Source organism: Rosenbergiella sp. YN46 (genome assembly GCF_036620675.1).
In the GTDB taxonomy this organism is placed as follows: Bacteria; Pseudomonadota; Gammaproteobacteria; order Enterobacterales; family Enterobacteriaceae; genus Jejubacter.
On record NZ_JAZHEE010000010.1, the window covers coordinates 1 to 115,343 of the forward strand.

Genomic DNA, 115,343 nt, shown 5'->3' on the forward strand with positions numbered 1-115,343 from the left:
AGAAATCACCTTCAGGTGAACGGAATCTCCGCCAGCGCGGCATATTCCTCCAGAACACGACACTGGCGCAGAAATAGCGCAACCGGCACGACCACCAATACAACCGCCGCCCCGGCCTGCATCTGAAAGGTCACTGGGCAGAATATGATGATGCGGCGGGCTGTTCCGTTCCACTTTGCGTCACTGCTTTTCTGTTAATTCACCGGTTCTGCAACCGATATATAAAAATACCCTTAAGGTGAGCGGAACCTTCTCCTGTGCGACATACTCACCCAGAAGCCAGGGCTGCCGCCGGGAACTTCAGCTTCACGACATCCGCGCTGAACCAAAAAAAGCCCCATCGGATGAACGACAGGGCAAGGCCAGAAAAAAACAGCAAACTCAGGCAGTCATCATTTCACGCTGTGTTGGCAGCTTCGCAATATAAAGCGCCGGTTTTCCGTCTTTATCAGAGGTAAACAGCACGGCGCTATCATCCGGCGTGAAGGAGGGGTGCGGGTGGGTTACCTGGCGGCTGTTGGCGAAGGTTTCCCATGATGTATCGTGACGCGCTACCCGGAACCAGGCTTTCTGCGCCACATCGAAGACGTACAGGTAAGGATCGTTTTCGATGGTATAGCCGCCGGTATCCTTCACATCCACCGGCGTACCTGAACCGTCGCCGACCAGCAGGGTACCGTCGAAATTGCTCATCAGGTGCGAGCAGGCGGGCATCTGCATCAGCGCTTCATTCTCGCCACTTTGTGGATCGAAACGAAAAATGGTGCGCCCCTGCTGTCCTTTCTGATAGGAGACATAAATCAGCGCGGAACCGTCCGGCACCCAGAATTCATGGGTGCAGCTTTCACCTTCGGCGTGCTCTTTGACCTTGCGAACGTTGCTGCCATCTTCGTTGACCAGCCACATACGGGCATCGACCAGATCGTGAGGCCCTTCATGACAGAAGGCGACGGTATGGTCGTCAAACGGCCGGTAGATAGGATGCCCCAGCCACACTTTGCCTTCGTGAATGGTAGCGCTGGCGCCGCTTTGCAGATCGACGCGCAGCAAGCGGCAATGGGGGCCTTTATGGAAAAAATCATGAAAGATCTGCCAGTCGCTTAGCGGAACCCAGTCGCTTTTTGCAATCTCGATCCCGACCAGTTTGGTGCAGTCGCTATTAGCGACCCAGGTTCCGTAACCGACCCATTCATCCGGCACGCGATACACTTCGCGTTCGGCAAGGGTGCTCAGGTTGACTTCGAACAGAATGCGATCGTTTTTTACGTAGTACAGGAAGCGGTCGTCAGGCGAAAGGAAACCACCAAAGGTATTGTCACCCGGCCCTTCGGTTAGCTGGATGGCCTGCCTGTTTGCCAGATCCAGCAGGTAATAGTTCCAGTGGCCATCGAATTCGCCAGCGAACAGCAGATGGCTGCCGTCACGGGTAAAACATTTCTGATAGAAATAGTTACGGTGACAGGTTACTTCAGGGGGAGTTAAACGGGTTATCTCCGCGCCGGTATCCGGGTCGCGGCTGACGTGATAAGTCAGATCCACCCGCATTCCTTTAGCCATATTACCCTCCTTCCAGAACGTTAAGCTTGCAATCAAAAAGATGGTTTCAATTTATAGAAATGATGTTTTATTTTGTGTGATGGTTCACGCAATTTATCATTTTGATGAGAAATTAACCTGTTGCCGGCAGTCGATCTCCGTGTGCTAACCCTAAAGAGGCAAGGGAAATGTCGAGATCGCTAACATGGCTCACAAAAAATGAAACATTGTTTTATTTAAAATTGAAATTGCGTTTTATGAATAATAGTGTGCTGTTGTAAATCATAAGCTGCCTCGCATAGCGGGGCCGATGAAGGTGGTTCACAGGGGCGCGTTAGCAGGGGGTGCCGACGAAACCTGAACCAGATATTGCGCGGCGCGCGGGGCGTTGAGCATAAGTAACGCATGACCTGCCTGGCGGCAGATCAGACAGAGACTAAGGAAAATCATATGATTCTGGATTCATTCTCACTGCAGGGCAAAGTGGCTATTGTTACCGGTTGCGACACCGGTCTGGGGCAGGGCATGGCGCTCGGGCTGGCCCAGGCGGGCTGCGACATCGTCGGCATTAACATTGTTGAGCCGACCGAAACTATCGAACAGGTTACTGCTCAGGGGCGTCGCTTCCTGAGCCTGACTGCCGATTTGCGTAAGATCGACGCTATCCCGGAACTGCTTAAGCGAGCCGTGGCTGAGTTTGGTCATATCGATATCCTGGTCAATAATGCCGGTCTTATCCGGCGCCAGGACGCCGTCGATTTCAGCGAACAGGACTGGGACGATGTGATGAATCTGAACATTAAAACAGTCTTCTTTATGTCTCAGGCGGTGGCTAAGCAGTTTATTGCTCAGGGGAGTGGAGGCAAGATTATCAACATCGCCTCGATGCTATCGTTCCAGGGCGGTATTCGGGTGCCTTCCTACACCGCTTCCAAGAGTGGTGTGATGGGGGTTACCCGCCTGATGGCCAATGAGTGGGCGAAGTACAATATCAACGTCAATGCCATTGCGCCGGGCTATATGGCGACCAATAACACTCAGCAACTGCGTGCCGATGAACAACGCAGCGCCGAGATTCTGGAGCGTATTCCGGCTGGCCGCTGGGGTCTGCCTTCCGATCTGATGGGGCCGATTGTCTTCCTGGCGTCCAGCGCTTCTGATTATGTGAATGGCTATACCGTGGCCGTTGACGGTGGCTGGCTGGCCCGTTAATCGTTTTTTGTCCCGGTTGTGCTTCTGCCTCCCGCCTGGGGGGCTTTTTTAGGTTTATTGCGGATTCGCGTGAAGTCGGAGCCAACCGGGGCGCGGCTGTAGGATGTGGTTATGCCGGTGGCGCGATTTTTGCGACTATGCCGTGTTCTGGAGGAATATGTTGCGCCGGCGAAGGTTCCGTTTACCTTAAGGAGATTTTTATATGTCGGTTGCGGAACCGGTGAATTAACAGAAAAGCAATCACTCAAAGTGAACGGAACAGTCCACTGCATTGTCATATTCTGCCCGGTGGCTTTTCAGATGCAGGCCGGGGCAGCGGTTGTAGTACGTGGCCATGCCGGTTGCGCTATTTTTGTGACTATGCCGTGTTCTGAAAGAATATGCCGTGCTGGCGAAGGTTCCGTTCACCTTAAGGGTATTTTTATATGTCGATTTCGGAACTGGTGAACGTGTCAGGAGGCTCAAACGCCGCCTCCTGACAACCTGGCTTTCCGGCGTGAAAATCGCCGCTGACGCGGGCCCCTCCGCTTTTCCCGTCCGCCGGACGGGTCGGGCGTGACGCCACCTCCCTGTGCCGCACGCCCTCAGCCCGACGTCCTGTCGGGCTGACCCTGGCGGCCGTGAACGCTGCGGCGATTTTCAGGCCGGGGAGTGTCACCTCCCTGAATCTTCAGCCTGAACTCATCCGAAAGGTGCTGCTGGTGTCATTTAGAAAAGACAGACTGAAGCGCCGGGGAGCCCGGGTCGCCAGGGGAGCGGCGACTGAGCCTCCTGGCCCGTTCACCCGCGGTGGATTAACAGAGAAGCAGTGACGCAAAGTGAACGGAACAGCCCACCGTATCGCTATGTTCCGCCGCTTCTTTGAAACCGGGCGCCGGAGCCGCCTGTCACCCTCACCCCGGCCCTCTCCCGAAACGGGAGAGGGCGTTTCCCGGCAATGAACGGAACAGCCCACGGTTCAGTGCGGGCCAGACGATTGGCCATAATGGCGCACACCGGATTAAGCATCCGATACGGTGAAATTGACGAGCAGGAATATGCATGAAATCATAAAATTATATAATCTTATGATTTCATGATTAAATGATTCATCAAGAGACATGCCAGCCGTATGAGTGGCTTAGCGCATAGCGCGGCGCAGAATGCGATCGCCCTGGCGCTGGAAGTCGGCGGCGGTTTCTTCCACCGATTTCTTGCCGTAGTCGATATACTGGATGGCGGTGCCGAACAGAGAGACGATCTGCGGATCGTCGAAGTAGGGGGATGTAGCGACATGATTCGGCAGCGATTGCGCCAGCTTCAGCCCGGCCACCGCAGGATCTCCATCTTTAATGGTTCCCTCTGCGGTTAGTTGGGCTACCGCCGCTTTGCTCAGGGGGACGCCGCGCTCCAGCCCCAGCGCCTCAACGCCCTCCTTGCTGTTAAGCAGGAAGTTCATCAGAATCGCCGCCTCTTTAGGATGTTTGGTGCTGCGGCCAATAGAGAACATCTGGGCCGGTTTAAAGAACAGACCGGCATCTTTGGCGTCTGGTAGCATCGGGTAGGCGCCCAGTTCCAGTTTCGCAGGCGGCTTCAGGTTGTCGGAATACTTAGTGATGGTGGAATTCCACATGTAGGTGCCCGCCCATTCGCCTTCGATCCAGGGGCGCATTTCATACATGTTGTTCTTACCGAACGAGGCGTAGTACTTGCTGTCTGGCATAACGTGGCTATCCACCAGCTTTTTGTACATCTGGAAGAATTCGACCCACTGCGCTTTGCTCCAGGCGAACTTTTTGCTTTTTTCGTCGACAGCCGGCTGGTTATACTTCTGCACCATCCAGGAGTTCAGTAGCGCCAGCACATCCTGGTGTTCCAGCACTACCGGGAAGTACTGCTTACCCAGCTTTTGTTCAAAGGTTTTACCGGCGGCCATCAGTTCGTCCCAGGTTTTGGGGTAGCCGATACCGGCCTTCTGCCAGGTTTGATCGTTGTAGTAGAAGATCCTGGCGGTCACGGAAATCGGGATCCCGTTCAGCTTGCCGTCGATCGTGGTGGTTTGCAGCTCTTTAGCATCGAACTGCTTAAGATCGAGCTCATCACTGACCTGGTTGAGATCGTAAAAGCCGCTGCCATTTTTTGAGAAGATCGGCAGCCAGTTCCAGTTGGTCTGCATCAGATCCGGTTCTGTACGCCCGGCTATCTGAGTGGTCAGACGGGAAAGATGTCCGTCCCATCCGGTGTATTCCGCTTTAACCCGAATATTGGGATGCTGCTTATGAAATTCTTCCAGCGCTTTCAGGGTTTGCTGGTGTCGGCCATTACCGCCCCACCATGACATACGTAAATCGACCTGTTCCGCCGCAAAGGTGGGCAGGGCACTTATTGCCAGGGCTGAGGAGAACAGCGCGCTTAAGACTATTTTTTTCATTATCGTAGAGCTCCTGTTACAGGGAGATGTTCTGTTCGGTTTTTGCATCGAAGATATGGCATTTATCCATATCGAATCGGAACCAGACCTGGCGGTTTAATCCCTTGTCGAGCATCGGGCGGATTTCGTCGGAAGGTATTCGTGCCGTCAGTTCATAACCCGCCACTTTCAGGTAGACAAAGAATTCGTGACCCATATTTTCCACCCGCACCATATCGCCGCGAATGCCGCCTTGCGCGAACGGCTCATCGGAAACAGAGACAAATTCCGGGCGCACGCCGTAGAAAATCTCTTCATTACCATGTCCGGCCAGTTTCTGCTGATGGCGGGCCCCCAGTTCCAGGCTTTCGTCACCCAGCGTAATATGCAGGCGGCCTGCTTTTTCCACCAGGCGGGACGGCCGGATATTCATTTCCGGCGCGCCGATAAAGCCCGCCACGAACATGTTTTTCGGGTAGTGATAAAGGTTGTCCGGCGTATCCACCTGCATGATATGGCCGAGTTTCATCACGCAGATGCGATCGCCCATGGTCATGGCTTCGGTTTGATCGTGGGTGACGTAGACAGTGGTGGCCGGTTTGCCGCTCTGCTTTAGCTGTTTATGCAGATCGGAGATGCGGATGCGCATGGAAGCGCGCAGTTTAGCGTCCAGGTTGGAAAGCGGCTCGTCGAACAGAAACACGTCCGGCTTTTTTACGATAGCGCGTCCGACCGCCACGCGCTGGGCCTGGCCGCCGGAAAGCTGGCGCGGCAGCCTGTCCAGCAGCTCTTCCAGCTCCAGGATCTTCGCCGCTTCTTCCACCTGACGGTTGATTTGCTCCTTCGGCATTTTGCTGAGCTTCAGACCGAAAGCGAGGTTTTCGCGCACCGTCATATGGGGATAGAGCGCGTAGTTCTGGAACACCATCGCAATGCCGCGCTCTTTAGGCGCCAGGTTATTCACTACCCGCTCGCCGATGCGCACTTCGCCGCCGCTGATGGTCTCCAGGCCGGCCAGCATGCGCAGGGTGGTGGATTTAGCGCAGCCGGAAGGGCCGACAATCACCATAAACTCGCCGTCGGCAATGGTCAGGTCAATGCCGTGTACCGCCTGAAATCCGTTGGAATAGACTTTCTGCAGTTTGTTGAAAATCACTTCAGCCATGTTGATGTTCCCTCTTAACCTTTAATTCCACTGCTGGTCACGCCCTGTACGAAGTAGCGCTGAGCCAGGAAGAAGATGATGATGGACGGCAGAATCGAGATGCCTGCCATTGCCAGAATTTCGTTCCACGGCGCCCCTTCGGTCACGTCGATGGACATTTTCAGCGCCAGCGCGATGGGGTATTTATCCACGCTGTAGACATAGATAAGCGGCCCGATAAAGTCGTTCATCGACCACATAAACTGGAATAGCGCCACCGAGATAATGGCGGGCTTCAGGATAGGCACCACCACGTACCACAGCACCTGGAAGGAGTTACAGCCGTCAATCTGCGCCGCCTCTTCCATATCGCGTGGTACGCCACGCAGGAACTGAATCAGCATAAAGACAAAGAAGCCTTGGGTGGCGAACGCCATTGGCAGATAGAGCGGCAGGTAGCTGTCCAGCAGGCCCATTTCGCGAAACATCAGATACTGAGGAATCAACAGTACGGTGCTCGGCAGCAGCATGGTGGCGATAAGGGTCGCGAACCAGAATTTCTTCCAGGGAATCTCAAAGCGGGCGAAGCCGTATGCCACCACGGTAGAGGAGATAATGGTCAGCAGCACCTTGGGGATCACGTACTGAAACGTATTTAGCATGTAGTGGCCGAAAGTGTATTCGGTGCCGGTTTTCCAGCCATTGGCGAAGCCATCCATGGTGGGGTTTTCCGGAATCAACCCCAGGGTGGTGAAGATCTCATGGTTTGGCTTAAAGGCCGCCGAGAACATCCAGGCCAGCGGATAGAGCATCAGCAACCCGACCGCGATCAGTATGATATAGCGGATCCAGGCGTTGATCTTTTCACGCCTCAGGGTACGTTTGACTTCCTGCTCCGCAGTGGCGCCGGACATATCATTAATGGGTTGAATATCAGCCATTTTTGCCTCCCTTATCGGCGGAGTAGAAGACCCAGTATTTCGACGACTTAAAGGCAATGGAGGCAAAGACCGCCACCACCAGGAACAGCACCCACGCCAGCGCGGCGCCGTAGCCCATATCGAAGTACTTGAATGCGGTATCGTAGATATAGAGCGAGAACAGATAGGTGTAGTGGGTCGGGCCACCGCCGGTAATGATGTAAGGGGCGGTAAACTCCTGGAACGCCTGAGTGGTCTGCATAATGAAGTTGAAGAAGATAACCGGCGTGATCAGCGGTACGGTAACCTTCATAAACATCTGCCATTTCGACGCGCCGTCGATCATCGCCGCTTCGTACTGGGACTGGGGCACGTTCTGCAGCGCGGCCAGGAAAATAACCATCGCCGAACCAAACTGCCAGACGCGCAACAGAGTGACCGACATCAGCGCCAGAGAAGGCTCGCCCAGCCAGTTCACCGGGTCAAAGCCCAGCACGCCGATAAAGCTGTTAAGCAGGCCGTCGATGGCGAACAGGGCGCGCCACAGTACGGCGATAGCCACTGAACTACCCAGAATCGACGGAATATAGTAGGCGGTACGAAAGAAACCGATGCCCCGCAGCTTAAAGTTAAGGACAAAGGCGATACCCAGCGCGAACGCCAGCTTCAGCGGGATGGTCAGGAAAACGTAGGCGAAAGTGACTCCCATGGATTTCCAGAACAGGTCATCCCCGGTCAGCATATAGCTGTAATTTTCCAGCCCGACAAATTCAGGTGGATTCATCAGGTCGTACTCGGTAAAGCTGAGCGCGAAGGATGAAATGAACGGGAAGGCGGTAAAGATAATCAACCCGATGACATAGGGCGATATCCAGGCCAGTCCCAGCAGCTTGTTTTCATTCATACATACCTACCTGGCAGTTAAGTTTAAAAACTTTTGTTACAAGAGACGGCGCCCTGTACCGTTCCGCTTCGTGAAGCAACCCTATGCGCCTTAGTCGTGGTTCTGTGTTTAAGTAATCATTTGAAAATAAAGTTATTATTCCTTGTCTTGATTCTGTTGCCCGGCGCCGCCGTTGTGTCAGAACATAAAAAATGAACTGTCATCCCCAATAAATAAAACGTCGTTTTAATTCAGTTTATTGCTATTTGTAACGGCGTCATGCGTGGGATAGTGGAAATGTGATCGATGTCGGAACGCTGTTTCAATAATTTGATGAGGACGTGGTTTTTCTACGCTCAGAAACTGGAGTAGGGCAAACCAATGCTGTAGCAGGTACGTTAAATAAGGGGAAATAACGAAAAGAAAAGGCGCCAGACTTGCTCTGGCGCGGGGGGTGATTAGCCCAGAAAATCTTCGCGCACGGGCGTAAAGGTATCGAGCAGTTTGCCGGCGCTGACGCAGACGCAGCCGTGCATAATATGCGGCTCCTTGTACAGCGTGTCTCCGGCGCGGACGCGGTGGGTTTCGTCGCCGATGGTGAAATCAAATTCGCCGGAAAGCACGTAGGTCAGCTGTTCATGGGGATGATTATGCATCGGCCCCACGGCGCCCGCTTCAAAGCTGACCTCTACCGCCATCATTTTGCCGTCGTGCGCCAGAATGCGACGCGAAACGCCATCGCCCAGATCTTCCAGAGTGGTTTGGTCGTAAAAGGTAAACATCAGTGGTTATCCTTATTGGTGAAACGGTGTTTCAATTAATTTATGCGAGTGGGTGAAAAATGCAAGCGTTGCGGGGCAATGAACGTGCAGAAAGCCGATCGCGATCGTGCTGGTTTTGCTGTTATATAGAGTATCGGAGATGCGAAGGAGGCGGAGATGAAAACGATAGGGTTGCTTGGGGGGATGAGCTGGGAGTCGACCATTCCCTACTACCGGCTAATCAATGAAGGCATTCGGGCGCGTCTTGGCGGCCTGCATTCGGGGCGGATTTTGCTGCACAGCCTGGACTTCCATGAGATAGAAGCCTGTCAGGCTTCGGGGGAATGAGAGCGGGCGGGAGCAATACTGACTAACGCGGCACATGGGCTGGAACAGGCTGGCGCTCAGGGCATTGTGCTGTGCACCAATACCATGCATAAGGTGGCCCCGGCCATTGAAGCGGGGTGTGAACTGCCATTTATCCACATTGCGGATGCTACCGGCGAGGCTATTCGGGGCCGTGGATTAACAAAGGTCGCGCTGCTGGGTACCCGCTATACCATGGAACAGGACTTTTATCGGGGGCGGCTACAGGCCAGCTACGCCATTGAAACGCTAATCCCGAACGAACAACAGCGGGCGCTGATCAACCGGGTGATTTTTAACGAGCTGTGCATGGGGCAGTTTAGCGAACGCGCAAAGCGCGACTACCAGGCGATTATCGATGCGCTGGTGGCCCAGGGCGCCCAGGGCGCCCAGGGCGTTATCTTCGGCTGCACCGAAATCGGTATGCTGTTAAACCAGCAGGACTGCCCGGTGCCGGTATTCGATACTGCGGCGCTGCATGCCGAAGCGGCGGTGAGTTTTATGCTGGAGTAAAGGAAGATGGGCCCGGGAATACTTAATCTGGCGGGCCGCATTGCGTCAGCAGTAAGCCTTTCCACCACTACTTTTTGTTATTCAGCATCGACTTTAAATCGGCAAAGGGATTATAGGTGGCCGCCGCAACGTCTTGCTGGGCGTCTTCCCCCGCCACCACGCTGGTGCCGTATTGATCGGCTTCGGTGTACTTCGAGTGTTCGTGGTCATGGCAGTAAAGGCACAGCAGCTCCCAGTTACTGCCATCTTCCGGATTATTGGTGTGGTCGTGATCGATATGGTGAACCGTGAGTTCGCGCAGGTTGGAATAGACGAACTCCCGCGCGCAGCGTCCGCATACCCAGGGATAGATTTTGAGTGCTTTTTCACGATAGCCGCTTTCCAGCCGCGCGTAGTTTTTAGGGATCAGTGCCATTGGCGATATTATCCGTGATAAAGAGAGAATTTTACGATAGTGCCCTCAATCTATCCTTAATGGAACAGAAAGAGAATGGATAAAGGATTGAGTGCGGGTTTAGCGCGGAAAATACGCGCTGCTGTATATCGAAGCCAGGTCTGCATCAGTTGATGTCGGCCGGGAGCCAGGGCGTGATTGAGAATGCGGATAAGCGTTATGCGGGTATCAGAGGGAATAAAGTGCTGCTCTGCCCGAATGCAAGGCTAAACCTTACATCCGTATAAATGCCGTACAGGAGATTGAACAGGGGGCATCCGAAATTTAGCGCCCTGAATGCTCCTGCGCTTTTAGCTGTGCCGAAAACCGCGCCGCTCCGCTCGCCAGATGGGCGCAGAAGGCATCGACCAGCGCCGAAGCCGGGCGGTGCAGCGGGCGAATCAGGCTGACGGTAAAGGGCACGTTAACGCTGAATGGCCGCACTACCACGCCGCTGGCGGCGTATTCCAGCGCGGTTAGCGGATTCACCACCGATACGCCTACCCCGGCGCGCACCATAGCGCAAACCGAAGCGGCGCTGTGGGTTTCCAGCACCATTCGGCGCCGTACCTCGTGCTGCTGGAACAGCGCATCCAGTAGCTGACGATAGCTGTCGGTGCGCGACAGGCTGATATAGTTTTCACCGCTAAAATCGGCAGGCGTCAGCTGCGTCCTGGCGGCCAGCGGGTGTCCCGCGGGCAGCACGCAAACCTCGTTTAGCGTCAGCAGGGGAATACGTTCGGTGCCGGCAGGGGCCGTGGCGGTTTCGGTCAGCCCCAGGTCGTGGCGCTGAGCGGAAAGCCACTCCTCCAGCAGCGGCGATTCCTGGGGCACAATGCTCAGGCTCAACTCCGGGTAACGGGCCAGAAAGGGCTGCACCAGTTCCGGCAGCAGCGAATGGGAAAACACCGGCAGGCAGGCGACAGAAAGTTCGCCCTGGCGGAAGTCGCGCAGGCTCTGGGCCGTACTGAGAATCCGGTCTAACCCGTACCATGAACGCTGTACCTCTTCGAACAGCCGCAGCCCCTGCACCGTGGGATGCAGGCGGCCTCTGGCCCGGGTAAAAAGTTGGAGCCCGAGCAGCTTTTCCAGACGCGCCAGTTCACGACTGACCGTCGGCTGGGAGGTATGCAGCAGTCGGGCGGCCTCGGTCAGATTTCCGGCGGTCATGACCGCGTGAAAGATTTCGATCTGGCGCAGGTTAATGGTAGGCATAATTTCTCTCCGTTATTCATATCATTTTTGCATAGACAGGGAAGAAAACGATATTTTTTATTCGTCCTGCGCTGTGGCGTAATGAAGGAAATGCATTTCCGGAGGTTGTCCCGTGCCACATTCTCTTGACCATACCGACAGCGCGCTCAACGGAGCTACGCTGTTGGCGCTACCTTCCCGCTTTGGCGGCCCACTCTGGGTTTATGATGCGGAGATCATTCGTCGCCAGATTGCAAAGCTGCGCCAGTTTGACGTGATCCGCTTTGCCCAGAAGGCCTGCTCCAATACCCATATTCTGCGCCTGATGCGTGAACAGGGCGTGCGGGTAGATTCGGTTTCTCTGGGGGAGATCGAACGGGCGCTGGCGGCGGGGTATACCCCAGAAGAGGTGGTCTTCACCGCCGACCTGATCGATGAACCGACGCTGGCGCGGGTCAGCCAGTTGGGCATTGCGGTGAATGCCGGATCGGTGGATATGCTGGAGCAGCTCGGTCAGGTCGCTCCCGGACATCCGATCTGGCTGCGGGTAAATCCCGGTTTCGGTCACGGCCACAGCCAGAAGACCAACACCGGTGGTGAAAACAGCAAGCACGGCATCTGGCATCAGGATCTGCCGCTGGCGCTGGCAGCCATCGAGCGTTATGGACTGCGGCTGGTAGGTATCCATATGCATATCGGATCCGGGGTCGATTACGGGCATCTGGAGCAGGTGTGCGGCGCCATGGTGGATCTGGTGCTGTCCATGCGCCAGGATCTGGAGGCGATTTCGGCGGGGGGCGGTTTGTCTGTTCCCTATCGCGATGGTGAAGCCGCGGTGGATACCGGGCACTACTACGGGCTGTGGAACGCGGCCCGGGAGCGGATCGCCGAACAATTGGGGCATCCGGTGACGCTGGAGATCGAACCAGGACGCTTCCTGGTGGCGGAAGCCGGAGTGTTGATGACCCAGGTACGCAGCGTGAAGCAGATGGGATCGCGCCACTTTGTGCTGGTGGATGCCGGGTTTAACGATCTGATGCGCCCGGCGATGTACGGCAGTTATCATCAAATTTCGGCGCTGGCGGCGGATGGCCGCGATCTGAACGCCGCGCCCGCGCTGGAAACGGTGGTGGCGGGGCCGCTGTGTGAGTCGGGGGATGTCTTTACCCAGCAGGAAGGGGGAACTGTGGAAACCCGCTGGCTTCCGTCGGTGGTTCCGGGAGACTGGCTGGTGATTCACGACACCGGCGCTTACGGCGCTTCGATGTCCTCCAACTACAACAGCCGCCCGCTGCTGGCGGAAGTGCTGTTCGATGGCGGCCAGCCGCGCCTTATTCGTCGGCGCCAGACCATTGAAGAGCTGCTGGCGCTGGAGAACGTCTGACGCTATTCCGGCCGGGGAGGCGCCACCGAATGGCGCCTGACCAGGGTCGGATTAAACAGGTGCGTGATCACCGGAGGCGTCTGGCCGTCGGCCAGCGCCAGGGCCAGTTCCGCAGCCTGGGTCGCCATGGTCACCACCGGATAGCGTACCGTGGTCAGGCGCGGGCGCACATAGCGCGACACCAGCACATCGTCAAAGCCAATCAGCGACAGTTCCCGCGGCACTTCAACGCCGTTATCGTTCAGCACCCCCATCGCCCCGGCCGCCATGGAATCGTTATAACAGGCTACGGCGGTTACGTTGCGGCCACGTCCCATTAGTTCGGTCATCGCCTGTTCTCCGCCGCTCTCGTCCGGTTCGCCGAAGGTTACCAGTTGCTCGTCCCGTGGCAGACCGTGCTCCTTCAGGGCATCGTAGTAGCCCTGCAGGCGATCGTCGGCATCTGAAATCGGATGATTCGAGCAGATAAACCCGATGCGTTTATGGCCCATCTGGATCAGATGACGGGTGGACAACCAGCCGCCATAGCGATCGTCCAGCGCCACGCAGCGCTGTTCGAACCCCGGCAGGCTACGGTTGATAAGAACCATGCCCGGGATCTGCTGCATCAGACCGACCAGTTCATCGTCGGGAATCATTTTGGCGTGCACCACCAGCGCCGCGCAGCGGTGGCGGATCAGTTGCTCGATAGCCTGGCGTTCTTTCTGTTCGTTGTGATAACCGTTACCGATCAGCAGAAAATTGCCCGTGCGCCAGGCGACATGGTCCAGTGCTTTGGCCATGGCGCCAAAGAAAGGATCCGAAACATCGGAAACCAACAGCCCGATAGTTTCTGTATTCTGTTGGGCCAGCGCCCGGGCATTAGCGTTGGGATGATAATTTAGCTGCGCCATGGCTTCTGCCACGGCCAGGCGTGATGCTTCGCTGGCTTTGGGCGAGTGGTTAATCACGCGTGATACCGTGGCGACGGATACCCCCGCGAGTCGCGCGACATCCTTAATGGTCGCCATTGTTCACCTCTGATTGGGTAAGCGTTTACACCACTTAGTTTTGCGGAATTTCACTGTTAGTTCAAGAAAATGACTGTTACCCAGTTCAAAAGCTGAATAAAAAAAACGACGAGTGTGAAAAAAGTTTCACTGCCGGTGTGGGTAATCACCCGACAGATAAGTGTGTCTAAAGCGAGTTGGGAATAATCTGGCGTCTGGCCCGCGGCTTTTCCGGCTTTCAGGGAATAAACCCGTAGTTTCAATAGTTTCAGTTCAAACCTTTGGTTACATTTTGCGAAGGGCTGTTGCGATTCAGTCTTAGGCCGTGAATAGCCACACTGCTAAAGTTGAGATCCCAGAGGTATTGATAGGTGGTGTCAGCATTACGCTTGTCACAACAGTTACACCAACCTGCGCGGATGCGCAGGTTTTTTTTTGCTTCGTCCCCCCGGCATACTCGTATAATCTCCCCGGCTACACTAAAAAATAACGTTCTCATTAGATGAAGGGATTTCAATGTTATTTACCTTTTTTCGTCACCTCTGTCGGCTTCTGTTTCGCGTACGGATTCATGGAGATACGGGAGCGCTCAGCCAGCAGCGGGTACTGATTACGCCTAACCATGTCTCCTTTCTGGATGGCGTTCTGCTGGCGCTGTTTCTGCCAGTTCGTCCCGTTTTTGCCGTTTATTCTTCAATTAGCGATCGCTGGTATATGCGGGCGCTAAAGTCGCTTATTGATTTTGTTCCTCTCGATCCCAGCAAACCGATGTCCATCAAGCATCTGGTGCGTCTGGTGGAGCAGGGGCGGCCGGTGGTGATTTTCCCGGAAGGGCGTATTAGCGTTACTGGGGCGCTGATGAAAATCTACGATGGCGCCGGTTTTGTGGCGGCCAAATCCCAGGCCACCGTGGTGCCGATGCGGATTGAAGGGGCCGAGCTTAGCTTTTTCAGCCGTCTGAAAGGGCGGGTGCGCCAGCACCTGTTCCCGCGTATTACCCTGCATATTCTACCGCCAACCAGCATCCCGATGCCGGAAGCGCCCCGGGCCAGAGACCGGCGCCGTATCGCCGGTGAGATGCTGCATCAAATCATGATGGAGGCGCAGATGGCGGTGCGCCCGCGTGAAACGCTGTTCGAGGCGCTGCTGAGAGCAAAGTCACGCTATGGCGCCGGTAAAAACTGCATTGAAGATATTAACTTCACGCCGGATAGCTATCGCGGTCTGTTAACCAAAACGTTATTTGTCGGGCGGATTCTGGACAAATACAGCCGCCAGGGGGAAACCATCGGCCTGATGCTGCCCAATGCGGCCATCAGCGCCGCGGTGCTCTTCGGCGCCGTCTCCCGCGGCCGGGTTCCGGCCATGATGAACTACACCGCTGGCGTTAAGGGGCTGACCAGCGCCATCAGCGCGGCGCAGATAGCGACGGTGTTCACCTCCCGCCAGTTCCTGGAAAAGGGCAAGCTCTGGCATTTGCCGGAGCAGATAACCCACGTGCGCTGGGTGTTTCTTGAGGATCTGAAGGCGGATATTACCCTTGCCGACAAACTCTGGATCTTCGGGCATCTGCTGGCGCCGCGTCTGGCCCAGGTGAAGCAGGAGCCGGAAGACGCCGCTATTGTACTGTTCACCTCTGGCTCGGAAGGTAATCCGAAAGGGGTGGTGCACAGCCATAAAAGTCTGCTCTCTAACGTAGAACAGATTCGCGCCGTGGCTGACTTCACCGCCGACGACCGCTTTATGTCGGCGCTACCGCTGTTCCACTCCTTCGGCCTGACGGTGGGGCTGTTCACGCCGCTGCTGACCGGGGCGGAGGTCTTTCTTTATCCCAGCCCGCTCCACTATCGGGTGGTGCCGGAGTTAACCTATGACCGCAACTGCACGGTCATTTTCGGTACCTCTACCTTCCTTGGCCACTATGCCCGCTTCGCGAATCCCTATGATTTCTACCGGGTGCGCTATGTGGTGGCTGGCGCGGAAAAGCTGCAGGAGAGCACCCGCCAGATTTATCAGGACAAGTTCGGCCTGCGTATTCTGGAAGGCTATGGGGTGACCGAATGCGCGCCGGTGGTTTCCATCAACGTTCCCATGGCGGCGAAGCCGGGCACCGTAGGGCGGCTGCTGCCTTCGATGGATGCCCGACTACTGGCGGTTCCCGGTATTGAGCGCGGCGGGCGCCTGCAGCTTAAGGGGCCGAATATTATGAAGGGCTACCTGCGGGTGGAAAATCCCGGCGTGCTGGAAGCGCCAGAGGCGGAGAACGCCCGGGGTGAGCTGGAAAGCGGCTGGTACGATACCGGCGATATTGTGGCTATCGATGAGCAGGGCTACTGCGCAATCCAGGGGCGTGCGAAGAGATTCGCCAAAATTGCCGGCGAAATGGTGTCGCTGGAGATGGTAGAGCAGCTGGCGCTGGCGGTGTCGCCGGACAAACAGCATGCGACTGTGGTTAAGAGCGATGCCAGCAAGGGCGAAGCGCTGGTACTTTTCACCACCGATAGCGAACTTAAGCGCGAAAACCTGCAGCGCCATGCTCGTGAAAGCGGGGTGCCGGAACTGGCGGTGCCACGCGATATTCGCTTTATGAAGCAGTTGCCGGTGCTGGGCAGCGGCAAGCCGGATTTTGTTACCCTGAAAGAGATGCTTGAACAGCCGGAGAGCGCCAATGACTGAATCCAGAGCCGCCAGCGCGTCTATCTGGTCACGGGGAATGATGGCGGTGATAGCCGCTCAGTTTCTTTCGGCCTTCGGCGATAATGCATTACTGTTCGCCACCCTGGCGGTGCTGAAGGAATTCCATTACCCGGAATGGAGTCAGCCGGTACTGCAGATGGTGTTTGTGGGCGCTTACATCGTGTTTGCGCCCTTTGTCGGTAAGGCTGCGGATAGCTTCGCTAAAGGGCGGGTGATGATGGTCGCGAACGCCATCAAGCTGCTGGGCGCGGCCATGATCTGTTTCGGCATGAATCCCTTTGTCGGCTACACCCTGGTCGGGATCGGCGCGGCGGCATATTCGCCGGCCAAGTACGGTATTCTGGGGGAGCTGACCACCGGCGACAGGTTAGTAAAGGCTAACGGACTGATGGAGGCCTCGACCATTGCGGCGATCCTGCTGGGGTCGGTGGCGGGCGGCGTGCTGGCGGACTGGCATCTGACGGCGGCGCTGGTTATCTGTGCGCTGGTCTATGCCGGCGCCGTTGCTGCTAACCTGATGATCCCACGTCTGCCTGCGGCGCGACCTGGGCACTCCTGGCGTCCGCAGGACATGGCCAGCGGTTTTATCAACGCCTGCGTTACGCTGTGGCGCGATGGTGAAACCCGCTTTTCCCTGCTCGGCACCAGCCTGTTCTGGGGCGCGGGCGTTACCCTGCGCTTTCTGCTGGTGCTCTGGGTGCCGGTGGCGCTGGGGATTAATGATAACGCCACGCCCACCTACCTGAACGCCATGGTCGCCGTCGGTATCGTGGTGGGAGCGGGGGCCGCGGCGCGGCTGGTAACGCTGGAAACCGTGGCGCGCTGTATGCCTGCCGGGGTGTTGATCGGCGTAGTGGTGGTGGCCTTCGCGCTTCAGCATCAACTGCTGCCTGCTTATGGGCTACTGGTGCTGATCGGTATTCTTGGCGGTTTCTTTGTGGTGCCGCTAAATGCACTGTTGCAGGAGCGCGGCAAACGTAGCGTTGGCGCCGGTAACGCTATTGCGGTACAGAACCTGGGCGAGAATGCGGCGATGCTGCTGATGCTGGGGCTCTATTCGCTGGCAGTGAAGGCCGGGGCGCCGGTGGTTGCTATCGGCGTGGGCTTCGGGACGCTGTTTGCGCTGGCTATTGCCGGATTGTGGATCTGGAAGCGGATACGTTAGGTTTGACGGAGCATTAAAACAGGGGCGCAGTATGCGCCCCTGAGACTGATGACAAACCTGGGTCGAACGTATTAGCTTCAGAATCACCAGAAAAATAAACACGGAAAATCAATTTATTGATTTTCGGCTGATAACCACAAAGAGGGAAAAACCACGTTTTTTCCCTCTTTGCCATCAACCTGGGGGCGCAGTATGCGCCCCTGTTGTTTTAAGGGGCCGGATAAGTCCAGTTGCGGTGTACCGCTTCCAGCTCTTCCCGTACCTCTGCGCTCAGTTCCAGATGCTGGCTGTCGATATTGCTCTTAAGCTGTTCCATGGTGGTGGCGCCCAGCAGGGTACTGGCGACAAACGGCTGCTGACGCACGAAGGCCAGCGCCATCTGGGCGGGATCCAGACCGTGGCGACCGGCGACTTCAACATAGGCGGCCACGGCCTGGCTGGCGGGTTCGCCGCTGTAGCGCGTAAAGCGGCTGAACAGCGTATTGCGCGCGCCGGCAGGGCGGGCTCCGTTCAGGTATTTCCCGGTCAGGGTACCGAAGGCGAGACAGGAGTAGGCCAGTAGCTCAACGCCTTCGTGTTGGGCAACCTCTGACAGACCAACTTCGAAGCTGCGGTTCAGCAGGCTGTAGGGATTCTGGATGGTGACAATACGTGGCAGATCGTGTTTTTCCGCCAGCTGCAGATAGCGCATCACGCCCCAGGCCGTTTCGTTGGAGACGCCGATATAGCGAATTTTGCCGGCCCGCTGGCATTCGGCCAGCGCTTCCAGAGTTTCCAGCAAAGTGACCGGCGGCGAACTTTCGCTCCATTCATAGCCGAGTTTGCCGAAGCAGTTAGTGGCGCGCTGGGGCCAGTGCACCTGATAGAGATCGAGATAATCGGTCTGTAGCCGTTTCAGGCTGGCGTCCAGGGCTTCACGAATATTTTTACGATCCAGAATCTGGTTAGGGCGAATGCCGCTGTCGCTGTTGCGGGCCGGCCCGCTGACTTTAGAGGCGAGAACCAGCTTTTCGCGATTACCGCGCTTATGCAGCCAGTTGCCTACATAAGTTTCAGTCAACCCCTGGGTTTCCGGACGTGGCGGTACGGGATACATCTCCGCGACGTCGATCAGGTTTATTCCCTGCGCGATGGCATAGTCGAGCTGCTCGTGAGCATCGGCTTCGCTATTCTGCTCGCCGAAGGTCATGGTACCCATGCCCAGTCGGCTTATCTCCAGCGAGCTGTGAGGGATTCGGTGATAGTGCATTGCCGGTTTCCTTTTCTCTTTCTTGTGATAAGTTCTTGCGATGAGTTGTGTCGTAACGCGTCGGCGCACGTCCTGTAACCATGACAGAGCCAGCGCGAAAGGGGAAGAGGCAAGAGGAGAGGGAATAATAAAAAAGGCCAGCGCAGCTGACCTTTTATCATTTTACCGTTCAATGATTTGCGAAACATCATCGCGATTAATCTGCATTTCATTGCCCTGATTATCGCGATAGCTGACCAGCCCGGTATCTTCGTCGATTTGCGGTTTGCCTTCGGTCAGAATCATCCGACCGTCTTTGGTCGCCATGACGTAATCACTACTACAACCGGAAACAGCAAATACCATGCCGACGGCGGAAATTGCTACAGCCCATTTTTTCATTCTATTCTTCCTCAGCGAATTCTGTATGTGCCTATATTTTAGTAATAACCTGGCAAGATAGATTAAAAAAGGGGGCAAGTCTTAAAAACGGAATATTATTGTAAGAAAGTTCTCTGACAGCCGGGTAAAACGCAACAAAAGCGACGTTTTACCCGGCATCTCATAGTGGATTCTTCTTGTTACGCAGCAGATTCAGGCACTCGACCGCCATTGAGAAGAACATCGCGAAGTAGATGTAGCCTTTTGGTACTTCGATATTGAAGCTTTCCAGAATCAGGGTAAATCCCACCAGAATCAGGAAAGAGAGCGCCAGCATTTTCACCGAGGGATGCCTGTCGACAAACTCGCCGATGGGGCGGGCGGCGAACATCATCAGACCTACGGCAATCACCACGGCGGCCATCATAATAAACAGATGATCGGAAAGACCGACGGCGGTAATAACGGAATCAAGACTGAAGATAATATCCAACAGCATAATCTGGATAATTGCGCTCCAGAATGAGTGGACATTGGTTTTCATCTCTTCCCCGCCGCCTTCGATTGATTCATGCACCTCCATGCTGGCTTTCCAGATAAGGAACAGCCCCCCCATCAGCAGAATCAGATCCCGCGCTGAGATGGCTTCGTCAAACAGCGTGAACAGCGTTTGAGTCAGGTGGCTAAGCCAGGCGATGGAAGCCAGCAGCGCCAGACGCATCACCATGGCGCCCAGCAGCCCCAGACGGCGGGCTTTGTTCTGCTGATGTTTCGGAAGTTTCGCGACCACCAGCGAAAGGAAGATAATATTGTCGATTCCCAGAACGATCTCCAGCAGCGTCAGGGTACCGAGCGCCAGCCAGGCATTGGGATCCGTAATCCATGCAAATAACATTAAATATCCTGCCAAAAAAATATAATAGAACAAAAAATTGCCGGAATGTTTTATCCGCTGGCCTTGCGGCTTATCCGGAAAGCGTAAACTCTGATTATAAGCGCTGCCGCCCCCGCTTTTACAACAAGAAGTGGCGCGCCAGCAGCGCGGCGGTAAAAGGTTTCTTCAGATAAAAGCCGCGCGGACGGGTCAGAATAGTTTCACCGTGGGCACCGATAGCGTCGGTCAGCGCCTGACCGTTGGCGGCTTTGGGGCGTAATTGCAGCACTTCGCCGTGGCGTGCAGTGATGTGTTCGATCTGGCCCAGCACGATCATGTCCATTAACTCTTCCCAGTCGCGGCGTAACTGCATCTCTTCCTCTTCTGAAGGGCTCCACAGCAGCGGCGATCCCACCCGGCGTTCGGCCAACGGAATAGTGCGTTCGCCCTCAACCGGAACCCACAGCACGCGTTTGAGTTTGTGGCGTACGTGGCAGGTTTCCCAGACTACGCCGCTGTTACCGGTGAGCGGCGCGACGCAGACAAAAGTGGTTTCCAGCGGTCGTCCCTGCCTGTCGACAGGGATAGTTTTTAGCTCCACGCCGATAGCGGCGAAATCCTGTTCCGGTCTGCTGCCCGCGCTGGCGCCCAGCCAGATCTCAAGAAGGATCCCGATCCAGCCTTTATCGCGACGCAGATCCTTCGGCACCCTCAGCCCCGCCATCGCCCCCAGTTCCCCAAGGCTGTAGCCGGCAAGTTGCCGGGCCTGTTCCAGCAGCTGCGCTTCATTTTCCGGTGGATGACCTGGAGGGTGTAGTGATTCCATAAACGGCTCGACGAGGATGGTTAAAAAACAGACGCGCTTTCAGCTATCGGTGGAAAGAGTTTACTCTTTTGCGACTTTAAAAACCAATATGATGATTTATATGGTGTTTTGTTGTTTTTCCCGCGGCTGATTCGCCAGGCGTAGAGGGTTTTTCAATAATGGTCACCGACAATGAACAGGATCTTACACCGGGTTATCCACAGAAAAATGGGATAACTGAGGAAATCCTCCACTACTGTTTCGATTTACAGCCTTGACGGCGGCCGAAAAAGGAAAATCCAGGCGATTTATGTCTAACTTATTGACACGATCTGTGGATAAAAACGGCGCTGTTCGATCTTTCATCACTCCAGGAACGATGAGTGTGACGATCGTCACTAAATCTGCTGATAAGACATGTCTTATTGTTTTAATGTTATGATATATAATGAATTATTATCTGGTTGGGTTTGCGCAACTTTAGCCTCATGATAAGTTTTCCCGTGTTAATCAGCCAGTTCTGCACAGTGATATCCACAGAAAAAGTGAATAAAACCGCCGTGAAATACGCTCGCCTGTTTATAACCTTGATCTTATCTGTGAGTTATTCAATTGTTATACCTGTCGCGTCCCTGACATAGAGTGGTTTACCGCCTTTCGGGAGTATGAAACAATCGCTGTATTCAGGTTTATTTTGAGGTAGTCCAGTGATCGACGACGATGGCTACCGCCCGAATGTTGGTATCGTGATCTGTAACCGGCAGGGCCAGGTAATGTGGGCCAGACGTTTTGGCCAGCATTCCTGGCAGTTTCCCCAGGGGGGGATTAACCCTGGCGAATCTGCGGAACAGGCGATGTATCGGGAACTGTTCGAAGAGGTGGGGCTGCAACGTAAAGACGTGCGGCTGCTTGCCTCTACACGTAACTGGTTACGTTACAAATTACCGAAACGTTTGGTGCGTTGGGATACAAAGCCGGTTTGTATTGGCCAGAAGCAAAAATGGTTTCTTTTGCAGCTGATAAGCAATGACAGCGACATCAATATGCAAACCAGCAGCACGCCGGAGTTTGATGGCTGGCGGTGGGTGAGCTATTGGTATCCGGTACGCCAGGTAGTCTCATTCAAGCGCGATGTCTACCGCCGCGTGATGAAAGAGTTCTCGGGCGTTGTAATGCCCTTACAGGATGCGACATCGCAGCGCAACGCGTCCTCTGGATGGCGAAGAAAAAGAGGTTAAGCCACGCCCCGTATGCTCACTCAGTTACGAGAGATTGTCGAAAAGGTTGCCAGCGCCCCGCGTTTAAATGAGGCGCTGGAGATCATGGTTAACGACATCTGCAAGGTCATGAACACCGAGGTTTGCTCGGTTTATCTTGCCGACAGCGATCGCCATTGCTATTACCTGATGGCGACGCGCGGGCTGAAAAAGCCGCGTGGTCGCATTGTCACGCTGGCTTTCGACGAAGGTATTGTCGGTCTGGTGGGCAGGCTGGCGGAGCCGATAAACCTGGCGGATGCCCCAAAACATCCGAGCTTTAAATATGTACCGGGTGTTAAGGAGGAGCGTTTTCGCGCCTTCCTCGGGGTGCCGATTATTCAGCGTCGCCAGTTACTGGGGGTGCTGGTGGTGCAGCAGCGCGAGCTGCGCCAGTTCAACGAGACCGAGGAGTCCTTCCTGGTCACACTGGCCACCCAGATGGCCGCTATTCTTTCACAATCCCAGCTTACCTCTCTGTTCGGGCAGTATCGCCAGGCGCGCATTCGCGCGCTGCCAGCAGCGCCAGGCGTGGCGGTGGCTGAAGGCTGGATGGATACCACGCTGCCGCTGATCGAACAGGTGTCGGCGGCCTCCACGCTGGATATTTCCAGGGAGCGGGAACGGCTGGGCGAAGCGCTGGAAGAGGCGGGGGCCGAATTCCGCCGTTACAGCAAGCGCTTTAGCGGTGGAGCCCAGAAAGAGACGGCGGCGATCTTCGATCTCTATTCGCACCTGCTTTCCGATCCGCGACTGCGCCGCGAGCTGTATGACGAGGTGGATAAAGGCTCGGTGGCGGAGTGGGCGGTGAAAACGGTTATTGAAAAATTCGTCGAGCAGTTCTCTGCCCTGAGCGATGGTTATCTGAAAGAGAGGGCGGGCGATCTGCGCACCCTGGGACAACGCCTGCTGTTTTTCCTGGACGACACTATCCAGGGCCCCAACACCTGGCCTGCGCGTTTCGTACTGGTGGCGGACGAGCTTTCAGCGACGACTCTGGCTGAGCTGCCGCAGGATCGTCTGGTCGGGGTGGTGGTGCGCGACGGCGCGTCCAACTCCCACGCCGCCATTATGGTACGCGCGCTGGGTATCCCCACGGTGATGGGGGCCGATATTCAGCCGACCTTCCTGCATGAGCGAATGCTGATTGTTGACGGCTATCGCGGCGAAGTGCTGGTGGAGCCGGAGCCGGTGTTGATCGCCGAATATCAGCGTCTGATCAGCGAAGAGAACGAACTGAGCCGCCGGGCGGAAGATGGCGTAGAGCAACTGGCCTGTCTTGCCAGCGGCGAGCGGGTACAGGTGATGCTCAATGCCGGCCTTAGCCCCGAACATGAACAGAAGCTGGGCGCCTGGATTGACGGTATCGGCCTTTACCGCACCGAAATTCCCTTTATGTTGCAGAGCGGCTTCCCTTCGGAAGAGGAACAGGTGGCGCAGTATCAGGGCATGTTGCAGATGTTCCACGATAAGCCGGTCACGCTGCGAACCCTGGATGTGGGAGCCGATAAACAGCTGCCCTATATGCCTATCAGCGAAGAGAACCCTTGTCTGGGCTGGCGCGGCATTCGCATTACGCTCGATCAGCCAGAGATCTTTCTGATCCAGGTGCGGGCCATGCTGCGCGCTAACGCCGCGACCGCTAACCTGAGCATCCTGCTACCGATGGTTTCCAGCCTGGATGAGATCGATGAAGCGCGCAGGCTCATCGACCGCGCCGGGCGTGAGGTGGAAGAGACGCTGGGCTATGCGCTGCCGGTACCGCGTATCGGAGTGATGATCGAGGTGCCTTCGATGCTCTACATGCTGCCGCAGTTGCCGGGACGCGTCGATTTTATCTCGGTAGGAACCAACGATCTGACTCAGTATCTGCTGGCGGTGGACAGGAACAATACCCGGGTGGCATCGCTGTATGACAGCCTGCATCCGGCAATGTTGCGCGCTATGGCTCAGATAGCCCGGGAAGCGCGGGCTATCGGTATCGAGCCTGGCGTCTGCGGGGAGATGGCGGGCGATCCTATGTGTGTGGCGCTGCTGGTTGGAATGGGTTATCGCTCATTGTCGATGAACGGGCGCTCTATTGCGCGGGTGAAATATCTGCTCAGGCGTATCGATCTGCAAGAGGCGCAGAATCTGGTGCAGCGCAGCCTGGAGGCTCAGTTAACGACAGAGGTGCGCCATCAGGTGGCGGCCTTTATGGAACGGCGCGGTCTGGGCGGCCTGATTCGCGGCGGACGCTGATTCCATTACGTTTCTTTTACATCTTCATGACCGCATTGCCTGCGGCCTTTGTGGTATGATCCGCGCCTTTGGGAGCGCGCCTGAACGGCGCGCGGCTAATTTTTCCGCCCCTTCCACGCAGGCGGGACAACAATGCTTTGTGGTGACCGATGAATAGTGGCTATCTGCGTTTCCCCGACTTCGATCCGGTAATTTTCTCCGTGGGACCGGTTTCTCTCCACTGGTATGGACTGATGTACCTGGTGGGTTTTGTTTTCGCTATGTGGCTCGCGGTTCGCCGCGCCAGGCGCCCGAACAGCGGCTGGACTCAGAACGAGGTCGAAAATCTGCTGTATGCCGGTTTTGTCGGCGTATTCCTCGGCGGCCGCATCGGCTATGTGCTGTTCTATAATCTGCCGCTGTTCCTGGAAGATCCACTCTATCTGTTCCGGGTATGGGACGGCGGCATGTCGTTCCACGGCGGCCTGATTGGCGTTATCTGCGTTATGCTGATCTTCGCTCGTCGCACCAAACGCACCTTCTTCCAGGTCTCTGATTTTATTGCGCCGCTGATTCCTTTCGGGCTGGGCGCCGGGCGTCTTGGCAACTTTATTAACGGCGAACTCTGGGGCCGCGTCGATCCTAATTTCCGTTTCGCCATGCTGTTCCCCGGCTCGCGTTCGGAGGATATCGGCCTGCTGGCGAGCCATCCGGAATGGCAGCAGCTGTTTAATACCTATGGCGTATTGCCGCGACACCCTTCCCAGCTTTATGAGCTGTTACTGGAAGGCGTTGTGCTGTTCATCATCCTTAACCTGTTTATTCGCAAGCCGCGTCCCACCGGGGCGGTTTCCGGGCTGTTCCTGATAGGCTACGGCGCGTTCCGCATTATTGTGGAGTTCTTTCGCCAGCCGGATGCGCAGTTCACCGGCGCCTGGGTGCAGTACATCAGTATGGGGCAGATCCTTTCTATCCCGATGATTGTGGCCGGTATTGCGATGATGGTCTGGGCGTATCGCCGCCCGCAGCAGCAGACTTCGTGAGGATGTATGAAACAGTATCTTGATTTGATGAAAAAAGTGCTGGAAGAGGGCACGCCTAAGGACGATCGTACCGGCACCGGCACGCTCTCTATTTTCGGCCACCAGATGCGCTTTAATCTGCAGGAAGGCTTTCCGCTGGTCACCACCAAGCGCTGCCATCTGCGCTCCATTGTCCACGAGCTGCTCTGGTTCCTGAATGGCGATACCAACGTTGGTTATCTGCATGACAACAAAGTCACTATCTGGGACGAATGGGCCGATGAGAATGGCGATCTCGGGCCGGTATACGGCAAGCAGTGGCGCGCCTGGGGGGCGCCCAACGGCCAGACTATCGACCAGATCTCCCGGGTGCTGGAGCAGTTGAAAACCTCCCCCGATTCGCGACGGATTATCGTTTCCGCCTGGAACGTCGGCGAACTGGATCAGATGGCGCTGGCGCCCTGTCATGCATTCTTCCAGTTCTATGTGGCGGACGGGCGGCTTTCCTGCCAGCTCTACCAGCGCTCCTGCGATATTTTCCTGGGCCTGCCGTTTAATATCGCCAGCTATGCGCTGCTGGTTCATATGATGGCGCAGCAGTGTGACCTGGAAGTGGGGGATTTCGTCTGGACCGGCGGTGATACCCATCTGTACAGCAATCACCTGGAACAGACCCGCCTGCAGTTGACCCGCGAACCGCGGCCGCTGCCGAAGCTGGTTATCAAACGCAAACCCGATTCGTTGTTTGATTACCGCTTCGAAGATTTTGAGATTGAAGGCTACGATCCTCATCCTGCCATTAAGGCGCCTGTCGCCATCTGATCGCCGGGTATTTCTCGTCGAGAAAACGCCAGCCAGGGATTCCCCGGCAGGCGTTTTTTTTGGCGCGTTTTGCGAAACCGCTTCATGAATGGCTGAACGCGGATGTCGCCGGACAATATTGTTCCGGGCCGTCTCGCAGCCTTTTACTTTGGCGCTGGTGTTTTTGTTCGCCCGGGGCACACTGGCGCTATGAACAAAAAACGAACGGGATTTAGTCTGCCTGAACTGCTGGTGGCCATCTCATTGATCCTGCTACTGAGCGGTACGGCTGTCTATAGCTGGTATGGCTGGCAGCAGCGTCAGCGTTTGTGGCACAGCGCTCAGTTGCTGCGGGCCTGGCTGCAGCTGGTACGCGATGATGCCGGTGCCTTTAATCGCGAGCGGCGGCTGAAAGTGCTGCGCGATGGATCGCGCTGGTGCCTGGTGAGCGACTCCCGGGTCAGCTGCGGGAATGGGAGGCTCAGCTTTTCGGTCCCCTGGGGGGATGTTCGGCTGACCTCAATGACCGGAGAGCCGGGTTTTTTCGGCCTGCGCAATACCGCCTGGCCAGGGCACCTGACCCTGGAAAACGGCGCAGGGCGCTGGCAGGTGGTCGTGTCGGTATGGGGGCGAATTCGGTTGTGCAGACCCGGGGAGGAAAAATGCCGATGATTCAGCGCGGTTTTACGCTGCCGGAACTGCTTATCGCCATAGCGTTGAGTAGTCTGATAGGGCTGGGTGTAACCCGGCTGCTGCCCATGCTCTATCTGACGACGTTAAATGAAGTGCGGCGCCAGTGGCAGCAGGAGGATCTCTGGCGGCTGGCGTTCACCCTGGGTAAGGCGATTCAGCGGGCGGGCTACTGTCGTCGTCAGTGCGCTCAGCCGGGACTATGGCTGACGGAGCAGGGGCGCTGCCTGCGGGTACAGTGGCAGGGCGGCGGCGTCCAGGGGTTTCGCCTGCGCAACAATGCGCTGGAAACGCTGAGCGGCGCGGCCGACTGCGCGGGGAAAAGCTGGGAGAAAATGACGGAACCCGCCCAACTGAAGATTATGGATTTTCGGGTAAGCCGGGTGGGGCGCGGTGAACTGGCGCCGCTGTTTGTGGTGGAACTGGTCGCACAGCCTGCGGGCACCAGCGAGCAACTGGCGGCCAGCTATGCCGTCAGCGGGTTTAACCTGTGAATGGGGTGCGCCGCCAGCGTGGCTCGGCGCTGCTGATGGTGTTGATGACGCTGGCGCTGGGAACGCTGCTGCTGCGGGGGTTGGGTTTGCATTATGGGTTGCGTCGGCCGGGGCTGGCGCTGGAGATTCAGCGGATTCAGGCAAGCAGTGGCGCGCATTCGGCGCTGGCATGGGGGTTGCGACAAATCTGGACTCCTGTCCCGGCGTGGCAGTGTCGTGAAGCGCCAGAACAAGGAAGTGCCTGCCTGCGGGCGATAAAAGACGATGAAGCCGTTTTGATGGGACGGGATCGGACAGGCATGATGCGTTACTGGCAGTGGGTCTCTGTTGCGGCAGGGCAGATTCGGGCACAGCCCAGAGGGTGGTGTGACTTTTGCCCGTTAGCCGAAGAGGAGTGCGAAACGCCATGATGCGACGCCATGCAGGATTCAGCCTGGTAGAAACCCTGGTGGCGCTGGTGCTGTTTAGCCTGGCGCTGAACGGCCTGCTGGGCTGGCAGCGCTCACTGATGCTGGGTCTGCGCGAGCAGCACCAGATGCTGCTACGCTGGCGCGAGGCTGAACGCCTGCTCGAAGTTCAGGCGCCCGCTCCGGCCGTTCATGGCGTGACAAGAGGCGAGACAATGCAGATGGGATGTGTCAGCATCTGGGTTATGATTAGCGGCGCCACGGGCGGCAGTACGCGGCTTTCGCGGCTTCACTGCCCGGGCTAATACGGCCTCTCTTCCCGATTCCGCTTTTGCCTGGCATTAGGCGGCAAACGGGTATCGTCCCGCCCCTCTCCCTGCCAGGGAGAGGGGCGGAGTAAGGGGGAAGGTCGGAGGCGAGAGGCATTTCGACGTTGTGCAGGAGCCTTTATGCTACGGATCTACCACTCTAACCGGCTGGATGTGCTGGAAGAGATTATGGAATTTATTGTGGAACGTCAGCCGCTGGCGGATCCCTTTGAGGCTGAAGTGGTGCTGGTACAAAGCGTTGGTATGGCACAGTGGCTGCAGATGACCCTTGCCGAACGCTTTGGTATTGCCGCTAATATCCGCTTTCCGTTGCCTTCCAGCTTTATCTGGCAGATGTTTGTTCAGGTGCTGCCCGGTATTCCGGAGGAGAGCGCCTTCAGCAAAAGCGCCATGAGCTGGAAGCTGATGAGCCTGCTGCCGTCGCTGCTTGAACAGCCGGAATTTGAGCCTCTGCGCCACTATCTGGCCGAAGATAACGATCGCCGTAAGCTGTTCCAGCTGGCGGGGCGGGTCGCGGATCTGTTTGACCAGTATCTGGTCTATCGCCCGGAGTGGCTGCTCTGCTGGGAGCGCAATGAACGCGTGGAGGGGCTGAGCGCGGTTCAGGACTGGCAGGCACCGCTGTGGCGCGGGCTGGTGACGCTGACCGAAAAGCTCGGACAGGCACCGTGGCATCGCGCTAATCTCTATCGCCGCTTTATTCGTACCCTGGAGGAGAGCGAAAGCTGTCCTCCGGGGTTGCCGCCGCGTATCTTTATCTGCGGTATTTCGGCGCTACCGCCGGTCTACCTCCAGGCATTGCAGGCGTTGGGGCGCCATATCGATGTCCATCTGCTGTTCACCAATCCCTGCCGTTACTACTGGGGAGATATTAAAGACCCCGCTTTCCTGGCCCGACAAATGAGCCGCCGCCGCCGGGTGCATGGCAGCCAGCAGAGCCTGCCGCTATTTCGCGATGCGCAACAGGCTCCCGGGTTGTTTAACGAAGAAGGCGAACAGATGCTGCCTAATCCGCTGCTTGCTTCCTGGGGCAAACTGGGGCGCGACTACAGTTTCCTGCTGTCCGATCTGGAACAGACCGCAGAGATAGACGCTTTCGCCGATCTCCCGTCGGATACCCTGCTGCATCGGTTACAGGCCGATATGCTGACTCTGGAAAATCATGAGGTTGTCGGACTGAACGAGCAGGAATATCAGCGCAGCGATAACAAGCGTCTGCTTGATCCCCGGGATCGTAGCGTGACGATTCATCTTTGTCACAGCGCCCAGCGGGAAGTCGAGGTGCTGCACGATCGTCTGCTGGCGATGATGGCAGCCGATCCTTCTTTGACGCCCCGCGACATTATTGTGATGGTGGCGGATATCGACAGCTATAGCCCTTTTATCCAGGCGGTGTTCGGTAGCGTGAGCGAAGAGCGGCGACTGCCTTTCGCTATCTCTGACCGGCGGGCCAGAGAAGCGCACCCGGCTATCCAGGCCTTTCTGGCGTTACTTGCCCTGCCTGACAGCCGCTTTACCTCTGAAGATGTTCTCTCTCTGCTGGAAGTGCCTGGACTGGCCGCTCGCTTTGATATTGACGAAGAAGGGCTGCGTTATCTGCGCCAGTGGGTTAGCGAATCCGGCGTGCGCTGGGGAATGGATGACGACAACGTCCGGGAGTTCGAACTACCCGCCACCGGGCAGCACACCTGGCGTTTTGGGCTGACGCGTATGTTATTGGGCTACGCCATGTCGAGTAACGCCGGCGAGTGGCAGTCGCTGCTGCCTTATGATGAATCCAGTGGCCTGATAGCCGGCCTGGTGGGACATCTGGCGGATTTGCTGGCACAGCTGAGCGAATGGCGCCATCGGCTGGCGCAGCCACGGGGGCTGGATGAATGGCTGCCGGTCTGTCGCGAGATGCTAAACGCCTTTTTCCTGGCGGATACCGAAACCGAAGCGGCGCTGGCGCTGATTGAGCAACAGTGGCAACTGGTGATTAGCCAGGGGATTGAGGCTGACTATCAGGATGCCGTGCCTCTGACGCTGCTGCGCGACGAGCTGGCGCGGCGGCTTGACCAGGAGCGTATCAGCCAGCGTTTCCTGGCGGGGCCGGTCAACTTCTGTACCCTGATGCCGATGCGTTCTATCCCTTTTAAAGTGGTCTGTCTGCTGGGAATGAATGACGGCGTTTATCCCAGAACGCTTGCGCCGCTGGGCTTTGATCTGATGAGCGAAAAGCCGGTACGCGGCGATCGCAGTCGCCGCGACGATGACCGCTATCTGTTCCTTGAAGCGCTTCTTTCCGCTCAGCAGCAGCTCTATATCAGCTACATTGGCCGTTCAGTGCTGGATAATAGCGAGCGTTTCCCTTCAGTGCTGGTGGATGAACTGGTGAACTATATTGCTCACAGCCACTATCTGCCGGGAGACGAAGCGTGCAACAGCGATGAGAGCGCCCGTCGCGTGAAGGCGCACATCTGCTGGCAGCATCCGCGCACCCCTTTCGACGCGCAAAGTTATCTTCCCGGGGACGAGCGTCAGAGCTATGCCCGGGAGTGGCTGCCCGCGGCCAGTGGGCAGGGAGAGGCTCACGCCGATTTTATTCAACCGCTGCCTGAATCGCCGCTGACCGCGCTCTCCTTTGAGCAACTGCAGCGTTTCTGGCGCCATCCGGTGCGGGCCTTCTTCCAGATGCGCCTGAGGGTGAGTTTCGCCGTGGAAGAGACTGAACTGCCGGATGCCGAACCCTTTACCCTGGATGCCCTGGAGCGTTTTCGGGTCAATCAGCAATTGCTGAATGCGCTGGTACGCCAGGAGGATCCTCAACGCCTTTACCGTCGCTATCGGGCGGCGGGCGAGCTGCCTTACGGTGCCTTTGGTGATATCTGGTGGGAGCAGCAGCTGGAAGAGATGCAACCGCTGGCGCAGCGGGTGGTGGAAGAGCGTCAGCCGGGAGAAAGCAGGGAGATAGACCTGAGGCTTGGTGAAGTACATCTGACCGGCTGGCTGCCGGACACTCAGCCAGACGGCCTGCTGCGCTGGCGCCCTTCGCAGCTTCAGGTAGGGCACGGCATGCAGCTGTGGCTGGAGCATCTGGTGTGGTGCGCCAGCGGTGGCCGTGGGGAAAGCCGCCTGTATGGACGCAATGACAGCCAGTGGCGCTTTTCGGCGCTGGAGCCCGGGCAGGCCCGTGAGCAGTTATGCGAACTGATCGCGGGCTATCAGGAGGGGCTATCACAGCCGCTTATTCTGTTGCCCGCCAGCGGCGGCGCATGGCTAAAGGCCTGTTACGATTCGCATCAGGATATTATCCTGTGGGACGAAGAAACCCAGCGCAGGGCCCGCACAAAGCTGCAACAGACCTGGGAAGGGAACCTGGCGGCGCCGGGGGAAGGCCAGGACATCTGGCTGCAGCGTCTGTGGCGCACGCTGGATAATGCGTACTATGATGCGATAATCCGTGAAGCGCAGCGCTGGCTGTTGCCGCTGTTTCGCTATCATCATGATGCGTGATTGTATAAAAATTGCCCAGAATGGCGAGTTGCTTTATGATGCGCTCGCCGGAAAGGTATAACAATCATCAGGGCCGGATGCCAGTTTGTGATGATATATCAGGAGGTTAGATTGTGAGGTTCGTGAATGCTTAAATGCAGCACCTGGTTTACCACCTTTTTCTTGTTTGTTTTCATTGCCCTTTGGGCACCACTGAGTCAGGCAGACACGGGCTGGCAACCTCTGAAGGAGACAATCCGCAAGAGCGAAAAAGATCCCCGCCAGTATCAGGCTGTTCGTCTTAATAACGGTATGGAAGTGCTGCTGGTATCCGATCCTAAAGCGGTGAAATCGCTGTCGGCGCTGGTGGTGCCGGTGGGATCGCTTCAGGATCCCGATGCGCACCTGGGGCTGGCACACTATCTGGAACATATGATCCTGATGGGGTCAAAAAGGTACCCCAACCCGGACAGCCTTTCCGAATTCCTTAAAATGCACGGCGGTAGCCACAACGCCAGCACGGCGCCTTATCGTACCGCGTTCTACCTGGAAGTGGAAAATGATGCGCTGGCCCCGGCTGTGGACAGGCTGGCGGATGCCATTGCCGAACCTCTGCTTTCACCGGAATATGCCCAGCGCGAACGCAATGCGGTGAATGCTGAATTGACCCTGGCCCGCTCACGGGACGGTATGCGCATGGCGCAGGTCGGCGCCGAAACCATTAACCCGGCGCATCCCGGTTCTCGTTTTTCCGGCGGTAATCTGGAGACGTTGCGCGATAAGCCAGGTAGTCGACTCCAGGAGGCGCTGGTCGCATTTCGCGATCGCTGGTATTCCGCCAATCTGATGAAGGCGGTTATCTACGGTAATAAGCCGCTACCGGAACTGGCTTCGATTGCCGCTAAAACCTATGGGCGGGTGGAAAATCGCCATGCGCAGAAACCTGAGATCGACGTACCCGCCGTTACCGATGCCCAGAAAGGGCTGATTATTCACTACGTGCCTGCGCTGCCGCGTAAGGTGCTGCGCGTCGAGTTCCGTATCGATAACAACAGCGCGCAGTTTCGCAGCAAGAGCGATGAGCTTATCAGTTATCTGATTGGCAACCGCAGCGCCGATACGCTTTCCGACTGGCTGCAAAAGCAGGGGCTGGCTGAAGGGGTAAATGCCAGCGCCGATCCTATGGTGAACGGCAATGGTGGCGTGTTCGCTATCTCCGTCTCTCTGACCGATAAAGGGCTGGCCCAGCGTGACAAGGTGGTGGCGGCCGTCTTCAGCTACCTTAAGCTGTTGCGCGAAAAAGGGGTGGATAAACGCTACTTCGACGAACTGGCGCACGTGCTGGATCTCGACTTCCGCTATCCCACGCTGACCCGGGATATGGACTACGTAGAGTGGCTGGCGGATACCATGCTGCGGGTGCCGATGGCTCACGTGCTGGATGCCTCTAATATCGCCGACCGTTACGATCCCAAAGCCATTGAAGCTCGGCTGGCGATGATGACGCCGCGCAATGCCCGGGTCTGGTATATCAGCCCCGACGAGCCGCACAACAAGACGGCCTACTTTGTGAATGCGCCTTATCAGGTCGATAAAATCACGCCGCAGACCTTTAAGACGTGGCGCGATGAAGGACAGAAAATTCGACTGAGCCTGCCTGCGCTTAATCCTTACATACCGGATGACTTCACGCTGGTTAAGCCGCAGAAAAAATATCCTCATCCGGAGCTTCTGGTGCAGGAGCCCGGGCTACGGGTACTCTATATGCCCAGCGCGTATTTCGCCGATGAGCCCCGGGCCGATCTGACGCTGGTGCTGCGAAATCCGCAGGCAATGGACAGCGCCAGAAACCAGGTGCTGTTCGCCCTGAATGATTATCTGGCGGGGCTGGCGCTTGACGAGCTGGCAGGCCAGGCGGCGGTGGGCGGTATCTCTTTTTCGACCAACGCCAACAGCGGGCTGATGGTGAACGCCAACGGCTATACTCAGCGCTTGCCGCAACTGCTGAGCGAATTGATGAAGGGCTACTTCAGCTATACCCCGACGGAGGAGCAACTGGCGCAGGCGAAGTCCTGGTATACCCGGATGCTGGATTCCGCCGAGAAGGGTAAAGCCTATGAGCAGGCGATTATGCCGGTTCAGATGCTGTCGCAGGTGCCCTATTTCCAGCGCGCCGATCGTCGGGCGCAGCTTAAAGGGATTACCCTGAAGGACGTACTGGCTTATCGTGACAACCTGCGGCGCAATGCCTTGCCGGAGCTACTGGTGCTGGGCAATATGGCGCCCCAGAAGGCTGCCGAACTTGGCCGCCAGCTGCGTGAGCAACTGGGCACCCAGGGGCGCGAGTGGTGCCGTTCCCGGGACGTGCTGGTGGACAAAGCGCGCCGTATCCTGATTGAGAAAGCGGGCAGCAGTACCGACTCGGCGCTGGCGGCGCTGTTTGTGCCGAAGGGGTACAGCGAAGCGACCAGCGGCGCCATGAGCAGCATGCTGGCGCAGATAATCCAGCCCTGGTTCTATAATCAGCTGCGTACCAACGAGCAGCTTGGGTACGCGGTTTTTGCCTTCCCGATGTCGGTAGGGCGCCAGTGGGGGATAGGCTTCCTGTTGCAGAGTAGCGATCGCCAGCCCGCGACTCTGTGGCAGCGCTATGGCGCCTTCTTCCAGGATGTCGAGCAGCGGCTGCGTAAGATGCCTCCCGCCGAATTCGCTCAGATAAAACAGGGGGTCATCAACCAGTTTATGCAGGCGCCCCAGACCCTGAATGAAGAGGCTACGCGCCTGAGCAAGGACTTTGACCGTGGTAATATGGCGTTCGACTCACGTCAGAAGGTGGTGGATGAGATCCGCAAAATCACGCCGCAGCAACTGGCTGATTTTTACCGCCAGGCGGTCATGGAGCGCAGCGGCGTCGCGCTGCTGTCGCAGATCGCCGGCTCTCAGGGGAAAGCGGACTATGCCAGTCCTGAAGGCTGGGAACGCGAATCAGATATTCACAAGCTGCAAAAGACTTTTCCGCTGGTAAGTGATAAACCATGACCGATATCGCCGCGCAGCCCCTTGACCCCTTACGACTACCGCTCACGGGCGAGCGGCTGATTGAGGCTTCAGCGGGCACCGGTAAAACCTACACCATTGCGGCGCTCTATCTGCGCCTGCTGCTTGGGCTGGGAGGGGAATCCGCCTTTCCCCGACAGCTTGGCGTGGAAGAGCTGCTGGTGGTGACCTTCACCGAAGCGGCCACCGCCGAACTGCGTGGCCGCATCCGCGCCCGTATTCACGATTTGCGCATCGCCTGCGTGCGTGGCGAAAGCGACGATCCCCTGCTGAGCCGTCTGCTGGCGGAGATAGCCGATCCCGCCCGGGCGGCCGACATTCTGCGATTTGCCGAGCGTCAGATGGATGAGGCCTCTGTCTTTACTATCCACGGTTTTTGCCAGCGTATGCTGAGCCTGAACGCTTTTGAGTCGGGCATGCTGTTTGAACAGCAACTGCTGGAAGACGAAAGCGAGCTGCGCCAGCTGGCGTGCGCCGATTTCTGGCGTCGTCACTGTTATCCGCTATCAAGGCCGGTGGCCCAGGCCATCAGCGCTCAGTGGTCTGGCCCACAGGCGCTGCTGCGCGATATCGACAGCTGGCTACAGGGTGAGGCGCCACAGCTTAAACGTCCGCCTCAGGATAACGAAACCCTTGAACAGCGTCACCAGCGCAATCTGGCACGAATCGACGCCGTCAAGGCGCAGTGGCGGGCGGCCGCCCCTGAACTGGCGACGCTTATCGGCGACTCGGGCGTGGATAAGCGCAGCTACAGTAGCCGTTATCTTCCAGCCTGGCTGGAGAGCGTGGGGGAGTGGGCCTGTCAGGATACTCACGGCTACAGCCTGCCGAAGGATTTAGAAAGATTTAGCCAACGGGTTCTGATTGATAAAACCAAAAAGGGCGAGCCGCCGCGCCACCCGCTGTTCAGCGCCATTGAAGCGCTGCTGGATGAGCCGCCGGGCCTGCGCGATCTGGTGATAGCCCGGGCGCTGGCGGAAATCCGTCAGAGCGTGGCGCGTGAAAAGCAGCGTCGGGGCGAACTGGGCTTCGATGATATGTTGAGCCGTCTGGATGCCGCCCTGAGCCAGCCGGGGGGGGATGCGCTGGCGGAGGCCATTCGTCGCCGCTTTCCGGTGGCGATGATCGATGAGTTTCAGGATACTGACCCCCAGCAGTATCGCATCTTCCGGCGTATCTGGCTGGGGCAGCAGGAAACCGGGATGCTGCTGATAGGCGACCCCAAGCAGGCTATCTACGCATTTCGCGGCGCGGATATTTTTACCTATATGCGCGCGCGCTCCGAGGTGAGCGCCCACTATACTCTGGATACCAACTGGCGCTCGTCGCCGGGAATGGTAGACAGCGTAAACCGTCTGTTCGCTCATCAGGATACCCCTTTTCTGTTCCGCCAGATTCCGTTTCAGCCGGTGAATGCGGCGCCGCCCAACGGCCAGATGCGCTTTACCCTGAATGGCGAGGTCAGTCCGGCGCTGTCCGTCTGGCTGCCGCCGGGCGATGGATGTGGAGTAAGCGATTACCAACAGGCCATGGCCCGTCAGTGTGCGATGCAGATTCGCGACTGGCTGACGGCGGGGCAAGAAGGTGCCGCGTTGCTGTGGCGCGGGGAGCGTTCGCGCCCGGTGGAGGCCCGGGACATTACCGTGCTGGTGCGCTCTCGTTCCGAAGCCGCCATCGTTCGCGAAGCGCTGGCAGCCCTGAATATCCCTTCGGTTTACCTTTCAAATCGCGATAGCGTGTTCGCTACCCCGGAAGCTCGCGAGCTGCACTGGCTGTTGCAGGCGGTACTGGCGCCAGGCCAGGAGAGCGCCCTGCGTAGCGCCATGGCCACCAGCATTCTGGGGCTGGATGCTGCCGCCATCGATGCCATGAATCAGGATGAACGGGCCTGGGATACACTGGTAGAGGAGTTTGACGAATACCGTCAGATCTGGATGCGGCGTGGAGTGATGCCGATGATCCGCACTATGATGGCAAAGCGCGGGCTGGCGGAAAATCTGCTGGCCTCTCCCGGCGGTGAGCGGCGCCTGACCGACCTGCTGCACCTGAGCGAACTGCTGCAGGAGACTTCGGCCCGACTTGACAGCGAGCATGCGCTGGTACGCTGGCTGGCCCAGAATATTGAGGCGCCGGATAATAACGCCGCCAGCCAGCAGCTACGGCTGGAAAGCGATCGCCATCTGGTGCAGATTGTCACCATCCATAAATCGAAAGGGCTGGAGTATTCGCTGGTCTGGCTACCCTTCATCGCCTCTTTTCGTCCCCAGAAACAGGCGCTGTGGCACGATCGCGAAAGCTTCCAGACTCTGCTTTCCCTGAATGACGATAAACAGGGGCTGGAACTGGCGGAAGAGGAGCGCCTGGCAGAAGATTTGCGCCTGCTGTATGTGGCGCTGACCCGGGCCATCTGGCACTGTAGCGTTGGCATTGCGCCACTCTATCTGCGCGGGAGAGCGAAGAAAGGGGATACCGATCTACACCTTAGCGCTATTGGCTGGCTGATCCAGCGCGGGGCGCCCTGCGACGCGGCGGGATTGCGTCAGGCGCTGGAAGCCCTGTGCGGTGGCGATATTCAGCTTAGGGAACTGATGCCGGACGATGGCCGACCATGGCAGCCTCCTGCGCCCGAAGCGCGCGAACTGGCGGCGAGGGTCGCTACCGGCGCAATAGGCGATCCCTGGCGAGTGACCAGTTATTCCGGGCTGACGCGTCACGGCGGCGGCGTCGCTCAGGATCTGATGCCGCGGCTGGATATCGATGCTGCGGGCGGCGCGGAACAGAATGGTGAGCCTGCGTTGACGGCGCATAGCTTTCCGCGTGGCGCCGCACCCGGCACTTTTCTGCATGGGTTGTTTGAACAACTGGAATTTACTCAACCGCTGGATCCGCAGTGGCTGCGGGAACAGCTACAGCTTGGCGGATACGACGAGGCGTGGCTGCCTGTGCTGGCGCCCTGGCTGACACAGATTCTGGCCACGCCGCTCAGTAATGACGGAGCCTGCCTGAACCAGCTTCCCGCAGGCGAACGCCAGGTGGAGCTGGAGTTTTATCTGCCGATTAGCGCTACCCTGACGCCCGACAGGCTGGATGCGCTGGCTCATCGCTACGATCCGCTGTCGGCGCGTTGCCCCGAACTGCAATTTCGGCAGATTCGCGGCATGCTTAAAGGTTTTATCGACCTGGTGTTCCGCTGGCGCGGGCGCTATTACCTGCTGGATTATAAATCGAACTGGCTGGGGGAGGGCAGCGAAGCCTACACCCGGGAAGCGATGGAAAAAGCGATGTGCGAACACCGCTACGATCTGCAGTATCAGCTCTACAGCCTGGCGCTGCACCGCTATCTGCGCCATCGCCTGGCAGATTATGATTATGAGCGCCACTTTGGCGGAGTTATCTATCTGTTTCTGCGCGGCGTGGAGCCAGGCAATCCGCAGCAGGGTATCTTCACCACCCGGCCGGATCCGGCGCTGGTGGCAGGGCTGGATGCGCTCTTTTCCGGGCAGGAGGAATCATGACGTTGCAGTCGTTGTTCGATCAGGCGGTAGCCCTGAAGCTGCTGCGTCCGCTGGATGCCCGTTTCGCGCTGACTCTGGTGGGGGACGACACGGCGGCAACGCTGGCGGCGGCGCTGCTAAGTCGCGATGCGGGGGAAGGGCATGTCTGTTTGCCGCTTTCCCGGCTGCGGCCGAATCTCTGCTTCGAAGACCGCTATGAGTCGCTGGCGCAGGCGCTGTTTGCCGCGGTAGGCAATCCTGCCGACTGGCGCCAGGCGCTGCTGGCTTCTGCGGCGGTCAGTGAAGGCGATGCGGCTACGCCCCTGAAGCTGGTGGGCGATCGCCTCTATCTGAACCGGATGTGGCAGGATGAGCAGGCGGTGGCGCGCTTCTTTCATAGCGGGAACCGGGTGGTGCCTCAGGATGCCTCGCAGCTACGCGCCGTGCTGGACGAGTTGTTCGGCGACGCCACACAGGAGACTGACTGGCAAAAAGTCGCCGCCGCGGTGGCGCTCACCCGGCGGATGGCGGTGATATCCGGCGGCCCCGGCACAGGTAAAACCACCACGGTGGCGAAACTGCTGGTGGCGCTGATTCGGCTGGAAGAACACCAGCGGCCGCGTATCCGGCTGGCGGCCCCGACCGGTAAAGCGGCGGCGCGTTTGACCGAGTCGCTCGGGAGCGCCCTGCGTCAGCTGGCGCTGACGCAGGAACAGAAAGCGCTGCTGCCGGAAGAAGCCTGTACCCTACATCGGCTATTGGGCGCTCAGCCCGGTAGCCAGCGACTGCGCTATCATGCCGATAACCCGCTGCATCTGGATGTGCTGGTCGTGGACGAGGCCTCGATGGTGGATTTGCCGATGATGGCGCGTCTGGTAGCGGCGCTGCCGCACCATGCCAGAGTGATTTTCCTGGGCGACCGCGATCAGTTGGCTTCGGTGGAGGCCGGTGCGGTACTTGGCGATATTTGCCACTTTATCGGCGACGGCTACAGTGCCGATCGGGCCAGGGAGCTGACGCAGCTGACCGGTTGTCCGGTTCCCGGTAGTGAACGGTCGGGGGCCGAAGCGCTGCGTGACAGCCTGTGCCTGCTGCGTAAAAGCTATCGCTTTAAAGCCGATGCCGGCATCGGGCGCCTGGCCGCTGCGGTTAACCGCAGTGATAAAGCGGCGGCGCGCGGCGTTCTGGGGGAAGGTTTTGACGATGTCGCTTTCTGGCCGCTGGGCAACCTGGAGGAGTACGCGCAGATGCTGGCTGGCGCCCGGGAAGGCTATGCCCGCTATCTTTCGCTACTCGGGGATGCCGATGCCGCACCGGAACGGTTGCTGGAGGCATTTAGTGAATATCGTCTGCTGTGCGCGCTGCGCGAGGGGCCTTTCGGCGTGCGCGGTCTGAATGAACGCCTGGAGCAGGTGCTAATGCGGCGCGGCGTGTTACAACGTACGCAGAGTGGCTCGCGTTGGTATCACGGGCGACCGGTGATGATCTCCCGTAACGACAGCGCGCTGGAGTTGTTTAACGGCGATATCGGTATTGCGCTTGAGGGCGATGAGGGGCTGCGGGTCTGGTTCCCGATGTCGGACGGCAGCGTGAAGTCGGTTCAGCCCAGTCGTCTGCCGGCCCATGAGACCGCGTGGGCGATGACGGTGCATAAGTCTCAGGGCTCGGAGTTCGAGCACGCGGCGCTGGTGCTGCCGTCGCGTTTTGTGCCGCTGGTGAGCCGGGAGCTGGTCTATACCGCCATTACCCGGGCAAAGAAGCGGTTAACTATCTGGGGGCGGGACAGCGTACTGGAGCAGGCCATTATCACCGGTACCGAACGGCGTAGTGGCCTGCCCGAGCTGTTTGCTGGTTAAGTAAGCTCCGCCATTAACACTTTGGAGCGGCGCTGGTAGTTGTACATCTGCTTTTTGCTTTCCGGTAACAGTTCAACGTCCACCGGAATGAAGCCACGCTCCTGGAACCAGTGGATGCTGTGGGTGGTCAGTACGAACAGCCGGTTTAGCCCCATCTGCCGCGCCTGAGTGGCGATGCGCTTCAGCAGTTCTTCACCGCGCGATGAGCTACGGTAATCCGGATGAACCGCCACGCAGGCCATTTCCCCAATCTGCTCTTCCGGGAACGGGTAGAGGGCGGCGCAGGCGATAGTCAGATTATCGCGCTGGACGATGGTGAATTTATCTATCTCCATCTCCAGCTGTTCGCGGGAGCGGCGCACCAGAATGCCCTGCTGTTCCAGCGGGCGAATCAGTTCCAGAATACCGCCAATATCGTTGATGGTTGCGCGCCGTACCTGTTCAGCGCTTTCCATCACGATCTGCGTGCCTATACCGTCCCGGGAGAACAGCTCCTGCAGCAGCGCGCCGTCTTCCCGGTAGCTTATCAGATGGCAGCGTCGCACCCCGCTGCGGCAGGCCTTCAGGGCGCCACGCAGAAATCGCACGGTGCCGGAATGATAGTCGCCTTTCGCTTCCATCTCTTCAACCCGAACCTGAGCCTCATTGGGGAAGAGTTCAGACAGAATACCGCCTTCGCCGTTGCTGACCCCCTGGGAGGAGCAGAAACCGATCATCTTTTCGGCTTTCAGTTTTACCGCCACCTGAGTGGCTATCTCTTCCGAGGTCAGGTTAAAGCTTTCGCCGGTTACCGAAACGGCGACTGGCCCCATTACCACGATAGCGCCGCTGTCGAGCTGGCGGTGAATGCTGTCGGCGTCGATGCGGCGGATACGCCCGCTGTGGCAGTAATCCACGCCGTCGTCCACCCCCAGCGGCTGGGCGGTAATAAAGTTGCCGCTGACCACGTTAATATGGGCGCCCTGTAGCGGCGTATTGTTAAGACTCATCGACAGCCGGGCGGTGATCTCCAGTTGCAGCAAGCCTGCCGCCTGTTTAACCAGTTCCAGCGCCCTGGCGTCTGTCACCCGGGTATGCTTGTGGTAAACCGGTTCACAGTGGTGAGCAGCCAGATTCGCGTCGATCTGTGGGCGGGCACCATAGACCACCACCAGTCGAATCCCCAGACTGTGAAGAAGTCCTATGTCGTTAACAATACTGGAAAAATTTTCATGCTCGATGGCTTCGCCGCCCAGCATAATGACAAATGTTTTCCCGCGATGGGCATTTATCCAGGGGACGGAATGACGAAAACCCTGCACCAGTTCTGTCTTGCGCTCCTTTACCACGGCACAACCCTCAGTGAATTATTATTCGCAATAAGTGTATTTTTATTCTTTTATTGGGATGGGCGCAAGCGGAAATTTAGCGCTTTTTTGCGCAATGGCTGTGCAGAATTCCCTGATTGTAACCACATGTTTACCCTTTTATAGATGACACCCGGTTGCGGTTTCGCTAAAGTTTTCGGTTCGGATTTTTGCTCTATCGTGTCAGATTGTGTTTATTGTTTTGGCCTGGGAGAATCATGTCGGAAGAGAGTTCAATCAGTCGCCGCCGGTTGCTGCAGGGGGCGGGGGCGATGTGGTTGCTCAGCGTGAGTCCGCTGGGTTTTGCTGCCACCAGTCAGGTTATCGCGGTTCGCGTATGGCCAGCGTCGACTTATACTCGCGTCACCATTGAGTCCAATCGCGAGTTGAAATACCGCCAGTTCGCGCTGAGCAATCCAGAGCGCGTGGTAGTGGATATCGAAAATGTTCATCTTAATTCGGTACTGAAAAAACTGGGCAACCTGGTGCGCGCGGACGATCCCTATATTAAGTCGGCGCGAGTGGGGCAGTTCGACCCGCAAACGGTACGGCTGGTATTTGAGCTTAAGCAGGATGTAGCGCCGCATATGTTTGCGCTGGCGCCGGTGGCCGAGTTCAAAGAGCGCCTGGTGATGGATCTCTATCCGGCCAGGGGGAATCCTGAGCAGGATCCCCTGCTGGCGCTGCTTGAAGATTACAACAAGGGCGACCTGGATAAAGCTACGCCGGATCAGGGGCCGAAGCCAGGCAGAGCGGGGCACGACCGTCCGATTGTGATTATGATAGATCCCGGCCACGGCGGCGAGGATCCTGGCGCTACCGGGAAACACCGCACCCACGAAAAAGATGTGGTACTGCAGATTGGGCGTCGGCTGAATAAGCTGATTGCTAAAGAGCCTAATATGAAGGCCTATATGACCCGTAACGAAGATGTCTTTATTCCGCTGCGGGTTCGGGTGGCCAAAGCCCGTAAGCAGCGCGCCGATCTGTTCGTTTCCATCCACGCCGACGCCTTTAACGATCGCTCGGCTCACGGTTCATCGGTCTATGCGCTTTCGACCAAAGGCGCGACCAGTACTGCCGCCAGATACCTGGCCCAGACCCAGAACGCCGCCGACCTGATCGGTGGCGTCAGTAAGAGCGGCGACCGTTACCTGGATCACACCATGTTCGATATGGTGCAGTCGCTGACTATCAACGACAGCCTGAAATTTGGTAAGGAAGTATTAACCCGACTGGGTAACGTTAACCGCCTGCATAAAGGGCGGGTTGAACAGGCGGGCTTTGCGGTACTGAAGGCGCCGGATATACCATCGATTCTGGTGGAAACCGCCTTTATCAGTAACGTTCAGGAAGAGCGTAAATTGCGTACCGCCGCATTCCAGCAGAAAGTGGCGGAATCAATACTGGCGGGGATTAAAGCTTACTTCGCTGACGATGCGCGGATGGCGCGGCGCGGCTAACTGAGAAATCCGCTGAATACACCAGACCGGCCACGTGCCGGTTTTTTCTTTGTGAAGCGGGAAGCCAGGAAATTTGTGGATTTCGGCGGACAAAAACAAAAAAACACCCAAAAGGGTGCCTTAATCGTTGGTTGCGGGGGCCGGATTTGAACCGACGACCTTCGGGTTATGAGCCCGACGAGCTACCAGGCTGCTCCACCCCGCGTCCGTCTTACTACTTCTGATTGTGACTTCTTGTATTGGTTGCGGGGGCCGGATTTGAACCGACGACCTTCGGGTTATGAGCCCGACGAGCTACCAGGCTGCTCCACCCCGCGTCCGATGGGTGCGCAATATACTCCCCTGAGATTTTGTTGCAACCCTTTTTTAAATAAATCGCGGATTTAGCCGACGACCGTTGAAATATCCCGCAACAAGGGCGTTTTTTGACCATTTTACATTTTGAAGGGCCGGGCGCGTTTCAATCCCCCGGAGCCTTTGGTATCTTGCTCTGCGGGCATCCGGCATAACTGATATGAAGAGAAGATGAATGAAAGGACGTTGGGCCAATAAGATTCTGACGGGGGCCATGCTGGTGTTGCTGGCCGCCTGTTCCTCGAAACCGACTGACCGCGGTCAGCAATATAGCGATGGTAAGTTCACACAGCCGTTTTCGCTGGTGAATCAGCCGGATGCCGTTGGCGCGCCGATTAACGCTGGTGATTTTGCCCGCCAGGTAAGTGAGATCCGCAACGCTTCGCCGCGCCTGTTCGGCAGTCAGAGTGACGTTTACGGCGCCGTTGAGCAGTGGCTGCGCGCCGGCGGTGATACCCGCACCCTGAGCCAGTATGGCATTGATGCCTGGCAGATGCAGGGGGCGGACAGCTACGGCAACGTGCAGTTTACCGGTTATTACACGCCGGTCATCGAGGCCCGACACACCCGTCAGGGCGAGTTTCAGTATCCCATTTACCGGATGCCGCCGAAACGTGGACGCCTGCCTTCGCGCGCGGCTATTTACAGCGGCGCGTTGAGCGACAGCTACGTGCTGGCCTGGAGCAACTCGCTTATCGATAACTTTATTATGGATGTGCAGGGCAGTGGCTATATTGATTTTGGCGACGGTAGCCCGCTCACCTTTTTTGGCTATGCCGGCAAGAACGGCCACGCCTATCGCAGCATCGGTAAGGTGCTTATCGATCGCGGTGAAGTGAAGCGCGAAGATATGTCGATGCAGGCGATTCGCCACTGGGCGCAAACGCACAGCGAAGCAGAGGTGCGCGAACTGCTGGAGCAGAACCCGTCATTTGTCTTCTTTAAGCCTGAAACCTTCGCGCCGGTGAAAGGGGCTGCTGCGGTACCGCTGATCGGCCGCGCTTCGGTCGCATCCGATCGCAGCATTGTGCCCACAGGTACCACCCTGCTGATGGAAGTACCGCTGCTGGACGATAAGGGCAAGTTTAACGGTCAGTATGAGATGCGCGTGATGGTGGCGCTGGATGTGGGCGGTGCGATTAAAGGCCAGCATTTTGACATTTATCAGGGCATCGGCCCGGACGCCGGGCACCGTGCGGGATGGTATAATCACTATGGTCGCGTCTGGGTGCTGAAGTCTGCGCCCGGCGCCGGGCACACGTTATTTAACGGCTAATTCATACCGTTCCCTCTCTCCTCAGGGGAGAGGGCCAGGGGGAGGGGCAAATCCCGCTCCTCACCCCCTTCTATTTCTGAGGTTTCTAAATCATGGCAACAGTAGTAACCGATGCCTGGCAACAGCGCTTTGGCGGCACGGCTCGCTTATATGGACGCGATGCCCTGACGCTTTTCGCCAACGCGCATATTTGCGTAGTGGGGATTGGCGGCGTCGGGAGCTGGGCGGCGGAAGCGCTGGCGCGTACCGGCATCGGCGCTATCACGCTTATCGATATGGATGATGTCTGTGTAACCAACACCAACCGCCAGATTCACGCCTTGCTCGGAACCGTCGGTCAGGCGAAAGGCGAGGTGATGGCAGAGCGCATCCGCGCTATCAACCCCGAGTGCCGGGTCACTGTGGTGGATGATTTCGTTACGCCGGATAACGTGGCGCAGCTGCTTGATCAGGGCTTCAGCTATGTAATTGATGCTATCGATAGCGTCAGGCCAAAGGCGGCGTTGATCGCCTGGTGCCGGCGTAACAAGGTGCCGCTGGTCACTACTGGCGGTGCGGGCGGACAGATCGACCCGACCCAGATTCAGGTGGCCGACCTGGCGAAGACCATTCAGGATCCGCTGGCGGCGAAGCTGCGGGAACGCCTGAAGCACGACTTCGGCGTGGTGAAGAACAGCAAAGGCAAGCTGGGGGTGGATTGCGTTTTTTCTACCGAGGCGCTGGTTTATCCTCAGCCAGATGGTTCGGTGTGCGCCGCGAAAAGTTCCGCTGAAGGGCCGAAGCGAATGGACTGCGCTTCCGGCTTCGGCGCAGCGACCATGGTGACCGCCAGCTTTGGCTTTGTGGCGGTCTCCCACGCGCTAAAGAAGCTGATGGCGAAAGCGGCGCGCGAACGCGCCTGATTTCAGGCTTCGAGGGCGGCCTGGCGCACAGCCTGCGCCAGCGCCGCCAGCCCCTGACTGCGCGAGGCGCTTAACTGGGCGCTGAGCCCCAGCTCATCGAACAGCGCCAGGGGATCTTCCTGACCCAGCGCTGCGGCCGTTTTTCCTTCAATCGCGGTCAGCATTACGGCTAACAGACCGCGAACGATCCGCCCTTCGCTATCGCCATAAAAGTGCAACCGGCCATCCGCCAGCCGGCGGTGACCAAGCCACACGCGGTTTTCGCAACCAGCTATCTCAATCTCCGGGCTTTTCAGGGCTTCCGGCAGGGCGGGAAGCTGTTTGCCCAGCAGGATTAGCTGGCGATACTTATCTTCCCACTGGCGCAGCGGTTTGAAGGTTTGACGCAGGCTGTCTGCGGTAATCACGGCGCCAAAAGGGTGGCCGACCAGTTCCGGGCTTGTCATCGTTTCAGTCTCCCAGTATTTCCAGGGCCCGGTCGACGGCGTCGATAAGTTTCCCGACATCATCCCGGGTGTTATAGGGGGCAAAAGAGGCGCGCAGGGTGCCGCCGACGCCCAGCGCTGCCAGTAGCGGCTGGGCGCAGTGCTGCCCGGCCCGCAGCGCGATGCCGGACTGCGCCAGTAGCGTGATCATATCGGCATGGTGAATGCCTGCGAAGTCGAAGGCCAGCAGGCTGGCGTCCTGGAGCCGGAAACTGCGAAATCCGGGGCGCTGTGCCAGTGCTTCTTCAGCCAGCGTCGCCAGCCCCTGGCAGTAGCGTTCCGCTTCTGCCATATCCGTTTCACTCAGCCACGCCAGGGCGGCGCTGAGCCCCGTGACGCCAGCGATATTCGGCGTACCCGCCTCGAAGCGGTGCGGGACAGGCTGTGGAGTAAAGCCGTCGAAGCTGACCTTGTCCACCATTTTACCGCCGCCGAGCCAGGGGGGCATCGTTTCCAGCAGCGCTTCTCGTCCGTACAGTACGCCGATGCCGGTCGGCCCGTAAAGCTTATGGCCGGAAAAGGCATAGAAGTCGATATTGAGCCCGCGCACATCCGGCGGGCAGTGAACGATGCCCTGGGCGCCGTCCACCACCACGACCGCACCAGCCTCGTGGGCGTAGTCGATGGCGCGCGCCAGATCCGGACGACCGCCGGTGACGTTGGACATCTGCCCCAGCGCCAGGATGCGGGTACGTGAGCTAAGCAGCGCCGGTAGGCTGTCGATATCCGGCAGGCCGACGTCGGTGACGGGGAGTTTTACCACCCGGGCACCGGTCTGTTGGGCCACCATCAGCCAGGGGATCAGATTGGCGTGATGCTCGGCTTCGCTGACCAGAATCTCATCGCCGGATTGCAGCCGGGGGCGGGCGTAGCACTGGGCCACCAGATTAATCGATTCGGTGGCGCCGCGAGTCCAGACGATTTCCCGCGGGCTGGCGGCGTTAATCAACCCGGCTACCGCATCGCGCGCCGCTTCATAGCGGGCGGTGAGGTGCTGCGCCGCCTCATACTGGCTGCGGTGCACATTACCGGCGCTCAGGCTGTAAATTTGCTGGCTGGCATCGATAACCGGCTGGGGTTTCAGGGCGGTAGCGGCGCTGTCGAGGTAAACTCCTGCGTCGTCCAGCGCCGGGAACTGCGCGCGAAAGCGGGCAGGATTAAAAGCGTTCATGGCGATCCTCATACTGTTAGCCTGTGTCCCTAAACCCCCTTATAGCACTGGCGCTGAGCGAAAAGTTCGCTGGCAAGGCGGAGGGGGAAGGGCAGAGTGGCCCTCTGTTCAAGCCCGACCCTGAATGGATCGTGACGCATTTCGGCGTCGGGAACAACTATTGGATTACTCTGTTTTTTTACTCCATTTATCCGCCACTGGATTAAGCTTAGTAATGACGGATAACGGTTTCTGGCCGTTGCCCATCGTGGGCTACAGAATTTAAGGAGAAAAATATGAATAAGAAAGCGGTACTGTTCCTTTCTGCCTGCGCAATGACAGTCGCTTTGACTGCCTGCTCTGGCCCGAACTACATGATGCACACCAGCGATGGCCGTACCATTATCTCTGAAGGTAAACCGGTCACCGACAGTGAAACCGGTATGATTAGCTATGTTGATGCCGACGGCAATAAACAGCAGATCAACCGTTCCGACGTTCGTGAAATGGTGGAACTGGACTAGCGTTGCAGAACACTCGCGCCTGATGGCGTGACATATGGGCAGGCGGGGTAACGTCTGCCTTTTTTGTTCTGGTCGCGTTCTGGGGGAGTCTCGGGCAAAAAAAAAGCACCGCATCTGGCGGTGCTACATTAAATCACTATGGACAGACAGGGTAAATGTACAGAAAGTGAAATCAGGTAGCCCTGCTACCGTGGTCTGAATCGCAGACCAATTGCAAACACAACAACACAACATCACAACCGTAAGCCAAAAGCCCCCGAAACAAGTCCGTAAGCTTTTCGTTCCGGCTCAGGAAGTGGCGCCACTATAGGTATTTGCTGGTAGATGCTCAACGGACAATTTATAATGTCTCAGATAAAAAAAACTAATAGGTGAAACTTGTAGCCTATTTGTGTATTCGCATTAACAATTGGTATACAAAGCCATGTCCAAGCGATTGCCACCTCTTAACGCGCTGCGCGTTTTCGATGCCGCTGCCCGCCACCTTAGTTTTACTAAAGCGGCCGAAGAGCTCTTTGTCACTCAGGCTGCGGTCAGTCACCAGATTAAGTCGCTGGAAGACTTCCTTGGCCTGAAACTGTTCCGGCGCCGAAACCGTTCGCTGTTGCTGACGGAGGAAGGACAGAGCTACTATCAGGACATCAAAGAGATTTTTTCCCAACTGACCGAAGCGACGCGTAAGCTCCAGGCCCGTAGCGCCAGGGGGGCGCTGACGGTCAGTATGTTGCCAAGCTTTGCGATTCACTGGCTGGTGCCGAGACTGTCCAGCTTTAACGCCGAATGGCCGGGCATTGATGTGCGTATCCAGGCGGTGGATCGCGAAGAAGATAAGCTGACCGATGATGTGGACGTGGCTATTTTCTACGGTCGCGGTAACTGGCCGGGGCTGAGGGTGGAAAAGCTTTATGCCGAGTACCTGCTGCCGGTTTGTTCGCCGCTGCTACTGACCGGCGAAAAACCACTAAAAGCGCCGGCAGATCTGGCGCAGCATACGCTGCTGCATGACGCGTCGCGTCGTGACTGGCAGACCTGGATGCGCCAGATGGGGCTGGCGCATATTAATGTGCAGCAGGGGCCGATTTTCAGCCACAGCGCTATGGTGCTACAGGCGGCGATTCACGGCCAGGGGATCGCGCTGGCCAACAATGTGATGGCCCAGTCGGAGATCGAAGCGGGACGCCTGGTCTGCCCCTTTAACGATGTTCTGGTCAGTAAAAACGCGTTTTATCTGGTATGCCATGACAGCCAGGCTGAACTGGGTAAAATAGCCGCCTTTCGGCAGTGGATTCTGGCGCGTGCGGCCAGTGAGCAGGAAAAGTTCCGCTTTCGTTACGAACAATAGAACAGGACGCGCGCCAGGGTGTCGCGCACTTATTTAAGGTTAGATTATGACCAGCCGTTTTATGCTGATTTTCGCCGCGGTGAGCGGTTTTGTGTATGTGGCGCTGGGCGCATTTGGCGCTCACGTGCTGAGTAAATCTTTGGGAATGGCCGAGATGAACTGGATCCAGACCGGGCTTCAGTATCAGGCTTTCCACACGCTGGCGATTCTGGGCCTGTCGGTGGCGATGCAGCGTCGTATCAGTATCTGGTTTTACTGGAGCAGCGTCTTCCTGGCGCTGGGCACGGTGCTGTTCAGCGGTAGCCTGTACTGCCTGGCGCTTTCGCACCTGCGCCTGTGGGCCTTCGTTACGCCGGTGGGGGGCGTCAGCTTCCTCATTGGCTGGGTTCTGATGCTGATCGGCGCCATTCGCCTGAAGCGTAAGGGCGTGACCCATGAATAAGGTAATTCTTTACTGCCGGCAGGGATTCGAGAAAGAGTGTGCGGCGGAGATAACCGATAAAGCGGGGCGCCTGGAAGTTTATGGTTTCGCCAGGGTCAAGGATAACAGCGGTTATGTGATCTTCGAATGCTATCAGCAGGGGGAAGCGGACAAGCTGGGGCGCGAGCTACCGTTCAGTGGGCTTATCTTCGCTCGCCAGATGTTTGTGGCGGGCCCCCTGCTGGAAGATTTATCCCCGGAAGATCGCATTACGCCTATCGTCAGTGCTTTGACCAACGTAGTAGAGCGCGGCGGCGATCTGCGGGTCGAGGTAGCAGATACCAATGAAAGCAAAGAGCTGATGAAGTTCTGCCGCAAATTCACGGTGCCGCTGCGTTCCGCGCTGCGTAGCGCGGGCGTACTGGGTCGTCAGGACTCCGCACAGCGTCCGGTGGTTCACGTCTTCTTTATTGCGCCCGGCTACTGCTACACCGGCTATTCGTACAGCTTTAATAACTCACCTTTCTATATGGGAATTCCGCGTCTGCGTTTCCCGGCGGATGCCCCCAGCCGTTCCACTCTTAAGCTCGAAGAAGCGTTCCATGTTTTTATTCCCCATGACGAGTGGGACGAGCGTCTGGCTAACGGGATGCACGCGGTGGATCTTGGCGCCTGTCCTGGCGGTTGGACTTACCAACTGGTGAAACGCAATATGTGGGTCTACAGCGTGGATAACGGCCCCATGGCCCAGAGCCTGATGGATACCGGACAGGTGACCTGGCTGCGGGAAGATGGTTTTAAGTATCGCCCCACGCGTACCAATATCTCGTGGATGGTGTGCGATATGGTGGAAAAACCCGCCAAAGTTGCGGCGCTGATGGCTCAGTGGCTGGTAAACGGCTGGTGTCGTGAAACCATCTTTAATCTGAAGCTGCCGATGAAAAAACGCTATGAGGAAGTTTCCCGAAACCTTGAGTATCTGCAAAGTCAGCTTGATGAGGGAGGGATTAACGCCCGGATTCAGGCGCGCCAGCTCTATCATGACAGGGAAGAGGTGACCGTGCATGTCCAGCGGATGTGGGCGGCAGTCGGGGGGCGGCGCGACGAACGCTGAATCCGGTTTAGCGCGTCAGGCGTAGCTGTTGCAGATTGCCGTTGAGTTCAAGATCGGTTCGCAGCTGCGCCACTTTACGACTGATAAACGCCAGGTCGCGACCTTCGATCAGGCGTTTGCGCCATTTATTGTCGACTGCCTCCAGGTTTTCGTAGACGCCCTCCAGGGTTTGGTACTGGCCGATAAGCTGAACCGCGCTTTTGGGGCCAATGCCCGCCACGCCTGGAATCTTACTACTACTGATGCCCGCCAGCCCCCAGAAATCCGGCAACTGAGCGGGCTGTACGCCGAATTCACTATCGACGAATGGGGCATCCAGCCAGCGTTTCTGAAAGTAGTCCCGAACCCGAATGGCGGGCGACAGAAGCTGACAGTAGCCTTTATCGGTAGAGACAATAGTCACCTGCTGCCCGGCGCGCGCCACCTTTACCGCCAGGGTGGCCGCCAGATCGTCGGCCTCCTGGCCTTCCAGCTCCTGGCTGGCAACGCCCTGATCCTGAAACGCGGCGCGTAGCCTGGGCATCTCCTGATGCAGATCTTCAGGCATGGGAGAACGGCCAGCCTTATAGTCCGGCAGTATCTGATGGCGCCATCCTTCGCGGCGCGCTTCGTCGTCGAATACCGCCACCGCGTGGGTGGGTTGACAGTGGACAATCAGCTGCTGCAGCGCGTGTACGCAGCGCTCCTCGCACGGAGAACCCTGTACCGCATGAATACGACGAATCAGATTAAGCGCGTCGACGATAAGAAGATGAGCCGCCATCGTTTTTCCCCTGTCTGAAGAAGGAGTTAGCCTAACATAAATCGGGCCATGATGGGGATGAGAGGAACGGCCGACAGCGCAGAGGCACCGCCGGCCGCGAGGCGTTTAATCGCAGGCCAGCACTTTCATCGCCAGGCCGCCGCGTGAAGTTTCGCGGTATTTGGCGTTCATATCCTTGCCCGTCTCGTACATGGTCTCAATCACTTTGTCGAGGCAGACCCTTGGCGCGCTGGTGCGGCGTAGCGCCATCCGTGCCGAGTTGACCGCTTTGACTGACGCGATAGCGTTACGCTCGATGCAGGGCACCTGCACCTGGCCTGCCACCGGGTCACAGGTCAGGCCCAGGTTATGTTCCATGGCGATTTCCGCGGCGATACAGACCTGAGCCGGGCTACCACCCAGCAATTCCGCCAGACCGGCAGCAGCCATGGAACAGGCCACGCCAACTTCGCCCTGACAGCCCACTTCGGCACCGGAGATTGACGCGTTCATCTTATACAGCGAACCAATGGCGCTGGCGACCAGCAGGTAGCGCGACAGCGAGCCGGGGTTCACTTCGCGGATAAACTTATCGTAGTAGGCCAGCACCGCCGGGACTATCCCACAGGCACCGTTGGTCGGGGCCGTGACGACGCGCCCGCCAGCGGCGTTCTCTTCGTTAACCGCCAGCGCGAACATATTGATCCAGTCCACCACGGCCATCGGATCGGTACTGATTTTGTCCTGGCTCACCAGCATCCGACGCAGGGCGGCGGCGCGGCGCGGCACCCGCATCTTGCCCGGCAGCACCCCTTCGGTGTGAATACCGCGCTCAATACCGCCGCGCATCACCTCCCATACCCGGGCAAAATGCTGGTCCAGTTCCTGCTGGCTGTGCAGTGCCAGCTCGTTTCTCAGCATCAGTCCGGAAAGAGAAAGACCGGTATCCTGGCAGTGGCGCTGCAGGTCTTCGGCACTGGTATAGGGGTAAGGCACCGCCACCGGCGTGTCGTCGACCAGGCCAAAGTGGGCTTCGTCAACGATAAAGCCGCCGCCGATAGAGTAGTAAGTCTGGCTGTAGAGCACCTGATCGCCTGCCAGCGCGGTAATACGCATGCCGTTTTCGTGCAGCGACAGATTATCGGCATGGAAATTCATGCAGCAATCCACCGGGAATTCCACCTCGTGCTGGCCGTTAGCCAGCATCAGGCGGCCGAAGGTGTTCACACCCTGGATGAATTCGGGAATGGCGTCGATATCCACCGTATCGGGAAGATTACCTGCCAGCCCCATAATAATGGCGATATCGGTGTGGTGGCCTTTGCCGGTCAGGGACAGTGAGCCGTAAACGTCCACCACCACGCGGGTGACATCGTGCAGGAGTCCCTGCGCTATCAGGTCATCCGTAAACTGTTTACCCGCCTTCATCGGCCCTACAGTATGCGAACTTGAGGGGCCAATACCGATTTTAAAGATATCAAAAACACTAATCATAATGGTCACCGGTAGCAATAAGCATATCAGGGGGAGGGGGCGCCGCCTTCACGGCGCCCCGGGGGATTAACTGAACAGCGAGTAGAAGATAGCCGAGATAGCGATCAGGCCCATGATGACCACGAACACGTTGCTGATGTGGCCGCTGTACTTACGCATGGCCGGCACTTTGTGGATGGCGTACATTGGCATCAGGAACAGAATCATTGCGATAATCGGGCCGCCCAGGGTTTCAATCATGCCCAGGATGCTCGGGTTCAGGGTGGCCACAATCCAGGTGGTGACCAGCATGAACAGCGCCGTGATACGGTTCAGACGACCTTCTTCGATGCTCTTGCCGCGACCGCGCAGGGACTTAATCACCATTCCGTTAAAGCCTTCGCTGGCGCCCAGGTAGTGGCCCAGGAAAGATTTGGTGATGGCCACGATAGCGATGATCGGCGCCATCCAGGCGATGATCGGCGCGTTAAAGTGGTTTGCCAGATAAGAGAGAATTGAGATGTTCTGCTCTTTCGCCGCAGCAAGATCTGCCGGTGTCAGGCTCAGTACGCAGCTGAACACGAAGAACATGACCGTCAGCACCATCATAATGTGCGCGTAAGCCAGGATGCGGGAGCATTTCTTCTCGGCGTTATCGCCGTACTCTTCGCGCTTGGCGACCGCGAAGGAAGAGATGATCGGCGAATGGTTAAAGGAGAACACCATCACCGGAATCGCCAGCCACAGGGTCATCAGCAGACCGCTGCCGGTGTTGGCACTGTTGCTGAGCGACAGGGTTTCCAGTGCCGCGCCGTTCCACTGCGGAATCAGGTAGAAGGCCAGCAGCATCAGAACCGCGACAAACGGGAAGACCAGAATGCTCATCGCCTTAACGATCATCTGACGGCCGAAGCGGACAATGGTCATCATTCCGACGATCAGAATTAGTGACAGAATAGCGCGCGGCGGCGAAGTCATTCCCAACTGGTGGGTGATGAAGCTGTCTACGGTATTGGTGATAGCCACGCTGTAAACCAGCAGAATGGGGTAGATAGCAAAAAAATAGAGCAGGGTAATCAGTTTACCTGCGCCCACGCCAAAATGTTCTTCCACCACTTCCGTAATATCTTCACCCGGATTTTTGCCTGACAGCACAAAACGAGTCATGCCCCGGTGGGCGAAGAAGGTCATGGGGAAAGCCAGAATAGCCATGATGATCAGCGGTATCATGCCACCGACCCCGGCGTTAATCGGCAGGAACAGAACGCCTGCGCCGATCGCCGTGCCGTACAGGCCCAACATCCACATGGTGTCGGTCTTGCGCCAGGTACTGCTGCTTGCCGCGTCAACGGAAGCGATAGTGCTGGTTTGGGTGGTTTCCATAGAAGGTCTCCAGGGGGAACAAAAATAGCCAGGTGTTGGTTAATCACATTGCAAAAATGTAATACCGTAAAATGAAATCCTATTTCAGGCGGAGTTGTTGTGATTTTTGCCTGTTGTGATTTTCGGGCGGAAAGATACATCTACCTAAGAATTGTATCAGTGATCGCGATCTCAAATGCCATAAATACACTTCTGATGCGCAATTTGTTGGTGTTTTGTACTATATCAAAACAAATTCATAACACATATTGCCGGTTAGACTGGCATTAATAAAAGATGCAGGAAACCCAGAGTCAGGCAGCGCCTTACTTTTTACTAAGAAAAATGTGATAAACAGCATTTTCAGGCATTTAATGCGCTAACTGCATAATAATTGACGATATATGGTTTAACGAAAACGTTAACGTGACAGGGGCGGGAATAAAGAAAAGGGCGCCGCAAGCGCCCTGGAAAGTGATTAGCGACAAATTTCGTAGCAGGGGATATAGGTGCTGCCTGGCAGTTTCATGCGGTGCTGGGCGACAAAGCCCTGCAGCAGGGTATCCATATGCTGCATGATGCGCGGATCGCCATGAATACGGTAAGGGCCGAACTGTTCGATGGCGCGAATCCCCACCTCTTTGACGTTGCCCGCAACAATGCCGGAGAAGGCGCGGCGCAGATCCGCAGCCAGCTGTTCGGGGGGGCTGTCCGGATAAAGATTCAGGTTGGCCATGTTTTCGTGGGTTGGCTCAAATGGCACCTGAAGCTCTGGCGCAATGCGCATCGACCAGTTAAAGCCATAAGCGTCGCCGGTTTCGCGGCGGTTTTCTTTCACCTGCGGCATCGCTTTCTTCATCTGACGTGCGACCCGGGATGGGTCGTCGATAATGATTTCGTAGTGGCGGCGCGCCTTTTCGCCCAGGGTATTGACGATAAATTCGTCCAGTACCCGGAAGTAGTCGGCGCTCTCTTTCGGACCGGTGAGGATCAGCGGCAGAACCTGATTATGGTTGTGGGGATTCATCAGAATACCCAGCAGGTAGAGCAGTTCTTCCGCCGTACCTACCCCGCCCGGGAAGATGATGATGCCGTGGGCAATGCGGACAAAGGCTTCCAGACGTTTTTCTATATCCGGCATGATGATAAGCTCATTGACCAGCGGATTTGGCGGCTCGGCAGCGATAATCGACGGTTCGGTCATGCCGATAAAGCGCCCTTCTTTATAACGCTGCTGGGCGTGCCCCACCGCTGCGCCCTTCATGGGCGCTTCCATCGCACCCGGGCCGCAGCCGGTGCAGATATTCAGTTCGCGCAGTCCCAGTTCGTTGCCGACCTTACGCGCGTAAAGATACTCGCCTTCGTTAATAGAGTGGCCTCCCCAGCAGACCACCATATTGGGGGCTTCACCCACGTGCAGCGCCCGGGCATTACGCAGGATGGAGAACACCAGATTGGTGATGTGGGTGGAATCTTCCAGATTCAGGCGCTGGAAGCGTCCCGCCAGATCGATCTGCCCGCTGACAAACAGAATATCGCGCAGCACGGCAAACAGGTTAGCCTGCAATGAGCGGATGATACGACCGTCGACGAAGGCCTCTTCTGGCGGATTGATGAGCTCCAGTTTGACGCCACGCTCGCGGCGCAGCACGTTGATATCGAAATTTTCATAGCGCGACAGCAGCTCTTTGCTGCTGTCGGTCTGGCTGCCGGAGTTAAGCACCGCCAGCGAACAGTTACGGAATAGCTGATAGAGATCGCTACTGGCGGTACGCTTGAGCATATCGACTTCCAGCTGCGACAGCATGTCCATGGAACCGAGGGGACTGATATGTGTAATCAAGTGAACTCCTTATGGGACGAAAATCGCCGCTCCCTGCTGCCTACAATAGCCCGCCAGTGCGGTAGTTAACAACCCGCAACCGACTACTGGCGCACCAGACGTCCGGTGGCTGGCTGGAAGGGGACGTTGCTGCGCCAGGGGTTGATGTCCAGACCGCCGCGTCGGGTATAGCGGGCATAGACGCTTAGCTGTTCCGGCTGGCAGTAGCGCTGGATATCGCTAAAGATGCGCTCCACGCACTGCTCATGGAATTCGTTATGACGACGGAACGAGACCAGATAGCGCAGTAGCTTTTCGCGATCGATGCGCGGGCCGCGATAGCGGATCTGCACCGAGCCCCAGTCCGGTTGGTGGGTGATCAGACAGTTGGATTTCAACAGATGGCTGACCAGCGTCTCTTCGACCACTTCGTCGCTTGCCGCCTGCGCCAGCCAGTCGGCGTTAAAATCGTAGCTGTCGATAGCGATGGGCTGATCGTCGATGCATTCGCCATCAAAGCGGGCAACAGGCTCGCCTTCCAACTGCTGTAGCTTATAGAGACTGACTTCGACATCGCCCTGCGCGCAGGCGCTGAGATCGCCGACCAGGGTATCGCGCACCTGCTGCCAGCCCGCAAAACGGGTCTGGTTGAAGCTATTAAGGTAGAGCTTAAAGCTTTTGGATTCGATCAGGTTCAGGCTGTCGGCATTAAGCGAAACCTGGCCCACCGCCACCTGAGGCAGACCGCGCTCGTTCAGCCAGGAAAGCTCGTAGAGCGTCCAGATATCGGCTCCGTGGAACGGTAGAGACTCCGCCCGCAAACCGAGAGGATCGCGATTCAGGCTGCGTGGCACCGCCTGAAGCAGCGTGGCGTCCAGGGTATCTTTGTATTCGGTCGTTTTCCCCAGCGTCAGGCCGCTTAGCGCCTGATGGTTGTCATAATCAGACATGTTTCACCTTAGATAAAGCAGGTACACTATGAGCGCGTAGTGTAGCTTACCCGGGGGAGAGAGAAAAAGTGAGCGAAGTACAACAGGCGCTGGCCGATTTTACCCACCGCTATTGCGAAGCATGGCGGAATCAGAAGGGCGGTTGCCCACAAAGCCATGAACTGTATGGCATCCCTTCGCCCTGCATCGTGGAAACCGAAAGAGAGAGCGTGCGCTGGCAGCCTGTGCCGTTTAGCCTGGCGCAAAATCTGGATGCCGTTGAGCGGGCGCTGGAGATCCGAATTTGCGATGACGCCCAGGCGTTCTACACAACGCAGTTTGCTGGTGATATGATGGCTTCTTTCGGAAGATATCAACTTACGCTGCTCCAGCCCTGGAGCGAAGACGACTTTCTGCGTTTACAGGAAAATCTGATTGGCCACCTGGTCACCCAGAAGCGCCTGAAGCTGGCTCCCACGCTGTTTCTGGCGACCCTGGAAAGCGAGCTGGAGATCATCTCGCTGGCGAACCTGACGGGCGAAGTGGTGCTTGAAAAGCTCGGAACCACGCAGCGTCAGGTACTGGCTCCCTCGCTTATCGCATTTCTACAACAGCTTCGTCCCCAATGTTGAGCCAGGCGATTATTGCCCGCCATCATGTGAGATATATCTTACATGTCGTGTGAGATATTGTAGTCAAAAGCATCAGGGATAATCCCGCATACTTTATATGAATATATTGCTTATCAATGAATTAAAGATGCGCTTACGACTTTCGAATGAAGATTTCGCCTCGTTTCAGACTGTAAGCCCCTTGTTCAGTCGCGGGTTTTAAGGGAAGCTATAGTCATCGACAAGGATGTGAGGCCAGAGCGCTTATCAGGATGATGACCTCTGGAACGGGAACACGGCCAGGACGGTCGATACATGGAAAGGCTTCAGGATGAAGCAAGGATAGCGCAGGAGCGCATAAGGGACACCTCCAGGATGGAGAATGAGAGCCGGACGGGACAGAAGGCGGGTCAAGAAGACCAGAGCGTATGTCAGGGTGATGTCGCTTACATCAGGATGATGAGCAGGATGCTGGCGCAGGAGCGCAGGTCAGGACGGCCACTGGAAAAGTTGTCAGGGAAGAGCAGGGAGCACTGAAGGTAGCAGGATCGCTGCAAAACGAACCGGGGAGCATTGCTTTTAGCAATGCTCCCCTTTTTTATGGTTCATCGAGGATGAGTGTGGAGTGTTTGAAAGCGGAAACAAAAAACCGGCATCATATGATGATGTGGTGGTTTAGGGAAACTCCCTCTCCCTTCAGGGAGAGGGCCGGGGTGAGGGTGACAAGCAGCTCCGGCGCCCTGCTTCAGAACAGAAGCGGCAGAACATGACGATGCGGTGGGCTGTTCCGTTCATTGCCGGGAAACTCCCTTCACCGCCGGTGAACGGGCCTGGGGGCTCAGTCGCCGCTTCCCTGGCTGGCGACCTGGGCTCCCCGGCGGTAAAAAACGCCGCTGACGCGGGCCCCTCCGCTTATCACGCCGGGCTTTTCGGAACGGGCAAGAGTCGCCATCCATGGCGACCTTGTCCTGTCGCGACATCCTGTCGCTCCTCCGGCCCTTCGTGAACGCTTCGGCGTTTTTTAAGCCGGGTGGCGACACCCTCATCGCTTCAGCCGGGGTGCTCAAATACAACCAGCAATATCTTTACGGATGAATCCCGGGCAGAAGATCAAAGGCGGTGGACACTCTCCGGCCTGAAAATCGCCGGAGTATTTCCGGCAGCCAGGGTCAGCCCGACAGGACGTCGGGCTGAGGGTGTGCGGCACACGGAGGTGCCGTCACGCCCGACCCGTCCGGCGGACGGGAAAAGCGGAGGGGCCCGCGACAGCGGCGATTTTCACGCCGGAAAGCGGGGTTGTCAGGGGCGGCATTTGAGCCCATGACCCGTTCACCGGTTCCGCAACCGGCATAAGAGAAATCACCTTAAGGTGAACGGAACCTTCGCCAGCGCGACATATTTCTCCGGAATACGGCACATCACTGTGAATTCACCGGTGCTGCAACCGACATATAAAAATCCCCTTAAGGTAAACGGAACCTTCTCCTGCGCGACATACTCACCCGGAAGATAAGACAGCCGCCGGTAATTTCAGCTTCACGACAATCCGCGATGAACCTTTTTTATACCTGTTCGTCGGCATCCCGCCGCGTGCTATCCTTTGCTCCCTTTCCATATTCAGCATCATGAGGTACTCCATGGAACAGCATCGCGCCGTGCGTGAACGGCTTTTGCATCTTGAACAACTACTGCGCGAACAACAGCAGTGGCAGGAGACGGCGCCGGCGGCTGAAGCCTTTAACAGCGATCAACCTTTCTGTATGGATACGCTTACCCCCCATGAGTGGCTGCAATGGGTGCTACTGCCCCGAATGCATGCGCTGATCGACGCTCAGCAGCCGCTGCCGGAAAGCTTTGCCGTGGCACCTTACTATGAGGTGGCGCTGGTGGAAGGGCATCCCGGCCGTGACGATCTGTTAGCAGCGCTTCAGGCGCTGGATGCGCTATTTTCCGGAGAGCGGTAATGCTGGAGATCCTGTATCAGGATGAATGGCTGGTGGCCGTCAACAAGCCGTCTGGCTGGCTGGTGCACCGCAGCTGGCTGGATCGCGATGAACGTGTGGTGGTGATGCAGACGGTGCGCGATCAGATCGGGCGTCATGTCTTTACCGCTCACCGTCTGGACCGGCCGACCTCTGGCGTGTTGCTGATGGGGCTATCCAGCGAAGCGGGTCGCTTACTGGCCCAGCAGTTTGAAGCGCATCAGGTGCAGAAGCGCTATCACGCCATTGTTCGAGGCTGGCTGACGGAAACGGCGGAGCTGGACTATCCGCTGCGCGAAGAGCTGGATAAAGTCGCGGATAAATATGCCCGGGCAGACAGAGCCCCCCAGAGCGCCGTTACCCACTATCGCGGGCTGACCACCTGCGAAATGCCGGTGGCGGTCGGGCGCTATCCCTGTGCGCGCTACAGCCTGGTGGAGATGCTGCCGAAAACCGGGCGTAAGCACCAACTGCGCCGCCATATGGCGCACCTGCGCCATCCGATTATTGGCGATACCCGCCATGGCGATCTGCGTCAGAACCGCGGCGCGGCGCAGCATTTCGGCTGCGACCGCCTGATGCTGCATGCCAGCGAGCTTGCGCTGAATCATCCGGTCACCGGTGAGCCGCTGCGTCTGCGCGCCGGGCTGGATCGGGCCTGGATGACGGCGCTGGCGCATTTTGGCTGGCTTGGTGTTCTCCCCGACATTGAAAGGGTTGAGTTTCCCGAAGCTTACGGTCAGGATGAGGCGAGTTCGATAAACGAAGGAGCGCCAGGTCATGGCTGAAGTGGGCATTTTTGTTGGCACGATGTACGGTAATGCGTTGCTGGTGGCGGAGGAGGCTCAGGCCATCCTCGGTGAACAGGGACATCAGGTTAAGGTGTTTGAAGATCCGGGCCTGGAAGCGTGGCAGTATTATCGCAGCCACTATGTGCTGGTGGTGACCTCGACTACCGGCCAGGGGGATCTACCGGACGGGATCGTACCGCTGTTTGAAGCCATTAAAGAGATCGGCTGGCAGCCGGAATTGAAATACGGGATTATCGCGCTGGGTGACAGTACCTACGAGCGCTTCTGCGGCGGTGGCCGTCAGTTTGACGAACTGCTCCAGGAGCAGGGCGCTACCCGTATAGGCGAAATGTTGACCATCGACGCCAGTGAAGACCCGGAACCGGAAGTTATCTCCAACCCCTGGGTTGAAGGCTGGAGCAACTTACTGTCATAGACGATATTTTCAGAAACGGCGCGTCCTGCGCCGTTGCGCTTTCCTTTTTTCTGCAAACGAACCCGCTGATTTTTCGCCGCCGCCGGCGATTCCTTGCCATTCCGTGAAGCAACGCCCAGTCAGTTGTGCGGATGCCATAAACCGACCGCCACAGGGCGCGGAATCTTGTGGCGCTGCACGGTGAGAGGCCATTCCCCCTTTCTTTATACTTTTCCAGGCAGGAGTGAATCTGCTCAAAAATAAGCGCCGAATTACAGGGAAAGCCCGGGCGCCGTAACGCATAAACCATTCTGATTACCCTACAGGTTGTGCTGTTCAGAATGAAAAGTAGCTCAATGCTATTATTCAGGAGTACAACAATGAGTACATATCAAACGGCGGAGAGCGTCGCTGGAAAGCGCACTAATGCTCGCTACTGGATAGTGGTGATGTTGTTTATCGTCACTTCGTTTAACTATGGGGACCGCGCCACGCTGTCGATTGCCGGTTCGGAAATGGCCCGCGATATCGGGCTGGATCCGGTCGGTATGGGGTATATCTTTTCCGCCTTCTCCTGGGCCTATGTGATAGGCCAGATTCCCGGCGGCTGGTTACTGGATCGCTTTGGATCGAAACGGGTTTACTTCTGGTCGATCTTTATCTGGTCGCTGTTCACCCTGCTACAGGGATTCGTCGATATCTTTAACGGCTTCGGCATCGTGATGGCACTGTTTATGCTGCGTTTCCTGGTGGGGCTGGCGGAAGCGCCGTCGTTCCCGGGTAACAGCCGCATCGTCGCCGCTTGGTTTCCGGCCCAGGAGCGTGGAACTGCGGTAGCTGTTTTTAACTCGGCTCAGTATTTCGCCACGGTGATCTTTGCACCGATTATGGGGTGGCTGACCCATGCGGTGGGCTGGCAGCACGTCTTCTTCTTTATGGGGGGCTTAGGCATCATCATCAGCTTTATCTGGCTGAAGGTCATCTATAACCCAACGGAGCATCCGAAGGTCAACAAACAGGAGCTGGACTACATCGAAGCGGGCGGAGCGCTGGTTAATATGGACCAGGCGAGCGGCAAATCCCAAACCTCCCTGCGCGAGAAGATGAGCCAGATAGGCCAGCTGTTCACCTCCCGAATGATGGTGGGGGTTTACCTTGGCCAGTATTGTATCAACGCGCTGACCTACTTCTTTATTACCTGGTTTCCCGTTTATCTGGTACAGGCGCGCGGCATGTCGATTCTGCAGGCGGGATTTATCGCCTCGGTTCCGGCAGTGTGCGGCTTTATCGGCGGGGTGCTGGGCGGGGTGATTTCCGACTGGCTGATGCGCCGTACCGGTTCGCTGAACATTGCCCGTAAAACGCCGATAGTCTGCGGGATGCTGCTGTCTACCTCGATGGTGATGTGTAACTACGTTCAGGCTGAATGGATGGTGGTGGGCTTTATGGCTGCGGCCTTCTTTGGCAAAGGCATTGGCGCATTGGGCTGGGCGGTCATGGCCGATACCGCGCCTAAAGAAATTAGCGGTCTGAGCGGCGGTCTGTTCAATATGTGCGGCAACCTGTCGGGCATCGTCACGCCTATCGCTATCGGCTATATCGTGGGCGTCACCGGCTCATTTAACGGTGCGCTGGTTTATGTGGGCATTCACGCGCTGGTCGCGATTTTCAGCTTCCTGTTTATCGTCGGCGATATCAAACGTATTGAACTGAAACCGAAAAAACGGGAGGAAGCCCATGAGCACAGCATCAAGCCCGACTATCACTGAGATGCGGGTGATCCCGGTTGCGGGGCACGACAGCATGTTGCTGAATATCGGCGGTGCCCATGCGCCGTTCTTTACCCGCAACATTGTGGCCCTGACCGATAACGCAGGCCAGGTGGGGCTGGGGGAAGCGCCGGGCGGCGAAACCATTCGTCGCACCCTGGAACAGGCGATTCCGCTGGTGGTGGGCCAGCCGGTGGCGCGAATGAACCGACTGGTGCAACAGGTGCATCTGGGCAATCAGTCTGCGGATTTCGACGCTTTCGGTCAGGGGGCCTGGACCTTCGAACTGCGGGTTAACGCGGTGGCGGCGCTGGAAGCGGCGCTGCTGGATCTGCTGGGAAAAGCCCTGAATGTGCCGGTCTGCGAGCTGCTGGGGCCGGGGCGTCAGCGCGATGAAGTCACGGTGCTGGGTTATCTGTTCTACATCGGCGATCGCCAGAAAACGCCGCTGCCTTATCAACAAGGAAGCCGCAGTGGACATTCCTGGTATCATCTGCGCCATCAGGAGGCGCTGAACGCACGGGCTATCGTTGAACTGGCGCAGGCGGCCCAGGATCGCTATGGCTTTAAGGATTTCAAACTGAAAGGGGGCGTGCTGCCCGGTGAGCAGGAGCTGGATGCAGCGCGGGAGCTTAAGCGATGCTTCCCCGATGCGCGTATTACGGTCGATCCCAATGGTGCCTGGCACCTTGATGAAGCCATCGCGCTGTGTCGTGATATGAAGGATGTGCTGACTTATGCCGAAGATCCCTGCGGCGCAGAGCAGGGTTACTCCGGGCGCGAAGTGATGGCGGAATTCCGCCGGGCGACCGGTTTGCCGGTCGCCACCAATATGATCGCCACTAACTGGCGAGAGATGGGGCATGCCATCATGCTTAACGCGGTGGATATTCCGCTGGCCGATCCGCATTTCTGGACTCTGAGCGGTGCAGTGCGAGTGGCGCAGATGTGCGATGAGTGGGGGCTGACCTGGGGCTGCCATTCCAACAACCACTTTGATATTTCGCTGGCGATGTTTACCCATGTAGGGGCAGCGGCGCCGGGCAAACCCACCGCCATCGATACCCACTGGATCTGGCAGGAGGGCGAAGCACGCCTGACCCGGGAGCCGCTGGAGATTCGCGGCGGCAAGATTACCGTACCGCAGGGGCCGGGGTTGGGCATTGAGCCGGACTGGCAACGTATTGAGCAGGCGCACCAGCTTTATTGCTCGCTGCCCGACGGCGCGCGTAACGATGCGGAGTCGATGCAGTATCTGGTGCCCGGCTGGAAATTTGACCGCAGGCGTCCCGCTTTCGGTCGCGGATAATTCGAAGAAGGAAAACCAACAATGACGATACACCATTCCACGCCGGTCGTGACGGAGATGCAGGTGATTCCGGTTGCCGGACACGACAGTATGCTGATGAACCTGAGCGGCGCCCACGGCCCGTTTTTTACCCGCAATATTGTCATTATCAAAGATAATTCAGGGCATACCGGAGTGGGCGAAATTCCCGGCGGCGAGAAGATCCGTAAGACACTGGAAGATGCCGCAGCGCTGGTATGTGGTAAAACCCTGGGAGAATACCGCAATGTGCTGAGCGCGATACGTCGCGCCTTTGCCGATCGCGATGCCGGTGGTCGGGGCCTGCAAACCTTTGATCTCCGCACCACTATCCACGTGGTGACCGGTATCGAAGCCGCTATGCTCGATCTGCTGGGCCAGCATCTTGGGGTCAACGTGGCCACTCTACTGGGCGATGGTCAGCAGCGCGATGAAGTCGAAATGCTGGGCTATCTGTTCTATGTCGGGGATCGCAAACGTACGGATTTGCCTTACCAGAGTCAGCCAGATGAGCGCTGCGACTGGTATCGCCTGCGTCATGAAGAAGCGATGACGCCGGAGGCGGTGGTGCGTCTGGCCGAAGCCGCTTACGAAAAATATGGTTTTAACGACTTTAAACTTAAGGGCGGGGTGCTGGAGGGCAGTGAAGAGGCTGAAGCTGTGACCGCGCTGCATGCCCGCTTCCCGGAGGCGCGGGTTACCCTCGACCCTAACGGCGCCTGGTCGCTGGATGAGGCGATTCGTCTGGGTAAGCAGTTGCGCGGCGTGCTGGCGTATGCCGAGGATCCCTGTGGCGCCGAGCAGGGCTATTCCGGGCGCGAAATTATGGCCGAGTTCCGTCGCGCCACCGGTCTGCCCACTGCCACCAATATGATTGCTACCGACTGGCGGCAAATGGGTCATACTTTGTCACTCCAGTCGGTGGATATTCCGCTGGCCGACCCCCATTTCTGGACTATGCAGGGCTCGGTTCGGGTCGCTCAGATGTGCCACGAATTTGGTCTGACCTGGGGTTCGCACTCCAATAACCACTTCGATATTTCGCTGGCGATGTTCACCCATGTGGCCGCTGCGGCGCCAGGCGACATTACCGCTATCGACACCCACTGGATCTGGCAGGAAGGCAATCAGCGCCTGACGCGTCAGCCGCTGGAAATTAAAGGCGGTAAGGTACAGGTGCCTCAGATGCCGGGGCTGGGCGTGGAACTGGATATGGACCAGGTGATGCGGGCCCATGAGCTGTATCAGAAGCAGGGGCTGGGCGCGCGCGACGACGCGGCGGCCATGCAGTATCTGATCCCCGACTGGCGCTTTGATAATAAACGCCCCTGTATGGTGCGTTAAGCAGGAATAGCCCGGGTCGTGATGACCCGGGTACCGAGCCCCGGGCGGGGCGTGGAGCATAAGGAGCGCCGATGAAGATCGTTATTGCGCCCGACTCCTGGAAAGAGAGTCTGAGCGCGCTGGAAGTGGCAGACTGCATTGAGCAGGGATTTCGGGATATATTCCCCGGGGCGCATTATGTTCGGTTACCGGTGGCGGATGGCGGAGAAGGAACCGTTGAGGCGATGATTGCCGCCACTGGCGGGCGGCGGGTCGCGCTTGACGTCACCGGGCCGTTAGGGGAGCGGGTGGCCGCTTTTTATGGTCTTTCCGGGGATGGCGATTGCGCCTTTATCGAAATGGCGGCGGCCAGCGGTCTGGAATTGCTGCCAATGGCGCAGCGCAACCCGTTAATCACCACTTCCTGGGGTACCGGCGAACTGATTTGCCATGCGCTGGAATCTGGTGTGAAGCACATCATTATCGGTATCGGCGGAAGCGCCACCAATGACGGCGGCGCCGGTATGCTACAGGCGCTGGGCGTCAGTCTGCGTGATGCGCAGGGGCGGGAGCTGGAACGCGGCGGCGCAGCGCTGGCTCAATTAAGCGCCATTGATATCAGCGGCCTGCGCCCGGAACTGGCGCACTGCCATATCGATGTGGCCTGCGATGTCACTAACCCTTTAACCGGTGAACAGGGGGCTTCGGCGGTGTTTGGTCCCCAGAAGGGAGCGACGCCGGAGATGGTGGTTCAGCTTGATGCAGCACTGATAAACTTTGCCCGGGTGGTGCGACAGGTGTTGGGCACGGAGATTCAAAACCTGCCCGGCGGTGGGGCGGCTGGTGGAATGGGGGCGGCGCTGTACGCTTTCTGCGACGCCAGGCTGCGCCCCGGGGTGGAAATAGTCACCGGTGCGCTGAAGCTGGAACAGCAGGTGTGTGACGCAGATCTGGTGATTACCGGCGAAGGGCGCATCGACAGCCAGTCAGTTCAGGGCAAGGTACCGTTCGGTGTAGCGCAGGTCGCCCGCCGCCACAATAAACCCACAATCGCCATTGCCGGAAGCCTGGCCCCGGATGTGGACGTGGTGCATCAACACGGTATTGATGCAGTATTCAGCGTCATTAACAGCATCTGTTCGCTGGAGGAGGCGCTGGATAACGCCGCAGAGAATCTGCGCGCCACGGCGCGTAATATCGCTGCCGCTCTGGCGGTGGGGCAGCGGCTGGGGTGAGATTCCCTCGTTATCGGTTTTCTCCGCCCGGGCGGAGAAAATCACTTCATCAACCACTCATCTGATTAATGGCTAAACCCACTTGCTGTATCGGATATAGAGATATGCAACGATGATGACCCATAGCACCGTGAGAAGCCCCGGGTAAAAAGGAACAAAGCGGACAATAAGATATGCCCCTATTATACTTATTATAATAGGGATGAGATAAAAAAAAGACTGCAATAACCAAAGGAACAGGCGTTTCATTTTTTTAGTATCTCATATAAAGCATCTGCTATTTTTTCCCGGTTATTATCACCAGATTGTATTTGATAAATTATTTTTGACATGTATGGCTCAATGGTATAATAAAGCATTTCAAGATTTTCTTTATATAATAACTGGTAGTATTCTGGATCCTGGAGTTTTAGCTTATTCGCTGCTGAGGCCGCTAACTGGGCTTTTGAATAAATTGTTGTCCCCGTAATAAACCATGAAGCAAATTTATTTACCATGTTGATATGAGCTTCTTTAAAATCACCCGTGCTGACAATAAATTTTGCGATGGTAATTGCCAGAGCCATATTGCTGACTTTACTTGCTGCTTTGTGGGCAACTATCCCCATTTTTTCGTGAAGAAAAGATGCCAGGTCATTAGCCTTAGTGTTATCGATTCTTTTAAGAGTTTTGCTGAAGTAGATAGATATCATATCAACAACGACATCCTGACGATGATAGATTTCACCGACAGCCAGAAGTAAACGTTCATCTTCCTTCATCATGTCACGACAGGCGCTACGATAGTATTCATCCGGAATCAGGCATGAGCCGTAGTTGATAAGCCGCTGCCCACCCATTTTCACACTGCTGATCGTGGAGACCAAATTTCCGTGGATGCTTTTAATAGAGTTTGTCAGCTCTATCGCTAATTGCCTTTTAGATTGCATCTGTAGCTGAAGATAGGTTTGTGACACCTTACACCCCTTGATGTATCATCTTTGTTATATAATTGATCGTTCTGGGTTGAAAGGGCAAGGTTAAAGATGGGAAGTAAAAAGAAAACAACAGGTTACGTTATAGTTGCGATCATTTTCTTTTTTGTAATCCCTGAAATCGCCTTTCGTACCCTCTCCCCTGAACATCTTGCCTGGTTGGGTTTTATGACAAGCTTTGGTGGGGTGATAAACCCTCTTCTGTCCGTGATGATCTTCATGGGAGTTTTGTCTGTTGTATTAGGAGTTGTAGCAGCCTGTTTTTTGGGCAAAATTTATCGAGTAGTGTCACGTTCTGCCCGTCACTCAGACAGATAACGAATGACGAGATATTCCCCGATTACCTGACCAGGTATCAGGGAGATCGGAAAAGTGTTTACATGTATCCATAAGCCCTCCGAAAGGAGGGCTAAAAACCTACTTCAACCGCTGACAGGCCTCTCTGGTCACATTATCCATCTCATCCAGCAGCTCCAGCAGTTCGGGTTCCAGCTGTTGCGGCGCAGCGCCGCTGCCTAGCTGCTGTTCCAGCAGGAAACAGAGGTTCTTCAGGCGCGGCACGCCGCTGTAGCTGCAACTGCCGTGCAGCTTATGGATGATGTCGATAAGCCCGCCGGGCTCTTCCCCGGCCAGTTGAGCCTCGACGGTATTACGCACTTCCGGCAGAAACGACAGCAGCATACTCAGCATTTCATGGGCCAGATCCGTCTTGTTGGCCGCCTGACGCAGCGCCAGCGACCAGTCCAGAGTGGCGTTGGGGTCGCTTTCAGGCATCTGCTCTTTGGCAAGCGGCTGAGGCAGCCTGGCGCCGGGTTGATAGCGCTGCAACAGGGCACACAGCTTCTCTTCATCGATAGGCTTTGCCAGATAATCGTTCATCCCGGCGCTCAGCAGCTTTTCTTTCTGGCCCGCCATGGCGTGGGCGGTAACGGCGATAACCGGCGTTTTATTATGCTGGGGGATCTGGCGAATCAGTTCACAGGCGCGGATGCCATCCATTCCTGGCATCTGGATATCCATCAGCACCAGGTCGAAGCCCATCAGGCGCGCCTGCTCAATGGCGGCGGTACCGCTTTCGCATAGCACGACATGGCGCACCCGGTCTTCCAACAGCGCGCCGATAAGCTTCAGGTTGGCCGGGTTATCGTCCACGGCCATCACCGTCATCGGCAGTCGTACGTCGTCGCGAATGGCGCTGGCAGGCGGTATCAGCTCGCTGTGATGCTCCAGCAACAGCGGCATCAGTCGGGTCTGAGTGACAGGCTTAATCATACAGGCCGAAGCACCGCCCTGTTTTAGCTGTTCGGCGTTAATCAGCGCGTGGCAGGGCAGGGCGAGGATCAGGCAGGAAGACATGCGGGCCGCGCTGACAAGCCAGCTATCCTCCATTGAAAGCGGTTTGCGATCGGTAACCGGAACCCCAATCAGCATAAAATCATACTGTTTTTCCGGCAGATCGCTGAGCGTGGCGCCCCAGGTCACCTGTAGCGGCGTACTGGCCAGCATATCCAGAGTTCCCTGGGCAGCGGCGGTATTGGGTTCAATGTAAGCGAGGTGCTTACCGGCCAGTACGGTCAGCGTTGTGCCATCCGGTACGGCGTTGGGATTCAAATCCAGATTGATATGGAACCAGAAGGTGGATCCGCGTCCCGGCTGACTGTGGAACGAAATATCGCCGCCCATTTCGCGCACCAGCCTTTGGGTAATGGCCAGCCCCAACCCGGTACCGCCGTGGCGTCGGGAGATACTGGCGTCGGCCTGGCGAAAGGCCTGGAACAGCCGCGACTGATCTTTTTCCGGAATACCGATTCCGGTATCGCGAATCTGTACCTCGATTTGCAGCTTGTTATTACCCATGGCGCGCTGCTCCACCACCAGGTCGATATTGCCGCTCTCGGTAAACTTAATGGCGTTACCCACCAGATTAGTCAGAATCTGCTGCAGACGCAGCGGGTCGCCAATCACGTTATCAGGGACATTGCTGCCGATATCCAGCGTCAGCTCCAGCCCTTTATCGTGGGCGGCGTGAGCCAGTAGCGTCACGGTTTCATCCAGCGTACCGCGCAACAGGAAAGGGATGCTTTCCAGAATAAGCTTACCGGCTTCCAGTTTAGAAAAGTCGAGTACGTCGTTAATAATATTCAGCAGATTATTGGCCGAACGCTCAATGGTATTCAGGTGGTCGCGCTGGGTGCCGGACAGATCGGTTTTTAGCGTCAGCCGGGTAAAGCCGATAACGCCATTGAGCGGCGTGCGCAACTCGTGGGACATATTGGCCAGGAACTCTGATTTAATGCGGGCCGCTTCCTGAGCGCGCTTTTTCGCCAGATCCAGTTCGACGTTCTGAATCTCCATCTGTTCCAGGGTTTCCCGCAGATCGGAAGTGGCCTGGTCGACATTATGCTGCATCTCTTCATGGTAAGCCGTCAAAGACATCGCCATGGCGTTAATGCCGTTTTTCAGCATATCGAGTTCGCCTAGCATAAAGCCTTCCACCCGGCTGTCGAGCTGGCCGCGGCGAATACGGTCAACGGTGTTCACCATATTGCGGATAGGGCCGGTTACATCACGCATGAGTCGCCAGGCGAAGATCATGGCGATACCCATACAGAGCAACACCAGTAGGGTTGAAGTGAGAATTTCCTTATACTGCTGCAGGCGCACCGAACGGAGATCCAGTTCCAGCGCCACATAGCCCAGCATATTGTTGGCGGGTTTGGCTTCGGTTATCTCCGATTCATCCGGCGAGTAGCGTTCGGAAATGATGGGCGTGCGCAGAATAATATCGTCGCCGCGCCGGGTGACCGTCAGCTTTCTGGGCTGGGGTGCCCCTTCCGGCAGCCTCAGCAGAGAGTGATCGAGCTGATAATTCGAGGTCACAAACAGTCGGTTATTTTCGTCGTAGACTGAAATACCGCGCACGATATCGGAATGGCGGCGATGCAGCACGCTGACCAACTGGCGGATTGACTCCCGGTTGTGGAAGCTCATGCCATACTCGCTGGAGACGGCGAGGGGCTCGATGATACTGGCGCCCGCGCCTTCCAGTTGACGCTGCAGATCGTTATAGCGGTGAACCACGAAAAAGACGCTGAGCAGCAGACCGATAAGCACGGTAGGCGCCAGAATCAGAATCATCATGCGTGCCCGCAGGCTGTAGTTGGTCATGGGGTTCCGATATGGGACAATTAAGAAAATAGTAAAAAGGTACTACACACTCGTAATGGCGCAATTCTACTCTGCAAAGCGACGCGTGACGACGCGTAAGATCATAACCGTGGATGTTAATGCCCTGGATTCTTTCGGCCAGGGCGTGGCGCGCCACCAGGGGAAGACGTTATTTATCAGCGGCGCCCTGCCAGGAGAGCGTGTAGAGGCCGAGCTTCGTGAGGAGAAGCGCAATTATAGCCACGGTCAGGTTAAGCGGCGAATGAACTCAAGCCCCGACCGGGCGACGCCGCGCTGCCCGCATTTTGGCGTCTGCGGCGGCTGCCAGCAGCAGCACGCCAGCATCGCCCTACAGCAGCGCAGTAAGGCTGCCGCGCTGGGGCGTATGATGAAGCGCGACGTTGATGAAATTATTAGCGGCGAGCCCTGGGGCTACCGGCGTCGGGCGCGCCTTGGCCTGAAATATTCGGCGCAGGGGCTGCAGATGGGCTTTCGTCAGGCGGCGTCCGACAAACTGGTAGACATCCGCCAGTGCCCCGTTCTGGCGCCCCAGCTTGAGGCGCTGCTGGAGCCACTGCACGTTTGCTTATCCGGGTTGCAGGGGGTAAGCAAGCTGGGGCATGCCGAGCTGGTGCTGGCGGATAACGGCCCGTTGCTGGTTTTACGCCATCTGGCGCCGCTTAGCGCGGCGGACAGGAAAAATCTGGAATGCTTTTCGCATTCACAGAATCTTGCCCTGTTTCTGGCGGGGCAGAATGATATCCTGGAACAGCTGTGCGGTGAGGCCCCCTGGTATCAGTCTGACGGTCTACGCTTAATGTTCAGTCCGCGTGACTTCATCCAGGTGAACGACGGCGTCAATCAGCAGATGGTGGCGCGAGCCATTGAGTGGCTCACACTGTCCGGTAGCGACCGGGTGCTCGATCTGTTCTGTGGCATGGGCAATTTTACCCTACCGATGGCGCTGCGCGCAGGTCAGGTAGTGGGCGTGGAAGGCGTTCCGGCGTTGGTGGAAAAAGGCCGTGAGAACGCCGCTTATAATCATTTAAACAACGTAACATTCTGGCACGAAAACCTGGAGCAGGATGTTACCCGGCAGCCCTGGGCTGCCGACGGCGTGGATAAAATTCTGCTCGATCCGGCCCGGGCTGGCGCCGCGGGCGTCATCGCGCAGATTGGCCGCCTCGCTCCCGAGCGGGTGGTTTATGTTTCCTGTAATCCCAGCACCCTGATGCGCGACGGCGCGGCGCTGTGCGAGACCGGTTATCGTCTCACCAGGCTTGCGATGCTGGATATGTTTCCCCATACGGGGCACCTGGAGTCAATGGCGCTATTTGAACGACGTTAAACGTCTGCGTTATGCAAGGCCGCGTTATGGCGGTAGCCCTTCGGGCGCAAAAGGAGAGGATAATGGTTGCGGTAAGAAGTGCACATCTCAATAAAGCTGGCGAATTCGCCCCGGATAAATGGGTAGCGAGTCTGGGAATCAGCCCGCAGTCTTGTGAGCACCTGGCCGAAACCTGGCATTATTGTGAGCGGCAAACCCAGGGGCACCCTCAGGCGGAGCTGCTGCTGTGGCGCGGCGTGGAGATGGTTGAGATCCTCTCCACGCTGAGCATGGATATCGATACCCTGCGGGCCGCGCTGCTGTTCCCGCTGGCCGACAGCGGAGCGGTGACGGAAGAGGTACTGCTGGAAAGTATGGGCCAGCAGGTGGTGCATCTGATTCACGGCGTGCGCGATATGGACGCCATTCGACAGTTGAAAGCCACCCATACCGATGACGCTATTTCGTCCGAGCAGGTGGATAATGTGCGGCGTATGCTGCTGGCGATGGTGGATGATTTCCGCTGTGTGGTGATCAAGCTGGCGGAGCGTATCGCCCATCTGCGTGAAGTGAAGGATGCGCCGGAAGACGAACGGGTTCTGGCGGCTAAAGAGTGCACCAATATCTATGCGCCGCTGGCTAACCGGCTGGGCATCGGCCAGCTTAAGTGGGAGCTGGAGGACTACTGCTTCCGCTATCTGCACCCGGCAGAATACAAAAGCATCGCGAAGCTGCTGCACGAGCGGCGCATCGACCGCGAACGCTATATCGACGAATTTGTAACCCGCCTGCGGGAAACCATCAAGCAGGAAGGGGTCAAGGCCGAAGTGTACGGTCGCCCCAAGCATATCTACAGTATCTGGCGCAAGATGCAGAAAAAACGTCTGGCGTTCGACGAGCTGTTCGACGTGCGGGCGGTGCGTATCGTGGCCGATCGCTTACAGGACTGCTATGCGGCGCTGGGTATCGTCCACACGCTGTGGCGCCATCTGCCTGATGAATTCGACGACTATGTCGCTAACCCGAAGCCGAACGGCTATCAGTCGATCCATACGGTGGTGCTGGGGCCGGAAGGCAAAACGGTGGAAATTCAGATCCGCACCCGTCAGATGCACGAAGAGGCGGAACTGGGGGTGGCGGCCCACTGGAAATACAAAGAGGGGGCCGTCAGCGGTGGGCGTTCCGGCTATGAGGATCGCATTGCGTGGCTGCGTAAGCTGATTGCCTGGCAGGAAGAGATGTCCGACTCCGGCGAAATGCTGGACGAAGTCCGTAGCCAGGTCTTCGATGACCGGGTGTATGTCTTTACCCCGAAAGGCGATGTGGTTGACCTGCCGGCTGGCTCTACGCCGCTCGACTTCGCTTACCACATCCACAGCGATGTGGGGCACCGCTGCATAGGCGCCAAAATCGGCGGGCGTATCGTTCCCTTTACCTATCAGCTACAGATGGGCGATCAGGTAGAGATTATCACCCAGAAGCAGCCCAACCCGAGCCGCGACTGGCTGAACCCGAATCTGGGGTATGTCACGACCAGCCGCGGCCGTTCCAAGATCCACGCCTGGTTCCGTAAGCAGGATCGTGACAAAAATATCCTGGCCGGTCGTCAGATTCTGGATGATGAACTGACCCATCTGGGCATTGGGCTGCGCGAGGCGGAAAAACTGCTGCTGCCGCGCTACAACTTTAACGAGCTCGATGAGCTGCTGGCGGCTATCGGCGGCGGTGACATCCGCCTTAACCAGATGGTGAACTTCCTGCAGGCGCAGTTTAATCAGCCGAGCGCCGAAGAGCAGGATGCCGAGGCCCTGCGTCAGCTGCAGCAGAAGAGCTATGCGCCTCATGGCCAGAACCGGCGCCGGGACGACGGCCGGGTGGTAGTGGAAGGGGTGGGCAATCTGATGCACCACATTGCCCGTTGCTGCCAGCCGATTCCGGGTGATGAGATCGTCGGCTTTATTACCCAGGGGCGTGGTATTTCCATCCATCGCGCGGATTGCGACCAGTTGACCGAACTGCGGGCTCACGCGCCGGAACGCATCGTTGATGCGGTATGGGGGGAAAGCTACTCCGCAGGCTATTCGCTGGTGGTACGGGTTACCGCCAACGATCGCAGTGGGCTGTTGCGCGATATCACCACCATTCTGGCTAACGAGAAGGTGAACGTGTTGGGGGTGACCAGCCGTAGCGATACCAAACAGCAGTTGGCGACCATCGATATGAATATCGAAATCTATAACCTGCAGGTGTTAGGACGGGTTCTGGCCCGGCTTAACCAGCTACCGGACGTGATCGACGCCCGACGCCTGCACGGCGGATAACATAATACTTTTCCCTCCCCGGAGGCTGACGCCCCGTAATATTTCCCCCTCTCCCTTTGGGAGAGGGCCGGGGTGAGGGGATATATTTCTTACAAGGACACCCGATGACGCAAATCGACCGACTACTCAACATTATGCAGCGCCTGCGCGACCCGGAAACCGGCTGTCCGTGGGATAAAGTCCAGACCTTCACTTCTATCGCCCCCTACACTCTGGAAGAGACTTACGAGGTGCTGGACGCTATCCAGCGTGAGGATTTTGACGCTCTGCGCGGCGAACTTGGCGATCTGCTGTTTCAGGTGGTGTTTTACGCCCGAATGGCCAGCGAACAGGAGCTTTTCGACTTTGAGGATATCTGCGCCGCCATCAGCGATAAGCTGGAGCGCCGTCACCCCCATATCTTTGGCGACAAGGCGTTGAACGACAGCGCGGCCATCGCTCACAACTGGGAGCAGACCAAGCGCGAAGAGCGGGCGCAGAAGGCGCAGCATTCGGCGCTGGACGACGTGCCGGAAACCTTGCCGGCGCTGATGCGCGCCCATAAAATTCAGAAACGGGTCGCTGCCGTGGGCTTTGACTGGGACACCCTGGGGCCGGTGGTCGATAAGGTGCATGAAGAGCTGGATGAAGTGATGCACGAAGCGCAGCAGGCGGTGGTGGATCCGGCGAAGCTGGAAGAGGAGATCGGCGATCTGCTGTTCGCGACGGTGAATCTTTCCCGCCATCTTGGCGCCAAAGCCGAGATGGCGCTGGCCCAGGCTAACCGCAAATTCGAGCGCCGCTTTCGTCAGGTGGAGCAGATAATTGCTGAGCAGGGGCTGGAGATGCACAAAGCGACACTTTCCCAAATGGAAGCGGCCTGGCAGCAGGTTAAACGTCAGGAATATGATATTTAACGACTTTTTTTACCAGGAGCCCGTCTGGCGAAAATTTTAATTAACAAGCTATTGATTTACATCAAAAACATTTCCTGCCCGGTCGCTATTTTCTATGCCCTGCGGCGGCCGGATGAATGGCTGGAGCCTGGAGAAGGAATGTTTGTGGGACCCATACGAATCGGGTATACTACTTTCCCGTCCTGGTTATTCCATCGTCTTTAAACCTAACTTCTCAGGTTCAGCATGACAACGAACTATATTTTTGTGACCGGCGGGGTCGTATCCTCTCTGGGTAAAGGCATTGCCGCAGCCTCCCTCGCAGCCATTCTTGAAGCCCGTGGCCTTAACGTGACCATCATGAAACTGGATCCCTATATCAATATCGATCCAGGCACCATGAGCCCGATTCAACACGGGGAAGTGTTCGTGACTGAAGACGGCGCCGAAACCGATCTGGACCTGGGGCACTATGAGCGCTTCATCCGTACCCGAATGACGCGCCGCAACAACTTCACCACAGGTCGAATCTATTCCGATGTGCTGCGTAAAGAGCGTCGCGGCGATTATCTGGGCGCCACCGTTCAGGTTATTCCCCATATCACCAATGCCATCAAAGAGCGCATCATCGAAGGCGGCGAAGGCCACGATGTGGTGCTGGTTGAGATCGGCGGAACCGTAGGTGATATCGAATCCCTGCCATTCCTGGAAGCGATTCGTCAGATGGCGGTAGAAGTGGGCCGCGAGCACACGCTCTATATGCACCTGACCCTGGTGCCTTACATGGCCGCCGCAGGAGAAGTGAAAACCAAGCCGACTCAGCACTCGGTCAAAGAGCTGCTCTCTATCGGTATCCAGCCGGATATGCTGATCTGCCGTTCCGACCGCGCTATTCCGGCCAATGAACGCGCTAAAATCGCGCTGTTCTGTAACGTGCCGGAGAAGGCGGTTATCTCTCTGAAAGACGTCGATTCCATTTATAAAATCCCTGGCCTGTTGAAATCCCAGGGCCTGGACGATTATATTTGTAAACGATTCAGCATCGATTGTCCGGAAGCCGATCTCGCCGAATGGGAGCAGGTGCTGTACGAAGAAGCCAATCCGTCGGGCGAAGTCACTATCGGAATGGTGGGTAAGTACATCGAGCTGCCGGATGCCTATAAGTCGGTTATCGAAGCGCTGAAACATGGCGGGCTGAAGAATCGTCTGACGGTGAATATCAAGCTTATCGATTCTCAGGATGTTGAGACCCGCGGCGTAGAGATTCTGAAAGACCTGGACGCGATTCTGATTCCGGGCGGTTTTGGATACCGCGGCGTGGAAGGCAAGATCGCCACCGCGCGCTATGCGCGCGAGCATAAAATTCCGTACCTAGGCATTTGCCTGGGTATGCAGGTAGCGTTGATTGATTACGCCCGTAACGTAGCGGGTATGGAAAACGCCAACTCCACCGAATTTGTGCCAGACTGTAAGTACCCGGTCGTGGCGCTGATCACCGAGTGGCGTGATGAGAACGGTAACGTGGAAGTCCGCTCCGAGAAGAGCGATCTGGGAGGCACCATGCGCCTTGGCGCGCAGCAGTGCCAGCTTACTGATGACAGCCTGGTGCGCCAGCTGTACGGTGAGCCGACCATCGTTGAGCGCCACCGTCACCGTTATGAAGTCAACAACATGCTGTTGAAGCAGATTGAAGCAGCCGGCCTGCGTGTGGCAGGCCGTTCCGGGGACGATCAGTTAGTCGAGATCGTCGAGGTGCCGGATCATCCGTGGTTCGTGGCCTGTCAGTTCCACCCGGAATTTACTTCCACCCCGCGCGACGGGCACCCGCTGTTTAGCGGCTTTGTGAAAGCAGCCGGCGAGTACCAAAAGCGCCAGGAGAAGTAACCGTAATTGATGGCAGCGCGGCATTGCCGATTTCCATACCGGAAAGGAAATACGCGCTGCTGGTTCGGATTTTTTAGTTTAACCAGTGACTTGAGGAAAACCTAATGTCCAAAATCGTTAAGGTCATCGGCCGCGAAATCATCGACTCTCGCGGTAACCCGACTGTTGAAGCCGAAGTTCATCTGGAAGGCGGTTTCGTTGGTATGGCTGCTGCCCCGTCGGGTGCTTCTACCGGTTCCCGCGAAGCGCTGGAACTGCGCGATGGCGACAAATCCCGTTTCCTGGGCAAAGGCGTAACCAAAGCCGTTGCCGCAGTTAACGGTCCGATCGCTCAGGCTGTGCTTGGCAAAGACGCTAAAGACCAGGCTGGCATCGATAAAATCATGATCGATCTGGACGGCACTGATAACAAATCTCAGTTCGGTGCGAACGCTATTCTGGCCGTTTCCCTGGCTAACGCTAAAGCCGCAGCAGCCTCTAAAGGCATGCCGCTGTATGAGCACATCGCTGAGCTGAACGGCACTCCGGGTAAATACTCCATGCCGGTACCGATGATGAACATCATCAACGGCGGTGAGCACGCGGATAACAACGTCGACATCCAGGAGTTCATGATCCAGCCGGTTGGCGCTAAGACCGTTAAAGAAGCTATCCGTATGGGCTCCGAAGTGTTCCATCACCTGGCCAAAGTTCTGAAAGGTAAGGGTATGAACACCGCCGTGGGCGACGAAGGCGGCTACGCGCCGAACCTGGGCTCCAACGCTGAAGCGCTGGCTGTTATCGCTGAAGCGGTTAAAGCGGCTGGCTACGAGCTGGGTAAAGACATCACCCTGGCGATGGACTGCGCAGCGTCTGAATTCTACAAAGACGGCAAATACGTTCTGGCTGGCGAAGGCAACAAAGCGTTCTCTTCTGAAGAGTTCACTCACTTCCTGTCCGATCTGACCAAACAGTACCCGATCGTCTCCATTGAAGATGGTCTGGACGAGTCTGACTGGGACGGTTTTGCCTACCAGACCAAAGTGCTGGGCGACAAAATCCAGCTGGTTGGCGACGATCTGTTCGTGACCAACACCAGGATCCTGAAAGAAGGTATCGAGAAAGGCATCGCTAACTCCATCCTGATCAAGTTCAACCAGATCGGTTCTCTGACCGAAACCCTGGCGGCTATCAAGATGGCCAAAGACGCTGGCTACACTGCCGTTATCTCTCACCGTTCCGGTGAAACTGAAGATGCGACCATCGCAGATCTCGCGGTAGGTACTGCGGCTGGCCAGATCAAGACTGGTTCCATGAGCCGTTCTGATCGCGTTGCTAAGTACAACCAGCTGATTCGTATCGAAGAAGCGCTGGGCGAAAAAGCGCCGTACAACGGTCGTAAAGAGATCAAAGGCCAGGCGTAATCGTCTGCAATAATTAATCTCTGAAGGCCCCGGCAGGAAACTGCCGGGGCTTTTTTTATGGCTTGTTGCGGATTAGCGAGGAGTGTTCGAAAACGGATGGAATATGAACACGTTGGAGAAAGTTCCGTTCACTTTTAGTAAGTGCTTCTCTGTTAATTCGGAACACGTGAATGGGCCAGGGGGGCTCAGTCGCCACCCCCCTGGCGACCCGGGCTCCCCGGCGGTAAAAAACGCCGCTGACGCGGTTCCCTGCGCTAATTCCCGTCGGGCTTATCGGCACGGGCGAGAGTCGCCGTCCCTGGCGACCTCGCCCTGTCATGACTTCCCTGTCACTCCTCCGGCCCTCCGTGAACGCTTCGGCATTTTTTAAGCCGGGACATAACCCCCTCATCGCTTCAGTCGGGTTGCCTGAATGTGACTAGCGCTATCCCTTTCTGTAAATACAAGGGCAGAAGAGTAAAGATGGTGACACTCCCGACCTAAAAATCGCCGGAGCGTTCGCGGTTGCCAGGGTCAGCCAGACAGGGCGTCTGGCTGAGGGTATACGGCACACGGACGTGCCGTTATACCCGACCCGTCCGGCGGACGGGAATTAGCGGAGGGCACCCGAAGGGCGATTTTTACGTCGGAAAGCCGGGTTGTCAGGGGCGGCATTTGAGCCCCTGACACGTTCACCGGCGCCGGTATTCACATATTAAAAATCACCCTAAGGTGAACGGAATCTTCTCCGACACATCATATTCATTCAAAATCAGGCTCACGCTAATATGCGATGCCCGCCGCTTTACAGCAGCAGTGGCAGCGTTGCGCTGGCCGTTTGCTGGCTGAGCTCGGCATAGTGCTCATCAATGGCGATAAGGGACATCGCCAGCAGTTCTACCAGCAGCATTACGCTGATTTTGGCGTTCAACGCGCCGCCGCTTAGCGGACTTTCTGGCTTGGCCGCCACCAGCAGAATATCGCTTAACGACGCCAGCGGGCTGGAAGGGGTGTTACTGAGCGCCAGCACCTTCACGCCGCGCTTGCGGGCCAGCTTCACCACGTGCAGCAGATCGCGGGTGGATCCCGAACTGGAGATCGCCACTGCTAAGTCTTCCTGGTTGAGCGTTGCCGCGCTCATCGCCGCGCGATGCATATCGCTGTACTGTTGCGCGCTTTTGCCGAAGCGCAGCAGCTTATACTGAAGATAATCTCCGGGGATAGCGCTTGCCGCAACGCCGTATATCTGCACCGAACGCGCCTGATGCAGCGCCTGCGCCGCCGCTTTCAGCATCTGGCGATCCAGTAGTTTCGCCGTATCCTGTAGCGCCTGTACTGACTCTTCCACCACTCGATCTATCGCATCTCCCGCCTGGCGCGGTGTGGTCTGGTGCTGAATATCCAACGCCAGCGCCATTTTAAATTCGTTATAGCCTTTGCATCCCAGCGTCCGGCACAGCCGGGTGACGCTTGCTTCGCTGGTTTCGCTTTCCCGCGCCAGCTCGGTAATGGTCAGGTAGAGCACGCTGGCGGGGGCGTTTAACACGAACTCTCCCAGCTTCTGCTGGGTTGGGCTGTATCCGGATACGCTCTGCCGCAGCCTGAGCAGCAGGTTTTCATGTTGTGACATGCAAGTTCCTTAATGCGTTTTGCTACCGGTTAGTGTGGCGGAAAGCGGGGCGCTGACGCCAGTCATTTTAAAAAAGTATGATCCGTCTCCCGACTTTTGGTGGTAATTTTCAGTTAATTATTTTTATGTGGTAATAATTTTCACCTTGCTCAGCAGGGAGAAACCTTATGTCTCTATTCAGCGGCGCCTCATCGGGAGGCTGGTTCGAAAAAGCGCAGCGCTTTGGCAAATCCTTTATGTTGCCGATTGCCGTGCTACCGGCGGCGGGGCTGCTGTTGGGGATTGGCGGCGCGCTCTCTAACCCCAACACCATCACGGCGTATCCTTTCCTGAACGTCGACTGGCTGCAGGCGATATTCACCATTATGAGCAGCGCTGGCGCCATCGTGTTTGCCAATCTGTCGGTGCTGTTTGCGGTGGGCGTAGCGGTGGGGCTTGCGAAGAGCGATAAAGGCACCGCCGGGCTATCGGCGCTGCTGGCGTTTCTGGTGATGAACGCCACTATTAATGCCCTGCTGATTCTGACCGGCACCCTGGCGCAGGATAACCCTGGCGCGGTAGGGCAGGGAATGACGCTGGGCATTCAGACTCTGGAAACCGGCGTCTTTGGCGGGGTGGTTATCGGCCTGGTGACCTGTATGCTGCATCATCGCTTTCGCAATATTGCGCTGCCGCAGTTTCTGGGCTTTTTCGGCGGTTCGCGCTTCGTCCCCATCGTCAGCTCTCTGGCCGCCATTGTGGTGGGGGCCCTGATGACCGTTATCTGGCCCCATTTTCAGGCGCTGATTTTCGGGCTGGGCGGGCTGGTGGATGCCACCGGTTATCTGGGTACCTTCCTGTATGGCTTTATTCTGCGCATGCTGGGCCCCTTCGGTCTGCATCATATCTTCTATTTGCCCTTCTGGACTACGGCTCTGGGCGGCAGCGAGATAATTAACGGCCAACTGGTGGAAGGCACGCAGCGCATCTTCTTTGCCCAACTGGGCGATCCCGCGACTCAGCAGTTTTATGTCGGGACTTCGCGTTTTATGTCCGGGCGTTTTATCACCATGATGTTCGGGCTGCTGGGAGCCTGCCTTGCGATGTACCACACGGCGAAACCCGAAAATAAAAAGCGTGTGGCCGGTCTGTTGCTTTCGGCGGCGCTGACCTCATTCCTGACCGGCATTACCGAGCCTGTCGAGTTCTCGTTCCTGTTTGTGGCCCCGGCGCTTTACGTTATCCATGCCCTGTTCGATGGCCTGGCCTTTATGCTGGCCCATATTCTGCACATCACCATCGGCCAGACGTTCTCCGGCGGTTTTATCGACTTCATGCTGTTCGGCGTGCTGCAGGGCGAGGCGAAAACCCACTGGATGTACGTGCCCTTGGTCGGTGTTCCCTGGTTCTTCCTCTACTACTTTATCTTCCGCTTCGCCATTGTCCGTTTCGGTTTCGCCACCCCGGGCAGGGAGAAAGAGGGCGTGGATCAGAGTGAGTTCGTCCGGGGCGAACGGGCTCAGGCCATTGTGACCGGACTGGGGGGGAGGGATAACCTGGAAGAGGTGGACTGCTGCGCTACTCGCTTACGCGTGACGGTAAAGGATGCAGCCAAAGTGGACGAGGCGGCGCTAAAAGCGACCGGCGCCCACGGTGTGATTTTGCGCGGCAACGGCGTGCAGGTGGTCTATGGCCCGCACGTCACCATTATCAGAAATGAAGTAGAAGAGATTTTAGCCTGATGAATACGTTACTGAACGGCCTGAATGGCCAGCTGATTGTCTCCTGCCAGGCGCTGGAAGACGAGCCGTTACATAGTCCCTTTATTATGTCGCGTATGGCGCTGGCGGCAGAGCAGGGAGGAGCCGCCGGAATTCGCGCCAACAGTGTGGCGGATATTGCGGCCATCCGCCAGCAGGTGGCGCTGCCGGTTATTGGCATCATCAAGCGTGATTACCCCGGAAGCGAGGTGTTTATCACCGCGACCCTGAGAGAGGTGGATGAACTGATGACGGTAGCGCCGGAAATCATCGCGCTGGATGCCACCGCCCGCCCGCGCCCCGGCGGTCAGAGCCTGGCGACGCTGGTAGCGCAGATTCGCCAGCGCTACCCCGGGCAACTGTTGATGGCAGATGTTTCCACCCTGGATGAAGCGAAAACCGCCGAAGCGCTCGGCTTCGACTGCGTTGGCCCCACGCTTTATGGCTACACGGAAGAGACCAAAGGCCACAAACTGCCAGAGCAGGATTGCCGTTTTCTGGCTGAACTGGTTGCTGCGGTGACCATTCCGGTGATTGCCGAAGGCAATGTGGAAACCCCGGAGCTGGCCGCCCGCTGCCTGGCGCTGGGCGCCCATGCCGTGGTGGTTGGCGGCGCCATTACCCGCCCGCAGCAGATTACCAAACGTTTTGCCGCAGCCATAAGCGCACACTGTCCGTGAATGACCCGGAGCCGAGAATTTGCGATAATCGGCGTTTCCTTCACGCGACAGAGATGATTATGCAGTACCCGATTAACGAGATGTTCCAGACGCTCCAGGGCGAAGGCTACTTTACCGGCGTGCCGGCTATCTTTATCCGGCTACAGGGATGCCCGGTCGGCTGCCCGTGGTGCGATACCAAACATACGTGGGAAAAGCTCGCCGATCGGGAAGTGTCGATGTTCAGCATTATGGCCAAAACCCGCGAGAGCGACAAATGGGGGGCGGCTGGCGTTGAGGATCTGCTGGCGATTATTCAGCGCCAGGGTTACAGCGCGCGCCACGTGGTGATCACCGGCGGTGAACCCTGTATCCACGATCTGACCGCTCTGACCGAAGGGCTGGAAAGCCAGGGATTCCGCTGCCAGATAGAGACCAGCGGCACTCACGAAGTACGCTGCACGCCGGACACCTGGGTGACGGTATCGCCAAAGGTGAATATGCGCGGCGGTTATGATGTGCTGTCGCAGGCGCTCCAGCGCGCCGATGAGATCAAACACCCGGTCGGACGGGTACGTGACATTGAAGCGCTCGACGAACTGCTGGAGACGCTGGACGATGAAAAGGCGCGCATCATCGCGCTACAGCCCATCAGCCAGAAAGAAGAGGCGACCCGCCTGTGCATCGAAACCTGCATCGCCCGCAACTGGCGGCTGTCGATGCAGACACATAAGTATCTGAATATCGCCTGATTCAGGTTTAAATAGATCTGAGCACCCTCTTCCCTTTGGAGATAAGGATTGTGTGGGAGCCCTTTTTCCCCCTCTCCCCTTTGGGGAGAGGGCCGGCGATTACTCGCCCCGGTAGACGCAACCCGCCGTGCAGGTCTCTTTTACCTGAACCGCGCTCAGCAGCGGCAGTTGCGGCTTAATCTGCTGCCAGATCCAGCGGGCCAGCACTTCGCTGGTGGGATTTTCCAGCCCCGGAATATCGTTAAGATAGTGGTGATCCAGGCGCTCCCAGGTGGGCTTAAACGCCGCTTTCAGCTCGGCAAAGTCGATGACCCAACCAGTATGGGGATCCACTTCGCCGGTCACTTCCAGGCGCACCATAAAGGAGTGGCCATGCAGGCGCCCGCACTTGTGGCCTTCCGGCACGTGGGGCAGCCGGTGTGCGGCTTCGAAGGTGAACTCTTTAAACAGGGTGGTTGACATGTGCAGGCCTCGGTGTGACAAAAAACCGCCGCATAGTACCGGAAATGATTTTTTTTGGCATTAACTAAAACCCGCTTTGCGCAAGTTTCGCCCTTTTCAGGTGATGAAACTTATGTTTAACATATAAATCAATTGGTTAACAAATCTGTTTTTACGTTAATCAATAACATAAAAAGCGGTTAGGCGATTTGGTTATTAATTATTTCCATCCCTTCTTTAATTGTTATTACCCCCGCCGTTAACCTTACTTTCACTTCTGTTTTCGCCCGCAGGGGCCAGGACACCTGATGCGCCGTTTGGTCGCACTAATCTGGCATTCCGGGGCGGGTGAACGCTTTTAGCATACTGGAACATAACGACGCATGACGACTCAGGCTCCTCCCACTTCGCTGCTTCCGTTAACGCCGGAACAGCTGGCGCGCCTCCAGGCGGCGACCACGGACTTCTCTCCCACCCAGCTGGCATGGCTTTCCGGCTACTTCTGGGGGATGGTAAATCAACAGCCTGGCGCAACCGTTGGGGGGGCTCCAGCACCGCAAGCGGCGGCGATCACCCTGATTTCGGCTTCCCAGACCGGTAACGCCCGGCGGGTGGCCGAGCAGCTGCGCGACGACCTGCTGGCGGCGAAGCTGAACGTCAACCTGGTCAACGCCGGCGACTATAAATTCAAACAGATAGCCCAGGAAAAACTGCTGGTGCTGGTTGCCTCCACTCAGGGGGAAGGGGAGCCGCCGGAAGAGGCGGTCGCGCTGCATAAGTATCTGTTTTCGAAGAAGGCGCCGAAGCTGACGGACACCGCCTTCGCGGTATTTGGCCTGGGGGATACCTCCTATGAGTTCTTCTGCCAGTCGGGTAAGGATTTCGACGCCCGCCTGGCGGAGCTGGGCGCGGAACGGCTGCTGGATCGCGTGGATGCCGACGTAGAGTTTCAGGCGGCGGCGGAAAACTGGCGCCAGCGTATTACCGAAATCCTGAAGGCGAAAGCGCCTCAGGGAGCCCCGGCTCCTGGCGCCGTTGCCGGTGCGGTGAGTGAAATTGTCACCACGCCATGGACTAAAGAGGCGCCGTTTGCGGCATCGCTTGCCGTGAACCAGAAAATTACGGGGCGCGGCTCTGATAAAGACGTGCGCCACCTGGAGATCGATCTTGGCGATTCCGGCCTGCGCTATCAACCGGGAGACGCGCTGGGCGTCTGGTATCAGAACGACCCGGCGCTGGTGCAGGAGCTCCTCGAGCTGCTGTGGCTGAAGGGCGATGAGATCGTTGAGGTGAACGGTGAATCTCTGGCGCTCAGCGAAGCGCTACAGTGGCATTTCGAGCTGACGGTGAATACCGCGGGCATCGTAGAAAAATACGCCACCCTGACCCGTAATGACGCGCTGCTGGAGCTGGTGGGCGATCGCGATAAGCTGCACCACTATGCGGCTACCACGCCGATAGTCGATATGGCGCGCTTCGCTCCGGCCCAACTGGAGGCTCAGCAGCTTATCGGGTTACTGCGCCCGCTGACGCCGCGCCTGTACTCCATAGCTTCGTCCCAGGCCGAGGTGGAAAACGAAGTGCATATCACCGTTGGCGTGGTGCGCTACGAGGTTGAAGGGCGTGCCCGTAGCGGCGGCGCTTCCGGCTTCCTGGCCGACCGGGTGGAAGAAGATGGCGAAGTGCGGGTGTTTATCGAACACAACGACAATTTCCGCCTGCCCGCGAATCCGGAAACGCCGGTCATTATGATTGGCCCCGGCACCGGTATCGCACCGTTCCGCGCCTTTATGCAGGAGCGCGATGCCCAGGGGGCAACCGGCAAAAACTGGCTGCTGTTCGGTAATCCGCATTTTACCGAGGATTTCCTCTATCAGGTGGAGTGGCAGCGCTATGTGAAAGAAGGTTTGCTGACCCGTATTGACCTTGCCTGGTCCCGCGACCAGCAAGAGAAGATTTACGTACAGGATAAACTGCGCGAACAGAGCGCAGAGCTGTGGCGCTGGATTAACGACGGCGCCCATATTTACGTCTGCGGCGACGCCAATCGCATGGCGAAAGACGTTGAGCAGGCGCTTCTGGAAGTGATTGCCGAACAGGGGAGCATGGACCTGGAAGCGGCGGATGAATATTTAAGTGAGCTGCGCGTAGAGCGCCGTTATCAGCGAGACGTTTACTAATGAGCGAAAAACATCCCGGGCCCTTGGTGGTCGAAGGTAAACTGGCCGATGCCGAGCGCATGAAGCTTGAGAGCAACTTCCTGCGCGGCACTATTGCCGAAGATTTAAACGACGGCCTGACCGGCGGATTTAAGGGCGACAACTTTCTGCTGATCCGCTTTCACGGCATGTATCAGCAGGACGATCGCGACATTCGCGCCGAACGCGCCGAACAGAAACTGGAGCCGCGCCACGCCATGCTGCTGCGCTGCCGCCTGCCGGGCGGCATTATGACTACGAAGCAGTGGCTGGCCATCGACAAATTCGCCGGCGAAAAAACGCTGTATGGCAGCATTCGTCTGACCAACCGCCAGACCTTCCAGTTTCACGGCATTCTGAAGAAGAACGTGAAACCGGTGCACCAGATGCTGCACGAGGTGGGGCTGGACGCGCTGGCGACCGCCAACGACATGAACCGTAACGTGCTGTGCACCTCTAACCCGATTGAGTCGCAGCTGCACGCCGAGGCTTACGAGTGGGCGAAGAAGCTCTCTGAGCACCTGCTGCCGCGCACCCGGGCCTATGCCGAAATCTGGCTGGACCAGGAAAAAGTGGCCACCACCGATGAAGAGCCGATCCTCGGGCCGACCTATCTGCCGCGTAAATTTAAAACCACGGTGGTGGTGCCGCCGCAGAACGATGTGGATCTGCACGCCAACGATATGAACTTTGTGGCCATTGCCGAAAACGGCAGGCTGGTGGGCTTTAACCTGCTGGTGGGCGGCGGTCTTTCCATCGAGCACGGCAACAAGAAAACCTATGCCCGTACCGCCAGCGAGTTCGGCTATATTCCGCTGGAGCACACCCTGGCGGTGGCGGAAGCGGTGGTCACCACCCAGCGCGACTGGGGCAACCGTACCGACCGTAAAAACGCCAAGACCAAATACACCCTTGAGCGCGTAGGCGTGGACACCTTTAAGGCTGAAGTGGAGCGCCGGGCAGGTATTACGTTTGAGCCGATCCGCCCTTATGAATTCACCGGTCGCGGCGATCGTATCGGCTGGGTGAAGGGGATCGACGATAAGTGGCATCTGACGCTGTTTATCGAAAACGGCCGTATCCTGGACTATCCGGGGCGCCCGCTGAAGACCGGGCTGCGTAAGATTGCTGAAATCCACAAGGGCGATCTGCGCCTGACCGCCAACCAGAACCTGATCATCGCCGGGGTGCCGGAAAGCGATAAAGCTTCTATCGAAGCGCTGGCCCGGGAGCATGGCCTGATGGCGGCGACGTCCCGCCAGCGGGAAAACTCGATGGCCTGCGTCTCTTTCCCGACCTGCCCGCTGGCGATGGCGGAAGCCGAGCGTTTCCTGCCCGGCTTTGTTGATAAGGTGGAAGGGCTGATGGCGGCTCACGGCGTGGCGGACGAGCATATCGTTCTGCGCGTAACCGGCTGCCCCAACGGCTGCGGCCGCGCCATGCTGGCGGAAGTGGGGCTGGTGGGCAAAGCGCCCGGGCGCTATAACCTGCACCTTGGGGGCAACCGCATCGGCACCCGCATTCCGCGGATGTTCCGGGAAAACATCACCGAGCCGGAGATCCTCAGCATTCTTGATGAACTGGTAGGGCGCTGGGCCAAAGAGCGTGAAGCGGGCGAAGGCTTCGGCGACTTCACCGTGCGTACCGGCATTGTGCGGCCGGTTCTCGATCCGGCGCGCGATTTCTGGGAATAAACGATAACCTCTGGCCCTCTCTCTTACCTGCCCCCTCTCCCTTCAGGAGAGGGCCGGGGTGAGGGGAAGGGGGCAGAGGAGGGGGAAACGATGTCCATACTTGATCTCACGGCGCTAAACGCCTTACCGAAAGCGCAGCGCGACCAGGCGCTGGCCGACACCAATGCCCAACTGGAGGCGCTAAGCGCTCAGGATCGCGTGGCATGGGCGCTGGAAAACCTGCCCGGCGAATTTGTGCTGTCGTCGAGCTTCGGCATTCAGGCGGCGGTTTGTCTGCATCTGGTGACCCGGCAGCGGCCCGATATCCCGGTGATCCTGACCGATACCGGCTACCTGTTTCCAGAAACCTATCGCTTTATCGATGAACTGACCGAAAAGTTAAAGCTGAACCTGAAGGTGTTTCGGGCCAGTGAAAGCCCCGCCTGGCAGGAAGCGCGCTACGGCAAGCTGTGGGAGCAGGGCGTGGAAGGCATCGAGCGCTACAACCAGATCAACAAAGTGGAGCCGATGAACCGGGCGCTGGAAAGCCTGGAGGCACAAACCTGGTTCGCCGGCCTGCGCCGCGAGCAGTCTGACAGCCGCGCCAGCCTGCCGGTGCTGGGCGTCCAGCGTGGGGTATTTAAGATCCTGCCGATTATCGACTGGGATAACCGCACGGTGTACCAGTACCTGAAGCAGCATGACCTGAAATACCACCCGCTGTGGGACGAAGGCTATCTGTCGGTGGGGGATACCCACACCACCCGCAAGTGGGAGCCAGGCATGGCGGAAGAGGAGACCCGCTTCTTTGGCCTTAAGCGCGAGTGCGGGCTGCATGAGGGGTAGTGTGCTCCCCACGTGAGTGGGGAGCCCTACATCATGCCAGATGTCCGCCGGTCAGCCCAAAACGTTTGCTGTAATAAACAGCCTCCCCTTGTGGCGATACCAGAAGTATCTGGGCTATCGGGCGGTGTTGCTGATTACGGAATTGTTCCAGGGACTCATCGTCGGGGAGGTGGAAGCCGACGGACTTTTTCTGCCACCAGGAAAGGCGTACCGAAAGGCGGCTTTTCTCCCAGCGGTAATCTCCGTCGTTGACTATCGGATGTAAGCGATGATCCTCATCCTGCCAGGCAAGATAAACATCAACACTTTCTTCCCCCAGCCGGGTGGAAAATTCGCGCTCGTTGTCCCATAAAAAATCGCTGGACTCCCGGTGATATCCTTTATCGCGCTGTAACAGATTCTGTGTTGCGACGGCGCGTTGACTAAGCACTTTGCCAAAATTCATATCTGATATGGTCTGTAAACCGGGCGGTGCGATAATCTCTTGTTCGTAGACGCCATCGACCAGTGTTCGGGCATATTCCGGCATACGGATTTCCCCATGCTTTTTGAGCAATGCCTGGGTACGCCACAGGCAGGCGTGGTCGGGATAGACATAACCGGTACCGCGTAACGCTTCTCCCAGCCATCCCGATTTTGCCTCAGGTTGCCATTCAGGTGCCAGAATATGTAACACCGGCGGTTGGCGTTCGTCAGGCAGAGAGTCTTTAGGTTGCCCCTGCGCATTGCGAATATGGCGCTGTAATCGGCCCGCTCGTTGGATCAGTAAATCAATGGGAGCCAGATCGGAAATCATCCAGTCAAAATCCAGATCCAGACTCTGTTCGACAACCTGGGTGGCGATAAGCACCTTACCGCGACGCTCCTCTGCTGGTGTACTTTTACCAAACCAGCTCAGCGTCTTTTCCTCTATATTCAGACGATCGACAAAGGCAAAACGGCTGTGAAACAGCAACAAATCCTGAGGAGGTATCCCGCCATCATTGAGTAGTTGCTGAAATATATCCAGAGCATCATCGACGGTATTACGGACCCAACAAATGCACTGTCCGGACTCCACGGCCTGCCTGATGACCTTTAGTGCATCGGTACGTGTATGCAGCCAGTTAATGGACACGGTGCGCTCTACTTCCGGGCGTGTTTCCAGCGCTTCTTCGTCCAGACCTGTAGCAGATAGATGGCTTAGCCAAGGATAACCTGCATCATATCGGGCGTCTGTTGCGGTGAATTCGGCACCGCTATTAAAGGCGTTGAGCAATTTTTCCCGCAGAGAAGCCGGTAGCGTTGCACTAAGAATAATGGCGCTACCGCCCTGGGCCGCATGAAAGCGGAGTAGTCCTTCCAGTAATTTCACCATATAGCTGTCGTAGGCGTGCACTTCGTCCAACAATAAAATCTTATCGCGCATGCCTAACAGACGAAGTGACTGATGGCGAAAGGGCATTACCGCCATCAGCAATTGATCGAGCGTCCCGACGCCGACTTCGGCCAGTAACGCTTTTTTACGGGAATCAGCAAACCAGGCGTGGCATTCAGCCTGGGCACTGGCATCGTTAGCGGCATATCTATCAGCCGTGCCATCGTCAGGTTGCCACACTGACTCCCTGAACGATGATGACATCTCTCTGCCGCCGTGGGCCAGGATAAGCGAAGGTCTGGTCTGTGGTGAAAAGAGCGCACGGTAGGCTTTAGCCAGTCGGCTGTACATGGCGTTAGCTGTCGCCATCGTTGGCAGCCCGACGTACAGGCCTGCTCCTTTTCCGGCAGACATCAGACGGTGGGTCAGGATCACTGCCGCTTCGGTTTTGCCTGCACCGGTTACATCTTCCAGAATAATAAGCTGCGGACCGGGGGCAGTGATATCCAGCGTTGTCGCCCGTTGTTGGAGTGGTGTCAGATTATGGATAAATGGGAATAGCGTCTGATGCCCGCTATACGGACTATGCTGTGACAGCGGGGGAATCCGCTGAATTGCCCGCTGCGCGTTTTCGCATGCGATAGGCCAATACTGGTCCAGTGGCATAGGCTCGCTGAGAAGAGGGAATTGCGTTTCGTCTGAACCCATCCAGTCGGCTAGTGTCATTAGCGCGGCGAAGAACCAGCTATCCAGCCTGAGCTGTTTCTTACCTGCTTTGCGCTGCCATTCCTGAGGTAGGGTAAAGGGAAATAGTCGGCTTAATTCCTCCAGATAGTGGCCCGCAGCCGCGATATCGGTATCGTCAAAAGCCAGTGAGCATTTGCTGGTTAGCGTATCGGGTGGGATCCCGTGGTGTCCTGTACTGACGGATATCCAGATATCGAGGGCACTTTTCAACCGGGTACGTTGTTCCCGAGGGATGGCGGGGAGTAGATCGTTACTGCCACTACACCAACCTTCAATCAATTTTTGCCATAAATAAAAGCCTAACGAGTCGTGACGCTCCAGGGCCGCAATACCGCTTACCGGAGGAACCAGAGGGGATTTGGGGAAAGGAGCGTATTGCTGAAATCCCCGAGCGAATTTTCCAATGTCATGACTGGCAAAAAGCCAGGCAATCCAGTTTTCTGCATCCTTGCCTCTGATCCCGTATTTGCTTAAAACGTCCTGAATACCAAACAGGTTACTTTTAACGATGGCATACCCGCATGCGGCGACATCCAGACAGTGGTAAGGCAGCAGGTGATAGGGGGCAAGGGTATCATCGCCCGAACGATTAGTTTTTCCCCAATAGCGTAGAAAGTTCGGAACTGTTGTAGCTGTCATCCTTTTGTCCCTTAAGCCATAGATATAATAGGGATTCTAGTAGGGGATGGTGCGGGGATACAGTATTTTGAGAAGGGGTTATCCCCGCTTACGCGGGGAACATATTCAATGGTGGTTTCTTTCACGCTTACCCATGAGGAAATGATGATGTTGGTTGCATTTCTTTTGTATGGGTTAAGGCGTATCTAGCGTCCGGCAGGTCCCTAAAGGGACCTGCCTTACAGGAGAGACTGAATGGATTTAACTAAAGAAAAATGGCTTCCCGTTATCTTCTCCAGTGGTGAAAAAACCAGAATTTCTCTGTCCGGGCTGTTGGACGATAGCATTCAGGATGTCGCCTGGCCCCGGCCCGATTTTCAGGGGGCGGCATGGCAAATGCTGATTGGTATCCTGCAATGTTGTGTTGCGCCCGAAGATGAGGACGACTGGGAGGAGGTATGGCATGAGGGCATTGAGGCCGAAGCATGGTCACAGGGGCTGGCTTCCCTTTCTCCGGCGTTACAGTTTGGCGAACAGAAACCTTCCTTTCTGCAAAGTTTTGAACCGTTGGATAGCGACAACGGTGTGATTTCCGGACTGCTTATTGATGCTCCCGGCGGCAACGCCCTGAAACTTAATAAAGACCATTTCGTTAAACGCGGCGGCGTAGAACAAATCTGCCCTCACTGTGCGCTGATGGCATTGTTTACTGTACAGACTAACTCCCCGGCAGGCGGTGCAGGTTATCGGGTGGGAATGCGCGGCGGCGGGCCATTAACGACCCTGGTGATCCCCCGGGAAGAAGATGAGTATCCTCTGTGGAAGAAGCTGTGGCTCAATGTGTTGCCCCAGGATAGCGCGCCGATACCAGCGCAGTATCCAGTTATCTTCCCCTGGTTGGCGCCGACTAAAACCAGTGAAAAAGCCGGTAACCTGGTGACGCCGGAAAATGCTCATCCCTTACAGGCATATTGGGGAATGCCACGCCGTATTGAACTGGATTTTTCCCACACCCGTTCTGGTAGCTGCGATTTGTGTGGTGAATACCATGAGCAACTGCTGCTGGAAATGCGTAGCAAAAATTACGGCATTCAGTACGATGGTTGGTTACACCCCTTTTCCCCTTATCGCCAGGCGTTGAAAGATCCTTCAGCCCCCTGGCTGGCATTGAAAGGTCAGCCAGGGGGACTGGCCTATAAAGACTGGCTGGGGTTGTTACTTCAGGGAGAGGATAAATACAATAAGATGCAACCTGCGAAGGTGGTTCGTACTGCCAGACGGGAGATTCCTTTAAGTCTGTGGTGTTTTGCCTGGGATATGGACAACGCTAAGGCGCGTTGTTGGTATCAGCATCGTATTCCATTGTTTAGCGTTTCTTGCCCTGAAAGCTTTGTTGCTGTGTTACAGCTTGTGCTGTTGCTGGCATCCGATGCGTTATCGTTGCTGAGATACGCGCTAAAAAGTGCTCGTTTTGAAAATCCTAAGGAAGCCAAAGTCGATTTCAGTATGGTCGATATCGCTTTTTGGCAGGAGACTGAACCGGCTTTCCGAATGTTACTGAAAGTGTTGGTCAGGGAACCTCGCACGACCCATCCCGATACTCGCCAGGCGCTACGCTGCTGGGAAACCAGCCTGTATCACTATCTGTTCAAAGTTTTCGATCGCGATGAGCTAACCAACCCCGATAGTCCGGACGAGATTCTGCTGCGTCAACTGGAGGCCCGACGGATGTTGGAAAGTAGCTATCGTAAGCAAAAATCCCGCAAGGATTTCCTGGCGCTGACTAAAGAAGAGAAGGAATCCCTCCATGTCTAACGATAACACCGCAAGCGAGCGGAGAATCACCCATCCAGAGGCGCAAGAAGCGCTGCTGGAATGGTTTAAAATACTGTCCGAACGCTATATCAATAAAAATGATCGAAAGATTAATGGTCGAGCCTGGCGGGCTGAACTAAAACGCATGGAGCCTCCTTATGGCGTAATGATGTGTGAAGGCTATAGCGATCTCCGCCAGCGGTTATCGCCGCATATGTCGCTGGCGCCGATTCATGAAATGGCTCTGGCGGTATTTGCAAGCGTTGCCGTTTATATAAAAAACTATAACGGAAAGGGAAGTTTTGCCGCTCAGTTGGGTGAAAAACTTCGCAGTGAACGTCCCTGTTTAAGCAAGCTTCGCTTCGAACGTTTGCAAAAGGCAACCGATCCCGAAACTTTCTGCAACTTGTTAATCAGTGCCGTAAAAATTCGTGGTACTGAAGGGGTAAATATTATCTCTCTGGCCGACAGTATTTTTTTGTGGATGGAAGAGTGGCTACGGCGCGAAGAGCATCAGCCGGAAAACAGCCACCCGTTTGAACGTAACCGTATTCGCTGGGCTAATGAGTACCTCTCTACGGCGCGAACCAAATAATGGACTTTGGAAGGATTAATCATGACTACTTTTATTCAACTGCATTTATTAACCGCATACGCCCCTGCCAACCTGAACCGCGACGAGTCCGGTAGACCAAAAACAGCTTATATGGGGGGCGTGGAGCGTCTGCGGGTGTCGTCGCAAAGTCTGAAGCGGGCCTGGCGAGTATCGGAAACCTTTGAAGCGGCGATGGATGGTTTTATGGGAAAACGTACGCGTCGTATTGGTGTGGATTATGTTTATAAGCCGATGACGGTCGCCGGTGTTGCAGAGAAAACGGCAAAGAGCGCGGCGGAAAAAATTGCGGAACAATTCGGTAAACGTAAAAACGATAAAAATACCTCGACCGAAAAAAATCTCGAAATCGAACAAATCGTTCACGTCAGCCACCATGAAATCGAACTGATTAATCAACTGGTAAAAACGCTGATTGAGGAGCAGCGCGTACCGAAGGATGAAGAGGTCAAACTGCTAAGAAAAGAGCAGCGCAGCGTGGATATGGCGTTGTTTGGTCGCATGCTGGCGTCGTCGCCTGAATTTAACGTTGAGGCCGCCTGTCAGGTTTCGCATGCGCTGGGGGTAAGTGCTGTTACCGTCGAAGACGATTTTTTTACTGCCGTTGATGATTTGAATAATAAAGAGCAGGATGCTGGTTCTGGCCATATGGGGGAGCAGAGTTTTGCGTCGGCGCTGTTTTACACCTACATCTGCATTAGTCGCGATCTGCTGGTTGAAAACCTGGGCGGCAATGAGGAGCTGGCGAGACGCGCTATCGCTGCCTTGACCGAAACTGCTCTGACGGTATCGCCAACGGGTAAACAAAATAGCTTTGCTTCCCGGGCTTATGCCTCTTATGCGTTGGCTGAAATCGGTAAAAAGCAGCCTCGTTCACTGGCCGCAGCCTTCTTTCAACCAATTCGTGAGCAGAACCAGATTTTGGCGGCTATTGACGCTCTGAAGGCGCAGCGGGAGAGTTTTAACAGCGTTTACGGCGACTGTAGTGACGATTACAACGAGCTGAACGTGGTGGAAAGCAAAGGGAAGCTGACGGAACTACTGGCCTTTGTCAGCCAGTAAGGATTGATTATGAAGGAATATCTGATTTTTCAGCTCTATTCGCCGCTCGCTTCCTGGGGAGAAGAAGCGTCGGGTGAAATCCGTCATTCGGCTGTGGCACCCACGCGTTCTGCTTTACTGGGATTATTGGCGGCTGCTTTAGGGATTCGTCGGGAAGATGAAGAGCGGCTAAATGACTTCAACCAGAACTATCATCTGGCCGTACATGCGTTGGCTACCCGGGAACGCTGGTTGCGGGATTATCACACTGTTAGCGCCCCGCGTGAAAACAAGAAGCTCCATTACTATACTCGTCGTGATGAGCTTTATCTGGCGCCGGACGAGGTCGGTACGTTAATTTCGCAGAGAGAATATCGCTGCGATGGTTACTGGCATGTGGCGGTGAGCCTTACACCAGGTGCGCCATATTCTCTTCAGGATCTGAGAAATGCGCTGCTGGAGCCTCATTTTCCTCTCTATTTAGGCCGCAAATCTTGTCCGCTGGCCCTGCCACTGGCACCTCGTTTAATGAAGGGAAAGCTAAAGGATCTATTTATTCAAATCGCTCAGGAAATGTCTGTGCCGGAACTGGCAGGTTTTATCCGTCAGGAAGGTATGTGTTACTGGGATGACCCTGATGAAAGTAGTCTTTCCTGGCAGCAGAAACTGCATAGCCCCCACCAACCAACGAGTCGCAAGCGTTGGCAGTTCGGTAGCTACACCCGTTTTTGTGGTTCGCTACAGGGGAGGGAATAATGTATTTGTCGCGTATTCAGCTCCGGTTCAATAACCTGAAACCAGAGATGTTGGAAAAATGGCATTCAGCCACTTCCTATGCCAGCCATCAGTGGTTATGGCAGCTATTCCCGGAACAGGAATCCCGATCGTTTCTTTTCCGCCTGGAGGAACATGGGCGATTCTTTATGTTATCGACTACGCAGCCATTAACGCAGCACGCTCTGTTTATCGTTGAAACTAAGCTTTTTCAGCCTCAATTGGAAAAGGGGATGTTACTTGATTTTCAGCTACGAGCTAATCCTGTCGTTACACGGAATAACAAACGTAACGATGTCATGATGGATGCGAAGTATCAGGCGAAGGCGCAAGGAATTCCCCGTGAGCAGTGGTGGGAGCGGCAACGACAGGCGGCACAGAGTTGGCTGGAAAGACAGGGGGAGCGGCATGGTTTTCGTCTGGTCTCGCCACACGTTGACGACTTTGCTCTTTGGGCTGGTGACGCGTTCCAGGACGAACAGGAACGCGGTGGCTGCGTAATAGCATACCAACAACATCGATGTATTCGTCGACAGCAGGAAAAACCTATCACTTTTAGTAGCGTCGATTTTTCGGGAACGCTTTGTGTGAGTGATGTCAGGGGGTTTAACCAGGCCCTGATGTCTGGACTGGGAAAAAGTAAGGCATTGGGTTGTGGAATGTTGATGGTAAAAAGGAAACGTTGATGGCCTGGCTTCCTTTAAACCCCATCCCGCTTAAAGATCGCGTTTCGATGATCTTCCTTCAATATGGGCAGATAGACGTTATCGATGGCGCGTTTGTGTTGGTCGATAAAACCGGTGTCCGCACTCATATTCCGGTGGGGTCGGTAGCCTGCATTATGCTGGAACCGGGAACGCGTGTCTCTCATGCCGCGGTACGCCTGGCTGCAACGGTTGGAACTTTGCTGGTATGGGTTGGGGAAGCCGGTGTTCGACTGTATGCATCTGGCCAGCCGGGAGGCGCGCGATCGGATAAATTGCTCTATCAGGCAAAGCTGGCGCTGGATGACGATCTTCGCCTCAAGGTGGTACGTAAAATGTTCGAATTACGTTTTGGTGAACCCGCGCCGGGGCGTCGTTCGGTAGAGCAGTTACGTGGAATTGAAGGTAGCCGTGTGCGGGCTACTTATTCGCTGTTGGCGAAGCAATACGGCGTAAAGTGGAGCGGGCGCCGCTATGATCCCAAAGACTGGGCCAAAGGCGACACCGTAAACCAGTGCATTAGTGCGGCGACCGCCTGCCTGTATGGCGTGACGGAAGCCGCCGTACTGGCGGCAGGGTATGCGCCCGCCATAGGTTTTGTACATACAGGAAAGCCGCTTTCATTCGTCTATGATATCGCCGATATCATCAAATTCGATACTGTGGTGCCGAAGGCATTTGAAATTGCGCGTCGCAATCCGGAGGAGCCTGATCGGGAAGTGCGTATAGCCTGTCGGGACATTTTCCGTAGTAGTAAGACGCTGGCGAAATTGATACCAATGATTGAAGAAGTACTGGCGGCTGGCGAGATTGAGCCTCCGCCGCCGCCTGTCGATGCACAGCCTGTCGCAATTCCGCTCCCTGTTTCGTTGGGAGATAGCGGACACCGGAGCAGCTAGCCGTGAGTATGCTGGTTGTCGTAACAGAAAATGTACCTCCCCGACTGCGTGGCAGGTTGGCGGTATGGCTGCTGGAGGTTCGTGCCGGCGTTTATATTGGGGATGTATCTGCCCGAATTCGGGAGATGATCTGGAAACAAATTTCTGTACTGGCAGAGGATGGGAATATTGTTATGGCTTGGGCGACGAATTCAGAATCGGGATTTGAATTCCAGACCTGGGGTGAAAATCGAAGGATTCCGGTGGATTTGGATGGTCTTCGGTTGGTCTCTTTTTTACCTTTTACCAATCAATAGGTTATCAACTTTTTGATGTTTCTTGATTGTTGGTTAAAAGTTGGTAGAAAGATGCATCCGGAAAAAGCTCTTTAATAACAAGTATATATTTTTAGTATGTTCCCCGCGGCAGCGGGGATAAACCGCATTGGCCGTGCCCGGGCCGCGTGGGGCATCAATGTTCCCCGCGGCAGCGGGGATAAACCGCGCAACGTCAGGAATCAGCAGGCGCCGGATGGATGTTCCCCGCGGCAGCGGGGATAAACCGGGAATGGCAGGAACTCCAGGCATGACGGAAAAATGTTCCCCGCGGCAGCGGGGATAAACCGCAATAACTGGTCGACCAGATAACTGGCATCGCATGTTCCCCGCGGCAGCGGGGATAAACCGTCATTCCTGGTTCCTGATATTGCAGGACGTTAATGTTCCCCGCGGCAGCGGGGATAAACCGACATGATAATTAGATTGACGGATGCGGTATCTATGTTCCCCGCGGCAGCGGGGATAAACCGACAGGCGTTTACAAAAATAAATTCCTTTTGCTATGTTCCCCGCGGCAGCGGGGATAAACCGGCGTATCTTGTGGCTCAAACGGCACATTTTCGATGTTCCCCGCGGCAGCGGGGATAAACCGCGACCGTGAGCGCATCCGGGCGCAAGCTGAACATGTTCCCCGCGGCAGCGGGGATAAACCGAATGACACTGGACAGTAACTCGTTAGATTCTGATGTTCCCCACGGCAGCGGGGATAAACCGCGTCGCCTTTCCAGAGTTCGTAACCAATGCTGATGTTCCCCGCGGCAGCGGGGATAAACTGGTTTCTGCCGCACGCAGGGCGTTATCAGGCACATGTTCCCCGCGGCAGCGGGGATAAACCGAGGAATGATCCTGAGGTCAGGTTACGTTGTCCGCTTTACGCCTTCCCCTTCGCCAGCTCTTTCACCAGTGGATACAACACGCTGATCATCTGACGGGCGCGTTTTTCGATGCGGCCGGGCAGGTGTTTGTCCAGATATTGCAGGTTGTCGCGCGTAACGCTGTGCCAGGCCCGGGCGTCAGCGCCTGTGGTGGGGCGGGCGCTGATGTTCAGCACCGGGATGCCCGCCTGATCGAAAGGCATTATATCGCCTGGCGTATTGTCGCTCTGAATCCCGGCGCTGGCGGGGATCCCTTTACGGTGAGCCAGGGTCAGGGCGCGATCGCGGGTCAGCTTGCGTACGCTTCCCGGGGTCTTTTGGCCGCTGTTAAACCACAGCCGGTCGCCCGCCACCAGATTATCCAGGTTGATGACCAGCAGAATTTTTTGCCGCTGGTTTGGCGTCATACGCTTTAACACATCCCTGACGCCCGGCTGGCCTTCATCCCGGCCGCTGGTGGCGATAAAGCGAATGCCGTAGCGGGTGGGAACCTTTTTCAGGCGATCGGCCAGCTCCAGCATCACGCCCAGCCCCAGGGCGTTATCGTCCAGGCCCTGAAGGGTCAGCCCCCCCAGGTTATTGTCGCGCTCGTCGTCGTTTTTCGGCGTGTAAGTGTCCAGGTGCGCCATGATAATAATTTGCTGCGGCTCTTTTCCCGGGTGCGCGGCGATAACGGTGCTGCCGGTTACGTTCTGCCAGCTCTTTTGGCCAGCGGCGCTGGTGTAGATATAGCGGCTGTGGAACTGGCGAATATCGCTGTGATAGCCCCAGCGGCTAAACTGCTGGCGTAAATAGTCTGCCGACAGCATCTCAGCCGGGGAGCCGATCATCCGGCCGGGAAAATGCGTGGCTATCTGGCGGGCCTGAATATTGGCGGTTTCGCCGTATGAGGCCGCCGCGGGAAGTGCGCAACAGACGCTCAGCATCAGGCAGAGAAGTGAGCGGCACAGTGCGGAAAGCATGAGAGTTCCTTAATCCTTTACAGCAAAAAATTATGCCTGCACAGTATGAAACCCTGGGTTTTGTACTGCAATTTCTATTGCTCTTAAACAGTGAAAAAACGCTGGCTTAAGTCATTTTGTGGCTAAGCTTTGCCAGCGCGTTATTCTTTTACGGAACACCTCATTCCAATTGGGAATTTCATAACAAATCATCACGGGTCGTATAGTCCGTTCATTCGCTTTAACAATTTGCCGGAATAACGGCGGCAGTGCCGCGTATCCGGTTTAAGGGAAGGCTATGGACAATACACGACTCACTCATCTGCGACAGCTGGAGGCGGAAAGCATCCACATCATTCGCGAGGTGGCCGCGGAATTCTCTAATCCGGTCATGCTTTACTCTATCGGTAAGGACTCCTCCGTGATGCTGCATCTGGCCCGTAAGGCGTTTTCGCCCGGCCGTCTCCCTTTTCCGTTACTGCACGTCGATACCGGCTGGAAGTTTCGTGAAATGTACGCATTCCGCGATCGCACCGCCAAAGAGTACGGCTGCGAGCTGCTGGTGCATAAAAACCCGAAAGGGGTGGCGATGGGGATCAACCCCTTCGTACACGGCAGCGCCAAGCACACCGATATCATGAAGACCGAAGGGCTGAAGCAGGCGCTGAACAAGTACGGCTTCGATGCCGCGTTCGGCGGCGCGCGTCGCGATGAAGAGAAATCCCGCGCTAAAGAGCGTATCTATTCGTTCCGCGATCGCTTTCACCGCTGGGATCCGAAAAACCAGCGCCCGGAGCTGTGGCACAACTACAACGGCCAGGTGAACAAAGGGGAAAGCATTCGCGTATTCCCGCTTAGCAACTGGACAGAACTGGATATCTGGCAGTACATCTTCCTGGAAAATATTGAAATCGTTCCTCTGTATCTGGCGGCCGAGCGTCCGGTGCTGGAGCGCGATGGGATGCTGATGATGATCGACGACGATCGCATCGACCTGCAGCCGGGCGAGATGATCAAACAGCGTATGGTGCGCTTTCGCACCCTGGGCTGCTGGCCGCTGACCGGCGCCGTAGAGTCTGAAGCCCGGACGCTGCCGGAAATCATCGAAGAGATGCTGGTGTCGACCACCAGCGAACGCCAGGGGCGCATGATAGACCGCGACCAGGCCGGCTCGATGGAGCTGAAGAAACGCCAGGGTTATTTCTGAGGAGCCGCCGGATGAATAGCGTAATTGCACAACAGATCGCCGACCAGGGCGGCGTGGAAGCTTATTTACAGGCGCAGCAGCATAAGAGCCTGCTGCGCTTTCTGACCTGCGGCAGCGTGGACGACGGGAAAAGCACCCTGATCGGCCGTCTGCTGCACGATACCCGCCAGATTTACGAAGACCAGCTCTCTACGCTGCACAACGACAGCAAGCGTCACGGCACCCAGGGCGAAAAGCTGGATCTGGCGCTGCTGGTGGATGGCCTGCAGGCCGAGCGTGAGCAGGGGATCACCATCGATGTCGCCTATCGCTATTTCTCTACCGGGAAGCGCAAGTTTATTATCGCCGACACCCCGGGGCATGAGCAGTACACCCGCAACATGGCCACCGGCGCTTCGACCTGCGACCTGGCGATTTTGCTGATCGACGCCCGCAAAGGCGTACTGGATCAGACCCGGCGTCACAGCTTTATCTCGACCCTGCTGGGCATTCGCCACCTGGTGGTGGCGGTCAACAAGATGGATCTGGTGGAGTACAGCCAGGAGCGCTTCGAACAGATTAAGCAGGATTACCTGACCTTTGCCGAACAGCTTCCCGGCGAGCTGGATATTCGCTTCGTGCCGCTTTCGGCGCTGGAAGGGGATAATGTCGCCAGCCAGAGCGTTCATATGCCCTGGTACAGCGGCCCGACGCTGCTGGAGATGCTGGAAACCGTGGAGATCCAGCGGGTGGTGGATAATCAACCGCTGCGTTTTCCGGTGCAGTATGTGAACCGCCCGAACCTCGACTTCCGCGGCTATGCCGGTACCCTGGCCTCTGGCCGGGTGAAGGTGGGCGATCGGGTGAAGGTACTGCCTTCCGGGGTGGAGTCCAGCGTGGCGCGCATCGTCACTTTCGATGGCGATCTGGATGACGCGATCGCCGGTGAAGCTATTACCCTGGTGCTGGCGGATGAGATCGATATCAGCCGCGGCGATCTGCTGGTAGCGGCGGATACCGAACTTCCGGCGGTACAGCGCGCGAAGGTTAACGTTGTCTGGATGACCGGCGAACCGCTGGCGCCGGGCCAGAGCTATGACGTTAAAGTGGCCGGCAAGAAGAGCCGCGCCCGGGTTGACGCCATTAACCACCAGGTGGATATCCATACTCTTGATACTTATAGCGTCGACAGCCTGCCGCTGAACGGCATCGGACAGGTGACTTTAACCTTCGACGAGCCGCTGGCGCTGGATGCCTATCAGGATAACCCGGTAACGGGCGGCATGATCCTTATTGACCGTCTGAGCAACGTGACCGTGGGCGCGGGCCTGGTGGATACGCCGCTGGTTCAGGAAAGCCGGGCGCCTTCCCGCTACAGCGATTTTGAGCTGGAACTGAATGCGCTGGTGCGCCGCCATTTTCCGCACTGGAATGCGCGGGATCTGTTGGGAGAAGGTTAATGGCGCAGCATGATGAGAACGTGGTCTGGCATCCCCACCCGGTAACCCGCGAGCAGCGCGAGCAGCTGCGGGGCCATCGCGGCGCGGTACTGTGGTTTACCGGGCTGTCCGGTTCGGGTAAATCCACCGTAGCCGGGGCGCTGGAGCAGGTGCTCCACGCCCGGGGAGTAGGCACTTACCTGCTCGATGGCGATAACGTGCGCCACGGCCTGTGCCGCGATCTTGGTTTCAGCGACGACGACCGCCGGGAGAATATCCGGCGGGTAGGGGAGGTGGCCCGGCTGATGGTGGATGCCGGGCTGGTGGTGCTGAGCGCTTTTATCTCCCCCCATCGTGCCGAGCGCCAGATGGTTCGTGAACTGGCAGGAGAGGGGCGCTTTCTGGAGATCTTTGTCGACACCCCGCTGGCGGTGTGCGAAGCGCGGGATCCCAAAGGGCTGTATCGCAAGGCGCGGGCCGGCGAATTACGGAATTTTACCGGTATCGATTCGGCCTATGAGGCGCCACCAGCGCCGGAGCTGCATCTCGATGGTCAACAATTGGTAACAAATTTGACCGATCAGATATTAGATCTGCTGCGCCGGCAGGATATCATCAGATCCTGAAGACAGCGCCGGGCAAGCGTTTTGCCCGGTCGCCAGCCGACGGGATTTCTATGCGCAATAACCCCTCTTACATCATCTCCCGAGGTTCCGGATTGCCGGAATCGGAAGAGCTACAGACCGCCTGGTCACTGCCGGGGGGGATCATTGGCTTATGCTCATGGCTACTGGCGCTGGGGCTGCCATTTCTGCTGTTCGGCTCCAATACTCCGTTCTTTTTCCTCTATACCTGGCCTTTTTTCCTTGCTCTGATGCCGGTGGCCGTGGTGGTGGGGATTGCCCTTCATTCGCTGGTAGGCCGACGCCTGCTGGTCAGTATTGTCGCGACCCTGCTTGCGGTGGTGATGATGTTTGGCGCGCTGTTCCTGTGGCTGACCCATTAACGGTGAGCGTCAAAGCGTAACAGATCGTTGCCGCAGCCCCCGGGGCGCGCATCCTGGCGCGTTCTGTGGTACATTCTTGCGCACGTAAGTCTAACGACAGTAGGGGCGCTTTCGCCCAAAGGTCAGTTGTGGGATGATGAAGCCGTTTTATCTGGGGGCGGAATGGGAAAACTAACGCTGCTATTGCTGGTTTTGCTGGCCTGGTTACAGTATTCGCTGTGGTTTGGCAAAAATGGCGTCCACGACTATACGCGAGTGAAAGACGATGTTGCCGTGCAGCAGGGAACCAATGCGAAGCTTAAAGCGCGCAACGATCAGCTGTTTGCCGAAATCGACGATCTGAACGGCGGCCTTGAAGCTATCGAGGAGCGCGCGCGTAACGAACTGAGCATGACCCGTCCAGGTGAAACCTTCTACCGCCTGGTGCCGGACTCGTCTAAGCGAAACTGGAAAGCGGGACAGCAACAAAATAATCAATAAATAACAACCGATTTGGGTTTCACATAAATGGCAGGTTCCTCCGGGGATATTATCGGCGTGGTGCCGGCCGCCGGCATCGGCAGTCGTATGCAGTCGACATGCCCCAAGCAGTATCTCACCATTGGTGACAAAACAATTCTTGAGCACGCGGTCGCCGCGCTGCTGGCGCATCCCAGGGTACGCGAGGTGATTATCGTCGTAAGCCCCGAGGATCGCTGGTTTTCCGGGCTGCCGCTGGCGACTCATCCGCAGGTCAGGCAGGTTGAAGGCGGCGCCCGGCGCGCCGATTCGGTGCTGGCCGGACTGAGGGCCGCTTCCGGCGCCGAATGGGCGCTGGTGCACGATGCGGCGCGCCCCTGTCTTCATCCCGACGATTTAGCGCGTCTGCTGGCCCTGACCGAACATAGCCGGGTAGGCGGCATTCTGGCGGCGCCGGTGCGCGATACCATGAAGCGCGGCGAGCCGGGGAAGAGCGCCATCGCTCACACCGTAGAACGCGACGATCTCTGGCATGCCTTAACGCCGCAGCTCTTTCCGTTAGAACTTCTGAAGCAGTGCCTGGAGCGGGCGCTGGATGAAGGCGCGACCATTACCGATGAAGCCTCGGCCCTGGAATACTGCGGCTTTCACCCTGAGCTGGTCAGCGCTCGCGCCGATAATATTAAAGTGACGCGCCCGGAAGACCTGGCGCTGGCGGCTTTTTATCTTACCCTGTTACAGACAACGGAGAATCACTGATGCGTATCGGACACGGTTTTGACGTTCACGCGTTCGGCGGCGAAGGGCCTGTCGTTATCGGCGGCGTACGGATCCCTTATGACCAGGGGCTGCTGGCGCACTCCGACGGCGATGTGGCGCTGCATGCGCTGACCGATGCGCTGCTGGGCGCCGCGGCGCTGGGGGATATCGGCAAGCTGTTCCCGGATACCGATCCGGCCTTTAAAGGCGCCGACAGCCGCGCCCTGCTGCGCGAGGCCTGGAAAAGGGTTCAGGACAAGGGCTACCGGCTCGCTAACGTTGACGTTACTATTATTGCCCAGGCGCCGAAAATGGCGCCGCATATTCCGCAGATGCGGGTGTTCATTGCCGAAGACCTGGGCTGCCATATGGATGACGTTAACGTGAAGGCCACCACCACCGAAAAGCTGGGCTTTACCGGTCGCGGCGAAGGGATCGCCGCCGAGGCGGTGGCGTTGCTGATTAAGTCAGAGGCATGATGGACTGGAATAATCTCACCTGGCTGCACGGGCAGCCGCAGGCGACCGGGCAGCTGAAAGCCAGCCCGGAAGACTTTGTGGTGACGGAAGATCTGGGATTCGCGCCGGATGGCGACGGGGAGCACCTGCTGGTGCGCATTCTGAAAAAAGAGTGCAATACCCGTTTCGTTGCCGATATGCTGGCGAAGTATTTGAAAGTTCATGCCCGCGAGGTGAGCTTCGCCGGTCAGAAAGACCGGCATGCGGTGACGGAACAGTGGTTCTGCGTGCGGCTGCCTGGCACATCGATGCCCGATCTCAGCGGCTTTCAGCCGGAAGGTTGCCAGGTGCTGGAATATGCCCGCCATCGCCGTAAGCTGCGTACCGGCGCGCTGAAAGGCAACGCTTTTACTCTGGTGTTGCGGGAAGTGACCGGACGCGCTGAAATAGAGCAGCGCCTGAATGCCATTCTGCGCCAGGGCGTGCCAAACTATTTTGGGGCTCAGCGCTTCGGCCATGGCGGGAATAATCTGCACCAGGCCCGGCGCTGGGCTCAGAGCAATACGCCGGTGCGCGATCGCAATAAGCGAAGCTTCTGGCTTTCTGCGGCGCGCAGCGCCATGTTTAATCAGATAGTCAGCGAACGTCTGAAAAAACCGACCTTTAATCAGGTGATTGACGGCGATGCGCTACAATTGTCCGGTCGCGGCAGCTGGTTTGTGGCGAGCGAAGAAGAGCGGCCCGAGCTGCAACGGCGGGTGGATGACGGTGAACTGATGATCACCGCCGCATTGCCGGGGCGCGGCGAGTGGGGCAGTCGCCGCGAGGCGCTGGCCTTCGAACAGCAGGTGCTGGCGGGCGAAGCGGATCTACAGGGCCTGCTGGAGCGCGAAAAAGTCGACGCGGCGCGCAGGGCTATGCTGCTCTATCCCCGGGACCTGACATGGAACTGGTGGGATGATGTCACGCTGGAACTGAACTTCTGGCTGCCGGCGGGCAGTTTCGCAACCAGCGTGGTTCGGGAACTAATCAACACGGGTGACTATGCGAATATTGCTGAGTAACGATGACGGGATCCATGCACCGGGCATTCAGGTGCTGGCTAAGGCGCTGCGTGAATTCGCGCAGGTCCAGGTCGTTGCTCCTGACAGAAATCGCAGCGGCGCTTCGAACGCGCTAACGCTGGAGTCGCCGTTACGCACCTTTACTCATCCCAACGGCGATATTTCGGTACAGATGGGCACCCCCGCTGACTGCGTTTTCCTGGGCGTGAACGCCTTAATGCGCCCCGGCCCCGATGTGGTGGTTTCCGGCATTAACGCCGGGCCGAACCTGGGGGACGACGTTATCTATTCCGGCACCGTCGCGGCAGCGATGGAAGGGCGCCATCTGGGGCTCCCCGCGCTGGCGGTTTCACTGGATGGCCACCAGCATTATGAAACAGCGGCGGCGGTGACCTGCGCGATTCTGCGCGGCCTGACTCGCGAGCCGCTGCGTACCGGTCGTGTACTTAATATTAACGTTCCCGATCTACCGCTCAGCGAGCTTCGGGGGCTGCGAGTGACTCGCTGCGGCAGCCGTCATCCGGCGAATTCGGTGATTCCGCAGCAGGATCCCCGCGGTAATACCCTGTACTGGATTGGCCCACCCGGCGAGGCCTGCGATATCGGCCCCGATACCGACTTTGCCGCGGTGAAGCAGGGGTATGTCGCCATGACGCCGCTACAGGTGGATCTTACCGCTTACGGCGCGCAGGAGGTGGTTAGCGCCTGGATTTCCCGGGCAGGGGTTGAGACGCAATGGTGACAGGACGCGTTCAGACGCTGGTTGAACAACTGAGGACACAGGGCATCAGGGATGAAAAGGTGCTGGACGCTATCGCCCGGGTGCCGCGCGAAAAGTTCGTCGACGAAGCCTTTGAGCACAAAGCCTGGGACAATGTGGCATTGCCCATCGGTTCCGGGCAGACGATTTCGCAGCCTTATATGGTTGCCCGTATGACCGAATTGCTGGAGCTAACGCCAGACTCGCGGGTGCTGGAGATAGGTACAGGTTCGGGCTATCAGACCGCCATCCTGGCGCATCTGGTGCATCATGTCTGCTCGGTAGAGCGGATTAAAGGGCTGCAGTGGCAGGCGCGTCGCCGCCTTAAGCAGCTGGATTTACACAATGTTTCAACCCGTCATGGCGATGGCTGGCAGGGGTGGAAGGCACGCGCCCCGTTTGACGCCATCATTGTGACGGCTGCGCCGCCTGAAATACCGACTGCGCTAATGGCACAGCTCGATGAAGGCGGCATTCTGGTCCTGCCGGTGGGCGACGAACAGCAGTATCTGAAGCGGGTTCGTTGCCGGGCAGGCGAATATATCATCGACACTGTTGAAGCCGTGCGCTTTGTTCCCCTTGTGAGGGGGGAGCTGGCTTAAGTCCCGGAAATTTCCGGTTTAACTCTCTGGTCGTCGGGGTATGGTGGTGTGATGTCGTACCTTATCGCCGACGCCGATAGATAAGTCGCAGTGTCTGGCTGGCATTAATCAGATTTTATTCCTGGGGGAGCTATGAGCGCGGGAAGCCCTAACTTCAAATTACGTCGGATTGCGACATTATCGCTGGTGAGCCTGTGGCTGGCAGGCTGTTCCAATAACTCAACCCAGGCGCCGATCAGCTCGGTGGGGGATAATGGCGCGGGTTCCGGCGGCAGCGGCGGTATGGTGGTATCTCAGCCGCCACCGATTCAGAGTCAGCCTCAGCAGACGCAGCCGGTACAGCAGGCCCAGCCGGTACAGCAGGCCCAGCCGGTGCAGCAGGCCCAGCCGGTGCAGCAGGCTCAGCCGGTGCAGCAGGCTCAGCCGGTGCAGCAGGCCCAACCGGTACAGCAGGCCCAACCGGTACAGCAGCAGAGCCAGCCGCCGTCCCAGCCGGTGAAAATGGAAAACGGCCGTATCGTCTATAACCGTAGCTATGGGGAAATCCCGAAAGGCAGCTATTCTGGTAGCACCTACACCGTTAAGCATGGCGATACCCTGTTCTATATCGCCTGGGTGACCGGCAACGATTTCCGCGATCTGGCCCAGCGTAACAATATTCAGCCGCCTTATGCCCTGAACGTGGGCCAGACTCTGCAGGTTGGCAACGCTTCTGGCGCGTCTATTACCGGCGGTAATGCGGTGACTGAGGCTGATGCTAAAGCCCAGGGGGTGGCAACGGCATCTGCACAAAATTCAAACGCAGCAGTTGCGTCTAAACCGACAATTACGTATTCTGAAGATTCAGGTGAACAGAGTGCTAATAAGATGTTGCCAAATAACTCGCCCGCGACAGGTTCTGTAGCGGCGCCAGTCACGGCACCAACGAACAGCACGGCCGAACCGACTGCCAGCAGTACGTCTACCAGTTCGCCGATCTCATCATGGCGCTGGCCGACTGAAGGCAAGATTATCGAGAACTTCTCTGCCGCCGAAGGGGGCAATAAAGGGATCGATATCGCGGGTTCGAAGGGTCAGGCCGTCATCGCTACCGCCAGCGGGCGCGTAGTCTATGCCGGAAACGCTCTTCGTGGTTACGGTAATCTGATTATCATCAAGCATAATGATGACTACCTGAGTGCCTACGCCCATAACGATACTATGCTGGTCCGGGAACAACAGGAAGTTAAGGCGGGGCAAAAAATCGCTACCATGGGTAGCACCGGAACCAGCTCAACACGTTTGCATTTTGAGATTCGTTACAAGGGGAAATCCGTAAACCCGCTGCGTTATTTACCGCAGCGATAAGACCGGCAAAGTACGCTTGTGCCAGGTGCTTTGCCCAGGGATCACGGGTAGGAGCCACCTTATGAGTCAGAATACGCTGAAGGTTCATGATTTAAATGAAGATGCGGAATTTGATGAGAACGGAGTAGAGGCTTTCAATGAGAAAGCCTTGAGTGAAGAGGAACCCAGTGATAACGACCTGGCAGAAGAAGAGCTGTTATCGCAGGGGGCTACACAGCGTGTCCTTGATGCAACGCAGCTCTATCTCGGGGAGATAGGTTTCTCCCCGCTGTTAACAGCCGAAGAAGAAGTTTACTTCGCTCGCCGTGCTCTGCGCGGTGACGTTGCCTCCCGCCGACGCATGATCGAAAGTAACCTGCGTCTGGTGGTGAAGATTGCCCGCCGTTACAGCAATCGTGGTCTGGCTTTGCTGGATCTGATTGAGGAGGGGAATCTGGGGTTAATCCGCGCTGTGGAGAAGTTTGACCCCGAACGCGGCTTCCGCTTTTCAACCTATGCCACCTGGTGGATTCGCCAGACCATCGAACGGGCGATTATGAATCAGACCCGGACGATCCGCCTGCCGATTCACATCGTGAAAGAGTTGAATGTCTATCTGCGCACCGCGCGCGAACTCTCCCATAAGCTTGACCATGAGCCAAGCGCTGAGGAGATCGCCGAGCAGCTGGACAAACCGGTGGATGACGTCAGTCGGATGCTGCGTCTGAATGAGCGTATCACTTCGGTGGATACGCCGCTCGGCGGCGATTCGGAAAAAGCGCTGCTGGATATCCTGGCCGATGAAAAAGACAACGGCCCGGAAGACACCACCCAGGACGATGACATGAAACAGAGCATCGTTAAGTGGCTGTTTGAACTGAACGCCAAGCAGCGTGAAGTGCTGGCGCGTCGCTTCGGCCTGCTGGGCTATGAAGCGGCGACCCTAGAAGACGTGGGGCGTGAAATTGGTCTGACCCGCGAACGCGTGCGTCAGATTCAGGTTGAAGGGCTGCGCCGGTTGCGTGAGATCCTTCAGACCCAGGGGCTGAACATCGAGGCCCTGTTCCGCGAATAAATGCTTTATTCCGCATAAAAATGCCCGCCGGTGCGAAACCGGCGGGCATTTTTCTTTGTGTTTTATACCAGGCTTTTCAGGCGATAGAGCCAGTCCAGCGCCTGACGCGGCGAAAGGGTGTCGGGATCCAGCGACTCCAGCGCTTCCACGGCGGGAGAGGTCTCTTCCGCAGGCAATAGTGACATCTGGCTGCCGTCGACCTGGGTGGCCGCCGCGCTGCCGGAAATATGTTCCAGCTCGCGCAGCTTCTGACGCGCCCGTTTGATTACCTCTTTCGGTACCCCGGCCAGCGCCGCTACCGCCAGACCGTAGCTCTTGCTGGCGGCGCCTTCCTGAACGCTGTGCATAAAGGCGATGGTATCGCCGTGCTCGACCGCATCGAGGTGGACGTTGGCCACGCCTTCCATTTTTTCCGGAAGCTGCGTCAGTTCGAAGTAGTGGGTGGCGAACAGCGTCATCGCCTTAATGCGGTTAGCCAGGCTTTCGGCGCAGGCCCAGGCCAGCGACAGACCGTCGTAAGTTGAGGTGCCGCGGCCGATCTCATCCATCAGTACCAGGCTTTCGGCGGTGGCGTTATGCAGAATATTGGCGGTCTCCGTCATCTCGACCATAAAGGTGGAACGGCCGGAGGCCAGATCGTCGGCAGCGCCGACCCGGGTAAAGATCCGGTCAACCGGGCCGATTTCCGCCTCGGCCGCCGGCACGAAACTGCCGATCCAGGCCAGCAGTACAATCAGTGCGGTCTGGCGCATATAGGTGCTTTTACCGCCCATATTCGGGCCGGTGATAATCAGCATACGCCGCTGGGCTGAAAGCGCGAGCGGGTTGGCGATAAACGGCTCTTTTAGCACCTGTTCCACCACCGGATGACGACCATCCACCAGGCGGATCCCCGGTTTGTCGCTAAAGGTGGGGCAGCTATAGTTCAGGGTCACGGCGCGCTCGGCCAGGTTAACCAGCACATCGAGTTCCGCAAGCGCCGTGGCGCTCTGCTGAAGTTCCGCCAGGTGCGGCAACAGCAGATCGAACAGTTCGTCGTAAAGCTGTTTTTCCAGCGACAGGGCCTTTCCTTTCGAGGTCAGAACCTTGTCTTCGTACTCTTTCAGCTCCGGAATAATATAGCGCTCGGCGTTTTTCAGGGTCTGACGGCGCACGTAGTTCATCGGCACCATATGACTCTGACCGCGGGAAACCTGAATGTAGTAGCCGTGCACGGCGTTAAAGCCCACTTTCAGGGTATCGATGCCCAGCCGTTCGCGTTCGCGGATTTCCAGTTTTTCAAGGTAGTCGGTGGCGCCATCGGCCAGGGCGCGCCACTCGTCAAGTTCTGCGTTATAGCCAGGGGCGATCACGCCGCCGTCGCGCACCAGCACCGGCGGAGTATCAATAATGGCGCGCTCCAGCAGTTCACGCAGTTCGGTAAATTCCCCCATCTGTTCACGCAGGATCTGTACCGAATCCACCGCGACATCTGCCAGCAGCTCGCGCAATTCGGGGAGCTGCTGGAAGGCGTGGCGCATACGGGCAAGATCGCGCGGGCGGGCGGTACGCAGCGCCAGGCGCGCCAGAATACGCTCCAGATCGCCCACCTGGCGCAGCACCGGCTGAAGTTCCGCGCTGCGATCCTGGAGTACGGCGATAGCCTGCTGGCGACGCTTGAGTTTTGCAGTATCGCGAATGGGCATATGCAGCCAGCGCTTCAGCATACGGCTGCCCATGGGGGTGACCGTGAGATCCAGCACCGACGCCAGGGTATTTTCCGTTCCCCCTGCCAGGTTCTGGGTGATTTCCAGGTTGCGGCGGGTGGCGGCGTCCATCACGATACCGTCCTGCTGGCGTTCCATGGTGATGGCGCGGATATGGGGCAGGCTGGTGCGCTGGGTATCCTTCACGTACTGCAGCAGGCAGCCCGCGGCACAGAGTCCGCGCGCGGCGTTTTCCACCCCGAAGCCGGTGAGGTCCCGGGTACCGAACTGCAGGTTGAGCTGCTGGCGGGCGGTGGCGAGCTCAAACTCCCACAGCGGACGACGGCGCAGGCCGCGGCGTCCTTCAATCAGGCTCATTTCGCAGAAATCTTCGGCGTAGAGCAGCTCGGCGGGGTTGGTGCGCTGTAGCTCTGCGGCCATCGCTTCGCGGTCTTCCGGCTCAGTCAGACGGAAACGGCCGGAGCTGATATCCAGGGTCGCATAGCCAAAGCCTTTGGCATCCTGCCAGATGGCGGCCAGCAGGTTATCCTGACGTTCCTGCAGCAGCGCCTCGTCGCTGATGGTGCCCGGCGTTACGATACGTACGACCTTACGTTCCACCGGCCCTTTGGTGGTGGCCGGATCGCCGATCTGTTCGCAAATCGCCACCGATTCGCCCAGATTCACCAGCTTCGCCAGGTAGTTTTCTACCGCATGGTGGGGGACACCCGCCATCGGGATAGGTTCGCCGGCCGAGGCGCCGCGTTTGGTCAGGGAGATATCGAGCAGTTGAGAGGCGCGTTTCGCATCGTCATAGAACAGTTCGTAGAAATCCCCCATTCGGTAGAACAGCAGAATATCGCGATGCTCCGCCTTCAGGCGCAGGTACTGCTGCATCATTGGGGTGTGAGAGTCTAAGTTTTCTATTGTACTCATCGGCTTGTGATGTCCATTTCCTTAATTTTTAATTAGTTAGTGGTTTTTGTAGTTATCATTAGGTTTCACTATGTCTCATCGAATATCATGAAATCCTACATTTAAATGTAGGTTAAAGTGTAGCTTGCCAACCTGTGGCCTGGTAAAATATGGGCACATACAGTGCAACCTACATTTATGTTCATGACTGCATAAGGTGCATGATAACGGAGTCTTTATGGTAGGAAAACAAGAGGGAAAGCCACTTTCGTTTAAAGCGGTAGAAATGATGAAGCCTGGCGACAAAGATAAGGCTGATGTAGGCGAAAATCGTGGCTTACGTGTCTCCTGCGGTGCAACTGGGGTTAAGTCTTTTTTCTACCGTTACACAAGTCCTCTGACTGGCAAGCTTGCTCAGGTTAAAATTGGTAACTTTCCGCAGACTTCTCTCGCCGCTGCACGTCTCAAACTCCACGAATTAAAGCTCCTCCGACAGGAAGGTCGGTGCCCTGCGACTGAACTCAAACAAGATAAGCTCCAGCGTGCGATTGAAGTTGAACAGGCTAAGATCCCTGAATTGACCGTACAGGGATTGGTTGAACTGTATCTTACCGAACGTATTGAGGATCGTAAAACGAAGGACGGGAAGGTCATTCCCGGTGCCAGAAAGCCGAAAGGGCAGGCTGAGGTTCGTCGTACTCTCTATGGTGACGCTGTTAAAAGCTTAGGAACCCGGAATGCTGTTGATATTACGCGCCAGGATGTCATTAATTTAATCAATGGCATTGTAGCTCGAGGTGCAACCGTACAGGCAGGGAATGTACTGAGAGAGCTTTCACTCGCATATGAATTTGCAATTGGACTTGGGCGCTTTGATGACAGTTTTGCGAATCCAGCGCTGTTAGCGAAATCTAGCTTACGACAGACCAGAATCAAGCTCACAAACGGACGTGGAACACGAGTACTGAGCGAGGACGAGCTTGCAAAATTCCTTAAATGGCTTCCGGGTTCGGCTTACACGCCAACGATTAAAAACGTGTTACGTCTGACTCTCTGGACCGGGTGTCGTACCGGTGAAGTCTGCAATATGGCATGGAAGGATGTTGATCTTGAAAAAGGCACCATTCATCTTAGAGAAACCAAAACAGGCATTAAGCGCTATGTGCAATTGTCCACTCAAGCCATCAACTTTTTGAAGATTCTGCGGCTTAATTCTGATACCTATCTTTTCCCTTCTTCTCGTACAAAATTACCTATACAGCAGAAATATCTTACCGAGAATGCCTGGCGTATGCGTGAGCAGGGGCAAATGCTGGATATACCGAGTTGGACGCCTCATGATCTAAGACGGACGGTACGGACAGGGTTATCACGATTACAATGTCCTAATGAAGTCGCTGAGGCTGTTCTTGGGCATACCAAAGGCGGAGTAGAAGGTATTTATAATCTATATAAATATGACGCTGAGTGTAAAAAATGGTTGCAGATATGGGCCGATTATTTAGACGCGCTTCTGGATTGACTGATCCGTACAGTCAGTCGGGACGAAGACTAATCCGTTTCCATAGCGGTGTGAATACTATTTGAAGTGGTTTTGAATCATTATTTTGAAAAACATGATTATTCGATGTTTATTTTTCATTATCAGTCCGTTATCTGACCTGTAATCTCATGGGAGTGGACTGTTTTCCGTATCTGAGGCTCGTGCGGCGTTCACAAATGCAACAAAATGTGTTGAAATGGTTCATTTCGTGGAAAAAGTACACAGCATAATAACGATAAAATAACAGGATTAGGGATGAAGCCTCTGTACCCGGCAGTGCTGTTGTTGGCCCTCAGCCAGTCAGTATCCGCCGCCTTTATGTCACCCGCCGACAGAGACAGCATTGAACAGCAACAACAGCAGTTACTGCGCCAGAGCCAGCAGCAGCGAGATGCGCTGGAGCAGGTGACGCCCCTTCCCAAAACCGCCATACCGAATAAACCCGAAGCCCTCAAAGGCCCCTGTTTTACCATCAATAACATCTCTCTTGATGGAGCCACGCTGATAAATGCGCGCCAGCAACAAAAACTGCTCTCGCCGTGGCGCGGTCAGTGCCTGGATATGGCACGTATTAACCAGCTTACCAACGCCGTTTCCGACTGGTATATCAGCCGGGGCTATATCACCAGCCGCGCTTTTCTGACCGAACAGGATTTACGCTCCGGTGAGTTGCACCTCGCAATACTCGAAGGGCGACTCGAAAAAATCAGGATGGATGGTGCGCCCGAACGCGAACTGAAAATGACCTTTCCGGGGCTGGAAGGGCGGGTGTTAAACTTGCGCGATATTGAGCAGGGCATGGAGCAAATTAACCGCACGCGCACCACGCCGGTACAGATTGAAATATTACCGGGTAGCAAACAGGGCTGGTCGATTGTTCATCTGACGGCGACACCTGAATTTCCGCTTTCTGCCTCCGTCAGTTTCGACAACAGCGGGCAAAAAAGTACCGGCGTCGGGCAGATTAATGCTGGTCTGACAGGGAATAACCTGCTGGGTCTGGCAGATAGCTGGTTCGTCAGCGGCGGGCGCAGCAGCGCATTTTCAAATTTGAAGGATGCACAGAACTTTGCCGCCGGTGTCAGTATCCCCTACGGCTACAGCCTGCTGGACTACAGCTATAGCTGGAACAACTACCTCAGTACTATCGACAACAACGGCTACCTCTGGCGTTCCAGCGGTGACACCGAAACCCACCGCGTCAATCTCTCGCACGTGTTGTTCCGCAACGGTGATATCAAAACCGGTGTGTCTGTCGGCCTGAGCCACCGCAGCAACCGCAATTATCTCGATGATGTCCTGTTACAGAGCAGCAGCCGCAAGCTCACCAGCCTGCTATTTGGCCTGAACCACACCCAGAAAATGTTCGGTGGCGTGGCGACGTTTAACCCGACCTTCAGCCACGGCATGCCGTGGCTCGGTGCCGAAAGTGACGGCAATAAAAACGGTGACCTGCCAAAAGCCGAATTCCGCAAATGGAGCCTCAACGCCAGCTTCCAGCGCCCCGTTGCAGAAAACCTGTGGTGGCTCGCCAGTGTCTACGGGCAGTGGACGCCAGACCGCCTGTACGGCAGCGAACGGATGACCCTCGGCGGCGAAAGCTCGGTGCGCGGCTTTAAAGAGCAGAGCATTTCCGGTGACAACGGTGCCTACTGGCGAAATGAACTCAACTGGGTCCTATTCACGCTGCCGGTTATCGGCCAGGTGAGCGCGCTGGCGGCTCTCGACGGCGGCTGGCTGCATTCCGACAGGCTCGATCCTTACTCGGCGGGCACGCTCTGGGGCACCGCCGCCGGGCTGAGTACCGCCAGTGGACATGTGTCCACCTCGTTTACCGTCGGATTACCTCTGGTTTACCCGGACTGGCTCGGTCCGGATCACGTCAGCATTTACTACCGCGTTGCCGTCGCGTTTTAAAGGATTATTACCATGCACCAGCCTCCCGTTCGCTTAACGTATCGTCTGCTCAGCTATCTGGTGAGCGCCCTGCTGGCAGGCCAGCCATTGCTGCCTGCGGTTGCGGCGGTGATTACCCCGCAGAACGGGGCAAAAATGGACAAAGCGGCGAACGGCGTGCCGGTGGTGAACATCAATACGCCGAACGGGGCGGGAATTTCGCACAACCAGTTTAAGGATTACAACGTTGGCAAAGAGGGACTTATCCTCAACAACGCCACGGGCAAACTGAACCCGACGCAGCTCGGCGGGCTGATTAACGGCAACGCCAACCTGAAAGCAGGCAGGGAAGCGAAAGGCATCGTCAACGAAGTGACCGGCGGCAACCGTTCACAGCTCAACGGTTACACTGAAGTGGCGGGCAAGGCGGCGAACGTGATGGTGGCGAACCCGTACGGCATCACCTGT

The 115,343-nt window shown here is 56.9% G+C and carries 93 protein-coding genes, 2 tRNA genes, 1 pseudogene and 1 CRISPR repeat array (1 of these 97 running past the window's edge); of the genes and pseudogenes, 66 read left to right on the forward strand and 30 right to left on the reverse strand.

Annotated elements, in window-relative coordinates; translation table 11 throughout:
* Positions 1-381: 381 nt before the first annotated feature.
* Entirely contained in the window at positions 382-1,557 is a 1,176-nt protein-coding gene (locus tag V3W49_RS09905) for an oligogalacturonate lyase family protein (RefSeq protein ID WP_500145186.1), read from the reverse strand.
* A gap of 429 nt (positions 1,558-1,986) precedes the next feature.
* Between V3W49_RS09905 and kduD the strand changes: the two genes are divergently transcribed.
* The gene (gene kduD, locus V3W49_RS09910; RefSeq protein ID WP_500145187.1) at positions 1,987-2,748 is read left to right on the forward strand and encodes a 2-dehydro-3-deoxy-D-gluconate 5-dehydrogenase KduD; all 762 of its coding nucleotides are present in this window, start codon (positions 1,987-1,989) and stop codon (positions 2,746-2,748) included.
* A gap of 1,120 nt (positions 2,749-3,868) precedes the next feature.
* Here kduD and V3W49_RS09915 read toward each other — a convergent pair.
* The 5 genes from V3W49_RS09915 to V3W49_RS09935 all read right to left on the reverse strand — a co-directional run bounded on the left by V3W49_RS09915 (position 3,869) and on the right by V3W49_RS09935 (position 8,866).
* Positions 3,869-5,158, reverse strand: coding sequence for an ABC transporter substrate-binding protein (locus V3W49_RS09915; protein ID WP_500145188.1), 1,290 nt, complete (start codon positions 5,156-5,158; stop codon positions 3,869-3,871).
* A 16-nt stretch (positions 5,159-5,174) separates the two neighbouring features.
* Positions 5,175-6,302, reverse strand: coding sequence for an ABC transporter ATP-binding protein (locus V3W49_RS09920; RefSeq protein ID WP_500145189.1), 1,128 nt, complete (start codon positions 6,300-6,302; stop codon positions 5,175-5,177).
* Between the two features lie 14 nt (positions 6,303-6,316).
* Positions 6,317-7,222 carry a carbohydrate ABC transporter permease gene (locus V3W49_RS09925; RefSeq protein WP_500145190.1) on the reverse strand — a complete coding sequence of 302 codons (906 nt, stop codon included), beginning with the start codon at positions 7,220-7,222 and terminating at the stop codon, positions 6,317-6,319.
* Positions 7,215-8,105, reverse strand: a complete 891-nt coding sequence (locus tag V3W49_RS09930; protein WP_500145191.1) for a carbohydrate ABC transporter permease — start codon at positions 8,103-8,105, stop codon at positions 7,215-7,217. The genes V3W49_RS09925 and V3W49_RS09930 overlap by 8 nt, the downstream gene beginning before the upstream one ends.
* Before the next feature lie 437 nt (positions 8,106-8,542).
* The gene (locus V3W49_RS09935) at positions 8,543-8,866 is read right to left on the reverse strand and encodes a cupin domain-containing protein (RefSeq protein ID WP_500145192.1); all 324 of its coding nucleotides are present in this window, start codon (positions 8,864-8,866) and stop codon (positions 8,543-8,545) included.
* 156 nt (positions 8,867-9,022) lie between these two features.
* Here V3W49_RS09935 and V3W49_RS09940 point away from each other — a divergent pair.
* Positions 9,023-9,724, forward strand: a pseudogene (locus V3W49_RS09940) (amino acid racemase).
* A 67-nt stretch (positions 9,725-9,791) separates the two neighbouring features.
* Here V3W49_RS09940 and yajD read toward each other — a convergent pair.
* On the reverse strand, positions 9,792-10,139 hold the full coding sequence (gene yajD / locus V3W49_RS09945) for an HNH nuclease YajD (RefSeq protein WP_138093268.1): 348 nt from the start codon (positions 10,137-10,139) through the stop codon (positions 9,792-9,794).
* A gap of 303 nt (positions 10,140-10,442) precedes the next feature.
* On the reverse strand, positions 10,443-11,372 hold the full coding sequence (locus V3W49_RS09950; protein ID WP_500145193.1) for a LysR family transcriptional regulator: 930 nt from the start codon (positions 11,370-11,372) through the stop codon (positions 10,443-10,445).
* A 112-nt stretch (positions 11,373-11,484) separates the two neighbouring features.
* Between V3W49_RS09950 and lysA the strand changes: the two genes are divergently transcribed.
* Positions 11,485-12,735 carry a diaminopimelate decarboxylase gene (lysA, locus tag V3W49_RS09955; RefSeq protein ID WP_500145194.1) on the forward strand — a complete coding sequence of 417 codons (1,251 nt, stop codon included), beginning with the start codon at positions 11,485-11,487 and terminating at the stop codon, positions 12,733-12,735.
* A 2-nt stretch (positions 12,736-12,737) separates the two neighbouring features.
* Here the strand turns inward: lysA and galR are convergent, their stop codons facing one another.
* Entirely contained in the window at positions 12,738-13,745 is a 1,008-nt protein-coding gene (gene galR, locus V3W49_RS09960) for an HTH-type transcriptional regulator GalR (protein ID WP_500145195.1), read from the reverse strand.
* 495 nt (positions 13,746-14,240) lie between these two features.
* Here galR and aas point away from each other — a divergent pair, with 495 nt between their 5' ends.
* Together aas and lplT are read left to right on the forward strand one after the other, a co-directional pair.
* Positions 14,241-16,400 carry a bifunctional acyl-ACP--phospholipid O-acyltransferase/long-chain-fatty-acid--ACP ligase gene (gene aas, locus V3W49_RS09965; protein WP_500145196.1) on the forward strand — a complete coding sequence of 720 codons (2,160 nt, stop codon included), beginning with the start codon at positions 14,241-14,243 and terminating at the stop codon, positions 16,398-16,400.
* On the forward strand, positions 16,393-17,586 hold the full coding sequence (gene lplT / locus V3W49_RS09970) for a lysophospholipid transporter LplT (RefSeq protein WP_500145197.1): 1,194 nt from the start codon (positions 16,393-16,395) through the stop codon (positions 17,584-17,586). Before aas ends, lplT begins: the two co-directional genes overlap by 8 nt.
* A gap of 208 nt (positions 17,587-17,794) precedes the next feature.
* Here the strand turns inward: lplT and V3W49_RS09975 are convergent, their stop codons facing one another.
* The 4 genes from V3W49_RS09975 to mutH form a co-directional block, all read right to left on the reverse strand.
* Positions 17,795-18,835, reverse strand: coding sequence for an NADP(H)-dependent aldo-keto reductase (locus V3W49_RS09975; RefSeq protein ID WP_500145198.1), 1,041 nt, complete (start codon positions 18,833-18,835; stop codon positions 17,795-17,797).
* Positions 18,836-18,997: 162 nt separating this feature from the next.
* A complete protein-coding gene (locus tag V3W49_RS09980; RefSeq protein WP_500145199.1) occupies positions 18,998-19,216 on the reverse strand; it encodes a YgdI/YgdR family lipoprotein in 219 nt (72 codons plus the stop codon).
* 160 nt (positions 19,217-19,376) lie between these two features.
* The gene (locus tag V3W49_RS09985) at positions 19,377-20,090 is read right to left on the reverse strand and encodes a TerC family protein (protein WP_500145200.1); all 714 of its coding nucleotides are present in this window, start codon (positions 20,088-20,090) and stop codon (positions 19,377-19,379) included.
* 118 nt (positions 20,091-20,208) lie between these two features.
* Positions 20,209-20,895 (reverse strand): DNA mismatch repair endonuclease MutH, encoded by a 687-nt coding sequence (mutH, locus tag V3W49_RS09990; protein WP_500145201.1) that lies wholly within the window; start codon positions 20,893-20,895, stop codon positions 20,209-20,211.
* A gap of 686 nt (positions 20,896-21,581) precedes the next feature.
* Here mutH and rppH point away from each other — a divergent pair.
* The 12 genes from rppH (at position 21,582) to recD (ending at position 39,974) form a co-directional block, all read left to right on the forward strand.
* The gene (gene rppH / locus V3W49_RS09995) at positions 21,582-22,112 is read left to right on the forward strand and encodes an RNA pyrophosphohydrolase (protein ID WP_500145202.1); all 531 of its coding nucleotides are present in this window, start codon (positions 21,582-21,584) and stop codon (positions 22,110-22,112) included.
* A 12-nt stretch (positions 22,113-22,124) separates the two neighbouring features.
* Positions 22,125-24,371, forward strand: coding sequence for a phosphoenolpyruvate--protein phosphotransferase (ptsP, locus tag V3W49_RS10000; RefSeq protein ID WP_500145203.1), 2,247 nt, complete (start codon positions 22,125-22,127; stop codon positions 24,369-24,371).
* Positions 24,372-24,520: 149 nt separating this feature from the next.
* Positions 24,521-25,393 (forward strand): prolipoprotein diacylglyceryl transferase, encoded by an 873-nt coding sequence (lgt, locus tag V3W49_RS10005; protein ID WP_500145204.1) that lies wholly within the window; start codon positions 24,521-24,523, stop codon positions 25,391-25,393.
* 6 nt (positions 25,394-25,399) lie between these two features.
* Entirely contained in the window at positions 25,400-26,194 is a 795-nt protein-coding gene (gene thyA / locus V3W49_RS10010; RefSeq protein ID WP_500145205.1) for a thymidylate synthase, read from the forward strand.
* A gap of 189 nt (positions 26,195-26,383) precedes the next feature.
* A complete protein-coding gene (locus V3W49_RS10015; RefSeq protein WP_500145206.1) occupies positions 26,384-26,845 on the forward strand; it encodes a prepilin peptidase-dependent protein in 462 nt (153 codons plus the stop codon).
* Complete coding sequence (locus V3W49_RS10020; RefSeq protein ID WP_500145207.1) at positions 26,836-27,357, forward strand: prepilin peptidase-dependent protein; 522 nt, start codon at positions 26,836-26,838, stop codon at positions 27,355-27,357. The genes V3W49_RS10015 and V3W49_RS10020 overlap by 10 nt, the downstream gene beginning before the upstream one ends.
* Positions 27,354-27,767: a DUF2509 family protein gene (locus tag V3W49_RS10025; RefSeq protein WP_500145208.1), complete on the forward strand. Its 414-nt coding sequence runs from the start codon at positions 27,354-27,356 to the stop codon at positions 27,765-27,767. Before V3W49_RS10020 ends, V3W49_RS10025 begins: the two co-directional genes overlap by 4 nt.
* Complete coding sequence (locus V3W49_RS10030) at positions 27,764-28,069, forward strand: prepilin-type N-terminal cleavage/methylation domain-containing protein (RefSeq protein ID WP_500145209.1); 306 nt, start codon at positions 27,764-27,766, stop codon at positions 28,067-28,069. The genes V3W49_RS10025 and V3W49_RS10030 overlap by 4 nt, the downstream gene beginning before the upstream one ends.
* Before the next feature lie 144 nt (positions 28,070-28,213).
* Positions 28,214-31,588, forward strand: coding sequence for an exodeoxyribonuclease V subunit gamma (gene recC / locus V3W49_RS10035; RefSeq protein WP_500145210.1), 3,375 nt, complete (start codon positions 28,214-28,216; stop codon positions 31,586-31,588).
* A 126-nt stretch (positions 31,589-31,714) separates the two neighbouring features.
* The gene (gene ptrA / locus V3W49_RS10040; RefSeq protein WP_500145211.1) at positions 31,715-34,606 is read left to right on the forward strand and encodes a pitrilysin; all 2,892 of its coding nucleotides are present in this window, start codon (positions 31,715-31,717) and stop codon (positions 34,604-34,606) included.
* Positions 34,603-38,139 (forward strand): exodeoxyribonuclease V subunit beta, encoded by a 3,537-nt coding sequence (recB, locus tag V3W49_RS10045; protein WP_500145212.1) that lies wholly within the window; start codon positions 34,603-34,605, stop codon positions 38,137-38,139. Before ptrA ends, recB begins: the two co-directional genes overlap by 4 nt.
* Positions 38,136-39,974: an exodeoxyribonuclease V subunit alpha gene (gene recD / locus V3W49_RS10050; protein ID WP_500145213.1), complete on the forward strand. Its 1,839-nt coding sequence runs from the start codon at positions 38,136-38,138 to the stop codon at positions 39,972-39,974. Before recB ends, recD begins: the two co-directional genes overlap by 4 nt.
* Here the strand turns inward: recD and argA are convergent.
* Entirely contained in the window at positions 39,971-41,302 is a 1,332-nt protein-coding gene (gene argA / locus V3W49_RS10055; RefSeq protein WP_500145214.1) for an amino-acid N-acetyltransferase, read from the reverse strand. The two genes, recD and argA, sit on opposite strands and share 4 nt — an antisense overlap.
* Before the next feature lie 236 nt (positions 41,303-41,538).
* Here argA and amiC point away from each other — a divergent pair, with 236 nt between their 5' ends.
* Positions 41,539-42,783, forward strand: coding sequence for an N-acetylmuramoyl-L-alanine amidase AmiC (amiC, locus tag V3W49_RS10060; protein WP_500145215.1), 1,245 nt, complete (start codon positions 41,539-41,541; stop codon positions 42,781-42,783).
* Positions 42,784-42,911: 128 nt separating this feature from the next.
* On the opposite strand, the gene V3W49_RS10065 is transcribed toward amiC, so the two are convergent.
* Together V3W49_RS10065 and V3W49_RS10070 are read right to left on the reverse strand one after the other, a co-directional pair.
* Positions 42,912-42,988 (reverse strand) — tRNA-Met (locus V3W49_RS10065).
* 35 nt (positions 42,989-43,023) lie between these two features.
* A tRNA-Met gene (locus V3W49_RS10070) sits at positions 43,024-43,100 on the reverse strand.
* A gap of 212 nt (positions 43,101-43,312) precedes the next feature.
* Here V3W49_RS10070 and mltA point away from each other — a divergent pair.
* Entirely contained in the window at positions 43,313-44,413 is a 1,101-nt protein-coding gene (gene mltA, locus V3W49_RS10075; protein ID WP_500145216.1) for a murein transglycosylase A, read from the forward strand.
* 92 nt (positions 44,414-44,505) lie between these two features.
* Positions 44,506-45,315, forward strand: coding sequence for a tRNA cyclic N6-threonylcarbamoyladenosine(37) synthase TcdA (gene tcdA, locus V3W49_RS10080; RefSeq protein ID WP_500145217.1), 810 nt, complete (start codon positions 44,506-44,508; stop codon positions 45,313-45,315).
* A 2-nt stretch (positions 45,316-45,317) separates the two neighbouring features.
* Here the strand turns inward: tcdA and csdE are convergent, their stop codons facing one another.
* Together csdE and csdA are read right to left on the reverse strand one after the other, a co-directional pair.
* Complete coding sequence (gene csdE / locus V3W49_RS10085; protein WP_500145218.1) at positions 45,318-45,761, reverse strand: cysteine desulfurase sulfur acceptor subunit CsdE; 444 nt, start codon at positions 45,759-45,761, stop codon at positions 45,318-45,320.
* A gap of 4 nt (positions 45,762-45,765) precedes the next feature.
* The gene (csdA, locus tag V3W49_RS10090; RefSeq protein ID WP_500145219.1) at positions 45,766-46,971 is read right to left on the reverse strand and encodes a cysteine desulfurase CsdA; all 1,206 of its coding nucleotides are present in this window, start codon (positions 46,969-46,971) and stop codon (positions 45,766-45,768) included.
* A gap of 275 nt (positions 46,972-47,246) precedes the next feature.
* On the opposite strand from csdA, the gene V3W49_RS10095 reads away from it, so the two are divergent.
* The 4 genes from V3W49_RS10095 to rlmM all read left to right on the forward strand — a co-directional run bounded on the left by V3W49_RS10095 (position 47,247) and on the right by rlmM (position 50,351).
* Positions 47,247-47,474 carry a YgdI/YgdR family lipoprotein gene (locus V3W49_RS10095; protein ID WP_500145220.1) on the forward strand — a complete coding sequence of 76 codons (228 nt, stop codon included), beginning with the start codon at positions 47,247-47,249 and terminating at the stop codon, positions 47,472-47,474.
* Between the two features lie 424 nt (positions 47,475-47,898).
* Positions 47,899-48,816, forward strand: a complete 918-nt coding sequence (locus V3W49_RS10100; RefSeq protein ID WP_500145221.1) for a transcriptional regulator GcvA — start codon at positions 47,899-47,901, stop codon at positions 48,814-48,816.
* Between the two features lie 46 nt (positions 48,817-48,862).
* Entirely contained in the window at positions 48,863-49,258 is a 396-nt protein-coding gene (locus V3W49_RS10105; RefSeq protein WP_500145222.1) for a DUF423 domain-containing protein, read from the forward strand.
* Complete coding sequence (rlmM, locus tag V3W49_RS10110; RefSeq protein WP_500145223.1) at positions 49,251-50,351, forward strand: 23S rRNA (cytidine(2498)-2'-O)-methyltransferase RlmM; 1,101 nt, start codon at positions 49,251-49,253, stop codon at positions 50,349-50,351. Before V3W49_RS10105 ends, rlmM begins: the two co-directional genes overlap by 8 nt.
* A 7-nt stretch (positions 50,352-50,358) precedes the next feature.
* On the opposite strand, the gene xni is transcribed toward rlmM, so the two are convergent.
* From xni to queF, 5 genes are all read right to left on the reverse strand, one after another.
* The gene (gene xni, locus V3W49_RS10115) at positions 50,359-51,114 is read right to left on the reverse strand and encodes a flap endonuclease Xni (protein ID WP_500145224.1); all 756 of its coding nucleotides are present in this window, start codon (positions 51,112-51,114) and stop codon (positions 50,359-50,361) included.
* Positions 51,115-51,219: 105 nt separating this feature from the next.
* On the reverse strand, positions 51,220-52,587 hold the full coding sequence (locus V3W49_RS10120) for an L-serine ammonia-lyase (protein WP_500145225.1): 1,368 nt from the start codon (positions 52,585-52,587) through the stop codon (positions 51,220-51,222).
* A 66-nt stretch (positions 52,588-52,653) separates the two neighbouring features.
* A complete protein-coding gene (locus V3W49_RS10125) occupies positions 52,654-53,949 on the reverse strand; it encodes an HAAAP family serine/threonine permease (RefSeq protein ID WP_500145226.1) in 1,296 nt (431 codons plus the stop codon).
* Between the two features lie 457 nt (positions 53,950-54,406).
* Positions 54,407-55,771 (reverse strand): nucleotide 5'-monophosphate nucleosidase PpnN, encoded by a 1,365-nt coding sequence (ppnN, locus tag V3W49_RS10130; RefSeq protein WP_500145227.1) that lies wholly within the window; start codon positions 55,769-55,771, stop codon positions 54,407-54,409.
* An 83-nt stretch (positions 55,772-55,854) separates the two neighbouring features.
* Positions 55,855-56,700, reverse strand: coding sequence for an NADPH-dependent 7-cyano-7-deazaguanine reductase QueF (queF, locus tag V3W49_RS10135; RefSeq protein ID WP_500145228.1), 846 nt, complete (start codon positions 56,698-56,700; stop codon positions 55,855-55,857).
* Positions 56,701-56,768: 68 nt separating this feature from the next.
* Between queF and syd the strand changes: the two genes are divergently transcribed.
* From syd to V3W49_RS10175, 8 genes are all read left to right on the forward strand, one after another.
* Positions 56,769-57,311, forward strand: coding sequence for a SecY-interacting protein (syd, locus tag V3W49_RS10140; protein ID WP_500145229.1), 543 nt, complete (start codon positions 56,769-56,771; stop codon positions 57,309-57,311).
* Positions 57,312-58,927: 1,616 nt separating this feature from the next.
* Entirely contained in the window at positions 58,928-59,254 is a 327-nt protein-coding gene (locus V3W49_RS10145) for a YqcC family protein (RefSeq protein ID WP_500145230.1), read from the forward strand.
* Positions 59,254-60,060 carry a tRNA pseudouridine(65) synthase TruC gene (gene truC, locus V3W49_RS10150; protein WP_500145231.1) on the forward strand — a complete coding sequence of 269 codons (807 nt, stop codon included), beginning with the start codon at positions 59,254-59,256 and terminating at the stop codon, positions 60,058-60,060. Before V3W49_RS10145 ends, truC begins: the two co-directional genes overlap by 1 nt.
* Positions 60,053-60,499, forward strand: coding sequence for a flavodoxin (locus V3W49_RS10155; RefSeq protein WP_500145232.1), 447 nt, complete (start codon positions 60,053-60,055; stop codon positions 60,497-60,499). Before truC ends, V3W49_RS10155 begins: the two co-directional genes overlap by 8 nt.
* A gap of 359 nt (positions 60,500-60,858) precedes the next feature.
* Positions 60,859-62,247, forward strand: coding sequence for an MFS transporter (locus V3W49_RS10160; protein ID WP_500145233.1), 1,389 nt, complete (start codon positions 60,859-60,861; stop codon positions 62,245-62,247).
* Positions 62,216-63,556, forward strand: coding sequence for an enolase C-terminal domain-like protein (locus V3W49_RS10165; RefSeq protein WP_500145234.1), 1,341 nt, complete (start codon positions 62,216-62,218; stop codon positions 63,554-63,556). Before V3W49_RS10160 ends, V3W49_RS10165 begins: the two co-directional genes overlap by 32 nt.
* Before the next feature lie 21 nt (positions 63,557-63,577).
* A complete protein-coding gene (gudD, locus tag V3W49_RS10170; RefSeq protein WP_500145235.1) occupies positions 63,578-64,918 on the forward strand; it encodes a glucarate dehydratase in 1,341 nt (446 codons plus the stop codon).
* A gap of 71 nt (positions 64,919-64,989) precedes the next feature.
* Positions 64,990-66,132, forward strand: a complete 1,143-nt coding sequence (locus V3W49_RS10175; protein WP_500145236.1) for a glycerate kinase — start codon at positions 64,990-64,992, stop codon at positions 66,130-66,132.
* A gap of 245 nt (positions 66,133-66,377) precedes the next feature.
* On the opposite strand, the gene V3W49_RS10180 is transcribed toward V3W49_RS10175, so the two are convergent.
* Positions 66,378-67,088, reverse strand: a complete 711-nt coding sequence (locus V3W49_RS10180) for a hypothetical protein (protein WP_500145237.1) — start codon at positions 67,086-67,088, stop codon at positions 66,378-66,380.
* A 69-nt stretch (positions 67,089-67,157) separates the two neighbouring features.
* Here V3W49_RS10180 and V3W49_RS10185 point away from each other — a divergent pair, with 69 nt between their 5' ends.
* Positions 67,158-67,424, forward strand: coding sequence for a hypothetical protein (locus V3W49_RS10185; RefSeq protein WP_500145238.1), 267 nt, complete (start codon positions 67,158-67,160; stop codon positions 67,422-67,424).
* A gap of 99 nt (positions 67,425-67,523) precedes the next feature.
* Here V3W49_RS10185 and barA read toward each other — a convergent pair whose 3' ends face one another.
* Positions 67,524-70,274: a two-component sensor histidine kinase BarA gene (barA, locus tag V3W49_RS10190; protein ID WP_500145239.1), complete on the reverse strand. Its 2,751-nt coding sequence runs from the start codon at positions 70,272-70,274 to the stop codon at positions 67,524-67,526.
* Positions 70,275-70,329: 55 nt separating this feature from the next.
* Here barA and rlmD point away from each other — a divergent pair, with 55 nt between their 5' ends.
* From rlmD to eno, 5 genes are all read left to right on the forward strand, one after another.
* Positions 70,330-71,622 (forward strand): 23S rRNA (uracil(1939)-C(5))-methyltransferase RlmD, encoded by a 1,293-nt coding sequence (gene rlmD, locus V3W49_RS10195; RefSeq protein ID WP_500145240.1) that lies wholly within the window; start codon positions 70,330-70,332, stop codon positions 71,620-71,622.
* Between the two features lie 62 nt (positions 71,623-71,684).
* Positions 71,685-73,922 (forward strand): GTP diphosphokinase, encoded by a 2,238-nt coding sequence (gene relA, locus V3W49_RS10200; RefSeq protein ID WP_500145241.1) that lies wholly within the window; start codon positions 71,685-71,687, stop codon positions 73,920-73,922.
* 104 nt (positions 73,923-74,026) lie between these two features.
* Positions 74,027-74,818: a nucleoside triphosphate pyrophosphohydrolase gene (mazG, locus tag V3W49_RS10205; protein ID WP_500145242.1), complete on the forward strand. Its 792-nt coding sequence runs from the start codon at positions 74,027-74,029 to the stop codon at positions 74,816-74,818.
* Between the two features lie 225 nt (positions 74,819-75,043).
* A complete protein-coding gene (pyrG, locus tag V3W49_RS10210) occupies positions 75,044-76,681 on the forward strand; it encodes a glutamine hydrolyzing CTP synthase (protein ID WP_500145243.1) in 1,638 nt (545 codons plus the stop codon).
* A gap of 104 nt (positions 76,682-76,785) precedes the next feature.
* Positions 76,786-78,084 carry a phosphopyruvate hydratase gene (gene eno / locus V3W49_RS10215; protein WP_500145244.1) on the forward strand — a complete coding sequence of 433 codons (1,299 nt, stop codon included), beginning with the start codon at positions 76,786-76,788 and terminating at the stop codon, positions 78,082-78,084.
* A gap of 784 nt (positions 78,085-78,868) precedes the next feature.
* Here the strand turns inward: eno and V3W49_RS10220 are convergent.
* Positions 78,869-79,693, reverse strand: coding sequence for a MurR/RpiR family transcriptional regulator (locus tag V3W49_RS10220; RefSeq protein ID WP_500145245.1), 825 nt, complete (start codon positions 79,691-79,693; stop codon positions 78,869-78,871).
* Between the two features lie 167 nt (positions 79,694-79,860).
* On the opposite strand from V3W49_RS10220, the gene V3W49_RS10225 reads away from it, so the two are divergent.
* The 3 genes from V3W49_RS10225 to queE are packed head-to-tail and all read left to right on the forward strand — an operon-like array spanning position 79,861 to position 82,843.
* Positions 79,861-81,414 (forward strand): PTS transporter subunit EIIC, encoded by a 1,554-nt coding sequence (locus V3W49_RS10225; protein ID WP_500145246.1) that lies wholly within the window; start codon positions 79,861-79,863, stop codon positions 81,412-81,414.
* Positions 81,414-82,112: an N-acetylmannosamine-6-phosphate 2-epimerase gene (locus V3W49_RS10230; RefSeq protein ID WP_500145247.1), complete on the forward strand. Its 699-nt coding sequence runs from the start codon at positions 81,414-81,416 to the stop codon at positions 82,110-82,112. The genes V3W49_RS10225 and V3W49_RS10230 overlap by 1 nt, the downstream gene beginning before the upstream one ends.
* Before the next feature lie 59 nt (positions 82,113-82,171).
* Entirely contained in the window at positions 82,172-82,843 is a 672-nt protein-coding gene (gene queE / locus V3W49_RS10235) for a 7-carboxy-7-deazaguanine synthase QueE (protein WP_500145248.1), read from the forward strand.
* 99 nt (positions 82,844-82,942) lie between these two features.
* On the opposite strand, the gene queD is transcribed toward queE, so the two are convergent.
* Positions 82,943-83,305: a 6-carboxytetrahydropterin synthase QueD gene (gene queD, locus V3W49_RS10240; protein WP_500145249.1), complete on the reverse strand. Its 363-nt coding sequence runs from the start codon at positions 83,303-83,305 to the stop codon at positions 82,943-82,945.
* Positions 83,306-83,667: 362 nt separating this feature from the next.
* Between queD and cysJ the strand changes: the two genes are divergently transcribed.
* The 3 genes from cysJ to cysH all read left to right on the forward strand — a co-directional run bounded on the left by cysJ (position 83,668) and on the right by cysH (position 88,001).
* Positions 83,668-85,464: an NADPH-dependent assimilatory sulfite reductase flavoprotein subunit gene (gene cysJ / locus V3W49_RS10245; protein ID WP_500145250.1), complete on the forward strand. Its 1,797-nt coding sequence runs from the start codon at positions 83,668-83,670 to the stop codon at positions 85,462-85,464.
* Positions 85,464-87,176: an assimilatory sulfite reductase (NADPH) hemoprotein subunit gene (cysI, locus tag V3W49_RS10250; RefSeq protein ID WP_500145251.1), complete on the forward strand. Its 1,713-nt coding sequence runs from the start codon at positions 85,464-85,466 to the stop codon at positions 87,174-87,176. The genes cysJ and cysI overlap by 1 nt, the downstream gene beginning before the upstream one ends.
* A gap of 90 nt (positions 87,177-87,266) precedes the next feature.
* Positions 87,267-88,001 (forward strand): phosphoadenosine phosphosulfate reductase, encoded by a 735-nt coding sequence (gene cysH / locus V3W49_RS10255; RefSeq protein ID WP_500145252.1) that lies wholly within the window; start codon positions 87,267-87,269, stop codon positions 87,999-88,001.
* A gap of 31 nt (positions 88,002-88,032) precedes the next feature.
* Here cysH and cas3 read toward each other — a convergent pair whose 3' ends face one another.
* A complete protein-coding gene (gene cas3 / locus V3W49_RS10260) occupies positions 88,033-90,744 on the reverse strand; it encodes a CRISPR-associated helicase Cas3' (RefSeq protein WP_500145253.1) in 2,712 nt (903 codons plus the stop codon).
* Positions 90,745-90,978: 234 nt separating this feature from the next.
* Between cas3 and casA the strand changes: the two genes are divergently transcribed.
* The 7 genes from casA to cas2e are packed head-to-tail and all read left to right on the forward strand — an operon-like array spanning position 90,979 to position 96,865.
* Complete coding sequence (casA, locus tag V3W49_RS10265) at positions 90,979-92,538, forward strand: type I-E CRISPR-associated protein Cse1/CasA (RefSeq protein ID WP_500145254.1); 1,560 nt, start codon at positions 90,979-90,981, stop codon at positions 92,536-92,538.
* Positions 92,531-93,133 (forward strand): type I-E CRISPR-associated protein Cse2/CasB, encoded by a 603-nt coding sequence (gene casB / locus V3W49_RS10270; RefSeq protein ID WP_500145255.1) that lies wholly within the window; start codon positions 92,531-92,533, stop codon positions 93,131-93,133. The genes casA and casB overlap by 8 nt, the downstream gene beginning before the upstream one ends.
* A gap of 21 nt (positions 93,134-93,154) precedes the next feature.
* A complete protein-coding gene (cas7e, locus tag V3W49_RS10275; RefSeq protein ID WP_500145256.1) occupies positions 93,155-94,213 on the forward strand; it encodes a type I-E CRISPR-associated protein Cas7/Cse4/CasC in 1,059 nt (352 codons plus the stop codon).
* A gap of 9 nt (positions 94,214-94,222) precedes the next feature.
* Positions 94,223-94,948 (forward strand): type I-E CRISPR-associated protein Cas5/CasD, encoded by a 726-nt coding sequence (gene cas5e / locus V3W49_RS10280; protein WP_500145257.1) that lies wholly within the window; start codon positions 94,223-94,225, stop codon positions 94,946-94,948.
* Positions 94,948-95,652 carry a type I-E CRISPR-associated protein Cas6/Cse3/CasE gene (gene cas6e / locus V3W49_RS10285; RefSeq protein WP_500145258.1) on the forward strand — a complete coding sequence of 235 codons (705 nt, stop codon included), beginning with the start codon at positions 94,948-94,950 and terminating at the stop codon, positions 95,650-95,652. The genes cas5e and cas6e overlap by 1 nt, the downstream gene beginning before the upstream one ends.
* Entirely contained in the window at positions 95,652-96,569 is a 918-nt protein-coding gene (gene cas1e / locus V3W49_RS10290; RefSeq protein ID WP_500145259.1) for a type I-E CRISPR-associated endonuclease Cas1e, read from the forward strand. Before cas6e ends, cas1e begins: the two co-directional genes overlap by 1 nt.
* A gap of 2 nt (positions 96,570-96,571) precedes the next feature.
* Positions 96,572-96,865, forward strand: coding sequence for a type I-E CRISPR-associated endoribonuclease Cas2e (gene cas2e / locus V3W49_RS10295; RefSeq protein WP_500145260.1), 294 nt, complete (start codon positions 96,572-96,574; stop codon positions 96,863-96,865).
* A gap of 96 nt (positions 96,866-96,961) precedes the next feature.
* A CRISPR array of direct repeats spans positions 96,962-97,722; the repeat unit is 29 nt; unit sequence ATGTTCCCCGCGGCAGCGGGGATAAACCG.
* A gap of 35 nt (positions 97,723-97,757) precedes the next feature.
* Here cas2e and V3W49_RS10300 read toward each other — a convergent pair.
* Positions 97,758-98,723, reverse strand: a complete 966-nt coding sequence (locus tag V3W49_RS10300) for an aminopeptidase (RefSeq protein ID WP_500145261.1) — start codon at positions 98,721-98,723, stop codon at positions 97,758-97,760.
* A 277-nt stretch (positions 98,724-99,000) separates the two neighbouring features.
* Between V3W49_RS10300 and cysD the strand changes: the two genes are divergently transcribed.
* The 12 genes from cysD (at position 99,001) to rpoS (ending at position 108,836) form a co-directional block, all read left to right on the forward strand.
* The gene (cysD, locus tag V3W49_RS10305) at positions 99,001-99,909 is read left to right on the forward strand and encodes a sulfate adenylyltransferase subunit CysD (protein ID WP_500145262.1); all 909 of its coding nucleotides are present in this window, start codon (positions 99,001-99,003) and stop codon (positions 99,907-99,909) included.
* An 11-nt stretch (positions 99,910-99,920) separates the two neighbouring features.
* Positions 99,921-101,348 carry a sulfate adenylyltransferase subunit CysN gene (cysN, locus tag V3W49_RS10310; RefSeq protein ID WP_500145263.1) on the forward strand — a complete coding sequence of 476 codons (1,428 nt, stop codon included), beginning with the start codon at positions 99,921-99,923 and terminating at the stop codon, positions 101,346-101,348.
* Positions 101,348-101,953 (forward strand): adenylyl-sulfate kinase, encoded by a 606-nt coding sequence (gene cysC, locus V3W49_RS10315; protein ID WP_500145264.1) that lies wholly within the window; start codon positions 101,348-101,350, stop codon positions 101,951-101,953. Before cysN ends, cysC begins: the two co-directional genes overlap by 1 nt.
* A 50-nt stretch (positions 101,954-102,003) precedes the next feature.
* Positions 102,004-102,333 (forward strand): DUF3561 family protein, encoded by a 330-nt coding sequence (locus V3W49_RS10320; RefSeq protein WP_500145265.1) that lies wholly within the window; start codon positions 102,004-102,006, stop codon positions 102,331-102,333.
* A gap of 162 nt (positions 102,334-102,495) precedes the next feature.
* The gene (gene ftsB, locus V3W49_RS10325; protein ID WP_138093040.1) at positions 102,496-102,813 is read left to right on the forward strand and encodes a cell division protein FtsB; all 318 of its coding nucleotides are present in this window, start codon (positions 102,496-102,498) and stop codon (positions 102,811-102,813) included.
* Between the two features lie 27 nt (positions 102,814-102,840).
* Positions 102,841-103,551: a 2-C-methyl-D-erythritol 4-phosphate cytidylyltransferase gene (gene ispD / locus V3W49_RS10330; protein WP_500145266.1), complete on the forward strand. Its 711-nt coding sequence runs from the start codon at positions 102,841-102,843 to the stop codon at positions 103,549-103,551.
* Complete coding sequence (ispF, locus tag V3W49_RS10335) at positions 103,551-104,030, forward strand: 2-C-methyl-D-erythritol 2,4-cyclodiphosphate synthase (protein WP_500145267.1); 480 nt, start codon at positions 103,551-103,553, stop codon at positions 104,028-104,030. The genes ispD and ispF overlap by 1 nt, the downstream gene beginning before the upstream one ends.
* Entirely contained in the window at positions 104,027-105,073 is a 1,047-nt protein-coding gene (gene truD / locus V3W49_RS10340; protein ID WP_500145268.1) for a tRNA pseudouridine(13) synthase TruD, read from the forward strand. Before ispF ends, truD begins: the two co-directional genes overlap by 4 nt.
* Entirely contained in the window at positions 105,054-105,815 is a 762-nt protein-coding gene (gene surE / locus V3W49_RS10345; RefSeq protein WP_500145269.1) for a 5'/3'-nucleotidase SurE, read from the forward strand. Before truD ends, surE begins: the two co-directional genes overlap by 20 nt.
* Entirely contained in the window at positions 105,809-106,435 is a 627-nt protein-coding gene (locus tag V3W49_RS10350; protein ID WP_500145270.1) for a protein-L-isoaspartate(D-aspartate) O-methyltransferase, read from the forward strand. Before surE ends, V3W49_RS10350 begins: the two co-directional genes overlap by 7 nt.
* A 132-nt stretch (positions 106,436-106,567) precedes the next feature.
* Entirely contained in the window at positions 106,568-107,782 is a 1,215-nt protein-coding gene (nlpD, locus tag V3W49_RS10355; protein ID WP_500145271.1) for a murein hydrolase activator NlpD, read from the forward strand.
* 61 nt (positions 107,783-107,843) lie between these two features.
* Positions 107,844-108,836: an RNA polymerase sigma factor RpoS gene (gene rpoS, locus V3W49_RS10360; RefSeq protein WP_175340947.1), complete on the forward strand. Its 993-nt coding sequence runs from the start codon at positions 107,844-107,846 to the stop codon at positions 108,834-108,836.
* A 62-nt stretch (positions 108,837-108,898) separates the two neighbouring features.
* Here rpoS and mutS read toward each other — a convergent pair whose 3' ends face one another.
* Positions 108,899-111,457 (reverse strand): DNA mismatch repair protein MutS, encoded by a 2,559-nt coding sequence (mutS, locus tag V3W49_RS10365; RefSeq protein ID WP_500145272.1) that lies wholly within the window; start codon positions 111,455-111,457, stop codon positions 108,899-108,901.
* Positions 111,458-111,674: 217 nt separating this feature from the next.
* Here mutS and V3W49_RS10370 point away from each other — a divergent pair, with 217 nt between their 5' ends.
* The 3 genes from V3W49_RS10370 to V3W49_RS10380 all read left to right on the forward strand — a co-directional run.
* Positions 111,675-112,958 (forward strand): tyrosine-type recombinase/integrase, encoded by a 1,284-nt coding sequence (locus tag V3W49_RS10370; protein WP_500145273.1) that lies wholly within the window; start codon positions 111,675-111,677, stop codon positions 112,956-112,958.
* Between the two features lie 276 nt (positions 112,959-113,234).
* Positions 113,235-114,896, forward strand: a complete 1,662-nt coding sequence (locus V3W49_RS10375) for a ShlB/FhaC/HecB family hemolysin secretion/activation protein (RefSeq protein WP_500145274.1) — start codon at positions 113,235-113,237, stop codon at positions 114,894-114,896.
* Positions 114,897-114,908: 12 nt separating this feature from the next.
* A protein-coding gene (locus V3W49_RS10380; protein ID WP_500145275.1) for a hemagglutinin repeat-containing protein crosses the window boundary here: on the forward strand, positions 114,909-115,343 show its 5' end (the start). Its footprint extends 9,582 nt past the window's final position; the window shows 435 of its 10,017 coding nt (coding positions 1-435); its start codon is at positions 114,909-114,911; its stop codon lies off the right edge, out of view.

What these genes read in the sequence shown, in the direction of transcription:
- V3W49_RS10120 (WP_500145225.1), bottom strand. Translation starts at nt 52,587, where the DNA reads ATGATTAGTGTTTTTGATATCTTTAAAATCGGTATTGGCCCCTCAAGT.
- V3W49_RS10230 (WP_500145247.1), top strand. Translation starts at nt 81,414, where the DNA reads ATGAATACGTTACTGAACGGCCTGAATGGCCAGCTGATTGTCTCCTGC.
- cysC (WP_500145264.1), top strand. Translation starts at nt 101,348, where the DNA reads ATGGCGCAGCATGATGAGAACGTGGTCTGGCATCCCCACCCGGTAACC.
- kduD (WP_500145187.1), top strand. Translation starts at nt 1,987, where the DNA reads ATGATTCTGGATTCATTCTCACTGCAGGGCAAAGTGGCTATTGTTACC.
- ispF (WP_500145267.1), top strand. Translation starts at nt 103,551, where the DNA reads ATGCGTATCGGACACGGTTTTGACGTTCACGCGTTCGGCGGCGAAGGG.
- recB (WP_500145212.1), top strand. Translation starts at nt 34,603, where the DNA reads ATGACCGATATCGCCGCGCAGCCCCTTGACCCCTTACGACTACCGCTC.
- mutS (WP_500145272.1), bottom strand. Translation starts at nt 111,457, where the DNA reads ATGAGTACAATAGAAAACTTAGACTCTCACACCCCAATGATGCAGCAG.
- V3W49_RS10095 (WP_500145220.1), top strand. Translation starts at nt 47,247, where the DNA reads ATGAATAAGAAAGCGGTACTGTTCCTTTCTGCCTGCGCAATGACAGTC.
- ispD (WP_500145266.1), top strand. Translation starts at nt 102,841, where the DNA reads ATGGCAGGTTCCTCCGGGGATATTATCGGCGTGGTGCCGGCCGCCGGC.
- casA (WP_500145254.1), top strand. Translation starts at nt 90,979, where the DNA reads ATGGATTTAACTAAAGAAAAATGGCTTCCCGTTATCTTCTCCAGTGGT.
- V3W49_RS09985 (WP_500145200.1), bottom strand. Translation starts at nt 20,090, where the DNA reads ATGTTATTTGCATGGATTACGGATCCCAATGCCTGGCTGGCGCTCGGT.
- V3W49_RS09980 (WP_500145199.1), bottom strand. Translation starts at nt 19,216, where the DNA reads ATGAAAAAATGGGCTGTAGCAATTTCCGCCGTCGGCATGGTATTTGCT.
- V3W49_RS09920 (WP_500145189.1), bottom strand. Translation starts at nt 6,302, where the DNA reads ATGGCTGAAGTGATTTTCAACAAACTGCAGAAAGTCTATTCCAACGGA.
- V3W49_RS10100 (WP_500145221.1), top strand. Translation starts at nt 47,899, where the DNA reads ATGTCCAAGCGATTGCCACCTCTTAACGCGCTGCGCGTTTTCGATGCC.
- queE (WP_500145248.1), top strand. Translation starts at nt 82,172, where the DNA reads ATGCAGTACCCGATTAACGAGATGTTCCAGACGCTCCAGGGCGAAGGC.
- barA (WP_500145239.1), bottom strand. Translation starts at nt 70,274, where the DNA reads ATGACCAACTACAGCCTGCGGGCACGCATGATGATTCTGATTCTGGCG.
- cysD (WP_500145262.1), top strand. Translation starts at nt 99,001, where the DNA reads ATGGACAATACACGACTCACTCATCTGCGACAGCTGGAGGCGGAAAGC.
- tcdA (WP_500145217.1), top strand. Translation starts at nt 44,506, where the DNA reads ATGGCAACAGTAGTAACCGATGCCTGGCAACAGCGCTTTGGCGGCACG.
- V3W49_RS10220 (WP_500145245.1), bottom strand. Translation starts at nt 79,693, where the DNA reads ATGTCACAACATGAAAACCTGCTGCTCAGGCTGCGGCAGAGCGTATCC.
- V3W49_RS10370 (WP_500145273.1), top strand. Translation starts at nt 111,675, where the DNA reads ATGGTAGGAAAACAAGAGGGAAAGCCACTTTCGTTTAAAGCGGTAGAA.
- rpoS (WP_175340947.1), top strand. Translation starts at nt 107,844, where the DNA reads ATGAGTCAGAATACGCTGAAGGTTCATGATTTAAATGAAGATGCGGAA.
- cysN (WP_500145263.1), top strand. Translation starts at nt 99,921, where the DNA reads ATGAATAGCGTAATTGCACAACAGATCGCCGACCAGGGCGGCGTGGAA.
- V3W49_RS10175 (WP_500145236.1), top strand. Translation starts at nt 64,990, where the DNA reads ATGAAGATCGTTATTGCGCCCGACTCCTGGAAAGAGAGTCTGAGCGCG.
- cysH (WP_500145252.1), top strand. Translation starts at nt 87,267, where the DNA reads ATGTCCATACTTGATCTCACGGCGCTAAACGCCTTACCGAAAGCGCAG.
- cas7e (WP_500145256.1), top strand. Translation starts at nt 93,155, where the DNA reads ATGACTACTTTTATTCAACTGCATTTATTAACCGCATACGCCCCTGCC.
- mazG (WP_500145242.1), top strand. Translation starts at nt 74,027, where the DNA reads ATGACGCAAATCGACCGACTACTCAACATTATGCAGCGCCTGCGCGAC.
- V3W49_RS10105 (WP_500145222.1), top strand. Translation starts at nt 48,863, where the DNA reads ATGACCAGCCGTTTTATGCTGATTTTCGCCGCGGTGAGCGGTTTTGTG.
- mltA (WP_500145216.1), top strand. Translation starts at nt 43,313, where the DNA reads ATGAAAGGACGTTGGGCCAATAAGATTCTGACGGGGGCCATGCTGGTG.
- V3W49_RS09930 (WP_500145191.1), bottom strand. Translation starts at nt 8,105, where the DNA reads ATGAATGAAAACAAGCTGCTGGGACTGGCCTGGATATCGCCCTATGTC.
- V3W49_RS10350 (WP_500145270.1), top strand. Translation starts at nt 105,809, where the DNA reads ATGGTGACAGGACGCGTTCAGACGCTGGTTGAACAACTGAGGACACAG.
- V3W49_RS10225 (WP_500145246.1), top strand. Translation starts at nt 79,861, where the DNA reads ATGTCTCTATTCAGCGGCGCCTCATCGGGAGGCTGGTTCGAAAAAGCG.
- cas1e (WP_500145259.1), top strand. Translation starts at nt 95,652, where the DNA reads ATGGCCTGGCTTCCTTTAAACCCCATCCCGCTTAAAGATCGCGTTTCG.
- V3W49_RS10320 (WP_500145265.1), top strand. Translation starts at nt 102,004, where the DNA reads ATGCGCAATAACCCCTCTTACATCATCTCCCGAGGTTCCGGATTGCCG.
- amiC (WP_500145215.1), top strand. Translation starts at nt 41,539, where the DNA reads ATGTCGGAAGAGAGTTCAATCAGTCGCCGCCGGTTGCTGCAGGGGGCG.
- V3W49_RS10300 (WP_500145261.1), bottom strand. Translation starts at nt 98,723, where the DNA reads ATGCTTTCCGCACTGTGCCGCTCACTTCTCTGCCTGATGCTGAGCGTC.
- cysJ (WP_500145250.1), top strand. Translation starts at nt 83,668, where the DNA reads ATGACGACTCAGGCTCCTCCCACTTCGCTGCTTCCGTTAACGCCGGAA.
- thyA (WP_500145205.1), top strand. Translation starts at nt 25,400, where the DNA reads ATGAAACAGTATCTTGATTTGATGAAAAAAGTGCTGGAAGAGGGCACG.
- cas3 (WP_500145253.1), bottom strand. Translation starts at nt 90,744, where the DNA reads ATGACAGCTACAACAGTTCCGAACTTTCTACGCTATTGGGGAAAAACT.
- V3W49_RS10185 (WP_500145238.1), top strand. Translation starts at nt 67,158, where the DNA reads ATGGGAAGTAAAAAGAAAACAACAGGTTACGTTATAGTTGCGATCATT.
- lplT (WP_500145197.1), top strand. Translation starts at nt 16,393, where the DNA reads ATGACTGAATCCAGAGCCGCCAGCGCGTCTATCTGGTCACGGGGAATG.
- pyrG (WP_500145243.1), top strand. Translation starts at nt 75,044, where the DNA reads ATGACAACGAACTATATTTTTGTGACCGGCGGGGTCGTATCCTCTCTG.
- casB (WP_500145255.1), top strand. Translation starts at nt 92,531, where the DNA reads ATGTCTAACGATAACACCGCAAGCGAGCGGAGAATCACCCATCCAGAG.
- mutH (WP_500145201.1), bottom strand. Translation starts at nt 20,895, where the DNA reads ATGGAATCACTACACCCTCCAGGTCATCCACCGGAAAATGAAGCGCAG.
- queF (WP_500145228.1), bottom strand. Translation starts at nt 56,700, where the DNA reads ATGTCTGATTATGACAACCATCAGGCGCTAAGCGGCCTGACGCTGGGG.
- recD (WP_500145213.1), top strand. Translation starts at nt 38,136, where the DNA reads ATGACGTTGCAGTCGTTGTTCGATCAGGCGGTAGCCCTGAAGCTGCTG.
- recC (WP_500145210.1), top strand. Translation starts at nt 28,214, where the DNA reads ATGCTACGGATCTACCACTCTAACCGGCTGGATGTGCTGGAAGAGATT.
- V3W49_RS10125 (WP_500145226.1), bottom strand. Translation starts at nt 53,949, where the DNA reads ATGGAAACCACCCAAACCAGCACTATCGCTTCCGTTGACGCGGCAAGC.
- V3W49_RS09905 (WP_500145186.1), bottom strand. Translation starts at nt 1,557, where the DNA reads ATGGCTAAAGGAATGCGGGTGGATCTGACTTATCACGTCAGCCGCGAC.
- V3W49_RS10160 (WP_500145233.1), top strand. Translation starts at nt 60,859, where the DNA reads ATGAGTACATATCAAACGGCGGAGAGCGTCGCTGGAAAGCGCACTAAT.
- V3W49_RS09915 (WP_500145188.1), bottom strand. Translation starts at nt 5,158, where the DNA reads ATGAAAAAAATAGTCTTAAGCGCGCTGTTCTCCTCAGCCCTGGCAATA.
- truC (WP_500145231.1), top strand. Translation starts at nt 59,254, where the DNA reads ATGCTGGAGATCCTGTATCAGGATGAATGGCTGGTGGCCGTCAACAAG.
- V3W49_RS10015 (WP_500145206.1), top strand. Translation starts at nt 26,384, where the DNA reads ATGAACAAAAAACGAACGGGATTTAGTCTGCCTGAACTGCTGGTGGCC.
- V3W49_RS10020 (WP_500145207.1), top strand. Translation starts at nt 26,836, where the DNA reads ATGCCGATGATTCAGCGCGGTTTTACGCTGCCGGAACTGCTTATCGCC.
- yajD (WP_138093268.1), bottom strand. Translation starts at nt 10,139, where the DNA reads ATGGCACTGATCCCTAAAAACTACGCGCGGCTGGAAAGCGGCTATCGT.
- lgt (WP_500145204.1), top strand. Translation starts at nt 24,521, where the DNA reads ATGAATAGTGGCTATCTGCGTTTCCCCGACTTCGATCCGGTAATTTTC.
- truD (WP_500145268.1), top strand. Translation starts at nt 104,027, where the DNA reads ATGATGGACTGGAATAATCTCACCTGGCTGCACGGGCAGCCGCAGGCG.
- rlmM (WP_500145223.1), top strand. Translation starts at nt 49,251, where the DNA reads ATGAATAAGGTAATTCTTTACTGCCGGCAGGGATTCGAGAAAGAGTGT.
- V3W49_RS10165 (WP_500145234.1), top strand. Translation starts at nt 62,216, where the DNA reads ATGAGCACAGCATCAAGCCCGACTATCACTGAGATGCGGGTGATCCCG.
- csdE (WP_500145218.1), bottom strand. Translation starts at nt 45,761, where the DNA reads ATGACAAGCCCGGAACTGGTCGGCCACCCTTTTGGCGCCGTGATTACC.
- galR (WP_500145195.1), bottom strand. Translation starts at nt 13,745, where the DNA reads ATGGCGACCATTAAGGATGTCGCGCGACTCGCGGGGGTATCCGTCGCC.
- ptrA (WP_500145211.1), top strand. Translation starts at nt 31,715, where the DNA reads ATGCTTAAATGCAGCACCTGGTTTACCACCTTTTTCTTGTTTGTTTTC.
- xni (WP_500145224.1), bottom strand. Translation starts at nt 51,114, where the DNA reads ATGGCGGCTCATCTTCTTATCGTCGACGCGCTTAATCTGATTCGTCGT.
- surE (WP_500145269.1), top strand. Translation starts at nt 105,054, where the DNA reads ATGCGAATATTGCTGAGTAACGATGACGGGATCCATGCACCGGGCATT.
- nlpD (WP_500145271.1), top strand. Translation starts at nt 106,568, where the DNA reads ATGAGCGCGGGAAGCCCTAACTTCAAATTACGTCGGATTGCGACATTA.
- ptsP (WP_500145203.1), top strand. Translation starts at nt 22,125, where the DNA reads ATGCTCACTCAGTTACGAGAGATTGTCGAAAAGGTTGCCAGCGCCCCG.
- eno (WP_500145244.1), top strand. Translation starts at nt 76,786, where the DNA reads ATGTCCAAAATCGTTAAGGTCATCGGCCGCGAAATCATCGACTCTCGC.
- relA (WP_500145241.1), top strand. Translation starts at nt 71,685, where the DNA reads ATGGTTGCGGTAAGAAGTGCACATCTCAATAAAGCTGGCGAATTCGCC.
- aas (WP_500145196.1), top strand. Translation starts at nt 14,241, where the DNA reads ATGTTATTTACCTTTTTTCGTCACCTCTGTCGGCTTCTGTTTCGCGTA.
- queD (WP_500145249.1), bottom strand. Translation starts at nt 83,305, where the DNA reads ATGTCAACCACCCTGTTTAAAGAGTTCACCTTCGAAGCCGCACACCGG.
- V3W49_RS09935 (WP_500145192.1), bottom strand. Translation starts at nt 8,866, where the DNA reads ATGTTTACCTTTTACGACCAAACCACTCTGGAAGATCTGGGCGATGGC.
- cas6e (WP_500145258.1), top strand. Translation starts at nt 94,948, where the DNA reads ATGTATTTGTCGCGTATTCAGCTCCGGTTCAATAACCTGAAACCAGAG.
- V3W49_RS10030 (WP_500145209.1), top strand. Translation starts at nt 27,764, where the DNA reads ATGATGCGACGCCATGCAGGATTCAGCCTGGTAGAAACCCTGGTGGCG.
- ftsB (WP_138093040.1), top strand. Translation starts at nt 102,496, where the DNA reads ATGGGAAAACTAACGCTGCTATTGCTGGTTTTGCTGGCCTGGTTACAG.
- V3W49_RS10375 (WP_500145274.1), top strand. Translation starts at nt 113,235, where the DNA reads ATGAAGCCTCTGTACCCGGCAGTGCTGTTGTTGGCCCTCAGCCAGTCA.
- cysI (WP_500145251.1), top strand. Translation starts at nt 85,464, where the DNA reads ATGAGCGAAAAACATCCCGGGCCCTTGGTGGTCGAAGGTAAACTGGCC.
- V3W49_RS10155 (WP_500145232.1), top strand. Translation starts at nt 60,053, where the DNA reads ATGGCTGAAGTGGGCATTTTTGTTGGCACGATGTACGGTAATGCGTTG.
- rlmD (WP_500145240.1), top strand. Translation starts at nt 70,330, where the DNA reads ATGGCGCAATTCTACTCTGCAAAGCGACGCGTGACGACGCGTAAGATC.
- V3W49_RS09925 (WP_500145190.1), bottom strand. Translation starts at nt 7,222, where the DNA reads ATGGCTGATATTCAACCCATTAATGATATGTCCGGCGCCACTGCGGAG.
- cas5e (WP_500145257.1), top strand. Translation starts at nt 94,223, where the DNA reads ATGAAGGAATATCTGATTTTTCAGCTCTATTCGCCGCTCGCTTCCTGG.
- gudD (WP_500145235.1), top strand. Translation starts at nt 63,578, where the DNA reads ATGACGATACACCATTCCACGCCGGTCGTGACGGAGATGCAGGTGATT.
- V3W49_RS09950 (WP_500145193.1), bottom strand. Translation starts at nt 11,372, where the DNA reads ATGCCTACCATTAACCTGCGCCAGATCGAAATCTTTCACGCGGTCATG.
- V3W49_RS09975 (WP_500145198.1), bottom strand. Translation starts at nt 18,835, where the DNA reads ATGCACTATCACCGAATCCCTCACAGCTCGCTGGAGATAAGCCGACTG.
- csdA (WP_500145219.1), bottom strand. Translation starts at nt 46,971, where the DNA reads ATGAACGCTTTTAATCCTGCCCGCTTTCGCGCGCAGTTCCCGGCGCTG.
- V3W49_RS10145 (WP_500145230.1), top strand. Translation starts at nt 58,928, where the DNA reads ATGGAACAGCATCGCGCCGTGCGTGAACGGCTTTTGCATCTTGAACAA.